Source organism: Pseudomonas sp. D4002 (genome assembly GCF_013385665.1).
Lineage (GTDB): Bacteria > Pseudomonadota > Gammaproteobacteria > Pseudomonadales > Pseudomonadaceae > Aquipseudomonas.
This window is the reverse complement of sequence record NZ_JACAPN010000012.1, coordinates 136,543-244,107: the sequence shown is the minus strand read 5'-3', so window position 1 is coordinate 244,107 and position 107,565 is coordinate 136,543. Positions and strand designations below refer to the sequence as shown.

The following is a 107,565-nucleotide window of genomic DNA, read 5'->3' as shown; positions in this document are numbered from 1 at the left end:
GCCTGGATGGTTTCCGCAGCGTAGTAGTTGAACTCCTTGAGCCGCTTTTCAGAGTTGACGCCAGTGCGGGTGCGATCACGGGATTTGTCGTGTCTATGTCGCGTCAGATAATAGTGATCGAGGGGTAAAAGCTCTATTCCATTGTCTTCAAATTTTTTCTTGAGTTGCTCCAGTGTTGGATTCGTGCGGCGAGTGTTGCTGTTTCCGAGCATTCCGATTCCATCATCAACGGGGCCACCGATGTAGTCGATATACCCTTCGAAGTAGACTTTTTTTACACCCTGGTTTTTTAGCGTATCGACGTTGTCGAACAGCATTTTAAAGCTGGCCATCTGCGAGTGAGACTCTCCAAACACCACGCCGTTTGATGCTTTCAATGCCTTTGTGATCAGATCGGCTGCGGGGATCGGTACGGGAACATCGGGGATTGTAGGGCGCGGCGGAAGGCCTCCGTCTTTTATCGCATCGTAATAATCCTCCATTTCCACCCGAAACTTATCCAGCGTTGCCTGGCGTGTGTCGGATTTGAAATGGGATGATTCGAGCCTGCCTTTCAAACTTTCCACGTATTGGCCCTCGGGTAACGGCTTCCTGATTGGAGGTGGGCGGTTGACGGTGTTTATCGGGTTAAACCGGTGAGTGCTCTTGCTCGAAGAGGCATAGGCGTTGGGGGAGGGCTCCAGCGTATCAGCGCTACTGAGCGCTTGCAGGGGGCTGCCGTATGGCTGGTGCTTTTGTGCGTCGAAAGCGTACCACTTGCCCTTGATCTGCACCGCGCTGCCCTCGACCGTCTGCTCGCCCATCTGGAATGAGCCGGTAGCGGCTGCGTCATATCGAGTGCCGGCGGCGGCAAGCTCCCTGTTGCTCGCTGTACCCTTGAGCGTTTTCAAGCCCTGGGTGGCTGCGCTTGCGCCGTCGATGGCGAGTTTTCCCGCGCCGACTACCAGGTCGCCAAGTCCGCTCAGCGGATTGAGTTCCGAGAGTGCGGTAACCCCGAAAATCTTGCTCAGCTTGAGGGCTTTGCTGGCCGCGCTGCTGGCAGTGCTCAGGGTTTTTCCGACCTTCGCGGCGACGCCTGCACCTGCCGTGAGAAAGCCGAACACATCAAATGCCAGGTCAGAGAACCCATCTTTATAGTTGCCATTACTGAAGTTGACGATGGCCGACCTGAGCGGAACAAGGTCGAGAAAAAAGTTGCCGATGGTGCTGGCGACCGTCCTTCTATGCTCATCCGGCGTACTTCCGGCCGCTTGTTGCCTGACGGTTTCCAGATCGAGCCCCTCGACGATTGAATCCGCAAGGTACTCCGCCCGGAAATTCCTGAACAGGTTGGGATTGGATCCCTCGAGCGGGTTCTCTTGCTTTATATAGTCGCGCTTGGCATCGAAGGTGGAGAACTCTTCTATTCGGGTTACTTCGTTGGCGATCTTCTGGTCCTGGCGAGTGATAATTGCGTTGCTGACTTTCCTGATGCTGCCTTTTTCGGTATCGAACTCATAGGTGGACGGCTTGTTCTGGTGTTTTGTGGTGACCAGTATTTTTTTGCTTGTATGGAAGAGGGTTTCTCCCGCGAATGGTGTCCAGCTGACTCTGTAGGATTTTTCTTTGTAGAAGTTCAGCTTTCCTAACCGCAAGTTTTCTTTGTCCTCCGGTGGAAGGTTGGCGAGGGCATTCAAGATGGAATATTTCTTGACGGTTTTATAGTCGCTTATGGTCTGGCTAATGGCTTTGTCAAAGGTGTCGGGGACTTTAAAGCCGGGGCCATGGGTAAAGGCGGCGAAGGCATCAAGATCGACGCCATGCGTTCCAGGTTTGAGCTCCCAGTCTGATGCCGTTATTTTCTCGCCTTGCATGGTCAGGTCCAGCATGGAATAAGGGCCGCGAGTGGGGATCGTCTTGTTGGCGGTTTTGTTGGGCTTGAGCAACACCTTCTCTTCAAAGGGGACGCCTTCGCCAAATTTTTCCTTGAGCAGGTCCAGCGCCATCTGCTTGCGGCTGGGCATCGGGGTGTCAAGCAAGCCGGAGGCGTGTTTCAGCTTGCCCAATTGATAGTTGAACGCGTCCATGGCGGTATCAATGTCTGGTTTTTCGTAAAGCGTGTCGTCTTTCGCCTCAAGCACCCCATTGACCACGGCCCAGTCCAACAATGCCGCAGTTTGGGCAGCTTCGGGCGCGGGCCCACTTGAGTCGGCGGCGATCATCACTTCGGCAAAACTCATGTTCGCTACGCTGCCAGGGGACCTGGCTTCGATGGCGGCCGCCGCGATGCACAGGTTGGCCCAGGCCAGGCTGCCGTAGACCACGCTGTCGGGAATATCCTTGATCAGCAACTGCGGTGCCGCCCGCATCAACAGCAGATGCGTACCCAGCGAGGCGTTGGCAGGTGAGGTTTTGCCGGTATCACTCAAGTGCTCGCGCAGGCCGGCGACGATCGCCGAGGTGGGTTTGCCCCAATATTGTTTATGTGACAGGTCGAATCCGGCCACTTTGTTGCGATGCGGTTGGGTGATGGATTCCTGATCCAGATCGAGGTTGATGGCCGCCAGTACGTGATCATTCACGCTGCTATCAGTCGGAATGCTCTCCAGTTTGGTCTGCAAGGCCTCTCCCAGCGCCTGGCCTCGGGGGGAACGGATGAGGGCTTCCAGCGTTTTGGCCGGATCGCTCGAGGCGTCGCTGGAGAGCGGCAGGTTACCGTTCAGAAACTCCAGGAGCCCCCGCTGCTGGCTTGCTTGCTGAACATCCGGAGGACCAGCGGCATGTTCTCTGGCGGCGGTGAGCAGTTCGTTCTGCTGAGGTGTGCTCAAGGGCAGGGGCCAGGACAAGGCGCCGCCCAGATTTCCCCATGGATGGGGGTGGGAACGTGTCAGCGATGTGCGCGCCAGGATCAGCAGCTCATCATGGGTGGTTGGCTCGGGCAGGCCCATAGCCTTGAGAAAGTTTGCAAGACTCACGGCGTTAGCACTATTTGGGGGGTAAGAAGAGTTGGGCGCGAGGTCCATCAGCGTGCTTCCCAGCGCAGATCGCACCACCAGAAACGGCGCGTTCGGTCCTGCCAACGTGGCGACATGAGTGAGCTGCTGCGCCAGTGCCTGCCAGTTTTTTCGGTCAGCCAGCGCGGTCTCCAAGGCTTTCGGGCCATTGGGGGGCGGTGTGTCAGCCGCGGGGTCCGGAATGTCCGTTGCGCTTTGCAATATTTCATCGGGGTATGACGGTATATCGGGGAGTGGTATCGGAGGAGGGGGCGGTGGTGGGTATGCAGTGGAGGAAGGAACCGAGTTGCTGACTATCATCGTGAACACCTTTAGGCACGCTCATTCAGGAATGCGCCTTTCAGGAAAACCTCCCTGCTTCCTGGACGCTCTTGCTGAGTGTCGGAAGCAGGGGGAATGGCTCCGCCTGTAAAGTGTTCAAGATGTCAGAAAATGTACGGATGACCGATCAGCGATGGTAATACCCCGGTCCGCCTTCGCTGTAGCGATGGTCATGCCAACCGCCGCCTCCGTGGGGGAAAATAATGCAGCCGCTCATGCTCAACATGATCAGCAAGGGAATCAGCAGTGTGATTCGACGAAGCATTTCAAAATCCTCTAGGGTGCTCTCAGGTTCAATCAGGCGTTGGGCAAGCCAAAGTTTTTCATCGCCTGTAACATGAGACCCCGCCGACCCCAATCCATCCCCGCTAACAGGTATGTGCTTGGTGTGGTAGTCGATACAAAGTGGACACAATTTTTTAGCTTCAGGAACCCGTCATGACCCAAAAGCAACGTTTGAAATACTCGATTCTGATCTCCCTGCTGGTGCTGGGGACGATGTTTGGCCTGTCCTACTTGCAGAACAACGGGGTCATCAGCGAAAAGACGTTCCAGTACATCGCGATTGCGGTAGCGGTAACCGTGGTGGTGATCAACGGTGTGATGCGTCGCAAGGTCAAGCCCAACCTTTGAGTCAGGCCCGGCCTTCCAGGACTTTGGCAGCCTGCTCGTGCAGGCTGTAGCTCTTGTCGGCGTTCAGGGTGATCACGCCTTCGGTGCACAGGCGCTTGAGCACCTCGCGCACGCTGAGAAACGACAACGGGATGCCCAGCTCCAGCAAATGGCTGTGCACGCCGCGCACGCCGAGGGTGCGCTGGTTGTCGGCGGCGGTCAGCAGGGCGTCGATGACCTTCAGCCGGATCAGGCTGGTGCGCAGGCCAAAGCATTTGAGCAAATGACGAATACGCTGGTTGCCATGTTCCGGCGCCTTGCCGAACGCCTGGTTGCCGGTGGCAAAACCTCCGTCATGCATGGGTGAGTGTCCTTCCGTGGGCAGTTGCGAGTTGTACATGCAGAAACTCCTTATCAGAGCCTGATCAGGAAAATGATGGCGCTCTTAGTTAATAAGACGTACGAGCTGCACAAATCATGAAGCGGGGGATGTAGAAATTTTGTCGGTAACATCCTGGAGACATACCGACCTGTCCGAATAAACGCCTGCGGCTGCTAAAATTATTCCCGGTATTTACGTCTTAACTGAGGTGTTGGCGAAGCTGTCCCTCGTCGCGGTGTTTAATTTGGCTGTGGAGTCTGCGTGATTATTTCCAACGGGTTGTTCAGGATGTGTGTGGCAGGGGCGTTGCTGGGGCTGAGTCTTTCGGCCACGGCGCGGGTGCAGGAGCAACAGGCCACCGCCGAGATCCGTCGCACCAGCTTTGGTGTCCCGCATATCCGGGCCAACGATGAGCGTGGGCTGGGGTTCGGCATCGGTTATGCCTATGCCCAGGACAACCTGTGCCTGCTGGCCAATGAGGTGGTAACGGTCAATGGCGAGCGTGCCAGGTACTTTGGTCCCGAGCAGGCGACCCTGGAAGGGCGTAACAACCTTGCCAACGACGTGTTCTTCACCTGGCTGAACACCCCCCAGGCCGTTGCGGCATTCTGGAAGGCCCAGCCCCCGGCGATGCAGCAGCGCATTGAAGGGTATGTTGCCGGTTACAACCACTACCTCAAGGAGCGCACTGCCCAGGGGTTGCCGGCGCAGTGCCAGGCGGCCTGGGTACGGCCGATCACGGCCGAAGACCTGGTCAAGCTGACCCGCCGGCTGCTGGTGGAAGGTGGCGTCGGGCAATTTGCCGAGGCCCTGGTGGGGGCCACGCCGCCCAACACCGTCGCCCAGGTGGACAGCAAGGCGTTTGAGGTCGCGGCGGCCAACCAGCAACGTTTCGCCCTGGACCGTGGCAGCAACGCGGTGGCGGTGGGGCGTGACCGTTCGTTCAACGGCCGCGGCATGCTGCTGGCCAACCCGCATTTTCCGTGGGTGGGCGGCATGCGTTTCTACGAGATGCACCTGACCATCCCCGGCCAGCTGGATGTGATGGGCGCTGCGTTGCCGGGCCTGCCGGTGATCAATATCGGCTTCAACCAGCACGTTGCGTGGACGCACACCGTTGATACGTCCAAGCACTTCACCCTGTATCGCCTGACTCTGGACCCCAAGGACCCGACTCGCTATTTGCTGGACGGCAAGTCCGTGCCCATGGATAAAACCACGATCAAGGTAGCGGTAAAAACTGCCGACGGCGGTACCCGGGAACAGTCCCGCACGGTCTACAGCTCGCAGTTCGGCCCCATCGTGCAATGGCCGGGCAAACTCGACTGGGACGCCAAATATGCCTTCAGCCTGCGGGATGCCAACCTGGGCAACGACCGTGTTCTGCAACAGTGGTACGCGATGAACCGTGCGGCGAACCTCAAGGAACTGCAAACCTCGGTACACACCCTGCAAGGTATCCCGTGGGTCAACACGGTGGCAGCGGATGACCAGGGTCAAAGCCTGTACATGAACCTGTCGGTGGTGCCGAACGTCAGCGCGAAAAAACTCGCACAGTGCAGTGACCCACGGGTCGGGCTGCATTTCATCATGCTCGACGGCTCTCGCAGCGCCTGCGCCTGGGACGTGGACCCGCGTGCTGCCCAGGCCGGGATCTTCCCCGCCGAGCAACTGCCGCAACTGGAGCGCACCGACTACGTGCAGCACTCCAACGACTCGGCCTGGCTGGTCAACCCCAAGGCACCCTTGACCGGGTTCTCGCCTGTTATCAGCCAGGACAAGATCGGCTTGGGCCCGCGTGCGCGCTTTGCCTTGCAACGCTTGCAGGAGCTCGACAAGCAACCGATCAAGGTCGCCGACCTGCAGGACATGGTCATGGCCAACCAGGTGTATCTTGCCAGCCAGGTGATGCCGGACTTGCTGAAGTTCTGCGCGGGTGCCGATGCCAGCGTGAAATCGGTGTGCGACAGCCTGAAAAACTGGGACCAGCGCGCCAACCTCGACAGCGGCCTGGGCCTGGTGCACTTCATCAACCTGGCGGAGCAACTGGCGCAAGCGCCGGACGCGTGGAAGGTGGGTTTCGATCCGGCACAACCCCTGACCACACCACGTGGGCTGGCGGTCGATCGGGCAAACGTGGCCAAGGCACTGCATGAAGCGATGCTCGCGTCAGCCGCCGACGTGGCCAAGCGCGGGCTGACGGCGGACAGCCGCTGGGGTGATATTCAGGTCTCGGGCCAGACACCGATCCACGGCGGCCCGCAAGAGCTGGGCGTTTATAACGCCATGCAAAGCGTGCCTCGGGCCGATGGCAAGCGTGAGGTAGTCAGCGGCAGCAGCTACTTGCAGATCGTGACGTTCGACGAGAAGGGGCCCAATGCCGAAGGTGTGCTGGCATTCTCCTTGTCCAGCGACCCCGCGTCGAAATACTTCAAGGACCAGACCCAGGCGTTTTCCGAGAAAAAACTCAGCCCGCTGCCGTTTACCGAACAGCAGATCAAGGCGGACCCGCAGTATCAATTGCAGGTTATCCGTGACAAGGAAGAAGCCGGGCGGTAGGGTAGCCCACCAGGAATGCCTGCCCCTTGAGAGAATATTTTTTGAAATCAAGGGGTTGCAAGCCCTGGCAAATGAGTACATAATTGCGCCCATCGAACGCACTGAAGCATTAAAAACTTCAATGTTTTCAATGAGATAGAGTAGAGGCAAGCTTCACATAGCCCACTCAAGTTTGTATGCGGTGAATGTCGTTTGTAAGGCATTGATCGTTTGAGGCCGAGTAGCAAAATGGTTATGCAGCGGATTGCAAATCCGCCTACGCCGGTTCGATTCCGACCTCGGCCTCCACTCTTAGAAACCCCGTAGATTAACGTCTACGGGGTTTTTTATTGAGCTCGAAAAAAAGAGCCGCCCCCCCCAGATCTTTTCCATTTTGCCGTTTAGCGATAGCTCCAACGCAGGCATCAATCTTCTTTGCGGTCTTCGGCCGGAGTTCATGAATTGACCCCGGTGATTCCTTCCACGACTACGGTACTAGCACCCTGGCTCCCCAGCCAATCTCGGTCAGACGCTGTTCCTGAACCTTCTTTCTGAGGCATGTGAATACCCTTGTGCCCATAAGAAAGGAGTGTGCGGATGGGTTCTTACTGGAGTGAGGTTGCTGACAGGCCTTCGCGCTTCATCAGCTTCAGCTCCCGACGAATCTACTGGATAGTACATGGCTCGATTTGGAGTCGGAGCCACTCGGTGCAGAATCAGTCGCCCTCATTCAATCTCGCGGCCTGAGCCGCGGCCGAAACCTCCTCAAGGGCGAATCTTCAGTGTTCCGCACCTCCTCATTTTGAAACGCCAAAATGTAGCCAAATGTACCCGACGGTAAATGTTTCGAAATGTGAAAAAAATGTCCGACATAACTTGGTAATTGAGTTAGATTCCTATTAGCATTCTCGAAATGTTAACGCGCTTGACCCACTCGTCGTAGGAATCCTCGTTTTGAAACATCACTTTTCTGCCAGTCTGTTGCTTGCTGGCGCTTGCAGCGCTGCGTCCCTCGTTCACGCCACCGAAGACTTGACGTTGCCGACTACCCAGATCGAAGCGAGTAGTGAACCTATTGACGGTCCAACCGTGGGCTACAAAAGCAACCCGTCGTCCAGCACTACCCGTCTGAGCTTGACGGACAAGGAAACCCCGCAGGCCGTGACCACCATCACTCGGCAAGCCCTGGATGACTTCAAGATCACGGGCATCAAGGATGCGCTGCGTGCTGCGCCCTCGGTGACCGTGGAGCAAACCGAAACCGATCGTACGGAATTCACCTCGCGCGGCTTCGATATCAACAACTTTGAATACGATGGCGTGGGCATGCCCTTCGTGGGAACCGTATTGGTCGGTGATCAGGACTTGGCCGAGTTCGAGCAGATCGACATCCTGCATGGCGCCAATGGTTTGATGAGCGGGGCTGGCAACCCGTCGGCCACGGTCAATTTCGTACGCAAACGTCCGACCGAGACCTTCCAGGCGCAAATCGATACCAGCGTCAGCTCATGGGATGGCCGTCGTGTGGACGTGGACGTTTCCGGGCCGTTGACGGATACCGGCAACGTACGCGGCCGCTTCATTTACTCCCACGACAAGGGCAACTCGTGGATGGATCGATACAGCCATGAGCGCAACGTCGCTGCCGGGCTGTTGGCTTTCGATGTGTCCGATGCCGACACCGTGACCGTGGGTTTCTCCCAGCACGACAGCAATTCAAACGGCAGCACCTGGGGTAACTTGCCGTTGGTGGATAACGATGGCAACGCCATTCACTATGGCAGCCGCAGCTCCAGCATCGGCCAGCCGTGGACCTATTGGAACCTGCGTACCCAGCGCACATTCGCTGAGCTCAAGCATGATTTTGGCAATGGCTGGAACGCTACGGTCACCGCCACGGGCATCACCGAAAAGCAAGACACCAACATGATGTATGTCGCCGGGGTCAGCGGTGATGACGCCTCAGTGTTTGCCGCCAATACCACCAGCGAGGCTCATCAGTTGCTGGGCGAGGCCAAGGTCTCTGGCCCGTTCAGCCTGTTTGGCCGAGAGCATGAGTTGACCCTCGGTGCCGCCTATGGTCGCACCCATCAGAAGGCCCGGGAATACGATGCGGCTGCAGATGGCTACTACGACGTTTCATTCTCGGATGTGCTGGCGGGCAATCTGGCGCATCCGTCGTTCCTGTTTACCAGCGACGCCAATACGCAGAATTTCACGGACACTCAGAAAAGCGTGTACGCCGGTGCCCGATTCAGTCTGGCCGATGATCTTCACTGGATCGCCGGCGCGCGGATGATCAGCCTGGACGCTTCCGGCGACAGCTATGGTTCCGACTACTACACCCGCGCACATGGCAAGGTGACGCCTTACACCGGCCTGGTCTACGACCTGGACAAGCAGTGGAGCGTGTATGGCAGCTGGACGAAAATCTACAGCGCTCAGTACAACCTGGGCAGGGACGGCAAACTGCTTGCTCCGCTTGAAGGCAAAAGCATGGAAGCCGGTGTGAAGGGCAGCTTGCTGGATGACCGCCTCAACGTCACCGCCGCGGCGTTCAAGACCGAACAGCAGAATGTCGCGGAGTATGTCGGCCTGGTGGGTGGCCGGTCCGTTTACGACCCCATGGATTACAAGAGTCACGGAGTAGAGCTGCAAGCCTCTGGCGAAGCGCTACCCGGCCTGGACGTGCTCGCCGGGTATACCTACGTGCGCATCGACAACGACGATGGCGACAAGGCCCGTAAGTATGTGCCAACTCATAGCGTGCGGGGCATGCTCACCTATCGCTTGCCAAGTTTGCCCCAAGCCAAGATCGGTACACGGGTAAGCTGGCAGAGTGCAGTGGAAAACGACACGAACAGTGCCATCCACCAGAACGCCTACGCGTTGCTCGATTTCATGGCCAGCTATGACATCGACAGCAACTGGAGCACGTCGCTGAACCTGAACAACGTCACCGATCGCAAATACCTGCTATCGCTGTACAACAGTGCCACGACCGCCAGCTACGGCGCCCCGCGTAACCTGGTAGCGTCTGTTACCTGGAAATACTGATACCGCCTGGGGGCTCGCTGTGCCTCGTGACGCGCGGCGAGCCTGGCGCTTTAAGGAAAACCACCGAGCATGACTGCACGCACCTTGCGTATCTGGTTTCTGGTCCACAAATGGACCAGCCTGATCGCTACCGTTTTCCTGTTGTTGCTGTGTCTGACGGGGCTGCCACTGATCTTTCATGAAGAGATTGAGCACTACTTCGAGCCGCCGCCGCCCCTGCGCCCGCTGACCGCCGATACACCACCAATCGACTACGACACCGTCATTGCCAGTGCATTGGTGGCGCAGCCGGGGGAGGTCGTGCGTTTTGTCGGTTTCGATCCGGAAAGTCCGCTCGGTACGGTGTACACGGCAACGAGCATTATGCCGCCACCGATCGAGGGGCATTCGCAGTCGTTCGATACACGCACTGGCGAGTTATTTCCCGCGGTGCCGCCAGACGAAGGGTTCATGAACCTGATGTTGCGCCTGCATACCGATTTATTCATGGGGTTGCCCGGTTATCTGTTCCTCGGTTTCATGGGGCTGCTGTTGGTCGCGGCGCTGGTGTCCGGCGTGGTGGTGTACACACCGTTCATGCGCAAGCTGGACTTCGCCACCGTGCGCAACGGGCGCAGTTCACGCCTGAAGTGGCTGGACCTGCATAACGTGCTCGGCATCGTCACCCTTGCCTGGGTGTTGGTGGTGGGGCTGACAGGCGTGATCAATACGCTGGCATTGCCCATTTTCGACTTTTGGCAGAGTGACCAGTTGGCGCAGATGACCGCGCCCTACAAGGATGCGCCGCCGCTGGAGCGCCTCGGGTCGTTGCAAAAAGCGCTGGATACCGCACGTAAGGCGGCGCCAGACATGGAGCCCAGCTTCATCGCCTTTCCCGGTACTCAGTTCAGCAGCCAGCACCATTACGCAGTGTTCATGCGCGGCACCACGCCGCTCACTGCGCGATTGCTCAAGCCGGCCCTGGTGGATGCGAGTACCGGCGAGCTGACCGACATGCGTGAGATGCCGTTGTACGTGAAAACCTTGCTGGTTTCGCAGCCGCTGCATTTTGGTGATTACGGTGGTGTGCCGCTGAAGATCATCTGGACGCTGCTCGATCTCATCAGCATCGTCATCCTCGGCAGTGGGCTCTACCTGTGGCTGAGCCGTCGCAAGGTACCGTTGCAAAAACGCTTGGATGAATTGCATGCCAGCGGGCCGGAAATGGGGGGCCGATCATGAGGCGCGGACTGTGGATGATCTTTCGCTGGCCGCTGTTGCTCTTTGTTCTAAGCCTGTTCGGATTGCTCTCGGCGCTGATCGGTGACGGCGTCTATGACCTGCTTTCATGGCTCAGCCTGGGGGTGCCGTTGGGGCTGGTCGGGGTGGTTTGGCTGCGTTTGCGTTCAGCCAAACGATGATTGGCGCGATCCTCCGCGCCGTCATCAACAGCGTCAGCTTCCACTCGGTTGCAGGTCGATTTTCTCCCAGCGGCAACTCACCCACGGAGTTCGCCAGGGCATTGGGCATGCTCAGCGCCGCGACGAAGTCGTGAATGCCGCTGTACTGGGAAAGTCTTCCGCACATGGCCAAGCCCTCAACCTGAAACCTGAGCTTAGACAATGGTTTTCGGGTGAGACATCAGTTCGTTCAGCACACTGCGCAGCCTCTCGGCCTCGCGCGTGCTGAGTCGATCTGAAGTGGTGAGGTTGGCGATCTGCTTCCTCATCGCTGCAGCTTCGGCACCGCGCAGCCTCAGGTATCCGGCAAACTCTTCGTTCTTTGCCTGTGCTTCTGTCAGCATCGCGACCAGGCCGAAGATATCCGCCCGGGCCTTGCGCAGTTGCAGGTTCAGTTCCTGGATCTCGTTCTCGAGCAGCCGGGCATGTTGTTTGTGCATTTCGAGAGGCGTGGGGATGCCAAGCCACCCGCAGGTGTCTTCGTCGATATTCATAGGAGGTATTTCGAGTGCTGTATGTGTATACAGTATTCGAGATTGAGTGAAGTGGAATGCTTGAGGCGACGAACTGCAGGGTTACCCGACGATCAGTCGGGCGCGGGCCTCCCACTCTTTACTATTTACCGGCGGTGATATGCGCAAACCGTGAATATTTACGGTAAATCCCCAGGCAAGGTGGGTTTGCCGGCCGGCACTTATACCGACACGATTGCGGTCACGCTGACGTTTTGAATATGAGGTATATCGCTTGCGGCAATCTTCGGATGCCAAGGGAAATAATTTATTTGCTGTTCCATTTTGAACTCCGTCTTCCATTTTTGAGCGGGAGACGGCATAGATTTATTGATTTTTAAATTGATCTCTACCTGTATCGCATTCACACCCCTAAAGCCATCTACGGGATGACAGGAGTTGGATGATCAGGTGCATGCATCATGTTAATATCGCCACCCCTCGTGACCGAGGGGCCTCTGGCGGGCAGGCTGGTCGAGAGAAAATCCACTTGTTTCCTGAGATTTATAGCTTGATGTGCCATTTTTAACGTCCATGGCATGATTTCATGGGCGTTAATCAGCCGATATTCATTTTTCCATTTAAAGCTGCGCTTGCTATGGCAGCAGTTCAGAAACTATACGCCTCAAAAGGAAGAGTCATGGCCGTACCACGCATTATTTTCCCAATAGCCATTGCTGTTGTCGTGCTCGGAGCCGGCACGCTGATCTATCAGGGCCTCAACGGCACAAGCAGCTCGCTGAGCTGCGCAGATGATTTCTCGCAAGCCACGGTTATCGAGGGTGTTAAAGGTACAGTTGCCGGCGACACCACACTAGCCACCAGCCAGGCTGGTGAGTCTGGACATATTCCTTTTGCCAAGCCTTACCATTCGGTCTGGTGCAAATGGACTTCGCCAGAAGATGCAAGCTTCACATTTGATACCACAGGCTCAAAATTCGACACCGTGCTTGCCGTTTATAAAAGCACGAGCCTGAATTCGATGCCGGTGGCCGGCACGAACAATAACCAGTCGGAAAATGATGTAACCAGTGCTGTGACTTTTTCAGCCAAGAAGGGTGAAACCTATTCGATTGCCGTCGATGGGTTTGAAGGTGCTTACGGTAAGTACATCCTCAACTGGGCCAAGAAATAAGCGAACATGGCAGCTGTCGGCGGCCATTGGCTAAGGTGAAGGGGGACGACAATCCTCCACACCAGAAAACCCCGTAGATTAACGTCTACGGGGTTTTTTATTGTCTGCCGGTAAGTACGATGGGCGAAAAAACCGCAATCGCGGGCCTTCTCGCAGGGCAGCCCGACTTACTTGAACAAGCCGCCAATTGCGTTGATCGCATCCGCAGCCTTGTTCACGTTTTGCTGGCGCTGAGGGTTAGTGTCCACTTGTGCCTGGGTGTTGTAGGTGCTGTTGCTGCAGCTCTTGTTGGTTTGTGTCAGTGCTGCCTGGAACGCGGTCGCGCGCAACGTATCGCCCTTGGCATTGGCCGCATTGATATTGGTCTGCAGGTCGCGGATCTGTTGCTGGCAGGAGGCACTGTTGGCGTTGACGGTGTTGTTGCTGTTGCCGGCACCCCCCAAGGCAGATGACAGGGCACCGGTGAGGGCAGACAGGTCGGCGGCGTGGGCGGGCAAAGTGAACAGGCTGAACAGGGCGGCGGCTGGGGCGAGTTTGGAAAGACGCATGGCAAACCTCAATGTTTTATTGCCTGCGCATCTCCGGGGGCCCGAGCAGGCGCAGAACAATATCCGTATAGAGGTGAGCGCTCGGGTGGGGCGAAATATATTTGGTCAAATTTTGACCTTCAACCGTGAAACTCCATAAATGTGAGTTGTTTCACGTTGTTTGTCTGGCATTGACGACGTATCAAGGTGAGGGCACGAGCCCGAGTGATGCGCGATGCAAGCTGAAACGCCTGGGTGCTTCACTTGGCGCAACAAACACCCGATAGCTTCACCAGCAGTGTCAGCGCGACGATTGCCCAGCCAAAGTTGAGTGCGACAAACATCCATTCCGGCGGATTTGTACCCAGGAAAATCGTCGAGGTAACCGTCAAGAAAACCATCAAAAAACCAACCGGCACCCAGAACCAGAGGTGTTTCTGGCGCTGGCACACCTCTATGTGCAGCGGGCTATCTTCATGGAGCGTCATGTGTTGTCGGCCTCGGTAACCTGCTGCTTCCCTGCCGATGTTCAGCTCAAGAGCGCTATCCTGAGCAATGAGTCCGGGTGATGCAAGGCTCATTCGCCGTTAGTGTCCATCAATCAGGCGAAGTGCCAGTTCGGCACTGAAGGTGCCTGCCGCCGGGCCTTCATGACAATCGGTTTTCGTCGAAGACGCACCGTCCGAATTGCCCGGGAGTTTGATCCATAGGGCAACCAAACGTGGCGAAAGCACTTGCGGTGGCATGCCCAGTCTGCGCCCCACCGGGTTGCACCAGTCTCCAGGATTCGCACCATTGCCGTTGCGGCTGGTATCCACCGCCACGGCTTTTGTATAGGCGTATTCGCTTAACAACCTGGCATTGATGGCATCACCATAACTGCGCACCTGGGCGAGGGTGTAGAAGTTGGCGATATTCAGGGCAAACCCCCGGATCTGTTTCACCCCAGCTGCATTCAACGCATCGGCCATGGCGCCTGGGGATTTCCAGCCTGGATTGCCAGCGTCCAGATAAACATCGGCATGGCGTGCGCGCTGGTTGAACCCCGATACGGCGTAATTGATTAGCCCCAGCCGCTCGGCGCGCTTGTTCTTGTCCAGGCACTGCAGGTCTGCCAGTGCGTCCGGCTCCAAGATAACCAGCGCCGGCTGGTCTCCAATGCCTTTGATCAGTTGGTCTATCCAGCCCCGGTACTCCGCCGCTGCCGGTGCGCCACCCTTCGAGGCGCCACCGCTGCAGTCGCGGTGGGGCAGGTTATAGGCCACCAAAATCGGTGTTTTATCAGCGCTGGCGGCAGCGGTTACATAGCGATTGACGCGCTCGGCCAGCGTTCCTATGGCCTGGCTGGTGCCGGTCAGCCACAGGGCACTGGGCACCTCGGCAATGGTTGAGCGGATGCTTGCAGTGGCAGGCGTATCGGGGTGCTGCTGGACCCACTGTGCGGCGGTGGACTGCGGGTTGACGTAGAACCCATCACTCGCCTGGGCAGCAGGCAGCATCGACAGGCAGATAAAGCCGGCGGCAAGGGTGGCGATCTTTAGCACGCTCTACACCAGTAAGAGGGGCGGGCGGCCAAGGTAAGTCGGCTCGCCGCTGACGTCACGTGAAGCTGCATGAAGCTTGCCGGCTAGCCGCGCAGACCGTGCCCATGGCATGCTCCCACGCTCAGCATCCAGTCAAGGAAGAACGATGTCGACCTATGTAATCACCGTCCCTTGCTTTGCGCAGATGTTGCGCTCGCTCAAGGGGCTTTTGTCCAAAGGCGAGGCGCATGCCGGCGAGTTGGGCTATGACCCGCGAAACCTGCTGAGCGCGCGGCTGGCGCCCGACATGCACACCCTCGCAACGCAAATCCGGTTTGTGTGCACCCAGGCCCAGGAATCGGTCCAGCGTCTCACCCATCAACCGCTGCCGGTTCTGAGCACACCCGCAACCCTGAGCGAGGCGCGTGGGTTGATCGAGCAAACCCTGCAAGCCCTCGCCTCGGCAGATCGCGAACTCATCGACAGCAGCGAGCGCGCTATCTCGATAGAACTTCCCGACGGTACTATTTTCGACATGACTGCCTACGAATACGCGGTCAATTGGGCCATTCCACAGTTCTATTTTCACCTGATGACCGCCTATAACATCCTTCGCCATAACGGTGTGCCGCTCGGCAAGGCCGATTACGTGCCGCATATGTTCGCCTTCGTGCGCACGCAATAGGTAGCCACCCGAATGAATGGACCCCGCTCCTGCGCATAAGCGTATGGTGGGTGTTAAACACGTTTATTGAGGTACCCGCCATGGACGATAAACTCGGCATCCGCCTGAAAGAGGAACGCAAGATCCTGGGGCTCTCCCAACAGGAGTTTGGTGCGATTGGCGGTGTGGGTGCGAATGCTCAGGTGCACTACGAAAGTGGCGCGCGGGCGCCCAAGTCCGATTACCTGATTGCCATCCGGCATAAAGGCGTGGACGTGCTTTACGTGTTGACGGGGGAAAGGGCGGTTATCAACCAGGCCACCCTGAGTGACAAGGAGACGTTGATCATCAACCACTACCGCACGCTGGACGGGCTGGATCAGGATGCGATTGCGCAGATCACTTCCTCGTTGTCTGACAGCTAGCAACGAGGAAGTCCCGGATTTGCTTCGCGCCAGGCTAGAAGCTGTCGGTCGTCCTGAAGCTGCCGCCGCCTGTAATGCCTGACGTCGAAAAGCTGGCCGTGTTGTTATTGCTGCTTTCGACGGTGGCGACGCCAAGGACGACAGGGCTGATCGATGCGCTGACATAGCCTCGCGTCGCCCCTGCCGCTACCTGACTGCGGCGCACGATTTTAAGGCCCCGGCCAAGCACATCCACAACCTGGCCAAGGGTTGCACCCTGGGTCATGTAGCTCTCTACCAGACGCTCGAAGTCAGTCGACAGGTCAAAATAAACATCGCGGCCGGTAAACGCATCGTTGCGAACTTTGCGCTCCAGGTCTTTGGCACGCTGGTAGCTGTTCTGGTGTACCACGGCCTCTTCCTGGGTATCCGCCAGTTGCTGTACCACCGCTTTCAAGCGCAGGTTCAGGGTTTGCAGTTGCTCGACGATCAGGTCGTCGGCGTCGTCCGGGGTGTGGCTGGCCAGGTCGATCAATTCGCCGATGCTGCGGGTTTTCAACTGGTCAGTGAGCAACTGGCGTGCGCGCTGGTACTGCGGGTCTTCGTTGCGTGAGTAGCTGCCGAGTTTTTCCTGGATGGCATTGGCCTGGCGCTTGGCGTTGTCGACTACGCGTTGCAGGGTGTCGAGCTCGGGTTGAATTGCGGCCTGTCCCAACTGGTCACGTGCCTGAGCCAGTTGCGCATCGACGCTGGCACTCAAGGTGCTGATCAGGGCGATGCGCTCGGCCTGCAAGGCCTCGTTTCGCTCACCAAGGGCGATCAGGCTCAGCTCGTTCTTGCGGTTGGCGAGGTAGTTCACCTTGGTCGCCAGCCAGTTGTCCATCCAGCGGTTCAGGCGGTTGCGCCGGTATTGGTCGGTGCCGAAGGCGTGTCCGCGCAGGTAGACGTAGACCAGGTTGGTATCAAAGGTCGGACGCTTCAGTGCGCACTCCTGGCGCAAGTCTTCATAACCGCTGACGTGTTCTCGGTGGGCGGCCTGGGCCAGGTCCAGTTGCTCGACCTGGCGGGCGTAGTCGGGGTTTTGTTCCAGGGATTGCCGGGCTTGCTGGTCGAGGGTGTCGGCTCGCGCTTGCAGTTTTTCCTTGCCCGCCAGCGCCTGGGCCACGGTCTGCTCAGCGTCGCGCAGTTGCTGGTGGAGCAGGTCCTGGGACTGTTGGCGCAGGTTCAGGGCGGCGGCGACTTGCTCGTTCTGCGTGTTGCCCTGGTCCAGGTGCAGGGCCGCGATTTTACCCAGGCGCTGGGTAATGTCCTGCTCCAGCGCCAGTTGCTCGCCGAGCAGTTCAGACAGGTGTTGCTCGGCCGTGCGAATCCTCAGCTCGGCGTTGCGGGAGTTACGTTCGGTGATGCCGATCAGGGTGTCAGGCGTCATGTCTTCACCACTCCAATATCGTTTCGAGCGGGTCGGTGGTCCGTTGGCTCAAGTAGGTGACTTCCATCCTGCCGGCTGGCTTGCGGCCGACTACACGGTTGGTCAGGTGGCCGTCGTCGAGTTTGTCGGCCTTGACCTTCAGGTATTCGGCCTGCGGTACCCGCACAGCGAACTGGCTGGCCCACGCGCCGGTGCCGGTCTCACTGCTGACGGTGGGCAGTAGAACCGGTCTGTCCGACAGGTCGACGGCTTCGACAACCAAATACCAGCTCTTGCCCTGGGTCGAACCAGGATTGGAATTACACAGCGCCTTGTCGTAGCAGCGCTCGACACCGGACGGCGTGCCGGGCCGGTCGACAACCCGAATGGTCACCTCCTTGGGGATCAGTTCGGTGTTGGCACGCAGGGCCCTGAGTTGGCCGCCGGCTTTTTCGATCTCGAATTTCCCGATGAGGTCTTTGATCATGACCAGTTCGGCCTGCATGCCCCGCGTCGCTTTACTGTCGGCGGCGGGCAGGTGAATGTCGGCGACTTTGCGGGTCAACTCGTTGAGCTGGTCGGTCATCGGCTGGACTGCCTTGACCTTGGCTAAAAACGCCTCCAGCACGCCGATCTGCTCACTGGCGTAATCGACCCCGGAGGTATCGACCATGGCCAGGGCATGTTCGGCCTTGGTATTCAGGCGGGGCAGGGCACTGAACAGGTCGCCGCCCTCAATATAGGCCGGGTCCTGCTGCACGGCGCTCAGGCGAGCCTTCAGGTGGGCGATGTCTGATTGTTTTTGTGCCGCGTTCGTCTCGACGGCGATGGCCGCTCTTTGAGCCTCTTGGATCTCATGTCTGGCGACCATCACCCGGCTGCATTGCACCACCAGCAAGGTGACCGCAATGAGCTGGATGACGAGTATGCCGCGATGCCGCCTGAGCAATACTTTGCTCCAGAAGCGGTCAAGCGCACTCAGTTCCGGGGCCTCGAACACCAGGCGTTTGGAAAAGAATTCGCGCACGCCCTGATCGATCTGCGCTTCGGTAAATTGAATGCCGTTGTTCTGGTAATACTCGCGGATGCGCGCCGCCACTTCTGCGCGGCGTTGGGGCAGGCTCAAGTCCTTTTCCACCGCCATCTGCTGGTGGCGCAGTTGATCCACCAGCGCCATCGCGCCGAGTTGTTCGGAGAGAAGAATGTCGCTCATCAAGCGGCCTTGGTCAGCAATGCGGCGAACTTGCGTTTGGCCTCTTCGACGGCTTCGGCGATGTCACGTGACGCGTTGCTGGATTCAGCGCGGTAGGTTTCCGTCAGGCCGTGCATGTCAGTCTGGAAGCTCAGGGTGGCGTCGGCCAAGGCGCGCACCGAGTCGACCTTGATGGTGGAACCATAGCTGGCCTTGACCGCTGCTTCCAATTGGGTGTTCCCGGTGCTGCCCAGGGCTTCAAGGCCCTTGCTGATGCCGTCGGTGGTGGCATTCAGCGTGTTGGTGGCTTCGGCCAGTCCACTGTTGCTGGTGAACGACACCGCGAGGCCGGTCAACACCACTTCGTTGGTAGAGAAGAACGAGACCATGCGCTGGTACTGGCGCTCCTTGATCACATGCACCTGGTTGATCCGGGCGAAGACCATTTCGGCCGTGTTGTAGCCGACCTTCAGGTCATCGGCGATGTCCTTGACGATCTGGTAGCGCTTGTCTTCGTCCTGCAGCGCGCGTACGGCTTCGTCACGGCGCAATTCCAAGGCCGCGCGTTCGGCCGGCGCCAGGGTTTCGGCAGCCGTGACTTGGGCGTTGGCCTCGTTCAAGGCCTGGGTACGCTGCTCCAGGACCTGGCCGGCCAGGGCGAGCACTTGTTGGGCATCGACCTCGGCCGCTTTCATGGCCATGCGAAAATCCAGGTAGGCTTCCAGAATCACCGTTTCCCGGGAGATCTGGTCATTGGCCGACTTGCACACCTGCAGGTAGTTTTCACGGATCTCGCTGAAGCGGCTGGGGATCGAGCCACGACGCAGGTTCATCCAGCTCAGCTTGAGCTTCTCCAGCGTATCCAGGCGCCCATCATCCATCCAGCCCGCCATGGCCGCAGCGTCTTCGCGAATCGAGGTGAAGCTCTGGGTGATGTCCATGAAGCGCGTGGAGATATCCATGCCGGCGATCTGCTCGCGAACCACGCTGTTAAAGGTGGTCGACTGTTGCAGCACGGCAGCGATAGCGGTGACTTTGGCGGTGTCGTACTGGGCCACGCGGTCCAGCAATACCAGTACCGGTGCATCTGGAATCGGCTGCAGAAGATTGATGCCCAGGGTCCGCAGGCCCGTCAGCGCGCGGTCGAGGTAGTTGCTCATCGAGTGTCCTTTCAGGATGTGTTCAGCACAGTGTGCAGAGAAGGGCGCAAGTATACCGATCAATGAAGGCAAACCAATGGCAGTTTGGTTGGAGGGCGCTTGTTGGCAGGCCTGGCGAAGTGTATGACCGTATCTACCCGTAGCTGTACGGGGCGCAGGCTGGCGCAACGTTCTACTGTCACGGCCACAGTACTCGTTCGGATGTCGCGCCATGCTCATGTCTTCAAGCCTGCTTTCAGCCTTCGCGCTGTTCGCCTTTGTGTCCTCAATCACCCCTGGTCCCAATAACACCATGTTGCTGGCGTCCGGGGTGAACTTCGGTTTTATTCGCTCGATCCCCCATGCACTGGGGATCAGCATTGGCTTCATGTTGTTGGTGATCGCCGTGGGCTTGGGTTTGGGCGAAGTGTTCAAGGCATTGCCGTGGGCCTACATCGTATTGCGCTATGTGGGGGCGGCGTATTTGCTGTACCTGGCGTGGAAGATTGCAACCTCCAGCGCGATGTCCGATGACGCCGATGACAAGCGCAAACCCATGACGTTTCTTGGCGCGGCGGCCTTCCAGTGGGTCAACCCCAAGGCCTGGGTCATGGCGCTGGGCGCGATCACCACCTACACGCCTGCCGAGGGTTATGTCACCAACGTGCTGTTGATTGCCGCCGTGTTTGCCCTGGTGAACTTGCCCAGTGTTTGCGTATGGGCCGGCTGTGGCAGCGGCTTGCGCAATGTACTGCGCGAGCCACGCTGGTTGCGGGTGTTCAACTGGTCGATGGCTGGGCTGTTGGTGCTGTCGTTGTATCCGATGTTTTTTGCCGGCTGACACGCCCTCTGACCTCCAGCGGCTTGCGTCAGCAGGCCATGGATCCTAGACCGGTGAGATGGTGGCCAGCAGACCAATTGCGATGGTCAGCGCAAGAAAACCGAACAGGAAAAATGCCATCTTAGCCATAAGGCCTCCGAAATGAACGGGCCGGCAGGACGGTTCCTGCCGGGCTCCACGGGCGTGTCGGGAGTGGGAGTATTGTCAGGGCAGGGCGGTTTTCGATACAGGGGCAGATGCAGAAGAAAAAAGCGTATCAGATGGGCCGGGGCGCCGCAGGAGCAGGAAAGCCGGGGATGATCATTTTGGGGTATCAGGGAATAAACCGCGGCTCAGTAACTTGTGGGCGGGACTGCTGAAGGAACTAACCTTTTGCGGGGAGTATCGTATCCACGATTTTCGTGGGAGGTTGAAGGCGAACTGCGTCGTGCGTGGCTATTCTCAAGCGGCGCTGGGAGGGTTCCTTGAAGTGATTTCATCGGGGCGAGTAGGCAAATGGGCAAGACATTGGCTGCGCTGTCGTTTTTGATGACCCTGGTTTGGGTTTCAGTGGTTATTGCGGTAATGACTTATTTTTCCTGATGCACGTGGGGCACGGGTGCGGTACCTGGTGAAGCGGTCGGTATCGCCATTGCCCACTCCCGCCTGCAAAATCTGTAGATGACTGATCTGGCGAGCTTTTTTGTTTGCCAGGGCGCCGCTTGATTGTTTGAAAAAGCCCGCACCCGACCTTGCATCGAGGGGGCTGGATCTATATATTCCCTAGCCTGCTGCAACGCTCAAGGGCTTTTAACGCTGCTTGGCCTGCTGCATAGCGCTACCGCCCGAATGGCGAAACTGGTAGACGCATGGGACTTAAAATCCCCCGCTCGTAAGGGCGTGCCGGTTCGATTCCGGCTTCGGGCACCATCATATTCAAGGGTTTGCGGGGTTTTAGGACTTGGCTGGCTCTTTGTTTTTTTCCGCAATATTCTTCTCCTTTCCGCAATTCACTTCGTCGGCGTAACTTTTTTGCCGATGCGTTTGCGGATGTAGTTCTCTGTCATCACCACGGTTGTGTGCCCAAGCTGATCTCTGGCTTGCAGAATATCTCCGCTTGATTCCGCCTTATCGGTACCAGCCTTTGCGCGCAGGTCCCGCATCTGAAAGTCTGCCTTTTTTACGCCGGCAGCTTCTCTCGCAGCATCAAATCTCCCCCGTAACATACTGCTGGTCATGGGCTGCCCGTTGTCCATAACGATTAGTTTGCTGGACCGGATTTTATGACTGTCTTTCCTGGCCAGTATTCGGTCGATCACAGCCTTCAACTCCCCAACGATCTCAATTCGTCGCTTGGCTTTGGTTTTTCCTTGCTGCACGGCCAGGCGATCTTCCCTGATATCGCGCTCATCCATTTTGAGGGTGTCAGCGATACGCTGACCTGTCAGGTAGAACAGATCGAGCGCGTCTTTTAGCGGCTGGTCTGCGTGCAAATACACCATCGCAAGCATTTCATCTTCGACGTAGATGTCACGTCCACTTTCCTTATTGCCTTTAACACCGGCGCAGGGATTGGCCAAGGACGTGTAGCCGCTGGTCCTGGCGAAGTTCCAGATCGAGCTGAGCAACGCTTTCTCGCGATTTGCACGAACAGGTGCGGTCTTTCCTCGATGTCTCAAGTACTGAGCAACGTGCTGGGGCTCAATAGCTTCCAACGGGGCCGGTGGGTCATTGAAAAAGGCAAGTAGCTGCTTCAGCTCTCTGGCGTTGTCTTTCTGCGTCGCCGGCGCTTTAGTTGGAACAACTTCCAGCATGTATTTTTCAGCTACATAGGCGAAAGTCAGTACATCCTGCGCCATGGCCTGGGATACACGGCTTTTTTCGAGCTTTGCATATTCCAAAATTGCCAGCCCGTAGTCCTTGCCCAATGGTATTTCTTTGCGTGGCGTCCCGCCTGTGTCGTAAAGGTAATACGTCGTGTCGCCACGCTTCCTTTCGCGTAGCCGGGGAATGCTCCCAGGCCGGGTTGGTTTTCGTCCCATCTACCCCACCAGCCGCGGTTGCCATTTCGGTTTTTCCATCACGCCGGCAACCTCGCCAGTGAGTGCCGATGCGATGACGCAAGGCCACCCGCTACGTTTGATGGTGTGGCGAATGCCGTTTCTTTTGAGAACTTGCACCTGGCCGGCTTTCGTTTTCGCGCCGGTAAGCGTGCAAACCTCTTCATGCGACAGGAAGTGAATACCGTCCATAACTACCTCCCACCGGCCGCCGTGGGCCGGGCTGTCTTGATGATGTGAATGACCAGGCTGAAGGTGATCAGCATCCAGCCGCAGGTGCCGGCGAAGGCGTAGAGGATGTCGGCAGTTTCGCCGTCGTCCAGAAGGCGTGGGCCGAGCCAAAAGAACCAGCAGCCGCTGCCGACCAGGTACAGCAAAGCGCCCAGCAGGATCAGGGTGAGTTTGAATGCGAACATGTGGTGTCCTTGCCGCGCTGGGCGGCAGAAGGTGGTTAAAGGTTTCGAAGTTCTTTTCGCTGCTCGGGGGATTGAGCGGGGTAGCCGAAGTGAAAGCGTCGTTTGCCCGTGTAGCCGCACTCGCTGCATCCGGACGACGGGCCGCATCCGCAGCCACCCTCGCATCCGCAGCTGCACCCACTGCACGCCAGCGTTACGACGCCTTCTTCTTCAACTTCACCGTCGTTGGTGATCCAGTATTTCCGCCGGCGATCAAGCCTGAACCCTGCCGTCTCTTCGGCCTGCTCATATGTCGCAGGCTCAATTCGAAAGCCGTGCTCAGCGCTTGGATCTGCCACCGATCGCATTACTTTTGGCATGCGGATTCCTCGCCCGCCGCTCACCGGCAGGCATGTAGGGGGATTGGGGTTAGGCTGCTGGGTGTTGCGCTGTGTCGTGGAAGACATCCATCTGCGCCGCGCCGTCGAGCCAGGCTGCCGCGATCCGGCGTTCAGCCATTGCGGCATATTCCGGGTTCAGTTCGCACAGGATCGATTTGCGACCCTCCTGCATGGCGACCACCGCCGTAGTGCCGGCACCGCCGAAAGGGTCAAGCACGACGCCACCGCGTGGCGCGCCGGCCAGGATGCATGGGCGAATCAGGTCAGGCGGGAAGGTGGCAAAGTGGGCGCCCTTGAAACTATGGGTTGGCACTGTCCAAACGGTCCGCTTGTTTCGCTCGCTGGGCATTTCCGCCAGGGCTGAGTCCATCGACTCGTTGTCCTTGATCCTGCCACGGCATCGCTCCTTGTTATCAGTGCCATGCCCCCAGCCAACGCCGTTCGGCTTCCTGGCGACCGCCTTCATGTTGCCGTTGGTCTTTGCTCCGCCGTTGGCTCGGTCGCTCCCGATCTGCGCGAGTACATCTTGAGACAGCCGGTTATGGGTGTTCGGAGAGCATGGCTCGAGGATCGCCGATTGGTCGTAGAAGTACTTCGGTGACTTGCTCAGCAGGAAAATGTATTCGTGGGCCTTGGTGCATCGGTCGCGGACGCTCTCGGGCATGGGGTTCGGCTTGTGCCAGATAATGTCCTGGCGCAGATACCAGCCGTCGTCCTGCAGGGCAAAGGCCAAGCGCCATGGCATTCCCATCAGGTCTTTGTGCTTAAAACCTGCAGGAGCTGATCGCCAGCCCGTCGCCTGGCCCTTGCCCTGCCATGCGCCGTCCGCGCGCTCAGCCATGAACGAGCCGCCACCACCGCGACCACCAGATGCGTAGCTGTCACCCATGTTCACCCAGGCTGTGCCGTCGTCGCGGAGTACTCGACGCACTTCGCGGAAAACCTCAACCAGCCGAGCGATGAATTCAGCTGGCGTTTCCTCCAGGCCGATCTGGCCGTCGACCCCGTAATCCCGCAACCCGTAATAGGGCGGGCTGGTGACGCACATCTGAACTGATTTACCTGGCAGCGTCCGCATCGACTCAATGCAGTCGCCGATCAAAACGCGATGCTGTTTCATGGCCTCGGCCCCTTGTAGATGAAGACGTAGGCGAACCAGAGGGTGGCTGGCACCGTGAGCAAGATCATGGTGTCACCCGATCCGCCAAATCCTCTGTGGTGATCTGGTACTCGACGACGTTGCGAACGCGGTAGAACGTCGCGGTGCAATGCTTGCTTATCCATGCGGACAGAAGTTCGTCGAGTTCCTGGCGGGCCTCATCAGGAACATCCGGCCAGTCCTCCGCGAATTCGCCCACATCGTCATAGGCGCGCTCGCCCAGCATTTCAATGACGTCGCCCGCATCGACATAGCCGGCGGTGTTTATCGGGAATTTCTCTCCCTTCCAAACGGTTGCTCCGACTTCAAGGTCGTCGTTCTCGTCAAGCAGCTCACCCAGACTGTCGCAATTGAACAACTCTTCATTGGCTGACCAGGTTTCGTCGGGGGTTCTCTTTTCTTCAGACATGACTTCGTCCTTGCCGCATTCGCGGCACATGCGAATATTAGAAAGGGGCTACGCTTGTATTGCTTGTATAATGACTCGAGGACTGTTACTGAACAGTCAAACCAAGCATGGAGGGCGTATGGTCGAAAAAATATCTACAGGTCATCAAACGGATGGTGCACCAGAGCCGGAGGCAAAACACAAAACATCAGGCTCCAATTCCGACATTACCAAGATAGCTACCACTCTTGGTGGGGCCGCGGTAGGTAACATGATTTTTCCTGGAATTGGTGGGGCGATAGTTGGCGGTTTAGTTGGAGCATTGATTGGCAGGAAAGCCGCCAAGGATGAGGCCAATGGAGATTGAGCTTGATGATGCAACTTTGGTCTTTGTCGTCGGCGCCATAGTTTTGATGCTGATTTACTTTTGCGTTTCGTGGCGTGTCCGCTTCAAGCCTGATCTTCAGCATGCCGTGATCATTTGCACCGCTTGGGCTGGTTTTGCTCCTGCGTTGTATTTGGGGTTTCAAACTTGCGTTGCAAAGGCGGCGGACTTGGGTGTTCTCTCAAACCAGAGGGTTACAATTTTAATTGGTGTTGCCGTGGTTATGTGGGTTTCGGTTTCGACGGTTTACGGAGTCTTTGCGAAGCTACGAGAGTCGGCCCCAGTCACGGGGGGATTGACAGCATCCAGACTGCCTTAAGGGAAATGATTGAGCCGGTGATAGTTTTGGCGATATGCCTTGCCTCGCAGTAAGGCGCGCTGCGCTATTCCGATAATGGATTCGAACAAGGCCGCTTCCCTTATCTGATTTCAAGCTGCTTCAGCTTGGCGCTCGGCAGTACGCCACGGGTCATTGGCGCGAGCAAGCGCAGCCATCGGCGGCGGGCTGACGCTGTTACCGCACATGTGCACCTGTTGTGTCTTGGTGAACGGCTTGCCGTCGGCGCCGTGGCTGATGATGTAATCAGCGGGGAAGCCCTGAGCCTTGTACAGCTCGGACGGCTTCAGCATCCGCAGGCAGATGTCGACGATCACGTAGGGCGTGCCCTTGACCATCACGGTGACCATCGCCAGGCGGTCCTTGGTGGTGATCGTCGGCGCCGGCGAGTCGCAAGCGTTGATGTTCTCCGTGCCGTAGTAGCTGATCAGGAAGGCGGCGACACGCAGGGCGCCGGCTTTATGCTCTGGCGAGAGGGTGAGCGACACCAGTGAGCTCTTGCCGCCACCACCGGCAGTGATAGTCGGCGCTGGTTCTTCCAGGCCCTGACCAATGCTGCCACCGAATGCCCGCTCCATGAATGCGCTGACCAACCCGTGGTGCTGGCCGCTGGCGCTGACAGTGTGCAGCGGGTCGTTTACGTCCCGTGCATCGCAGTTTCCGTGAAAGTGCACTAAGTTCGCTACCGCGAGCTGTTGCTGGCTGCCGGTGTTGGTCACCGTGGTCATGGGTTCGTGCATGCCCTTGGCGTGCGTGGTGTTGAATCCTCCGTTTGCCTGGATCATCACCGCGGCGCTGACGGACTGGCCGCCGCCGCTGGCAGTGACGGTGCCCACCGGGCCACAGATGTCATTGATCCCGTGGGAGCGGCGCTTGTTTGCGCCAGAACCTTCGCCGTGCCCGGCCTGGACGATGCAAGCCGAAGCCAGCGCTCGATGGTTCTGGGTCATTAACGTTCCGGTGGGCTGATCCACGCTCACCGGTTTGCCGGAGTACTCGGGGCCACCGGCCCCAACCATCAGCGGGCTGATCAGCGTCAGCTCGCCGCGATTTGCGCAGGTCACCGTCGGCAGCGGGTCGAGCGGGTTATTGATTCGGTCACTACCCTGGTGCGTTGCCGGTGCAATGATCGGGCTGACCACCGAGAAGGCGCCGCCCTTTGGGTAGGAGGTGATGGTGCGCAGCGGCTCGTCGGCCGACTGCACTGCCTCGCCGGACCAATTGGCAATCGGCACAATGAACGGCGCCGCGCTGTCGATGACGAATTTCTTCATGCCCTTGGCGACGCGGCGCAGAGTGGCCGGTGCTAGGTCTTTCTTGCGGCCAAAGATGCTTTTTCCCAGGTCGGTGAAGTCGATGCAGTCAGCGGCAGTTTTCCACTTTTGCTGACCCTTGACCGGGTTCTTAGCGTGGGTTGGCTCCGGCCACACAATCGGCTGGCCATCGCACCGCGCAATCATGAACAGGCGTTCCCGGCTGGTCGGCGCGCCGAAGTCGCAAGCCTTGATGACTTTCCACTCAACCACGTAGCCCATGCCCTCCAGCAGGGCCACGAATCGGCGCCAGGTCCGGCCGCGCTGCTTCGGGTCAGGGATCAGGAACTGCTGGCCAACCGGCACAACCTCACCAGGTGCGGCAACGTCGCCGCCGAGTTTCACTACCCGGCCGGTGGCCTTGTCGCGCTTGGCGATCAAGCGGCCCCACTGAAGAATCTGCTTCACGTTCTCCAGGCTGATCACCCGGGGCCGCTTCATACCTGCCCACTTGAGCCCGATCCATGAAAGGTTCCGGATCTCGCGCTTGCGCGGTTGACCGCCGGCGGCCTGGCTGTGGTGGGTGCAGTCCGGCGACATGTGGAACCAGCCGACGGCCTTGCCGCCGCATTCGGTATCCGGGTCACCCTCGAACACGTCGGTGGTGAAGTGCCTGGCACCCGGGTGATTTACGGTGTGCATACTGATCGCTTGTGGGCTGTGGTTCTTCGCCACGTTCACCGTGCGGCCCAGGCCAATCTCCAGGCCGGTACCGGCACCACCACCACCGCAGAAGAAGTCGACAACGATCTCATCGTCCTGAGGGTTGAAGCCGAGTCCGTATTGGGTTTTGAAATCGAAGGGGTGTTTCTTCTGTTGTGCGGACATAGGGGATCCTCGCCGGTATAGTTCCGGGATCTACAGGGGAGTGGGTTATGGGGTTGATTACTGTGTGGGAAGGATTTCTATGTTGGGTAGAACTTCACCCGGGTTTGGCATCATGGATTCAGGCGATTTTTTCCGTAATTGCTATAGCTGCGGCAGGATACTTTCCTGTTGCGCACGAACGAAAAAGAGAAAATCGTGGGCGTATAAACATGCTTAGAACGCTTGGGTATGTGGCCCACACGCTGGAGGTACTCATCTCTGGACTTGCAGACGCTCTCGCGGAGAAGGATTTACAACAAAGGTGGCGTGTCAGCGCCAACGACAGAAAAATTCGTATCATCGGACAGGCACTTAATGAAATTCCGGTGAGCTTGCTGGTGGGCGTTGAGCTGCATTTGCTTGCAGACCTGAGATTTGCCCAAGAGTGCGCACTTCAAATTGATGGTTTTATTAGAACGGTTTCCCCGGAGGACACCAGCAACTTGTTTGAAAACGTGGAGTACATTCATATTTGTGCGAGCTGCCTTATTGACGTTCAAATTGCTCAGGAGGCTGTGGAGGGGTTGACTAAAAGCTACGTGTGATTTGGTAGGCAGCGATCCTCGCCTTCTGGCGTGATTCGTTGATATGGGGTATTACGGGTGACCGACATGGAGCCGGATCAAGCAGCTTGAGAAATCGGCACGGCCTTCAGGTCATCTTTTTCGTCAGCGTCACCCAGATAAGGCTTCAGCTCCGCACGGGTGTACTTGCCAGCCCTGATCGTGTCACTGGTGTATCCGCTGTAGTTGGGCCGGAAATACACCCCGTCTTTCACGTTAAGAATCATGAACAGCGGCTCAGGCTCAGGAAAAAGAACCTTGCGCAAAACCTCGGCTCGCTGATAGTTCATCCCGGCCACTGCTCTGGCTATCATGTCTTCCAAGCGCTGGCGGCGGGCCCGCTCGTTTTTCTTGGTCCTGATGTCCGCAGGACGGTCAACAAAAAGCTCAAAGCACGCCCTGTTGGTGTATCCGTATTTGCCGTAAGCCACCCACCACATGTTGTTGATGTTCACGAACGCGGTGCCCTGGTGCCAGCGGCCTTTGCGGTCAGTCGTCCAAACCTTCGAGCCATGCTGAATGGTTTTCTTGTCGCCCGATACCGAGTTGTAATCGGCAGCGGGAATGTCTGGCGGACCGAAGCGGCGCTTGCTTACATAGTCGGCATTGATCCACTCGATGTTGGTCATGCCGCCTAAACCGCACTTCCGATCTGACGCCTTGAACGTGTAGCCGGTGAAGACGTTGCAAAGATAGTCACGAATGCGCGTGCGGGTACGCTGCATTTCCAGGCGAGCCAGGTACGGCATGTGCTTTTCTTTGTCGCTTTGGTACCGCCCGCTATGATCAGCGCGATCCGGGGTGTTCACGGCCTGGAAGAACTCCAGTTCAATGCTGCGCCCGCGGATCTTGAGGTCGGCTTGCAGATCGCCTTTCACGCAATGGCGTGAATTGTTGCCAGTGAATATGTGGGTCTGCTCGCCGACGGTCCATCCGATACGATTGAGTGTTTGAATGATCCGCTTGAACACTTCGCGCTTGAACTTGCGCTCCCAGATCACCTTGGCGTCCCACTCGCGAGGAATACCTTCCTCCCACACAGCCAGGCGCGCCTCGCCGAACGACACGCGACCTTCGCGTTGAATTTGCATTGGATTATCTCCAGTCAGGCGCCGCCCTCCGTGACCGGTGGTGGCAATTTGGTTTGGGTTGGGATAGTTTTCTGAAAAATTTAAATTCGAAGAGATCTAGTCCATGGACGAGAAGACGTTGGATAGCGGCGCACAGGTTCTGGCCCAATTCCGGGATTTCATCGATGGGTGCTCGGGTAGAACCAAATGGGCATCTGTAAATGCGGTTTCTCATATTGAGAAAGCGATTGAGATATCTTCGATCGATCCAATGATGGCTGCTTTTCGGGCAATCTGTGCGGAGGAGGAAGCGGCTACAGCTCTAATATCGTCCCTAAAAGAGCAGAATTATCCAGGTTCTTCAAAGTTGTACTTTAGGCATCATGCGCACAAGCACGCGGTAATATTATTTGTCGGTACAGTTATTCAATGGTTTGGTAATCGAAAAGCACAAGCAGGTGATAATTTCGGCCAGCACCGCATATTCTTCGGTCAAGTGGACGGTCGTGTCGGGCTGCACTTGGGGTTGCAGCTCGGAAATTCGGATATGCAGGTTCAGCCGACGCCACCACTGCACATAATCATGCAGGGAGAAAGGACGCTCGCTGAAGAGTTTCAAGATGAGATGAAGCTTCTCCTAGGATTTGAAAAAATATCTGAAATTCGCACCCTCATTGAGCAACGTGCGAACTTCAGGAATACCATTCTGTACGCGACACCTGAGGGCGTTCCCAAACCGGCGGGGAACGTAAACACCTTCATTCAAAACCAGATCGGCATCGTCAACTCTTTGTTTACTGCGCTGGCCCTCATTGATCCATGGAGGGCTCCTAAGTATCCGAACTCTGGAATCGTCACCGTATCCATTGAGGTCTTTTCAGCGCTAATGGAAAGGGTCACGAAAGATTAATCACATGTATGGCTGGCTCGATGATCTCGTCGCCAGGGTCTTTCTGGATGGCGAGCAAGCTTTTATTGCGGAATTCGCGCGCCACGTTCTGCGATATCTCAATTTCGTGGCGCGGCGGATTCAGTAGAGGTTGGCACTTCGCAGCGCCCAGCGCGTGCAGGTGGTGGATCATCAGTGTCATCGCCTCGCCCTGCTCAGTAATGCCTGACCACTCCATCAGGTCGGCCAGCGCCTTGCGGGTGCCGGGGCGAACCCTGAGCCTCAATTCCTCTTCGGCATTCGCCACGCGCTTCCTGGCAGTTTTCTCCGAGCGTTTTTTCTGCGGCACTGCTGCCATGGCCTACCTCTTTTATTCCGCTGGCCGGCAGTGCGAGCCAGGTTTGTCGTTTGCGTTGCTGGGTGCGTGCTATGCGGCGCATGAAGTGCTGCCGCGTTGCGCTTTGGGGTAGTCGATGCCGTGAGCAGTGATGATCCGCTCGAAGGCCTTGTTGCCGATCGCCAGCTTCCCGCAGCACTGGCGCCGGGTGATGCCCAGTTCCAGGAAGGCGCGAATCCGCTCGGCGTACTTCGCGTCGCGGGCCTGAACCTGTTCGCTTCGAACTGCGCCGTTGGCGCCGCCCCGGGTTGGCTTCTTGAAGGTGATGCCGTACTCCTTTGCGAAGCTGTAGAGGGTGCGCCGGCTCAGGCCCAAGGCAACCGATGCTTCCGTTTGCGTGTGCGTGGCTCCCAGTTCCCGAATACGCTCGGCAAGCTCGTCGCGTTCCTGCTGGCGTATATCTTTTGAGTGCAGGGGCAGGGGGGCCGCTTCAACCCGCCGCCGAACAAATGGCTTCGGCGCCGGCGGCATCTGGTTGCTGTAGGTGATTGGTTTGGGCTTGTAGCCGATGGGCGCCGCTTCTTCGATCTGGCCGCCGCTGGCCAGGAACTGGGCGACCTGGGCCGCCAGTTCATCCGAGGCCGGGCGTAGTGCCTCGACCAGGCTGAGGTTGTTGCTGATCATGATGGCCTCACTTGATCCGTATCGAACTGTCGCCGCGCTCCAGATGAGCCCAGGTTGGTTCGGGTAGAAGTTCGTGTTCGGCGTCTTCACCGGCGGCCATCCGCTTGCGCACAGCCTCGTTGTGATCGCGGATTTCCTTGAGCTTGGAGGCGATGGCTTTTTTGTCTGGGGTGATGCTTGATTTCACAGAGGTCAACTCATCCGGCACCGCATCCTCGTTGTCAACGATCACCCGTTCGCTGCCCATGGCCAGGGTGATGGTGAACAGCGGCCGCTTGATCGACTTGATGTTGGCGGCTTCCATGTTGCGGCGCAGGTAGTCGCTGATCTGCGAGACGCTGTTGGACTTGATCCGTTTGAGTTCGGCCAGGCGTTCGATCTCGTTGTCGATCGCTGTCACGTCGCTTTCGATGTTCCGGCGCAACATGACGATGTTGTCGGCCTTGTCGTTGAAGTCGCCTTGAACCTCGTCCATGGCGTACTGCAGGGCCTCTTTCAAGCCCTCGTCGTCGGTATCGGCCATCGCCTGGAGTTCGGCGAGTTTGCCGGTGAGTGCGTAGAGTTGGGTCATGCTGCGGCCTCCGTGCCTTTTTCAAGCACAGCTTTGCGCTCCTCGAATGCTCGAGTGATTCGCGCGATGAAGGTGGGTTCGTTGCGACGAGTTGCCTCGCGGATGTATTTCACGTTCAGAAGCTTGAGTTCGTGAGTCGTGACGGCCTTACCGATGGTTTCGACCGCTGAGGCAAGCCAGTCGACACGCTCTTGTTTTTGGCGAAGTATCTCGGCGTCCTTGTCCTCGGCTTTTTCAAGCTTGAACTCTTCGGTGATGGTGTCGACGTAGGTCGGATCGTCGAACATGCCCATGTAGATGTCGGCGGCGAACCCCAGGGGCTGCAGGCATTTACCGATGGCGTCCGTCAGCGATTTTTTTGCCGCGTCCCAGTCAGTAAGAATTTTTCCCTGCTGCAGGTAGATAAATGGCGTATGGCCGTAGTGCTGCACCGTGCATTTTTGCCCGGCGTTGCCCAGGTACCAAAGTTCGATTTTTACGGTGTGCAGCTTCGCGCAGATCGTTGGTGCCTCCGGCCACTCTTTTGTGGGTGCCTGGAGCGGTGCACCCTCGTCGAATCGATCCTCCAGGACGCTCCAGCCCCAGCCCTCACCGCATGGTCCGAAAATTTCTGTTGCCTTGCGCATGAGGTAGGTTGGTCTGATCGCTGTGCCCTTAAAGCCACCTGCGCCAGTGTATTTTTTTGTAGCGTCAGGGTCGGTTGTGTTGACCTGATCCCAAATTCTCGTGTTCTCGGACATTACTTATTCCTCCAGCCGTCAGCACGCTTGACCAGTTCCTTGAAGGAAGCCGCGGGCAGCCTGCTCAGGTATTTTTTGTTGTCGCGGTACCATTCTTCCAGGGCAGCTTTGGGTGTCTGGATGGCCACGACGTGGGCGACCTGCTGTTTGTATGAGGTCGAGTTGGCGACTTGCGAGTGGAATGTCCGGCTCACCACTACGGTGTTGGTCATTCCCTGCTTGACCAGGGTGTTCAGCTCTTCCTGGGATTGAACGGCAATGGCGCCCGGGTGCTTCTGCTGGAACAACCTGTAGCAGGCCTCTCTCACAAGCTCGGTGCTGCCGTACTCGACGTATTCAACGTCGAGAATTCCTGCCTCGATCTTCTCCGCCACTTCATCCAGGCGCCCGGTGTCGATCCAGGCGTTTTTGGATACCTGTTTCAAGTCCCAACCGCTGACCGTCTGGCGGTCACGCTCAAGCTGCAGGTATTCGGGGAGGATGTCGTAGCCGTAGGTCAGGTCGGTGTCGCAAACAAACAGCGTGCCGACGTAAAGCTTTCCGGGCCGGGAGGGCAGGATGTGGCCGTACTTGGTGCCGATCACGTCGCTCATTGGTGGCTGCATGCGCAGGCACATGCTGCGGATTTCCGCTTCGTCATGATCGGTGAGGCCGGAGACGACGAATTCAACACCCTGGTTCTGCCGGTGCGCAGGGGTCTCGTTGATGCATAACACTTCGGCGTCAAACTGGTCGCTGTGCCGGAACTCTGGTACCCATTGTTTGTTGCCGTTCAGCACCTTCACGTCGTAGCCATTCCGGGTCAGCACCAGCAGGGCGATTTTGTAGCCCTCGCCGAAGCTGCCGATGGCATCTGTGCGGTCAGACTTGGACGTGCTGCCCAGCACCAGCGTGCTGGCCTCCAGCCTTGCAAAGCGGCTGGTGATGAACAGCTGGCCGCCAGCGAAGGCGTATTCGAAAGGTGACTCACTATCCAGGGCGTTCTGCACCAGCTCCCGGATGGCCTCTTTCAGGCCCCAGTGGCGGACGTAATCGCGGGACAGGGGAAGTTCGTAGGATTTGGAACGGATGCGATCTGCAATTGCTGCGAGCATGACTATCTCCCGCGCCATCCTTGCGGTGGGCGCTGTGCGGAATGATTTATTGGGTGATCAGGCCGCCGATGGCGGGGCCCAGGAAAACGATGGTGAGGAAGGTCAGGCCAACGATGGCCGACAGAGCGCGAATGGCGCGCCGCCGGTTCCGCTGGGTGGTCACGGCCGAATCCTCACCGCGATCCGGCCGCCCTTGATAGCCGCTGCAAGCTTCGGAGGTAGCGCCGATACCGGCAGGTCACGCGGCAATCCAGCGCCGAGGATGGTCAGACTGCGCTCGATCTCGGCAATTTGCTCGTCGATCAATGATTTAACCGGTGCGGTGGTCATGCAGCCTCCTTGCGCGCGACCTTGTTGAGGCGTGCGCAGTAGTGGTCGAATTCCTTGAGGGTGATGGTTTGGTCGATCAGGAACTGGGTGATCAGCCCCTGAACGATCAATGCCTCTTCCTGGGTGCTGGAGGCATGCGCCAAGCTTTCGAGCGCTTCGTCGATCAGGATGTGGGCGCTCATAAATAGGCATCCACGTCGTCTTCTGCCTCTTCCCGCTCCGCTGCTACAGCATCAGCGGCGTAGGGCCTGAGCAGATCCATGGCGATCTTCTCGGCGGCTTCGATGGGGCGGGGCTGCCCGATCAAGTCGGCAGCGTGTCCGCGTGAATCCGCCTGACTGCCAAGGATCGAAGACAGGAACAGTCGGGCGAACGAATCACGCTCGTCCATGCCGTCGATTTGGCGTTGGTTCAGGTGGCCTTGCAGAACAGTGCAGAACCGGTCGAACGTCACAACCTGCGGCTGGCCGTAGCGGCGCTTCCACTTGATGTCGACGCCGCACACCAGGCGCTCCGCCGAATGCTCAAGCCAGTCAGTCACCTCGTCGCTCTCGCTGACCTCTGGAGTCAACTGAGCGTCGTAACGCTCCTGGCATATCTTCAATGCTGCGTTCATGGTCGCCTCCAGGCTCACCTGATTGATTCGTAACCGCCGCCATCGCTGGCCCCGTAGTCCATATCGGAAAGGCCATCCATGGCGTCTTCATATTGATCGCGGTTGTTTTTCTGGAACATGGCTCCAGCCAGCACGCCACGAATCCACTTAGGCGGCTTCTTTTTCTTTTTGCCGGACGGGTTTATCAGGGGCATTGATGGGAGAGCCCCAAGCCGCTGTGAATACCGGACGATGTTCGGTATGCGCCTCGGTGCCGGTGCGTCGCTGCGGGCAACGCCGAACTCTCTGAACTTGGCAGCGCACGACTTGTTGCAGCACTTCGCCCAGCCGCGCGCACGGTCTGCCGTGCGCGCGGTAAACGTCTCAGCGCACCATGCGCAACTCACTTCAACTGTTGCGCTCATGGCGACCTCCAGTGTTTGGGGTTAGGCGGAACGGGCGGCGAGCATTGCGTCGGCAAGTCTGTAGGCCTCTTGAGCCATCAGCATGCGTTCGCTTGCCTGCCAGCCATCAGTTGCCATTCCAGCCAGTGCTTTCGCTGCGAAGTAGTCACGAAGGGTCATTCCCGGCGAGCTAATTTCCGGGCCAAAAAGGGCGCCGCGCTCATCCATTTCTACAAGCTGATCGACCGGGAAAGCCGGTCCTCCATTTGCTTTACTCATGACTCTCTCCATTTGTTGGTTCACCTGTATTCGTCAACACTCATGCCTCCCGCTGGTTGCCGATGGGCGCGGGGGAGGAGTGCTGACGGGTAGAGGTGGGGAAGGGGGCCGGTTACTTGTCCGGCGCTGATGTCACCAGCAGATCCTGTGGGCTATACCCGCTGCGGGGCGCTGACAAGGCGCGCTCTCCGGAACCGATATTCTCTCGTCGGTCCAAGCGCCCGACGCTGTAGCGGCCAGGTAGGCTGTTGCTCGGCAACGTCTGGTTAGCACTTCATGGCAGTAGCTCCCTTCGTTCGCTCACTGGGAAGGCAGTGGCCACCTACTGAGTTTGCATCGGAGATCGCTCGATTCTGGCTGGCGAGTAAACCGTCTTCGCCGCGTTGTTCGTCGCTCTGGCTCGGGTAAAGGTGGCCACCCTGCTATCTCGGGGCAGTCAGCCGAGCGATCTCCGATGCAGCCTGGTGCTGGGGAGTACCAGGGCCTCGGGCAGTTAACGACAGGCTGTCGTGGCGCTGGTTGTTCAGTCGTACAGGCCATAACTGAAATCGTGCTCGTCGCAATCGATCACCAGCTTGGCACCACCGAAGTAGAGGGCCGCAGTGAGCTTTTCCCACTTCTTGTAAATCATGAAGTTGCGGCCAATGGGTGCGCCGTCCAGCTTCGCGCTGTAGACCTCACCGAAGTCGTAGCCCCGCTCGTTCTGGCCCTTGACGCTGATGCTGATCCGATTGGCCAGCTCCCATTCGGTGCGCTTGGTACCAGAGGAGTATCGAGATGACGAACTGCGCTCTTCCGGCTGTGGGTCAAAGCAGATGTGCATGTGCTTGCTGCTGCCGATGTAGTCGTTTTCAGCCTCGCGAATGGTGATGTGCGGGCTTTCCCATTGCTCGTCTGTTGCGCGCTCTTTGTTTTCTTCGATGAAGGCATTCAGCAAATCGCTCAGGTTTACGAATTCCGGCACGATGTCGTCTTTCAGCGCATCGTCGATCGCTGCTTGCGAACGACGAAGCATTTCGCCAGTAACGCCAGAAGACTCCCACTGTGTTTTCAATGCGGTGGCGATCAGGTCGTTGTAGCGAGTCAGCTCAAACAGATCGCTCACGTTGGATGGCAGCGCGTCTTTAATGGCCTGGCTGACCAGCTTGCCCATGTCGCTGTAGCTGCGGAAGTTGTCTTTGATGATGTCGGTGAACATGCTTTCCACATGCTTATCGATGATTTCTGCTGGCTTGGCGCCGTCTGTGAATCGGGTTACGCCATCCATCAGCATGGATTGAAGTGTTTGCTCGCTCATTTGGTGCTCCGTGCTTGATCGGTTGTTTTCCCAATGCACCCGTCACCAGATGCATCAGTGAAAATCCCCGTCATGCTTGCAGCGCACTCAGTTTCTGGCGGCAGTCCCGAACCTCTACCATGCAGCGAGCGGCTTCCGCCTTATCCCCGCCGCGCAGCGCTTGCTTGGCCCAGTGCGTCCAGTCATCAATGAAGCTGTGAAGATCCGCGGCGAGCGCTTGCTGGGTGCTGACGAACTGACCTTTGTCGTTACGAATAGCCATGGTGAATTCCTCTTGGTTGCCATCCCAAGCAGCCCTCGCAAGAAGGCTGCTCAGTGATGCTTTCCGCCGTGACCCGCTTCTGGCTGATCACAGGTAAACCCATTCGTTGGTGCGCATCCGATACAACCTGGCCCTTGTCCAGTTCGCACTCCGTTGTTTCTCCGACCGCGACCCTGTCCGCCGGAAAACTAGATTTGGCGCTTTACGCTGCACGCCCGGGTCAGTTGCCAACCCTCTGAACCGTTGAGGCCGGTTCATCGCTGCCTTTGAATCTGGGCCGGTGGTGATCCGGCAAGGGGTGTCGCTAAAGAGCGGGGCAGCTTTCGCTGCTGGCCGGCGGTGTTCGTTGCTGGCTTGAGGTAAATTTACCATTTGGAAATTACCTGTCAATGCATATTGGTAAATAAATTGGTAAACAATTTCAGGGTTCAAGGTAAATCGATGATGTGTATTAGTTTTCTAGGGGCGTAAAAAAGCCCGCTTAAGAGCGGGCTCATTTACATGTCGCTGTATTTTCGCCACTCGATTCTGACGGCGCCGGAATCCAAATGGTCGATGCGGATACCTGCGGTGTCGCCGATGTCTTGGATCACCTGTCGCCACGCCTCTGGGCTTTCGTCGTCCAATCTGAACACTTCAACTGCTTGGATCTCCTGCACATTCGGTGAGGCGATGATCCGCTGGAGTCGGTGACCGACAAGTTCATATGAGTTTCTCGGCTTGCCAGTGGAGTAGGGGGATTGGTTCATGCTTCGCTCCTTGCGAGTACTGTATGAATAAACAGTATTTCGGTCGTCGCACATTGGCAAGTGAAAGTTCTTCCATTGGCTCAGAACCCGGCTGCGAGTCAGCGCCGGGATCCTGAATGACAGTAGGGCAACTGGTACACTGGGTCGATTGGACCAAGGAGATGGGAATGCGCGGATTAGCAATTACGGCCCTAGCGCTAGCGGTAACTGGATGCGGCGGAGATATAGACCGAGCTCGAACGTCAGTCGCTAGCCACCTAAAAGATCCTGACTCTGCAAAATTTAGAAATGAGCGGCAAGTTTCAGACATGGCCGTTTGTGGCGAGGTGAATGGGAAGAATATGTTCGGCGCCTATTCGGGATTCGCCCAATTTCTTGCCATGAAAAGACCTGGCGGATTTGACGTGATAATCGATCCAGATATGACGGACCGGTTTGCAGGGAGTGTTTGCGGCTATGCAAAGGCCGAGACGGAAGCAAAAACTAAAATCAAGGCCCCGCAGCCGGCGGTGGAAATTCCAGGGGTCAGGTGGTCCGTTCAATTAGCGTCCGTCAGTAGTGAGGAAACGGCGGAGGCGATTAGTAGAGATCTTGCGAGTTCTGGCTGGACGCCATACACAACACGCCGCGATGGAAAAAGTCGTGTGTTTGTAGGGCCATTCTCCACAAGGGCAGAAGCCAATTCTAAGATGGATGAACTTGCGCGTAAGAGGGCTCTCAACGGGTTCGTGTTGCGCTACCAAGAGCCTGAGGTTTTGAGCAAGTAGTCGAGACGGGTGCAAATAGATAGCAGAAACAACAAGCCCGGCGCTTGGCCGGGCTCAGCGTTCAGATTTGAGAATGGAAATCGAGCTGCTTGGGTTTTGGATCTATTCCACCAAGGGACATTGCTGTGAGCCCCATAGCCTTTGAGCGTTTGAAGAGCTGCTTGTCATGAGTCCATATCTCCTTGGCGCCGCTCGATATTGCGATCGCCAATATTTGGCGATCGTACTTTAGCTTTGCCATTTTCGAGTCGGGATCGAGCTGCTTCATTTCTTGATTGGATACGAGCATTGCGCACTCTATAGCCGCGAGCTGGTCGAATGAAGAAACCTCTATACACTTGACGCCATTCATCACGTCCAGGTGAAGTTGGTAGCTCTTCCTGTCGATACCCAGCAGGTACTCCGCAATGACGGGTGCTGGCAGAACCACTACGCCTTTGAGCGAATCAATTCGCTCAACCAAGGCTTGCGCTCGCTCGAATGCGTTGACCACCACTTTGTCCGTTTCAGGATCAATGAGGTCTTTCGCTCCTTCGTTTTGCATTATTTGCACAAGCACATTGGTGTCTATGACGATCTTCAATCCTAGCCCCTAGTATCGAGTATCTCAGAATGAGCGCTGGAATTTTCGTTCCAATCTACCCCTCCTGCGGCTTTCAGCCTGGCTATAGCTTCCTTGAAGCCAATGTCTTCCAGTTTTGTGAAAGACGTTATTTTTAGTTTTATGAGCTTCCAGCTTCCATCCGGCTTGCGCTCCCACTCGCCATCGCCGCTTACCCTGACAGGCTTGAAAAGCAGTTGAGCAAGCCTCTCAGCAACATCGATTCCGGTCTCGCAATGGAGGGTTTCATTGTCGGCGCCCTCGATGCGAACGGGGATAGTGTCGTCCTTCCCCCCGACGCTATAGAGCTTTCCTTGGATGCTGGATGGCTTGATCACGCGCATAGGAGGCTCATCGGTCTTAACGACCGGGAACTGGAAGATTTGAGCGCCGCCAGATCGGAGCGATGCCCCTGTCTTATCCTCAGCCATAAGCGTCGAAAGGCGATCAAAAGCGCTGACGGCGCGCTTAGATCCAAGGCCGCCCGAGACCTCTCTGACTTGGTTAATTACGCCGGGGTAAGCGCGCTCCTCAATCTGAGATTGAAGCTGCGCAGATCCAGGTTTTACCGAGTCAAAGTGGACTGATTCCTCATGCCCATACAGCGTGGCAAGCGCCCGCAGGTACTCCGCAAGCCGCTTCATCGAAAGCTGGCCCGGGGTTAGGTCGTTGAGGTAAAGCGTTAACTCTTTCATAAGTCGATTATAGACAGCCGTCCTTGCTGCTTGATATGGGGGTTCATCGGAACGCCCGGCGTTATCCATAGATGGTTTCTACACCATTCCACAACGTCAGGCTACCGATGACTTGTCTCAATCCTATCTTGCGTACATACCCCACCAGAAAACGTGTCCCAGGATAGCTATCTGCTCATCCTGCATCTGCTGAAAGGTGTAATCCTCATCTGGGTGCTCATCACGATTGAAGCTGCGCAAACGGATCCCCGACGGCAAACGGTAGAGCTGCTTAACTCGCAGCTGGCCGTTGTGGTTGATAGCGTAAAGATCGCCATCAGCAATATCACCCAGCCCTGTTTTGCCGGTATTTACCCCCACAGTCGCGCCGTCCCGGAGAACTGGGATCATGCTGTTGCCGCGAACGGTCACGCACTTAGCGTTGCTGAACTGGACCCCGTTTTCGCGCAGGCTTTTTTTGCCGAATCGCAAAAACTCTGCGTCGTGCTCTTCGATGGAGAATCGCCCGGAGCCGGCAGCCAGTTCTACCTCTCTCAGAAATGGAACGCAGACTTCGTCATCGTTAACTGGTGTCTGATCGTCCCAGACGCTGATCTGCTTCAGGGGTACATCTACTTGGATCCGCGGCTGCGCTGCATCTGAAACGGTGCCTGAAGATAATTCAGCTTCGCTCAAAGGCCGATCCAGAGATCCGAGCTCAAGCCCGCACTTCTGCTCGAAGTCGCGCGCCATCTTCTCCCCGATATTTCTCAGGTGTTCGGCCTTGTCCGTAAACAGGCGTGAAATGTAAGACGGCTGCTTGTCGACCTTGGCGGCGAAGTCAGCGTCTTTACCCCCGAAATCGCGATCAATGACCTGGCGTACTCGGGCTCTGCGTATGTCTTTGATTTCCATCCCTCAATTAAAACCTTTATTTCCCTTTAGGGAAATTACCTTTACTTGGTAAACATTTATGGTAAATTCGTGCATAAATGAACCAGAAGGTAAATCCATATGGACTTCCCCACGTACGCAAAGCAGCTTCCGCGCGGCGGAAGAAAACGCCTCGCTTTGAGCCTTGGCATCCCAGCGAGCTACCTGTCTCGACTCATCTCTGGTGACCGGTCGATTACTGCCGAGCGCGCCATTGATATTGAACACGCCACGGGCGGGAAGGTGACGCGCCAGGAATGCTTACCAGAAATCCAGTGGAAGCACGCCAGCTAAGCGACATCCCTGTCCGCCGATCCATTGAAGCCAGATTAGAAGAGAGCAGGCCCCATGCAAACGTCCAGTTCCAGACACACCGTACAAACCCGTGATCAGGTGCTGGTCGCCCACGCTGCAAATCAGATCGCGCGCACCAGCCTGAGCCAGGACGACTTCGCCCAGGCGCTGAGCCGCGAGCTGCATCTGTCCTGCCCAGAGAAGGCCGTCGCCAAAGAGGTGCCGGACTTCGCCGCACTGACCTTGCAGAACGACGTGTCCGACTTTGTGAAGGCGACCGGCCGCTGGCTCAAGCGTGTTCAGCGCTGGCTGTCCGGCGATCAGGAAATGCCGTCCTGGCTGGAAGAGTCGTGGGTCAACGCCCTTGAGCCTGAATTCCGCGACCACTGCGTAAACGAGCTGGCGAGCCGTCACGGCCTGACCGGCGCCCGCCAGATGACCAGTGACCAATGCGCGAACAAAAGCTTCGGCGCGCTGATCCGCGCCCTGGGCGATGTGATCGACACCGGCAGCGAAGTCTTCGACGACCAGGTGATGTGCGAACTGGATCTGCCGCACCTACCGGCGTTCGCCAAGCAGTGCCGCCAGGTTGAAGCGAAGGCGGGGGAGTTGGGGCGTCGCGCGGAGCAGTTGCTCGCGGTGGCCCGGCCACTGAAATCCATAGCCTGAATCACAGGCACAAAAAAGCCGACGTACGAGGTCGGCTTCTTCTACAGCTGTAAGCGAGAGAAATCATGCCAAACATTGTTCCGATACACAACCCTCGGGGGTTCACCCGAATGGACAACCAGATGATGGATGGCTTGATGGCCATCGATTTGTCGGCGCGTGAAATGAAGATTGTTCTGTACGTGGCAAAGGCCACCTTGAACTTCAGCACGGGCGCTCATCGAATCCCAGCGGTCGATATCGCCAAAGCAACCCACATCCACCCTGACACGGTATCGAAGGCTATCTCCGGCCTGCTGCGCCGTCGCGTGCTGTACCGTGAAGGCGGTGCGCGCGGCGACATTGGCGTTTGCGACCCAAAAGAGTGGATCTTCGTAGTAGAGCCGAAACAGACCATATCGTCTGATTCGGCTCAAGTGGTCCGAATCGGCTCTGCCGCGAAACAGACCAAAACCGACGACTCCCTTCTTTATACAAAGAAAGAACCCCTATTAACTCTTTCTGCGAAAGAGATTAATCCGCCCCAAGTGCCAGTCGAACCCCCGAAGCCTGATCGCAAGACTCCGTTCGGCATGGCGCAGTTGCTGGCCGACAACCCGCACAACGTTCCTGAGCAGTTGCTGGCTGACTGGCTGACCCAGCGCAAGGCCAAACGCGCTGCCGTGACCGCAACCGTCTGGTCGACCGTGAACGCCGAGCTGGCCAAGTGCGTCGAGGCTGGGATCACCGCAGACGACGCAATCACCGAGGCGCTGAATTCCGGCTGGCAGGGTTTCAAGGCTTCCTGGGTGATCAAGCGCTTGGCTGAGTCCGCACCGGCACCAGCCCCTCAGTCACGCCACACCGGGTTTGCCGAGCGCAACTACACCGATGGCCTGATTCAGCGTGAGGACGGTTCCTATGCGATCTGAGCCCGTCCAGCAAAGCCCAGAACTCCCGCCGGGCACCCGCATCCAGCCCGCCGAATGCGAGACCCACGGCCACTACGACCAGAAGATTTTCCCGGTGCTGGGCAAGGAATTGAAAAGCGGTTGCCCTGAGTGCGGCCGGATCATTCGCGAGAAGGCTGAAGCTGCCGAGCTGGCCAACAAGGCGATGGAACTCCGCATGGCCATGGAGCGCAAGCTCGGCGCCGCGCTGATCCCCAAGCGCTTCGCCAGCAAGACCCTGGACGGCTACGTCGCTACCACCACTGAACAGCGAAAGGCGCTGAACACCTGCCGCCGTTATGCCGCTGAGTTCGCGCAAATAGCGGAGACAGGCCGCTGCCTATTGCTGCTGGGCAAGCCCGGTACCGGCAAGACGCACCTGTCCGTGGCGATCGCCAACGAGATCATGGCCAAGTCATCCGCAACCGCCGTTTACCGCACCATCGGCGCCGTGCTGCAGGCCATCCGCGCGACCTACGACCATTCCAGCGACCAAAGCGAAAGCCAGATCCTGTCGAGCCTGATCAGCCCCTCGTTGCTCATCCTGGACGAGATCGGCGTCAGCAAGGAGAAGCCGAGCGACTTCGAGCTGACCACGCTGTTCGCAATCATCAATGGCCGCTACGAAGAGCTGCGTCCGACGGTGATCGTTTCCAACCTGGATGGGCAGGCGCTGCCAGGGGCCATCGGCGAGCGCTGCATTGATCGGTTGCGGGAGGGCGGGGTGATCGTCATTCCGTTTGACTGGGAATCGCAGCGCGGCAAGGAGGGATTTTGAAATGACTGACTACACCGAACTGAAGCGGCTGGCCGAGGCCTGCATCGCTGCCGGCGAATACCTGCCGGGTGAAGCATGGGAAGAGGACCGTAGCTATTGCCAAGCAGAAGTGGCGTTTCTTGAGTTCGTGCCCGTGGCAACACCTGCCGCAGTCCAGGCGCTGATCGCCGAGAACGAGCGCCTGAACACATTGCGGAGCGCAACCGAACGTGATCTTGCGCAAGAGCTTGAGGTTTGGCGGAGCGGCCCGTCCTGCTGGAGTTGCGGCGATACCGGTGACGTGCATGACATGGTCGGCGAATGGCGCGGCCAATGCGATTGCAATGCAGCCAAGTTGATTGATGTTTCCAGCGAGCGCAAGCAGCTCAAGGCCGAGAACGAGGCGCTGAATACGGCCATTGAAGACCTTGAAAGGGGGCGCGTTGCGGGCTTCGAGGAATACGATTTCACCCGCCTCAAGGATCGCCGTGGAGACCAGAAGGTTTTCGAAATCACCATTGAAACCGAGTGCGGTTGTGACGTCGAAGAGGGCGAATACACCGTCCGAATTACGCATCTGCTGGGCAATTGGCTGGGCTCTGACGACTTTGGGTTAATCGCAGACGCTGTGGCCGAAGTAGTTGCGGATCTTGGCTTGCCGGAAGAGGGCTATACCACCTTCATCGCTTATGAGTCGGGCGAACGGCAGGACGTGTACTGGACCAAGTGGTTTGAGATTGCGACTGTCGCCTCGGTACTGGCCGAACCGGGCGCCGCCATGGGCAAGGGAGAGCAGTCATGAACCCGATCATTACTCACCAAATGCAACCATGCCCTTACAGCTGCGTGTCGACCTGCATGGCAATGATTGTTGGTCGGCCGGCACAGGAAGTCATCGAAGAGATGCACAAGCCCTATCGCGACGGCGACCTGACCATGCGGCAGATGCTAGAGCGCCTCGGCGTTGAATACACGGCTTTCTTCAGCCTGGACTGCCCACCCCTGGCCGATGAGGGGGCTTATCTGTGCACGTCACCTTCGCTCAACATCGAAGGCGGCAACCACCAGATCCTGATCGAGGTCACCGACGAGGGCTACTTCGTGCTCGACCCGGTTCAGGGGCGCGAGGACCGCAAGTATTACGTGGCGCGCGGGAAGGGTGAGGGCAACCCGCTGGCGATCGACCTTGGCGGCTTCGTCGTCGATGCCTTTATCTCGCGCGACCATCTTTTGGCCCAGCGCACCGGCGAGACTTTGACGGAGGCTGCAGCATGACTAAGCCCGCCAAGCCCCGTCCAATGCCTGTGTACCTGGTGCTGCGCCGCTTGGTCGATCCTGCTACGGGCAAGGAGGTTGCAGCGTTCGTGCCGTCCTCCGACGCCGACCGGTCAATCCTTCGTGAGCGGGATTTCCGGATCAACACGAAGATCCGCGCCGACCTCAAGCAGCCGCGCAATCCACGGTTTAACGGATTGGTCCACGGCCTGGGCCGGGTGCTGAGCCAGAACATCGACCGGTTCTCCGGCAAGCAGTCCCACGACGCGATCAAGGCACTGCAGTTGGAGTCGGGCGTGTACTGCGACGAGGAAGCGTTCGACATTCCGGGCCTGGGCCAGCTTACCCGCAAGACGCCCCGCAGCCTTTCCTACGACTCGATGGGGGAGGAGACATTCCAAGACTTTTGGCGCCAGTGCTGCGCGTACCTGGTGCTGCACGACTGGCCGACGCTCACGGAAGAGCGGCTGACCGAAATGGCCGAGTTCGAAGCATTCAAGGAGGCCGCATGAGCCATAATTTTAAGCCGTGTGATCCAGCTCTGACGCTGGTAGCGCGTTACGGAATTCCCTCTATGTCGCAAGTGACCCTCGTCATTTTTCGGCACCAGGGGCAGAAAGCTGAAGAGCCAGGCGGCCGGCTGTGGGTCGCTCCACATGACGGTTGGATCGTTGGACGAGATGGCGAAGACGGCTACGGTTTTTTCAAGCCTGAGCAACTGATGCCCTTGCGCGGCGACTTCACCACAGAGCAGCAGAAAGCCAAGGAGGCTGAGCCATGCTTGTAGCAACCAAGGAACGGAAGAAGAAAACCTGCGACAACCCCGCTTGCGGGGCCTCATTCGTCCCACAGCGCCTCGGGCAGGCGGTGTGCAACTACACCTGCGGCCTGGCCATCAAGGATGTGAACCAGGCGAAGGCTCGCAAGTCTCTGGCCCAGGTTGAGCGCCGCGAGATCAAGATCCGCAAGGAGAAACTGAAGAGTCGCGGCGAGCACATGCGCGAGGCTCAGCAGGCGTTCAACGAATACATTCGCGCCCGGGACCAGGCCGCCGGCCACCCTTGTATCTCCAGCGGCAAGCCGTTGGACTGGAGCGGCAACGCAGTCGATGCCGGCCACTACCGCAGCGTTGGCTCCGCGCCTCACCTGCGCTTCGATGAGCGCAACTGTCACGCACAGAGCAAGCAGGACAACCGCTTCCTTTCGGGCAATGCCGTGGATTACCGGATCGGCCTGATTGCGCGAATCGGCCAGGAGGCCGTCGACGCCTTGGAAGCTGACCAGAGCGTGCGCAAGTACACCGTCGAGCAGATCAAGGGCATCAAGGCCTACTACCGGGCGAAGACAAGAGAGCTGAAGAGGGCTGCAGCATGACCTATCGCAACGTTGTTTCAGCAGTAGTTCGAGCCCTTGCGGCCAAGACCATCAGTTCCGCCGGCGGCTGCGACTTTGAGCCGAAGGTGCAGTGCGCCAAGCAGAAGGGGGAGATCGTCGGCAAGGAGGCCGCGTTTCTCCAGGACTGCTGGGTGTTCGGCCGACTGCACAAGACGCTGACCCCGGCGCACTGGCGGGCACTGGTGGCGAAGTACTCGACGCATGAGGAACGAAAACACGGTGCGATACTGGAGTTGCTGAACTCTGTGAAAACGCCGGCGCCGAAGCGCTTCCGGGAATGCGCGGTGCTGACCTGGGCCATCCCGCAAGTTGCCGGTGCCGAGGGCAAGCGTTCCGCCGCTGTGCTGCCGGCCGCCTGGTACGACATCACAAATTGGGATAACGACGGCAAGCCTGAATCTACTCGGTACCGGTGGCGCTCAGGGATCCGCAAGACTCTGGATGACCAGGTGAACGAAGCTCTCACTGCCGCTCAGGAACTGCTTGATGCGGAAGGGTTAATCGAAAGTTGTGTGGCGTAGCAAAAAGCCGTTGCAATGAGTGAGAAAGTGAGAGAGTATTTACCCATCCTATCGATCTTGCGCGTTAGGGGTTCACACTGAAAAGCCCGGCTTATATGTCGGGCTTTTTATTGCGCTCAGTTTGTGCAAGGTCGAAAATAGAGCTTCCGACTATAAACTGGGAGAGCGTCATGGTTTTGCGTGGCATGGCACAGATGCATGTCGACGACTTGGCGGAACGGTTCAAGAAGTTGGTTGTAGGGCAGGCTGGCAACGCGGATATTCAGTTAGCGTGGGTTGTTTTTTATCAGGGCAGAATGTTCGGAGCTTATTCAACGGCCGAGCTTGCACTGAAGAAAATAACGGACATTGAGCACTGCATCAGCATCGACGAGGCCCCAGTCCCTCAACTTCAAGCGACTAAAATTTTTATGAAGCCCCGCCTAGAGCGGGGTTTTTTATTGCCCAAGGAAAGGGCGATTCAGCAAAAGGAATTTGCAGATGTTGAAAGAAATCAGATGCGGTAGCTGCAACCGACTTCTCGCCCGTACGGGTGGGTTTACAGAGCTCCAGATCAAGTGTTCCCGATGCGGGACGTTGAATCATGTGAAGGCCACGAGCCTCGAGCAATCGCCCATGAGCGCCATACGCCCAATTCAGAGGCCTGAACTTAAATCAGCTCAGTAATGGAGTTTAAAATGGAAAACGCAAACTCGGCGTCTCAAACCTTGCAAGATCTTTGGACTCAAGTAGAACCGGTGGATAACACCGGCATGCTTAGGCGCGTGGTTTTTGCGCAAGGCAAGTTTTATGCGGTTGGTGGCAATGGTCTTCCCACAACCACTCAGGTTGTCATCGGAGGCGCAACTGGTACAGCGTGGACCAAGCTGAAGGGCGCCCTCACCTCTGATAGCGGAAAGGTCCTCAACGAGCTGTACTGGAACGGTATTGGGTCATCGCTTCAAGCCCTTTCTCAATCCGGCAATCTGTTCTTCGGCAACGCAGACCACCCTGAAAGGGTTTGGACAGACCTTACGGCAACTGTTCGCGCGTCCGGAGACTTGCAAGGCATTGTGTTTTATCAGCCAATTTCCGGCAATGACTACACCTGGATACTGGTTGGGTCTAACGGTAAAGTCTTTTCCCGTTATAGCGATTGGTCAGGCCAAGTGGAGCGCACTACGACCTTCACTTCTAGCGAGACTGTGTACTGCGTCAACGTCATTGGCAGTTTTGTGTTGGTTGCGGGATCGAATGGGAAGCTGCTTAGCGCTGTGAAGATGGCGACGGAAAATCCGCAAACATTCAACACCAGAACCAGCACCTTCGGCACTAGCACTATCCTTTCCATGAAGCTTTGCAACGGGAAAATGTTTATCGTTGGTGCGGATGGCAAGATGGCATATTCATCCGATGGGCTTAGCTGGACTGCTGTTGAAGATACCAGTTTCGGTGGAACCATCATCCGCGACATTGCTTACGGTAATGGCAAGTATGTGGCTGTCGGCGACGGCGGCAAGACGGCCGTTTCCGAAGATGGGCTCGGCTGGATTCAGCAAGCCAACACTTTCGCAGGAACCGATATCCGGAGCGTCGCCTACGGCAATGGCAAATTTGTAGCTGTTGGTGCAGACGGCAAGATTGCTTACTGGACTCCATGATCTTCTATCTCCTTGCGTAATAGAGCCCAGCCGTCGCGCTGGGCTTTTTCATTTTCGGCCCCGCCACACCCTTCGCTCTAAGCAGGGAGTGCCGTCGGGGCTGACCTATTTCAAACATGCCCCACGGAGTCGAGCGCATGGAGTATCTACAGCGCCTGCTCGACAAGATCGACAGGTTCGAATTACTGATTGCGGGCCTGGTTGGGGCTGTGATCGCCAGCTGGTGGCACAAGGACGACCTGAACGACTGGCGCGCCTGGATGATCTTCCTCATCACCGGTATGGCCTGTTCGATCTACCTCACCAGCATGGTCAGCACTTACCTCGGCGTCACCGAGCCGAAGATCGTCGCCGGTATCGGCTTCCTGCTGGGGGCATTCGGCGGCTCGCTCCTGGCGGCCATCAATCGAGCCATTAAATCCGCTGACCTCTGGGCGCTCATTCGCCAGCGGTTCGGGGGAGGCAACCCACCATGAATCTTGAACTGATCAACTCCATAGCCTGCGGCCTTATCGCGCTGTGGGCAGCGTGGTGCGTACTGAGCGGGAAGGTAAGGGACGGCATTCTCGGGAAGCTGATCTACACCACGATCGCCATTACTGGTTTCGTCGTGTCGGTGCGCAGCCAGAACATCTTCTTCGGCCCGACCACTGCTGGCCTGACGCTGCACGTCGCCCTGGCTCTGGCCGGTGCCCGCCACATCTTCATGGTCACGTACTGGCAACGGGTGAAGGTGTGGCTCTGCCGGATGCTGAACTGCGAGCACTGCCTGCACTGTGACAAGGCACCTGGTGGTGTCGAGCGCCGGGGCAAGTAATCCGCGCCACGTTTTCGAATGCGCCAAATCGTGGCGCGGCATTGGAGCGACAGATGAAGCTGATACTCAAACGGATCGAGAAGACCGTGCCTATCCAGGCCCTTTGCGATGCCGAGCCAAAGCACGTCGGTATCGGTGAGCTCGGACCATTTGCTCTCCACACTGAGGACGGCCAGATTCTCCCGTGCCAGGTATCCACCAGCATGGCCAGCGAGCGCTCCACGTGTGAACTCACCGTTGTTTTCAAGCTGGATGGCGACAAGATAAAGGTAGAGGGCGACGAATGAACAAAGTCACCCGCCTGCGCCACGCGCTGCCGATGAGCCCTGACATCAACACGGCAGTGAGCGCTCTCGACAAGGCCATTGCTAACGCTGTGGACGCCGCAAAGGCCGCCGGTCTTCCTCAAGGCCTGATCGTTGGGCTGCTCCACGGCCACGCCCATGCACAGACACACCAGATGGTGACCTAATGACCGCCACCATCCACGACATCGCCGACCAGCGCCCGCACCTAATGGTGGTAGCCAGTGATGCCGTCCACGTAGTCCCGCACGCCCTGGTTCAATCGGTGATCGCTGGCGACAAGCCTTCTTCGACCCTGACTGAGCCAGTGCTACAGCGGATCATTGAAGAGTGGCTGCAGCAGGTGACGGCATGAGCGTGAAGATCGTTGAGCTCAAACGCGAGGGCTGGCGAGATGCTGCAAAGACCCTTCGCAAGATCGCCGACGACCTCGACGCGGGAGAGCATCCTGAGTGCGCTGTAGGCGCGCTGACGCTGATCGGTGCTAAGGGAGAGGTAACCGTGTTCGGCCTCGGTCCCAAGTGCGATGACCTGCAATGCCTCGGTGCGATGCGCTTGGGTGAGCAGAAGCTGATTGATGTGTTGCTGGGGCAGGCTGACTGAGCGTTTAGGGGGAGGATAATTTCAACTAGGTGTTGTTTTGATGTTGAAATGACATCCGGCGACCTCATCTTGTTTGATACACCCCCTACGTTTTAAGGAGCAACAAGATGTCTGATTTTAAGAAAGGCGATGTGGTCCAGCTCAAAAGTGGCGGACCAAAAATGACAATTCAGGATTTGGGCGACTACAGCTTTGGCGGCAACCCAGAGAACGGTGCGCTTTGCGTGTGGTTCGATAAGACAAAAAGTGAAGAGAAGGTGTTCGATTTAGCGGTGCTGGAGAAAGTATCTGCTGGTGAGTTTTCAGTAACATCGATCTGATTTTCAGCTTTTATAGAGCCCTGCCAAGTGCAGGGTTTCTTGTTTTTGGAGGATGCATGGACAGGCCATACCCTCCATCGTCACTGCTTGAACTGTCGGACCTTTCCAATCTCGGTATCCGACTGACCCCGGCTCCCGAGGTATGGGAATGGCTCCAAGCCGAGATCCTTGCTGACACCGGCACCATTCACAACGAAGACCATGCTCACCTGCTGGATGCAGACATCCGGGTCATGTGGGCGTCGTCGAGCTTCGAGAAGCAGGGCAGGACAGTGCTTGGCCAGGCCGAACAAGTAGCGTTCCGCGCAGGTGGTTGGCAGAAAGCCCGGATGGAGCAGCAGATGCGTGATTGGTTCGGCGATGTGCCGGCCTTCATCATCACGTTGGCTGCTGACTACTGCGCCCAGTGCAGCGACCTTGAGTTCTGCGCGCTGATCGAGCACGAGCTGTATCACCTGGCTCACGCGACCGACAAGTACGGTCAACCAGCATTCACCCAAGACGGCGCACCGAAGATCAAGCTGCAGGGCCACGACGTTGAAGAATTCGTCGGTGTCGTCCGCCGCTACGGTGCAAGCCCGGACGTTCAAGCGTTGGTGGATGCTGCAAACAGTCCTGCTGAGGTGGGGAAATTGAACATTGCGAGGGCCTGCGGAACCTGTCTGCTCAAGTCGGCCTGATTCCATGACAGGTATTGACGGATGACAACCATATGGCAGTACTACGAAGCGAGGTCAAAGCCTTCATCGTTCAGGCTCTGGCCTGCTTCGATACGCCATCCCAGGTGGTAGCAGCGGTCAAGACAGAATTCGGGATTGAGATCACCCGCCAGCAATGCGAAACGCACGACCCGACAAAGTTTGCCGGGCAGAAGCTCGGCAAGACCTGGGTGGACCTGTTCCACGCTGCTCGCAAGCGATTCCGCGAAGAGACAACCGATATCCCTATTGCCAATCGCGCGTACCGACTTCGCGGCCTTGGGCGGCTGGCCGAGAAGGCCGAGAACATGCGCAACCTGGCGCTGACTGCCCAGCTTTACGAGCAAGCAGCCAAAGAGACGGGTGACGTCTATGTCAATCGCCGCGTTGAGCCTGACAAGTCGCTGGATGAAGAAATCAAACTGCTTGAGATCGAGAAGCGTAAAGCCGAGCTCAAGCTGATAGAGAAGGGCGGTGGCAACTCCAATGCCCAGCTGCTGGCCGATTTGATCGCGAGGCTGCCGTCATGATCGCGAACACTGGCAACCTGATGCTTGATCGCCAACTGTCCCGCTGGTACCCACTGAAAGATCACCCGGTGCAACTCGCCCTGGTGGCAGCGGTGTCGGAAGGAATTCGCTTTCCACTGGTGCCCGCAGGCCGTCGCAGCGGAAAGACTGAGCGGTTCAAGCGCTTCGTGGTGAAGCAGGCATCGGCGTACAGCGGCATGTACTTCGCCGCGGCACCAACGCACGCCCAGGCGAAGAAAATCTTCTGGGATGACCTCAAGGCTTTCACGCTCTGCTGCATGCACAGTCGCAGGCCGTCCGAGTCCGACCTGATCATCTACCTGGACAACGGCAGCGAGATTCACGTCATCGGCCTGGACAAGCCGCAGCGAATTGAGGGTATCCCCTGGACCGGCGGCGGCATCGACGAATTCGCGGACATCAAGCCGGATGCCTGGGAGGCAAACATTCTCCCTGCGCTGAACACCGTCAACCCAACCATGCCGGATTATCGGGCCTGGTGCTGGTTGCTCGGCGTACCTGACGGCCTGAACCACTACTACGATCTGTGCATGCAGGCGGAGTCGGGCAATGACCCGAACTTCCGGGTGTTCCATTGGAAATCGGCCGAGATTCTTCCGGCTGACGTCATGGACGCAATGAAGCGGGCTATGTCGGCCAAGCAGTTCAAGCAGGAATTTGAAGCCTCATTCGAAACGGCGTCTGGCCGGATCTACGAGGACTACAGCAAAGCGAACACCACCGATGCAGCCATTGAGCCGCATGAGCAGCTGATGTGGATGCACGACCAGAACTTTACGCCTCTGTCATCTGCGATCGGTGTCCGGCGCAACGATGGCAAAGACCTTTATCTGTTGGATGAGATCGTGCTGATTAGCGCCGTTTCGAAGCAGTCGGCTGCGGAGTTCGTGGACAAGTTCAAGGATCACAAAAACAAGCACGTCCTGATCTACGGCGACCCCGCGGGCAAGGCAGGCGAGAAGCACGGACACGCATCCGACTACACCGACATCGAGGGCGTGCTGAAGGCCAATGGCTGGACGTACACGCGCAAGGTCAAGCCGGCGCACCCGTCCATCAAGGACCGGCAGAACGCTGTCCGGGCGAAGATTCTGACCGCCTCAGGCGAAACCAGCCTATTCATTAACCCGGTCACCGCTCCCTGGTGCCACAAGGGGTTGAGTACGGTCCAGCTTCAGATGGGGTCGACCTTCCAGGAAGACCAGAAAAACGACTACCAGCACATCACCACGGCGATCGGCTATTGCATCGACGTTGAGTGGCCGTGCATCAAACGCACAGGCGGAACACGCCGAATTGGAGGCTTGGCCTGATGCCAGTGCAATCGACAAACCCCGACTACGACGCGCACATCGCGGAGTGGGAGATGATGGACGACGCGCTCGAGGGTGAGTGCGCCGTAAAGCGCAACGAGCGCAACTTGCCAAAGCCAAGCGGCATGGTCGAAGCCGAAAAGATCGACGGCGCCGGCAACAAGTACCTTTACGAGAACTACACGAACCGGGCTCAGTACGAGCACTGGGTGCGCGACTCGCTGCGTTCGATGATGGGCCTGGTCTCGCGGCTTATCCCGGAGATTGAGCTACCCGCCGGGCTGAAGGGGCTGGAGGACAACGCCACAGCCGACGGCTTCGGCCTGAAGCAGTTGTTCTTCCGCCTAGTACGCCAGGCTATTTCCCATGGCCGGGTGCCGCTGGTGGTGAACATCGACGATAGCGGCGAACCATACTTCTCGACGTACGCCACGCGCAACGCGATCAACTGGGACACGGCTGATCAAGGCGGCCGGCAGGACCTGGTGCTTTCTGTGTTCCGCGAGTTCCGCAAGAAGGGCGGCGATCGCTACAGCCATGACTGCATCACGGTTTTCCGTGAGTTCTTCATGCTCAACGAGGTCTGCTACACCGCCGTGCGGAATGAAGGCGGTGAGCTGATCGAGGACGAAAAGCCGCTGGGCACAACAGGAACTGACAACCGCCTGGTTAAAGGCCTGTCGTACTTGCCGGTGATCTACTGCGGCTCGACCGACAACTCGCCAGATGTCGACGAGGTGCCGCTGCTCACCATGGCGCGGGCCGCGTTGAAGTCCTATCAGATCAGCGCTGACTATTTCAGCTCTCTGCATCAGACCAGTCATCCGCAGCCGTGGGTGTCGGGTTTGGATGAGGCGGTGGAGTTGAGCGTAACCGGTCCATCCGCTGCCTGGGATCTTGGGCCGAACGGAAAGGCTGAATACCTTGAATTCAAGGGCACCGGCATTGAAGCCAACCGCAAAGCCATGGATGACCAGAAGAACGCGGCGCTTGAGGCCGGTGCCAAGGTCATGGATGTAGCCGGCACAGAGTCGGGAGAGGCGCGCAAGACGCGTCAGAACGACCAGCACGCCACACTGCACAGCATCGTCATCACGGTGGCCGAGGCGGTGGAGCAGGGCCTGCGATACGCCGCCGAGTGGAGGGGCTACGACCCGAAGCAGGTCAAGTTCAAGGTGAACCCTGAGTTCGTGACCCCGGTGGTCGACGCCCAGGTGCTCGCCGAACTGCTCAAGGGTGTGATGGCCGGCACAATCAGCGCCGACACCTACTGGCAGTACCTCACCACCGGCAAGCTGCCGGACCGCCCATATGACGAAGAGGCCGACCTGATCAGCGATGAGCGCGAGTCGGCCGGCATCAACCTGGACAACGACGATGCCAACGACAAGCCTGGCGCAGGCGGACAGCCAACTGCTGGAGCAGACGACCCGCCACTCGGTAATGCTGGAGCGACTTAAGGCCGGTGAGGTCAAGAAATTCGAGAAGTACCTGCGCCAGATCGACAAGCTGGTGCGGGAGCAACTCACCCGCAAGGAGCTGACCACCTACAGCCGGGACCGCCTTGAGCAGTTCCTGGCCCGGGTGGACGGCAAGCTGCTGGAGATCTACAAGGCCTACGGCGACCTGGTGCAGGCCGATCTGGTCGATATCGCGTTGTACGAGTCAACCTTCGAGGCTAAAAGCCTGAGCAATGCACTCTCCATCGATGCGGTGGTGCCGACCAGCACGGTGATACGTGCGGCGGTGTTCTCCTATCCGCTTCAGGTCAAGGGCATAGACGGCGGCAAGCTGCTGAAGAGCTTTGTCAGTGGGTGGACTCGGACCGAGACGATGCGCGTCACGAACACCATCCGGCTCGGCTTCGGCCAGGGCCAGACCAACGCCCAGATCATTCAGGCGATTCGCGGAACTGCGGCGCAGAACTTCACGGATGGCGTCTTGGCGGTGAGCAACCGCAATGCTGCCGCCGTGGTGCAGACGGCAATCCAGCACGTAGCCACCACGGCACGAATGGAGACGTTGAAGGCCAACAGTGACGTGGTGCTGGGCTATCGCTGGGTGTCGACGCTTGACCGCAAGACCTCGCAGCAATGCAAGGGCCTGGATGGGATGCGTTTCGACCTGGGCAAAGGTCCGCTGCCACCGGCGCACATCAACTGCCGGTCAACTACGGTGCCGACCACCAGGCTTTCGGATATGTTCGCGAAGGACGCCACTCGCGCCTCGGTGGGCGATAACGGTGGGGCCCAGGTCGACGCAGGCCTGAATTATTACGAGTGGCTGGCAACGCAACCGGCTAGCTTCCAGGATCATGCTCTCGGGCCGGTCCGGGGCAAGTTGTTCCGCGATGGAGGGCTGACGCCGGAGAAGTTCGCCAAGCTGCAGCTCGACAAGTCATTCAAACCGCTGACGCTGGCGCAGCTGAAGGAAGCAGAGCCTGACATGTTCATCCGAGCAGGCGTTACACTCGGCGCTCAACCAGGTTGAGATAGCACATGCAGATCATCGTTGAGGACGGGAAGGGCAGACCAGACGCGAATAGCTTCGTGCCGCTGGAGAAGCTGACCTTCTACCGCGACTACTACGGGTTCCGGATACCTGAAGCAGAGGCTGACCAGGTCGAACTGCTACTGCGCGCTGCTGCTGACATCAACGGTCGCCAATGGAAAGGGCGCAAGGCCAAGCCTGAGCAGGCAATGGCCTGGCCCCGGCGTGAATGCAAGATCGAATACCAAACGCTGTCTGAGACATTCGTGCCTTTTGAGCTTGAATGGGGCCAGGTACGGCTGGCGGTCGAGCTATATGCTGTCGAACAGGGGTTCCAGATTGAGGAACCAACGCATTGCACTGAGCCCAATGGCCGGCGCACGCGGCTCAACCGAGATACGCCAGGCTTTCGCATGCGGCCGCCGCCATACGCACCGAGCAGGACGCAATTCGCTGATTACCTGGTCATGCGCGGGCTCTCGATAGTCCGATAAAACACAGAATTCAAACCAAACCGCCCAATGGGCGGTTTTTTATTGCCTGCAAAGCGGGCCGACCAAACCCAAGGGGTGCACCAAGTGGCAGACGAAAACCAGATTGATCTTGAAGACCCGGCAGTTCAGACCGCCATTGCTGCAGCTGTCGAGGCTGCGACCCTGGGCCTCAAGAACAAAAACACCGAGCTGCTTGGCTCGCTCCGGACCACCAAAACTGAACTGGATGGCTTCAAAACCCAGTTCGAGGGCCTGGACATCAATGCGGTGAAGGCCCTGCTCACCAAGGTCGGCCAGGACGAAGAAACCCGCCTGCTGGCTGAGGGCAAGCTCGACGAGGTCATCACCAAACGCACCGAGCGCCTGCGCACCGACTACGACGCCAAACTGGCTGCTGAGAAGGGCCGCGCCGACAAGGCCGAAGCCTTCGCTGCGAAGTACAGCGACAAGGTGCTGGCCGATTCCATCCGCGCTGCTGCCATCAAGGCCGGCGCGCTCCCTGAGGCTGCCGAGGACATCATCCTGCGCGCTCGGGGCACTTTCAAACTCAGTGAAGACGGCGAGGCGATTGCCACCGATCGTGACGGCGAGGTCGTTTACGGGAAGGACGGGAAAACCCCGCTGTCGCCGCTCGAATGGGCGGAATCTCTGCGTGAAACAGCAACACACCTGTGGCCAAGGGCTCAGGGTGCCGGGCAGACCGGCGACAACGGTGGCAAGGCCACGAAAAAGTGGGGTGATTACACGGAAACCGAGCGCGCTGCGATCGCCCGTGACAACCCTGAGCTCTTCAAGAAAATCCAGGCCACCAAAGGAACCTAATCCATGGCAACTACCCAACTGACCGACATCTTCGTCGGCGACTACTACGCCTCTCTGGCACCGGTTAACAGCCCGGAAAAGACCGCTGTGTACGAGTCGGGCATTGTGACCCGATCGCCTGTACTGGATGCGATCGCCTCCGGCAGCCAGGGCACCGCCGAAATTAGCTACTGGCAGGATCTCAACGCTGATGAGGCTCCGAACATCAGCAACGACGACCCGAACGACCAGGGCGAAGTCGGCAAAGTCACCCAGGACAGCATGCGTGCACGCGTCCTGTACCTCAACAAAGGTTACGGCGTGACCGACCTGACTGCCGAGCTGGCCAACACTGAACCTCAGCAGCAGATTCGCAACCGCTTCGGCACCTACTGGACCCGCCAGTGGCAGCGTTACACCCTGGGGGCGGCTCGCGGCATCATCGCCTCGAACATCGCGAACAACGGCGGTGACATGGTCATCGACGCGGGCGCGACCATCAGTGCGAATGCCTTCCAGGATGCTGCGTTCACCGCCGGCGATGCCGCTGACCAGTTCGGCGCGATCGGCGTGCACTCGGTGGTGATGAACCAGATGGTCAAACAGGACCTCATCGAATACCTGCGTGACTCCGACGGCAAGATCATCCTGGCCACCTACCTCGGCAAGCCAGTGTTCATGGACGATGCCCTGGTATATGGCGCGGGTAAGTACCTGTCTGTGTTCTTCGGCCAGGGCGCTTTCGGTTACGGCGAAGGCACGCCGAAGGTGCCGGTAGAGCTGGAGCGTAAGCCAGGCGGTGGTAACGGTGGTGGTGCCGAAGTGCTGTGGGAGCGGAAGACCTACATCCTCCAGCCTGCCGGCTTCAGCTGGAAGGGTTCAGAGGCTCAGAACCTCAGCCCGACCGCCACTCAATACGCCGCTGCTGCGAACTGGCAGCGCGTGTTCAGCCGCAAGCAGGTTCCGTTCGCCGCTGTGATCAGCGGTACCACCACGCCGTAATTCGGCCCACACAGCCTGGCGCCCGTATGGCGCCGGGATGCTTTTGAGGTGACTCATGAAAGTGATCTACACGGACAAGCCGGGCAAGGAGCGTGGCGTGTGCTACCGCCTGCTGAGCGAATTCTTCGGTGTCATCGGCTCCGCTACCGAGGTGGTGGTCGATGGCGATGCCCCGGACATCTTCGACGCCTACCAGGCGGCCGGCATCAAGGTGTCCGACGGCAAGGAGCCAGAGAGCAAAGAAACCGACCCTCTGAAAATGAAGGTCCCCGAGCTGAAAGAATGGCTGACCGAGAAGGGCATTGCCTTCGACCCGTCCGCCAAGAAAGAAGACCTGCAGGGCCTGGTGCCAGCGGAATAAGGACAAGCACATGACCGATTTCATCACCGTCGCCGATGTTGACGCTCAGCTCGGTCCTGACTGGGCCGGCACCGGTGATCCGGTCCTTGCTGTGACCATGGCCAACGCTTGGCTCACAGCCAAGATTAAGCGGGTTGTTCCCGATCCGGTCCCGACCGAGATCAAAACAGCCGGCGCCCAGGTCGCCAAAGAGGCGGCGGCGGGCAAGCTGTACACAGCAACGCAGAAGGAAGTGCAGAGCAAGACGGTCTCGGCTCAGTCCGGGACATCGGTGAGCAAAACCTACGTGGCGGGCTCTACCGATCAGTCGGCGGGAGTCAACTTCGCTCTAGCCCTGCTGGAGCCGTGGATCAGGCGCTCCGGCGTGATGATGCTGAAAAGGATTTGATCATGGGTATGCGCGAAGAGATCCAGGCTGAATTGGCCGAGTCGTTCGACGATCCTGATGGCCTGGCCGATGCGGTCAAGCCGGTGACGGGCGTGCGCAAGGTTGCGGGCGAGTATGACCCCGACTTGGGTGGCGAAACACCGGAGACCACCGTGACGTACTCGGGGCGCGGAGTTCTGGGCAGCTACCTGTCCAAGGAAATCGACGGCTCTCTCATCCAGACCACCGACAAGAAGCTGCTGGTGCTGCAAAACGAGCTGTTCGTGTCGGAGGCCGGCGTGCCGACGGCGGTACCGGCTACCCCGGCCATTGGCGATATCGTCAACGGGCTGCGGGTGGTGAACCTGTCCGCCGACCCGGCTGATGCGACGTGGACGGCGCAACTGAGGAAATGATATGGCGACCCAATCCGGCAGCTTCGCCCTGAGCCTGGCCGAGTTCGCCGCTCAGACGGGTGAAGCCATCGACGCCAGTGTGCGCGAGATCATTATCGAGGTCGGGAGCAGCCTGATCCGGATGTCCCCCGTGGGTAACCCGGAGATCTGGGCACAGAACGCTGTGGCGACCCAGTACAACAAGGCCGTCGACGATCACAACAGCGCACTGCGCAGTGATCCGGCCAACCTCACGAAGGGCGGGCGGCTGAAGAAGGGCCGCAAGCTCAACGACGGCATGGACATCAAGGCGCCTGAAGGCTACGTCGGCGGCCGGTTCCGTGCGAACTGGCACATATCGCTCGGCGTGGTCGAGAACGTCACCTTTGACGAGGTAGACCCGAGCGGCGCCGAAACCACTGCGGCGCTGGTTGCTGCGATGAGCGACTTCACCGCCGGCCAGATCGCTTACATCATTAACAACTTGCCCTACGCGATACCGCTGGAGTTCGGCCATTCCACCCAGGCCCCCGGCGGCATGGTCCGGGTAACCGTGGCTCGCTTTCAGCAGATAGTGCTGGAGGCCATCAGGAACAACCAGGTATGAGTCACGCAATCATCGCTTCGATCTACGAGGCCAAGCTCATCGCCTGGAACGCTGCCAGGTCGGAGAAGCTTAAGATCGTCTTCGAAAACACGGCCTATACGCCGGCGGCAGGCGAGACCTACCTGCGGGCCTTCACTATCCCGGGCGACACCGCGAGCAACACTCTCGGCGGTGACCACCGACTGTTCACCGGTGTGTTCCAAGTGAGCATCATCGCGCCGGCTGGCACGGGCAAGACCAAGACGAACCCGATAGCAGCCGAACTGACCGACCTCTTCCCGCTGTATGTGCGCGACACGAAGAACGGCTTCGTCGTCACGCCCATGACGCCGGTAGATCAGGGGCCAGGTATCACCGGCGACTCCACCTACACCATACCGCTGTCGTTCTCGTACCGGTCCGACACCACACCATAACCTGCCCGTTGGGCAAATCCTGAACCCGCCAAGTGCGGGTTTTGTCATTTCTGCAAAGAGGAAATACCCATGGGCTACAAAATTCCAGACGGCGGCACCTTCCAGCACGGTGCCACTTATGGCCCGGACATCCCGTTTTCGGCACTGAGCAACGCGGCTGAGGCTGTGGCCACTGTAACTGGCGGTACGCTCGCTGCTGGCGACATCGTGATTGTCACCTCTGGCTGGACTCGCTTGGGTAACCGCGTTGTGCGTGTAAAGGCGGCTACTGCCACTGCCATCACCCTCGAAGGCATCGATACCACCGACGTGCAGGTCTACCCGGCCGGCTCCGGTATCGGCTCGCTGAAGAAAGTGCTGACCTGGGTACAGATTCCGCAAATCACTGACGTGGCTTTTGCCGGCGGCACCCAGAACTATCTGGACGTGGTGTTCCTGGAAGACAAACAGGGCCGCCAGATGCCAACCGACAAAGCGGCGGCCAGCTTGGCGCTGACCATTGCGGATGACCCGGGCCAGGCGTTCAACGCCATCCTGCGTGCAGCGGATGCCAGCCAGACCATTCAGGCTGCGCGCCTGAACCTGCCGGGGAACGACACGCTGTTCTACGGCGCCTTCACCTCCTTCTCCAACCAGCCGACTGTGTCCCGCAGCAACTTGCTGACCCGCACCGTCAACCTGGCGCTGCAGGGCGAACCGACCCGTTACCTAACTGCGGTGGCGTAACCCATGGCAAAGATCAGAATTGCCCAAAACCCGACGTTCAAGGCCTTAGTGTCGATCCCTATCGTTGGTGGTGAGCCCGAGAAAATCGAGTTCACCTTTAAGTATCGGGATCGCCCGGGGCTTGCCGCTCTGTTTGATGAATGGAACCTGAAGCGCGATGAAGCTCGGGCCGCCCTGGGCGAAAGCCCAACGCTTTCCGAAATCGTTGCTGCTGACACTGAGCAGCAGTCGCAGCAGATCAAGGACCTGGTAGTCGGTTGGGGCTTCGACGACAAGTTCGAAGACAAGAGCATTCGGGCGCTGGTGACCTCCTGCCAGGGCGCCGCTGAGGCGGTCGTGAATGCCTACCAGAGCGCATTCAATCAGGCCCGCTTGGGAAACTGACGGACGCCGCCCGCGCACTCTACGCGCCGGCGGTACCTGCTGAGTTGATGGGCCTGTTCGGGCTCACCCCGAGTGACCTTGAAGAGGTGACCGAGGTCTGGCCCTGCAACTGGCCGGCGTTCTTCCTGTTCAACCGGATGTCGACTCAGTGGCGGGCGGGCGCCGGTGGCGCGATCGGTCTCGACTACACCTGCATCCGCGACGTGGCCGGGTTCCTCGGCATCAAGAAAAAGAAACTCGCTGAAATCTTCCCTGACCTTCAGGTGCTGGAAGGCGAAGCCCTGCGCGTCATGGCGGAGGAAAGGGAAAACAGCCCGTAAACACGGGCACTTATTCAAGGTGAGTCGATGAACATTGCAGAACTCGGCGTCAAGATCGACTCGGCCGATGCAATCCAGGCAAAAACGAGCCTGGATGAGATGGCGAAGGCCGGTGGCCGGGCCGAGCAATCCGCTGCCAGCCTGATGAACGAAATGCAGGCCCTGGAAAAGTCGCTGTCTACCAGCGCCAAAACCACGCAGGATCTAGCGAAGCAGCGTGACGCACTCACCAAGCTGACCAAGACCGGCGCCTATGGCGAGGCCGAGGCCGCGAATATCTCGGCGCAGCTCGATAAGCAGCAGATCGCGCTGGCCAAGTCCGCGATGGATGAGCAGAAGGCTCTCAACAGCCTGTTGGGAGCGATTGACCCGGCCCGTGGCGCGCTGGCCAAGCTGGACACGCAGGTCGAGCAACTGGGCAAACACCTGGACGCCGGCCGCATCAGCCAGGATGAGTACAACACTGCCCTGAGCAAGATCGACAAGGACTATGCCAAGCTCGAAAAGACCACCACCGGCTTCGACAAGCTGCGCCTAGGCACCCGCCAGGCGCAGGAAAACGTCGTGCAGTTGGGCAATGCGCTTTCCTCGGGCGACTGGGGGAGTGGTGTGCGTGCGGTTGCGCAACTGGGCGCCGGGGCTGGGGCAGGCGCTGCTGGGCTGCTTGCCATTCTGGGGCCGCTGGCCCTGGCCACCGCAGCCGTGGGCGGCCTGGCAGTTGCCTACTACAAGGGCAGCGAAGAGCAGGACAAATACAACAAGTCGCTGATCCTCACCGGCAACTACGCGGGAGTGAGCGCTGGCCAACTGGGGGATATGGCGCGCCAGGTGAGCGCAACGGTCGGTACCACCGGTCAAGCCGCCGCCGTGCTGGCGCTGCTGGCTGACAACGGCAAGATCGCCGGGGACAGCTTCACCGGCATCACCCAGGCTGCTGTGTCGATGCAGGAAGCCACCGGCAAGGCCGTGAGCGAGACGGTCGCCGAATTCTCCAAGCTTGCAGACGACCCGTTAAAGGCCTCTGCTGCGCTGAACGAGCAGTACCACTATCTGACTGCCTCGGTTTACTCGCAGATTGCCGCACTGGAGCAGCAGGGCGATCACGCCGGCGCTGTGAAGCTGGCTACCGATTCGTACGCCGATGCAATCAACGAGCGCACCCCCAAGATTCTGGAAAACCTGAGCTTCTGGGAGCGGGCGTATAACGCAGTTGCCAAGGCGGCAGATGGACTGAAAAACGCCGGACGTCGGGACATTAATTCGGACATTGAGGACGCGAAGGCCGGATTGCTCGAAGCCCAGAATATGGATGGGTTGTTTCAAAATCAAAAGTCAAAGGATGCCCTGATCGAGTTCCGGCAGAACCGCCTGAACATGCTTGAGGACGAAAAGGCGGCCCAGGCCGATATCGCTAAGTGGGAAGGCGAGCAGGCGAAGGCGCAGGGCGATGCTGTTTCGTCGATGGCCAAGATCGATGCCCTGACCAAGTCGTCGTGGACGAACGAGCAAAAGCGCACTGAGGCGATCAAGGAATATAGGCGGCAACTCGACGATATCCGCAAGGTTGACCCGAAGGACTCGCGGCTCGATCAGTCGGCGATCGACAAGAATATTTCCAATATCAACGATAAGTTCAAGGACCCGAAAACAGCCGGCACTCAGGTTGACCTGACGGGCTTCAATGATGCCAAGAACAACCTGGCAGCGATCGTTGATGAGTACAAAAACACCCAGAAGCGACTGGACGCCGCGGAGAAGGCCGGGCTCATTTCTCAGGCCGATTACGCGCTGAAGCGTGAAGCCCTGATCGGCAACCAGCGCGACGAGGTGACCGCAGCCTATGAGGCCGAGATTGCCGCGCTGGAGGCCGTCAAAGGTAAGAAAGCGACAACGGCCGCGCAAAGCATCCAGCTGGACCAGAAGATCGCTGACGCGCGCTCAGGGATGGTCAAGGCGCAGAAGGAGGCCGACAGCCAACTTGAGGTGTTGGCCACCAACGAGACCGGACGCCTAGCCAAGCAGGAACGGTCAATCACCACCTACGTGCAGGCCCTGGCTCAGCAACAGCGAGCCCTGGAACTTGCCGGCCAACGCGCAGTACTCGGCGTTGGCCAGGGGGACCGCCAGAACGCACTCAACGGCGAACTGAACAGCCAGCAAGACCGGTTTGCTCAGCAGTCGCTGGAGTTGGCCAACCAGAAATCCGACCCGTCGCGCAACATGTCGGAGGAGGAGTTCAAGCGAAAATCCCAGGCGCTCGCAGATGCGAACAAAGCCGCCACTGACCAGATCCGGCAGAACTACGCGGATGTGGAGAGCGCCCAGGGCGACTGGACGAAGGGCGCGACGTCGGCCTGGGCCAACTACCTGGATTCGGCGAAGAACATTGCCGGGCAGACCAAAACCCTGTTCGGCAATGCCTTCAGTTCCATGGAAGATGCGGTGGTTAATTTCGCGCTGACTGGGAAGCTGTCGTTTGCTGACTTTGCCAAATCGATCCTTGCGGACATGGCGCGGATTGCCACTCGACAAGCGAGCTCACAGTTACTCAGCAGCTTGTTTGGCGCAGGTCTGAGCTATTTTGGCGGCAGTGGCTCTGGCGGGGCAAGTCAGGCCGGGTACACCGGTACCGACCTTTCAAACTTCACCCCCGGCAGCATTCAGGCCAAGGGTGGCGCCTGGTCGGGCGGTGTGCAGATGTTCGCCGACGGCGGCGCCTTCACCAACTCAATCGTCAGCAAGCCCACGGCGTTCGGCATGGCCAACGGCAAAACCGGGGTCATGGGCGAGGCGGGCGACGAGGCAATCATGCCGCTCACCCGCACAGCCAACGGCAAGCTGGGTGTTTCTGCGGTCGGAGGCGGCGGTGGCGGGGTAAACCTCAGCCTCAGCATGCCGATCATCCTGACGGACCAAGAGGCCGGCCGCCCAGACGGGGCCGAGTTCGACGCAGAACTGTTCCAGCGCAACATGGAGACGCGCACCCGGCAAATTGCAACAGAAGAGATCGCCAAGTCTTGGCGCCAAGGCGGCCAGAGTTTCCGCCAAGTGAAAGGATGATTTATGGCAATCGATCGATTTACCTGGGCCACTGAAAAGGGCGTCGAGGGTGATATCAAGCAGCGCGTGCGCACGAAGCAGTTTGCCGACGGCTACGCGCAGTCCACCGAGGACGGGATCAACAACAAATCCCAGTCCTGGCCAGTCACCTTCACCGGCATGAAGGGCCGGATCAAGGACATCATGGACTTCATCGACCGGCACAAGGGTGCAAAGGGCTTCCTCTGGCAGCCGCCCCTGGGAGACCTGGGCCTCTACAAGTGCAACGGCTACAAGCCAGTGCACCGCGGCGGCCAGGTTTACGCGATCACCGCGACCTTTGAACAAACCTTTCACCCCTGAGATAACCACCCATGGCACTGATCACGGACATCCAGAAACTGGAGCCCGGCGCCGAAATTCGCCTGTTCGAAATTGACGGGACTGAATACGGCGCGGATTACCTGCGCTTCCACGGTCACGCGATCCCGCACACGCCCGAGGAACTGCTGGCCTACGAGCACTCGGAGGAGGACCTGCCGGCCAAGTCAATTTGGTGGCAGGGCGCTGAGTACGCGGCATGGCCAGTGCAGATTGAGGGTATCGGGTCCAATAGCGACGGCACGGCCACCAGGCCGACGTTCGCCGCCGGCAACATCAATGGGCGCGTCACTGCGTTGTGCCTGGCCTTCGAGGACATGCTGAAGTTCAAGCTGACTGTTCGCGAAACCCTGGCCCAGTACCTGGACGCGTCCAACTTTCCCGAAGGCAACCCAACGGCCGATCCGACACAGGAAGGGCTAGAGATCTGGTACATCGACCAGAAAACCAGCGAGGACGGCGAGGCGGTGGCCTGGGAGCTGTCGTCCCCGGGCGAGATCGATAACCACGGCCTGCCCGGGCGCCAGATGACCACGTTCTGCCACTGGGCCATGACCAATGGTTACCGAGGGCCGGACTGCGGATACACCGGCGCGTCCATGTTTGACGATGAGGACAACCCCACGGATGACCCGGCCAAGGATCAGTGCAAGGGTTGCCTGTCGTCCTGCAAGTTGCGCTTCGGCGAAAACAACGAACTTTCCTTCGGCGGATTCCCTGCCGTGTCCCTGATAGCCAGGAGCTGACCATGCGCAAGCACATCATTGCGGTGATCCAGGCGCATGCGGCAGAGGAGTATCCGCGCGAGTGCTGCGGCCTGCTGCTGGCCGTAGGGCGGGCGCAGAAGTACTTCCCGTGCCGGAACATCGCCACTGAGCCGAACGAAGAGTTCCGACTTGATCCTGAGGACTACGCTGCGGCGGAAGACCTGGGGGAAGTGATTGGCATTGTCCACTCCCATCCGGATGCCACTAGTCGGCCGTCAGCGCACGACCTGGCCATGTGCGAGGCCACCGCCTTGCCCTGGCACATTCTGTCGTGGCCCGAGGGGGATTTGCGCACGATCACGCCGACGGGCAGCACACCGCTACTCAAGCGTCCGTTTGTTCACGGCGCCTGGGACTGCTGGCAGGTCTGTGCTGATTGGTATCAGCGGGAATGGGGTCTTGAATTCGAAGCCTTCCAGCGCACTGATGGCTGGTGGGAGAGTGCGGAGAACGCGAGCCTGTACGAGCAGCACTACGAGGCTGCCGGCTTTGTGCGCGTGGACCGGCCAGAACGGGGCGACCTGATCGTCATGCACGTCGGGCGGACGGTTCACCCGAACCATGCCGGGATTTACCTGGGCACCGATCCGTCGTTACCAGGCGAAGAGTCGGGGACATTCGGCCCCGGACCGTTCTTGCTGCACCACCTGTACAGCAGGCCGTCCGAGATCATCGTCTACGGCGGGCCTTGGCATGATCGAACACGCCTGATCCTCAGGCACAGAGATGCAAAACACCCAAAGTGACGCGGCATGGCCGCAGGAGCAGGATATGACTCAGCCTTTTGAAGTAACTGAAGATGGGAAAGTGCGCATTGCCGGCGCAGTAATCCGTGACAATGCGCTGGCGGATCAAAGGGGTTTGGACCCTACGCCTTTTTTAATGGCCTCCTGAACATTGCTCAGGTCGCCACCGACAGCGTCGAGAGCAAGGTTGAACGCACCCGAATCAGCCGTTGGCTGCCGCGTATTTTTGAAAAAATTGACGTACTTCTGCAGTTCGGCTGCGTCGTAGTCGGGTCGCGAGCGCAAATAAAGCGATATTGCACCGAATGCGGCGATTATCCCTGCCTCGGTGGAGCTTACTGGTGTTGCCATACTGACCTCCAGGTCATAAACGCGCCGATATTGGCGCAACCCCAGTCCTTGGGCTTGCACGCGAAGGACCGGGAAATCCTTCTAAATCAACACCATCCTGCAAACATCGCCTATATCTTTCAAATCAGGATCCCGGCTCTTACTAACCTGATCAGCTATATCGTCGATGCTGTCGATGTTTGCTTTCGTTATTTTTCTTTCTCTGTTTAGCGGGGCATATGCGCGGCATACCGCAGATACCGGAATGTTTGTATCTTTGAAAGCGTCTATAAGTGCTGATCTCAGTACACATATTGAGTAGTCATCGGCGTCTGGCTTGCACAGCGCCCCCTCACGACTGCAGCACGCTCTTGGTTATTAGGCATGAACAAATCCTTGTTAGTGAAGGCATAAAGCTACTATTTTGCTATCTGATGGCGCCACTGGCATTCCATCCACGCTGGATGCCTGGACAGGTCAACGGAGTGGTCGGCTTTTGATCGGTGATGGCCACTTGCCTTTCTTAACAATTCAAGTCATTTTTGGCTGCCGGCCGCTCAGTAGCCGTTTGGTTTCTAAAAATAGTGATTGCGACGTTCAGGAGAAGGACGCCTTGATGAGCAAAAAAGGATTTTCACTGCTATCGCTTTTGGTATTGTTTTTGAGTCTGACGGCCTGTCAGTCGAACACACGTATCGCCGGGAATACCATAAATCAGGTCTATAACGACGCTAAAGTCACGGCAATGATTAATGCGGCGATGGAGGGGCGTACTCAAGACGTCGCTAAATTGGCCTCCCAAGGGGCTGATGTAAATAGCGTAGGTAGTGATGGGACTACGCCGCTCATGTGGGCGATAAAAGCAAGAAATTGGCAGGGTACAGAGGCGTTACTTCAAGCAGGAGCCGACCCCAATTTTGCGACCGAGAAATTCAAAGGAATTTCCCCAATGGTGCTTATGTCGGGTGGGAATAGTCTAGAGGGTTTGGCTCTGATGCTTCGCTATGGGGGAGACGCAAAAGGAGATTCTCGGCCATACATGAGAGATCGACCCTTGTACCTCGCTGCCAGCCAAGGTCGTCTAGAAAATCTAAAGTTACTTGTCGCTGCCGGCGCAGATATTAACGATCACGACTCTTCTGGAGGATCGGCAGCTAGGATAGCTGTGGTAACTTCGCACTTTGAAGTCGTAGCCTGGCTGCTTGAACATGGTTACAACTACGATCTAAATGGCCTAGCCAAGGGCGTTCAAATCAGAATAGTGCCACCGGACTCCGAAGCTCAGCGATGGAAGGATAGGGTGATTTCTATGCTGGAAAAGCGCGGCGTGACTTTTCCCACTCCAGTCAAGCGTGATCCTCGTCCTTAGTTCCTGGGGCGGTCTTTGCGCTGGGCTTTTTGCATCCTCCCCTCAGTGCTACAGTCCCGCCAAACCAAAGAGGGAACGAAATGCGGATTTTGATAGCGGCGGTAGCGGTGGCGGTGCTGGCGGGGTGTGGGACTACCCCCATTCCATCGAGCCAGGCTGATCGAGTTCCAGCAGCGAGACTTAAAGCCTTTCAGGACCCGAAGGCTGGATCTGCCGTCATGGTAGTAACCCGTGATAAGGGTGTGTTTGCAGGCGGCGGATGCTACACGGCAATTTTGATCGATGGGAAGGTTGCCGCGAGGCTTGGTACGGGAGAGACAGCAACTTTCTACCTGACCGAGGGACGCCATATCTACGGTCTGTCTGGTGACGCCGAGGGTGGTGGGTTGTGCGCTGCTCAAATTGGCCAAGCGGTTAGAGAATCAGCCGGAGAGTTTAAGGGCGGTGAGACGCAGAAGTTCAGGGTGTCGGGAGATAGCAGCGCTTGGTTGGAGTTACGCCCCACATCGTTATAAATATTGAAAATTTGACCGCCTATGGGCGGTTTTTTTTCGTCTGGAGATTTTGATGACTTCATTGACAACAATTCGGCTTGGCGGACCTCTTCGCCAGTTTGGAAAGGAATACAGACTTTCGGTTCGCACTCCGGCGGAGGCGGTAAAAGCATTGTGTGTGCAAATCCCAGGCCTTGAACGATTCATCAGTTCGGCCAGCCAGCGAGGCTTGGAGTTTGCGGTATTTCGAGGATCAAAAAATATTCAGGAGGATGAGCTTGGGTTTGGTGGTAACGGGGATATTCGAATTGTTCCAGTAATCACTGGGAGCAAGCGGGCTGGCTTACTGCAAACAATCGTAGGTGCAGTGCTCATTGCAGCAGGCTATCTGCTTTCGCCATTTACTGGTGGTGCAAGCATGGCAGTCGTCCCAGCGGGTATCGCCCTTGTCGCTGGCGGCGTCATCCAGATGCTCAGCCCACAGGCTGGGGGGCTCAAGACCAGCGCTGCGCCCGAGAACACACCCGGCTACGCCTTCGGTAGCGCCAAGAACACCACCGCATCAGGCAACCCTGTTCCGCTTTGCTACGGCAAGCGACGGGTAGGAGGCGCGATCATCAGCGCCGCTATCTACGCCGAAGACCAGATGTAGCCAACACCTGAAGCACCACCGCCGCCCATGAGGCGGTTTTTTATTGCCTGGAGAAAAGCATGGGCGCAGCACGCAAGATTGATATCCACGGCGCCAAGGGCGGCGAAGAGAAACCAAAAACGCCAACTGAAGCCCCGGACAGTCTCCGTTCCGTCGCCATCGCCAAGATGCTGATCGCCATCGGGGAGGGTGAGTTCGAAGGCACGCCAACCGCCAAGGACATCTATCTCGACAACACCCCTCTGCAAGACCCTCAGGGCAACATGAACTTCCCGAACGTTAAGTGGGAATGGCGCACCGGTGCGGTGGACCAGACCTATATCCAGGGCATCCCGTCGATCGAGAACGAGACCACCATCAGCACCGAACTGCGTAGTGGTACTCCTTGGGTTCGTGCAATCAACAACGTCCAGCTTTCGGCAGTGAGGGTTCGCTTCGCCTGGCCAGCGCTCCAGTCTGTGGACGCCGGCGGCAACATCAACGGGTACCGGATTGAGTACAAGGTTGAACTGGCAACCGACGGCGGCGCTTACCAGCAGGTGCTGAGCGAGGCTGTCGACGGTAAGACCACCAGCGTGTACGAGCGAACCCGCCGAATCGATTTGCCAAAGGCTACTTCTGGCTGGCTGATGCGTATCACGCGACTGACGATCAACCAGAACAACAACAAAATCTCCGACACGATGCAGATCGCCGGCTTCACTGAGGTGATCGACGCCAAGTTGCGGTACCCGAACACCGCGCTGCTCTACATTGAATTTTCCGCCGAGCAGTTCCGGAGCATTCCGGCGGTGACCGTCGAGACCAAGCTCAAGAAAATGCAGGTACCGAGCAATTACGACCCGGTGTCGCGTTCATACACCGGGATTTGGGACGGCACCTTCAAGCAGGCTTGGACCGATAACGCGGTTTGGATGACCTACGACATCACCACGGCCGATCGCTTCGGCCTGGGCCGCCGCATCAAACCGTGGATGGTCGATAAGTGGGAGCTCTACCGAATTTCCCAGTACGCGGATCAACTCGTGCCAGACGGTAAGGGCGGCATGGAGCCCCGCTTCGTCTGCAACCTGAACCTGCAGAGCAAGGCCGACGCCTGGTCCCTGCTGCGTGACATCTCGGCGATATACAGGGGCATGACCTACTGGGCACAGGGCCAGGTCTTCACCTTGGCCGATATGCCGCGCGCCACTGACTTCGACTTCGCCTACACCCGGGCGAACGTCATCGATGGCAAGTTCACCTATTCCAGCGCGTCGGAGCGCACCCGCTACAGTCGGGCCCTGATCAGCTACGACAACCCGCTGAACAACTACGACACCGATGTCACGGCGGTTACCGATCAGAAGCTGCAGCGCCGCTACGGCGATAACCCGCTGGAGATCAGCGCGATCGGCTGCACGCGTGAGTCGGAGGCCCAGCGCCGTGGCAAGTGGGCCTTGCTCACCAACTCCAAGGACCGGGCGGTAACGTTTCGTGTCGGCCTGGACGGGCGTTTGCCTCTGCCTGGCTACGTAATCCCGGTCGCTGACGAACTGCTGGCCGGTCGGCCCGTGGGCGGGCGCATCTCAGCCGTAAATGGCAAAGTCATCACCCTGGACCGCGACACCCAGGCCAAGCCCGGTGACCGGCTGATCCTCAACCTGCCCGACGGCAAGTGCGAGGGGCGCACCGTGCAACTGGTCAGCGGCCGCCAGGTCACGGTCACCACGGCGTACTCCGTGCCGCCTGAGCGCGAACTGGTGTGGGCGCTCGACGCTGACGACCTGGCCATCCCGCTGTACCGGGTGACCAGCGTTTCCCGGCCAGAGCCTGGCGTGTTCGAAATCTCGGCTGTGCAGTACGACCCGAGCAAGTTCGCGCACATCGACACCGGCGCTCGGCTGGAAGAGCGGCCGATCAGCGTTATCCCGATCACCGTAGTTCCAGCACCGGCCAGCGTTACGCTGACGTCGAGCTACGCCGTGAATCAGGGCATTGCCATCAGCACCATGAACATCTCGTGGCCCGCGGTGAACGGTGCGGTCGCCTATGACGTGGAGTGGCGCAAGGACAGCGGCAACTGGATCAAGGTGCAACGCACCGGCTCTACCAGCGTGGACGTCACTGGCATCTACTCGGGCGCCTACTTGGCCCGGGTCCGCTCGGTGAGCGCCTTTGAGATCTCGTCGATCTGGAAAAGCTCCAACCTGACCAACCTGAAAGGTAAGGTCGGCCTGCCACCGGCGGTGGCGCTCCTGACAACCACCAGCGAGCTGTTCGGCATCGGCATCAAGTGGGGTTTCCCACCAGGCGCCGAGGATACCCAGCGCACCGAACTGTGGTATGGCCCAGCAAACAATCTTGGAGCCGCTACCAAGCTGGCCGACCTGGCGTATCCGCAGGCCGACTACCGCATGCAATCGCTGTTGGCGGGCGCTCGGTTCTTCTTCTGGGCGCGCCTGGTGGACCGTACCGGAAACATCGGGCCGTTCTATCCGGTGGTGAACGGTGTGATTGGGCAGGCCAGTTCGCAGGCCGGCCCCATCCTGGACTTGATTGCCGGCCAGATTGGTAAAACCGAACTGGCTCAGGAGTTGGTCAAGGAGATCGAGTTGATCTCCGGCGACGGTCCGGGGTCTGTGAACGATCGCTTGGAGCAGGCCAAGCAGGAACTGGAAGACCTGATCGATCAGATCACGGACGCCCTGGTCTACGATCCGACCAAAACCTATGCCGCCGGCGACGTAGTGCGGCAGGGCCAGCATCTGTACCAAGCCATCGCGTCGGTACCGAAAAACACTACGCCTCCCAATGCCCAGTACTGGTTCGATATCGGCACCATTGCCGAGACAACCCAGGCCATGGCGTTGCAGATCCAGCAGAACAAGGCGTCCATCGACACCGTGGGCGGCGAGGTCACGGCACAGGCATCGGCACTGCAATCGCTCCAGGCGAGTTGGAGGGAGGACAGCGGGGAGGGCGACCTGGCGGACGCCCTGAAAGGTTGGGATGCCACCGCCAAGTTCGCTGAGCAGGTCAAGGTTCAGGCCTCGGACAACCGAGCGCTGGTTGAGCGCACCACGTCGCTGGATGCGGCGGTAGGGCAGAGCAGGGCCGGGCTTACCTCGCTTGAGCAGGTGGTGGCCACTGAAACCATTGCCTCGGCGACACGACTGGCTCAGTTGAAAAGCAGTGTCGATGGCAACACTGCTGCGATTGGCAGTGAAGCGTCGACTCGGGCTGATGCCGATAGTGCTCTTGGGACTCGCATCGAACAGATGGGGGTCACCGTCGGCAATAACGGCGCGGCGATCAACCAGGAGGCAATCACCCGGGCGAATGCGGACACCGCGCTCGGCCAAAAAATCGACACGACACAGGCGAAGGTTGATGAAAACTCGGCCGCTGTTCAGACGGTCACCGATTCCCTGGCCGACACCAGCAAGGCCGTCGCCTCACAGTCCACCACGCTTCAAGCTGTTGTTGGCGGCGGGCGGGACGGTACCGACGAGGGAGACCTGGCCAGCGCAATCAGCGAGGTGAAGAACAAGGCTGCGATCCAGGTCACGGCCAGGGCCCAGGCTGACACCGCCGGCAAGCTGTCTACGATGTGGGCAGTCAAAATGCAGATCAATGCCAACGGTCAGTATGTTGCCGCTGGGATTGGACTGGGTATCGAGCAGGGCGCTGATGGTTTGCTGCAAAGCCAGTTCCTGGTGAGTGCTGATCGATTTGCCGTAGTGAACACAATCGATGGTGGTGCTTTCACCACGCCGTTTGTAGTTCAGGGCGGTCAGGTGTTCATGAGCTCCGCCATGATTCAGGACGGGACGATCACCAACGCCAAGATCGGCAACTACATCCAGTCGAACAATTACCAGGCAGGTATTACCGGCTGGAAGTTGTTCTTCGACGGGACATTTGAAATCAACAGCCCGCTCGGCGGCCAGGCACGCCAGGTAATCAACAACGCCGGTGGCAAGGTGTTCGATGAGAACGGTGTGAAGCGATACCAGTGGGGGGATCTTTCAGCATGAGCCATGGGGCGAGAGTTTGGGGGCCTACGGGCCTCCTTGAATTGGATGAAACCTCTTTCACCGTGCGCGTTATCTATTCAGCCCTAGTAACCCGGCCTGCCGGCACGCTGTATAGCGACATAGCGGTGCCTGGTTGTGATCCAGCCACCTGCAGCGCGGTGTGCGTTCCAACCGCGCCATACCCTGAAGACCCCAGCGCACAGAACCTGAACGCAATCCAATACGAGCCTCAAGTCATGTCCGGGGTAGTTAGGGTTTGGTACGTTAACCGAAGCATAAATCCGTCGTCACCGCCGGCCCCAGGGTTGGCCACACAAAGGCTTTTAGTGATGAAGTACCGATAATGCCGTCTTATGGAATGTCCTTTACCAACGACTCAGGTGTCGTGGTCATCGATTCGGAGTTTGCCAGGTTGGTCGTCCTGTACAAAGGTGACTACAGCGGACCTATCGTCTTCCCGGCGCCGATAACTACCCAGGAACCGCCCTTGGTGTTTGTTCGCCCCAGTGCCTCGGTAACCATAAGTTACGCCAAGATAACCGGTACCGCAGGCAACTGGACGGGCTTCTCATTCTTGGGAATGGGCTCTGGAAAGTTCTTCGTGGCCTCGTTCGGCGGGGCAACTCCCACTGCAAAGTACGGGTTTAGATTATGGGATGGGCAAGGAAAGTTGTTGTTTGATAGCGGGACACCGTGTGCGCAGTTCACCCGCACGATATCGGCATGGACCTACATTGGATCCAGCACAACACCGCAGGGTCAGACCCAGGTCAACTTTACAGCGCCATCCCCACTGGACTCCGGCGATTACATCATGATCAACAACATAGGGATGGACGTCAGTGCCGGCTCTAGCAAGGGCGCTAAGTTGTACTGCGTGTGGGACTACGCAAACAACCGGATTGTGATGTTTACGATTGGAGTCTCTAACGCTGCGACATTTTATGTGCCCGTGGTGTTCGCTAAGCCAGTGATTTAGCCGTTAACCAGACAATTCAATATCCAATAGCCGCCCTGAGCGGTTTTTTATTTCCTGGAGAAAAATATGCCTTGGTACAGAGCCGGCACCGTTGCAGTTGCATTGAATTCGAACACCGTCACCGGCACCGGCACGTCGTTCAGTGCCAACGGTCGCGTGGGTGACGCATGGACTGGGCCCGATGGGCGCTGGTATGAGGTGACCAACATCGCCAGCAACACTGTGCTGACCATCTCGCCGAACTACCTGGGGGCAACAGTCTCCGCGGGTACGTACGCCCTGGCTCCGATGCAGGGTTACGTGAAGGACTCAGCCGATCAGCTCCGGCAGATCGTCAACCAATGGGGCGCGACCCTGGCGGGCCTCGGTACGGTCTCTACGCAAAACGTGGTTCCTGTGACCATGGGCGGTACTGGAGGCACCAGCCAGGCCACAGCCCGCGCTGGCTTGGGGCTTGGTAGCGCGGCGGTGGCCGCCATTGGCTACGAGAACGGAAACGTCGCAGACGCTTACGCAACTGGCAGAACACGCACAAGCGTGGTTCAAAGCTGGTTGACGAACGCTGTACATGGGCTCGATCCAAACCTCTACCCGCCAGGCTCTCCGGGCATGCCGTCCGGCGGTACGGGCTACTTTTACAAGCAGATTTTTCGGCACTCTGATGGCTCTAACAGGCTGACGGTTGCCTGGCCTTATGGGCTTGCTGGCAATTCGGGCACCATCAAGTTTCAGTCGATTTACGACGGTGCCGTAACACCTTGGATTGAGATCTACCACACCGGGAACACCACTCGCGCCGCTGACGGCACACTCAAGGCTATCTAAATGACCACTCGCGCAGCAGTAAACATTCTCGGTGCCGACGGCGCCGTCATCAATGTCACGTCTTTGGGCGTTAACACCATCACCACCGAGCACCCGGGCCCTGGCCAGTATCTGGTGCACGGAACGCTTGGGATGGTTCCACCACCAGAGGGCTGGGGTTTTGTTCTGAACCAGGTCGACGCGGCTTGCTCGGTAGACATCGGTTACAACGAGGGCGTGCTGGCTGTCAGCGTGGCCAAGGATGGTGAGCCCGCCGACTTGGTGCACAGCATCACTTTGCATGTGGCCGTGGACTCCTTGCCCGTCCAGTTGGTGCCGGAGCTGACAGCACCTGCAGCTGACCCGCTGGAATTGGCTCAGGCCGAGATCACCCGGCTGCGGGCCGTCGCTGACTATGCGATCGCGCCACTTCAGGACGCCGTGGATGTCGACGAAGCCACTGACGTGGACCTCGCGGCGCTCAAGTCCTGGAAGAAATACCGAGTAGCGCTGAGCCGGGTTATTGAGCAACCGAATTATCCGGGTGCCATTGAGTGGCCCGTGGTGCCCGCGTAACTGCCCATGGTTAACGCCGCCCGCCCTGAGCGGGTTTTTTATTGCCTGGAGAAAAGCATGCCGATCACCGAGCAGCAATTGCTGCAGATCCTCCCCAACGCCGGCCGCCAAGCCGGCGTTTTTGTTCCCGTACTGAATACAGCCATGGCCAAGTACGGAATCGTCACTCGACTGCGCATCGCCGCCTTCATCGCCCAGGTCGGGCATGAGTCGGGGCAGTTCCGCTGGCTGAAAGAGTTGTGGGGCCCCACGCCGCAGCAGGCTGGCTACGAGGGTCGCACCGATCTGGGTAATACGGTGAATGGTGATGGCTTTAAGTATCGTGGCCGCGGCCTGATCCAGATCACCGGTCGGGCGAACTATGCGGCGTGCGGCGATGCGTTGAGCCTGGACCTGATCAATAAGCCGGAACTGCTCGAGCAGCCGCAGTACGCGGCATTGTCGGCAGCCTGGTTCTGGTCCTCCCGCGGGCTGAACACTCTGGCGGATCAGAGCGATTTCCTGAAGATCACCCGTCGTATCAATGGCGGCATCACCGGCCTGGAGGATCGCCAGGCTTTGTACAAAGTGGCGCTGAAGGTGCTGGCATGACGCCGGTGCAGAAGTTGGCCAGCCTGGCGGCGCTGGTCCTGCTGGCTATGGCCGTGAGCTTCGGCGCCGCCTGGCAGGTGCAGGACTGGCGGTATGACGGGAAGCTGGCAAAGCAGGCGGGACAGTTCCAGACGGACCTTGACTCGATCGGCAGTGCCGCTACCGCCCAGGCCCGCGCCGAGCAGGACAAGCGCCTGGCCACCGAGCAGCAACTGGCCGCTGCCGATCAAAAACACACCAAGGAATTATCCGATGCCCAGCGCAACCAGGCTCTGCTGCGTGACCGTCTTGCTACTGCTGATGTGCGGTTGTCAGTCCTTCTCGACGCCACGGATTCAGCCGGTGGCTGCGACGTGCCTGCCGCCCCCGGCGCCGTCGGCGTGGTTCATGCAGCCCGTCGAGCCCAACTTGACCCAGCGCATGCTCAAAGAATTATCGCCATCACCGATGCCGGAGACCAAGGATTGATCGCCCTGCGAGCCTGTCAGGCCTACCTAAAAGAGGTTTCTACACCGAAGTAAAAGGAGCGGCCGGGCAGGATGCGTCAACATCCACCCGGCCACCTTCCCCGCAGAACGTCCCTGCAAGTCCAGCCAAGACTCCTGTTTCGTGCACAAAGCGGAGCGAGCCTTGCACTGTTTATCCATTCAGTTTTATTGAGGTAAGTGTTTTTTTACCAAGAGACTGATATTCGTTGACATTGCTCTCAGTCATATTAAATGTTGCAATTATCAAATTATTATCTGATAGCATATATAGCTGCATATTCAATATGTCAGCATCGAGCCCCTTCGATGTAAATGTTATAAGCCATGCCTTATTGCCCCCAGCCTCGATCTGTGAAGCTTGAGGTGCTAAGTTTTTCATGGCGATTAAAATATTATCTTTGATTTCATCAATTCCAACTAGTTCCGGTTTTTTTAACTTTGATATGCCAAAAGATACAGAGCCGCTTTCATTGCTGTAAATAACCTGAGGTCTTCTTTTTGATGGATATTTAATTTCAGCTAGCTTTTCAGATAATGGTGTGAATTGCGTTGGTATTTCAACACTTAAGCCTAAAGATTTGATGTTCTCTAATCTCATGTTTGCGTCTAGCGCTGAAGCACTTGCCGAAAACATTAATAATAAGATAAATGCGGCTATATTTTTCCGTAGTTCAATCACGTAGTTAATCCTCAATCTTACCATTACATCTCTGCTTCGGTTTCAATCGTGACTGCTACCGGGGTGGAGGAGTCGCGAGTGCTTTTCCTACGGTATTCGGTAATGAATTTTACTCGGTCGTCCTGGAAAAAGAGCAGGATTGAACCAGAGCGTGGATGGGGAACGTGGTGCTAGAAACTGCTTAACCAGTAGCTCTTTTAAGCCCCGTTGAAACGTTTTTTCGCTCATATCCATGGATATCCCAGACAGTCCGTCGTTAAACCAAGCTAGCTCGATGCTTTCTGCAAAAACCTGACGCATATACGCTACCTATAGCAAGTCCTATTGACTGAGCGGTTGTCGTTGGTGTGTTAAATCCGGCAACCGCTCCTGTCATTATTGCGGATGCAGCACCTCTAAGGGTCGCCGGCTGTCCTGCGCCAGCGTAGGCTCCTACGCAAGCTAACCCAGCTTAACCCAACGCATGTTCAAAGAGTTATCGGCATCACCGACGCCGGGGATAATGCCGTGATCGCGCTGCGGGCGTGCCAGGCGTACGTCAGGGCGATTGCGCACTGAGGATGATGAGCTACGCTTTTGGCTTGAATGCTCAGGACGGCAATTCTCCATTAAAACTGACAGGCACTTATGGACAAGCAGCTGGCAGGGCTCTCTTTTCTTTTGACGCTGGGGTGGGTCGTTGCTGTGGTGGGCGTCATGTGGTTTTTCGGTAGATGAAGAAAACTGTAGGCGGGAACTTGCTCTGTATTCAATGGCTCCCATGAGTACACCCATTTGGATATACAGGCATGAGCATCGGTGCAAGATTGAAATCTGAACGCCTTAGACTTGGATTGTCCCAATCTGCCATCGGTGCGATTGGTGGCGTGGAAGTGAATGCTCAGGGAAGGTATGAGAACGGTATTCGTCTTCCGCGGGCGGATTACCTGGCATCGGTCGCGGAATCCGGCGTCGATATTCTGTACGTGATCACTGAAAAGCGCACCGAAAACGGTAACGCGGATTCGGCCAAAGCTGCTGAGGCACTGGACAGCGCCACGGAATGTCTTGAAAAGGCGAAAGAACTCATTCACTGAATTTTCTGTATCAGCTCCGGTCCTTTGTTCCGTACATTACCTACGGCCGTGTCGACCTTGAACCACTCGAAGGCCTCGGCCGGCTCGCCCTGGTGCAGAACCATCTGCTCGGCGCGCTCCTTGGGCGTGGCCGGGTCTAGCCATTCCCTGGCCAGGTCCGGCGTCAGCACCACCGGGCGCCGGTCGTGGATGTCCACCATTCCGCCGGCGCTGTCGGCGGTGATGATCACGAAGCCGTCATGCTCGCCCGTGCCTTCATCGCTGTCGGGCAGTTGGCCGATGGCGGCGCACAGCACGGGTGCACCGTCCCGCCGGCGGATCAGGTAGGGCTGCTTCTTCGGTCCGCCTTCGTCCACCCACTCAAACCAGTTGTCTATGGGCGTGATTGCCCGGTGCGGCCAGATTGCGCGGAAGAACGGGCCGTGGGCCACCTTCTCGACGCGGGCATTGATCGGTGCGGCGCGGTCCTTGGCCCAGTGCGGCCGCCATCCCCATGGCACCAGGTCGGCATGCAGCAGATCGCCCTGCAGGTGGAGTAGGGCGACTTGGGTTGTCGGGGCGACGTTGTAGCGCTCGAGCGGCAATTCACCGACGGTGTTCGCCAAGGCATTGGGCATGCTCAGCGCTGCAACGAAGTCGTGAATGCCGCTGTACTGGGAAAGTCTTCCGCACATGGCCAAGCCCTCAATCTGAAACCTGAGCTTAGACGATGGTTTTCGAGCGAGACATCAGGTCGTTCAGCATCCCGCGCAGTGTTTCGGCTTCGCGCTTGCTGGATCCTGCCGATGTCCTGAGGACGTCGATCTGTTTGCGCATGACGGCGGCTTCAGCGCCTCTCTCAGCGAGGTATCCACGGAACTGTGTTTTGACGGCCTCCGCCTCGGCCAGCATCTGCACCAGGCCGTGAATATCCTCCCTCGCTTTACGCAGCTGCAGGTTAAGTTCCTGGATCTCATTCTCCAGTAAGCGGGCGTGCTGTTTGTGCATTTCGAGAGGCGTGGGTATCCCAAGCCACCCGCAGGTGTCTTCGTCGATGTTCATGGGGTGTGATTCCGAATGCTGTATGTGCATACAGTAATCGAGGCGCGGTAATGCGCTAGTCGTTCGCCGACGAACTGCACATTTACCCGACGATCAGTCAGGCGCCATGAGGACGGCCAGGGTCAGCTTAATGAACTCTTCATTCTCGTCGATGGTGTGCAGAGCGCCACGTATGTTCTCAGCCACATCGGCAGAGCCGCGCTGCTCGACCCAGTTCGATAGCTCCATGATCGAGGCCTCAAGGGCAAGTTGGTTTTCGTAGAGCTTGGAGAGCAGGGAAGGGAGCAGGTCTGAGTTGGGCATCGGCGTTCCTCTGGTGAAGTGAACAGCTTAGCAGTCGGCGTTCTTTGGGTGGTTTGTGTTCGGTCGGCAGGACGCCGGGGGGGGGGGTAATTCCTTTCCGCAAAAAAATGCCGGCCCTTGAATTTGCTGGGCTGTAGAGGGTCATTTTTATCTCTGATGCGGAAAGGAATTGCTTCTATGTCTATGTATTTAAAGGATTAGTTTCCGGACTTAAAATCCCCCGCTCGTAAGGGCGTGCCGGTTCGATTCCGGCTTCGGGCACCATCTAAAACCAAGGGTTTGCGGGCGAAAGCTGATGCAAGCCCTTGTTTGTTTCCGGTCGGCAATTTTTCAACAGGTCCGCAATCCACTTCGTTTGCGAGGCTTCCTTGCCTTCTGCGTTGCAGATGCACCGCCCGGTCATCGCAACAGTACTGCGCTACCTCGACCTCAGTTCTTCGCCCGGCTCAATGGAAATTCGTACCGGCGCTTCTCGATAAAGATCGAATAACGTAATCCTCCATCGCCGCTCGGCTGAAGAATGCTGTGGGTCTTGGATTTATGGAAAGGGTGGCTGTAAAGAGAGGGAAGGTCTGAATAGGCATAACTTTCAAAATGCAGTTCGTCGCCTACCCAATGCACCTCGTTGTACAGGAAGTGCCAGTTTTTGCTGGAAGCCATGTAGAGGTAGGCACTGCCGTTGGGACCCATGATGACTTCTACCTCCAGCTCACCTTTGTCATTTGCCCACTTGCCAATATATCGCTCCATACCGGAGTGGGCAGGTATCCCGGGATCCGCTACAAAATCACTGGCCTTGAAAGGGGTTTTGCGCGCAGCTTCAGCGGCGGCGTTTGGATAAAGGGCACACAGCGGTGCGACGTTACTGACTTTTACGTAGTTGAAGGTCAGGCTCGTATCCGAAACATCCATGCTCAGCGTCATGGTCTGCGGGTCGAATGCCAGGACCTTCAGGTCGAAGTTGTCTGAAGGTGATTTGAGATGGATGACCTTTCCATCGTCGGACACCTTGAAGTCGCTCACTTCCTTTTCCTGGTGCTTCCCGGGTTCAGCGCAGTTGAATGGATGCAATGTGGCTTTGGCATCAGCGCTGTATTCGACCACGTTGGCAATTCCGTTGCGCAGAGGAACCATGGCCCAGATGCCAACTACGTTATCTTGAGTCGCCAGCGCGTGCGTCGAAGGCTTGGCGCCATGGTTGGCACACCCGGTCATCATCAAGGTGGCCAGGGAAATTGTCAGAACGTTGATCCGCATCGGGCTTATCCATAAGAGTGTTCGCATTGATCCATCTGTCGCGGTTGGCGACCTTCTGGCAGGCAAGCATCATAAGGGATCGTTACGCTACGGTGCAGACCCAGAGGTGATTCTGCCGATAGGGCGCGCGGGTGAAGTGAACATCTGAAACCAGATGCATGCCTCGCTCTTGCAGGGCTTCGGTCAGTTGTACGAGTGTCTCTGCCTGGATAGTCATTGCTGTTACCTCGTCAGATTTACTGCGTTCATAATTCTTGACCGGCCGGGCAACTGGCTAATTCAAATTTTCTACAACGTTGATTGACGTGTGGTTGCTTCAGTTCTTTTGGTCCCGATCCCAGGATAAGCGCGACCTGAAAATACGCGGGCAGTGGTGCTCACGCACTCGAGGTGACCTACAGTGAAACATCGCGCCGGTATGACATGAGGAGATCCTATGTCCACTTTCAAGCTGACTTCGCGCGTCTTCAGTACGCCCCGTCACACAACGCATTATCTGGAGTCGGGACCTGCCGATGGGGCATTGATGATGTTCCTGCATGGTTGGCCCGAACTCGGTTTGATCTGGCGTGCACAGATGGAAGCGTTCGCTGCCCAAGGCTGGCACTGTGTCGCACCCGATATGCGCGGCTATGGCGGCTCTTCGGCGCCGGCCGCGATCAATGCGTACACGATTGAAAACATCGTGGCAGACATGACAGAGCTGCATGACCATCTCGGTGGAACGCCCGCCATCTGGGTGGGCCACGATTGGGGCAGCGTCGTGGCCGGTGAACTGGTCGCCCATGAACCTTGGCGCAGCCGCGGCGTTGTGCTGGTTTCGGTTCCGTACTTTCCTTCCACGAACGCGCTGGCGACGCTCATACCGCTGGTTGACCGAGGGATTTACCCGGTCGACCAGTATCCAGACGGCCAATGGGACTATTACCGCTACTACAACACGCATTTTGCGTCCGCCGTGGCTGATCTTGACGCGGACAAAGCAGCATCGCTGGCGTCGATTTATCGAAGAGGCGACCCTGCAAGCATCGTCAGGGTCGCCTCCAATGCCGAAGTGACCCGCAAAGGCGGGCGGTTTGGCGAAGCGCACCGGGCTCCCCCGACCCCACCAGACCCGGCGCTCTGGCCCGAGACGGACTTCGCGGCACTGGTGCGCACGTTCGAGGAGCGTGGTTTCCGCACGCCCTGCGCGTGGTATCTGAACGACGATGCCAACATCGAATACGCCCATCGCGCACCCGATGGCGGCCGCCTGTCCATGCCCGTCCTGTTTGTGAACGGTGATTACGACCCGATGAATACCATCAACGGCAATCAGTTGGGCGATCCAATGCGCGCGGCCTGCGCAGACCTCACAGTGACGAGCCTGCCTGGCGGGCATTGGCTGCCGGTGGAGTGCAAGGCCGAACTCGTTGAGGCCATAAGTCGCTGGCTGAAGCTCGCGAAATTTGCGCCCAATCAGTAAGCCCGGATCACACCTTGGGATGGGTGAGTCGGGGATCGGCACGTGTGCCGGTAGTCAGCGTCGTGGCTTGTGATCAACTGCGTTTTGGCTTCTTTCTTGACCGGGTTTGCCGTGATGAGATCTCGATCCACGTCGGCGCATGATCACTGGCATGCTCTTCACCCCGTACCCATGCATCTACGCCGACGTTTTTCAGGTACGGGGCGAGTACCGGGTTGAGCAGCAGATGGTCGATGCGCAGCCCGGAATTCTTCTGCCAATGCTGACGGAAATAATCCCAAAACGTGTACACCCGCTCTTCCGGGTACAGCTGCCTCAGCGAGTCGATCCAGCCCTGGGAAAGCAACCTTTGAAAGCACTCACGGCTTTCTGGCTGGAGGAGGGCATCCTTGAGCCATGAGCGGGTGTTGTAGATGTCCAGGTCGGTGGGCACCACGTTGTAGTCACCCGCGAGGACCACCGGATGTTCGCTGGCCTGCAGTGTTGCGGCGTGGGAGATCAGGTGTTCGAACCACGCGAGCTTGTAATCAAATTTTGGCCCGGGTTGCGGGTTTCCGTTGGGCAGGTACAGGCATCCGACAATCACGCCATGGACAGCCGCTTCCAGGTATCGAGACTGCGAGTCGTCCTTGGCTCCCGGCAAGCCCTTATGGATCAAAAGGGGTTCGGAATCCCGCGCGAGAATTGCCACTCCGTTCCAGGAAGCCTGGCCATGGTGCAATGAGCCATAGCCCGCCGCCTCAAGTTCTCCAGCGGGGAACGCGTTGTCTTGCGCCTTCAGTTCCTGCAGGCAGACGATGTCCGGGCGCTCCTTTTCCAGCCACTGCAGAAGGTTGGGCAGTCGCGTCTTTATGCCGTTAACATTGAATGTCGCGATCTTGAGGTTCTGCATGGCGTCGGTCCTTCAATGTGCCGGGTGCGCCGGGTGTTCGGCCACCGTGGGGGTAGGGGGACTACCCTTGCTCATTTGGCGATGTCCCCTATACCGGTTTAGTCGCAAAGCCTCTTTTCGACTACAGCAAGCCTGCTTTTGCTCACTGACATTACGACCGGAACCTGTTTTTGAAACGACCATTGGTGTCATTTTCCGGTTGTGCCCCCGACTGGTTCAACGCTCACTGATCCAGCACAAGCACTTCGCGGCAGACCGAGAGGGGGCAGGTTGTTCAGGCGGACTGTCGGAACGTATGATCGCAGCGAGCGCCCTTTTCCGGGCGCTGAGACTCACCCTTTGAAGGACATGAGCATGGAAAAGCACTTCGGTAATTCAGGCCTGTTCAAGGCTGCTTCGTATCACTGCAACACGCTCCTGGGCAGCGGCATTGCTCGCTGGGAGCTGAAAAATATTGCGTTGAATACGAAGGAGTTTTTGATATGTCCAAAGAACTACTCGGAGTTTCTGCTTTAGGGTTGATGGTGGTGGGGGAGTTTTGTGCAATCTACAGCGAGGTGGTAACCGCCAGGCTTGCCCAGACAGGGCATGGTTCATGGGAGGCGTTCGTCCTTCCCGTTGTGCTGATGTGTTTTGCCGGGCTTTGCCTGTTGGGTGCGTATTGGCTGGGGTACGTGGCGGTCGGTGATATCTGGGTCGTCACCGTGGTCTCAGTCACCTCCCTGTTGCTGCTTGAGCCCGTGGTGGTCTGGGCGCTGTTCCATGAAGCACCAGGGCGTGGCGCACTCATCGGGTTTGTCCTCGGCGCCTTGGGCATGCTTGCTACTGTATTGCTTTGACTCCGCCCTCTGGCCCGGCAATCAAACGCCGGGCCAGCTCGCCTCAAATGGTCACAGCTTCATCTTGAAGCCTGTGTGGGTTGGCAAGAACCCCAGGGACTCATAAAACCTATGAGCATCTGGCCGCGTACGATCACAGGTAAGCTGGATCAGTTGGCAGTGGCGCTGACGTGCTTGCTCAAACGACCATTCGAAGAATTGCCGGCCCAATCCGCTCCCACGCATTCGCTCGTGCACGCGGACGGCTTCGATTTGAGCTCGCCATGCGCCCCGATGAGAAATATTCGGAATGAAAGAAAGTTGGAGAGTACCGACCACCTCTTCATCAGCCACAGCGACGGCAAGAAACTGGTTCGGGTCTGCGTCGATGGCCTCAAACGCTCGTATGTAGGAACTCTGAAGCGGAAGACTGCTATCTTCTCGAACAGCCCCCAGGGAGTCATTTGCCAGCAGCAAAACAATGAAAGGCAAGTCGTCGATACTGGCGCGTCGTATGGTCAGATTCGTCACAACGGTTTCCTGAGGTGCGGTGGTATAGAGGAACCCAGCCGATGGGGGCATTCGCATCCAAACATAACATTCATCCACGGAGCAACGAGCCCATGTCAAATACCGCTGGCATGTTCATCCGTCAGTTCTTTCACGGTACCCGGGCCGACCTGGAGCCCGGCGATCTGATCCGCGTCGGCTACCCGTCCAACTTTACAGAAGGTAAAGCACTGTCCTGGGTTTACTTTGCGGGCACGCTGGATGCCGCCATCTGGGGGGCTGAGCTGGCGCTCGGCAGTGGGCGGGAACGGATTTATGTTGTGGAGCCAACGGGGGCAATCATGGATGACCCCAACGTGACGGATAAGAAGTTTCCCGGCAATCCCACGCTTTCCTATCGCTCCACTGACCCTTTGCGCGTCGTGGCGGAGGTCACGAAATGGCACGGGCATCCGCCTGAACGGTTGCAGCAGATGAAGGACAATCTCGCGCGCTTGAAGGCCGAGGGTCGCGACGTGATCATTGACTGATATCATCGGGCACAAGCCGGCGTCACCCGATCGCCAAGTGGCTTTCCTTAACTGTTCCAGCAGGTGCTCCCATGCAGAATTCCCCTCCTGAAGGCCTACCTACCTATCGGATCCTGACAGGCAAGGACGATGCCTCCTTCTGTCACCGGGTCTCTGAAGCGCTTGCGCTGGGTTACCAGCTTTACGGCTCGCCAGCGGCAACCTTCAATGGCGAGTACGTGGTGGTGGCACAGGCTGTCGTTTGGAGCGCCGATAACAACGCTACTGTCAGGAACTGACGCGGGCTTGAATTAAGGTGAGTTCTCTCACTCCTGTCAGGTCAAATGATGAAATTCTCGTCTGTTCGTCTCGTTACCAACCACTTTGAACGGCTCGTTCAGTTCTATCACAACCTCTCGACTGTCGAGCCAAGGCACCTGGCTGACGGGTTCGCTGAAATTCACCTCGACGGCGTCGTCCTGGCCATAGCCGATGAGCGCCTGGTCCGCCTTCACAACGATGGACTGGCAGTCGCCGCCAGCAACCGTCCGGCGATCCTGGAGTTTCAAGTGGACGATGTGGAGGCCGTCCTGCTGCGTATCGGTCGGGCTGACGTGGTGATGCCGGTGACGGTCATGCCATGGGGCAACACTTCGGTATTGCTGCGTGATCCGGATGGAAGCCTGGTCAACGTCTTTTCGAGACCTTGCCGCTGAATCGGTCCGCTGTTGTCGCCAGGTTCGGTAGGGTCGATAACGGGTTAAAGTAATCGGCTAAAACGCCGATCAATTAACATCGATACCGGAATTGGATATTTGACATGATCACGAACGTCAGCAGTCTCGCTTCAGTACCCGCCAACCCAAGTCCGGCCAGCGTCAGCGATAGCTCCAAGACCGAAGACTCTGGAACCCTGAGTCTCAACCCGGACACGGGTGCCAAAAGTGCGCCCGCTGCAGGTGGCGGCCAGGCGGCATCCACGTCGCAGGAGTCCGACACCGTCAAGGCGCTGAAAAAGCAGATTGCGGAGTTGCAAAAGCAGCTTCAAGAGCAGCAGCAAAACATGCAAAAGGCCCAGGCCAGCAATCAAAGCGCAGACGCCAAAGCGGCCGCCGTGGCTGCCGCCCAGGCGCAGATTGCCGCAACGGCAGCTGCATTGCAGTCTGCGTCTTCGGCGTTGTTGCAGGCACTGACTTCCGACGGTGGAAGCGGTACCGGTTCCATCATCAGTACCACCGCCTGAGAGGCAGATTTGGTTTTCCACAAGAAGCATTCGTGTACCCACGGGCCATTCTGTTCGACCTGGATAACACGCTGACGCACCGAGCCTTGATTAGCCTCACCTTGCACACCAAACGTCAACGGAACTGCGTTTATGAAATACAGCTGGATCGCACTTGTCTTACTGCTTTGTGCCTGCACGAGCGGCCCCACCCGGGAACAACTGGCAGAACAACGCTTATGGGAATACCAGTTGCTCACTCACCTCAATCACTTCAAGTCGTACCCCGAAGAAGCTCGCCTGCAAGGATTGACCGGCCTGGTCAGGGTTGAATTCGTGGTCGACGCCAAAGGCAACCTGATACGCCACAAAGTCATCAGCCATACAGGTTCGGATCTGTTCGTCAGCGCCGTGGAGCGATTCGTTCCGGCGGCGTCGCCAGTGCCTGCGCCTCCACCCTCAATGCTGCTCAAAGGCGAAATTCAAGTGGTAGCCCCGTTTGTATTCTGCCTGGAGGGCGTGGCCTGCGCCGGCTCACCGCCACGCCGGCTGTAGCTGACCTGCGGATAAATTCCGGGCAAAGAAAAGCCCGCGATGGGGAGCGCGGGCTTAAAGGTTTTCACCAGGAGCTGAGGTGACCATAGGCGCCCGACTGTGAAAGGGTTGTGAAAGGGCGCCAACGCTGCACTCAACTCAGTAGGCGCCCGCGGCCGCCTTTGCGCCGCTGGCGATGGCGATCCCGGAGCTGCTACCCAGGCGCGTAGCACCGGCTTCGATCATCGCCTGGGCCGTCGCCAGGTCGCGCACGCCGCCCGACGCCTTCACGCCTATCTGCGCCCCCACTACGCCGCGCATCAGGCGCACATCCGCCAATGTCGCGCCGCCATGGCCGAAACCGGTGGAGGTCTTGACGAACGCCACGTTCAGCTCGCGGCACAGGCTGCAGGCATGGGTTTTCTGCTGGTCATCCAGCAGGCCGGTCTCGAGGATGACTTTCAGCGGTACCGCGCCGCAGGCCGCCAGCACCTGGGCAATATCGTCGCGTACCTGGTCCAGCAGGCCATCCTTCAGCCAGCCGATGTTCAGCACCATGTCGATCTCGCCTGCACCGGCCTCGATCGCAAGCTTTGCCTCATAAGCCTTGGCCGCACTCAAGCCCGCACCCAGGGGGAAGCCGACGACGGCACAGACCAATGGCGCGGCGTCGCGCAGGCAGTCGGCGGCCAGCGGCACGTTGGCGCTGTTGACGCACACGGACTTGAAGCCATGCTCGCGGGCCTCGGCGCACAGTTGGCGAATGCTCGCCTGGGAAGCATCGGCGGCCAGCAGGGTGTGGTCGATATAGGCCGCGAGCGGCAACGGATCAGTCGGCATGGCAAGTGTCCTGTAAGGATGAGGTGCTGGGAAAAGGCGGTTTGTGTTAAGTTGGATGCATTAAATGTTAAAAAAATAACATTGTAAATGGAATTTGTGACTGCCCTGATCAAGGGCACGCATTCAACGAGGGTTGGAACGCAGTGGATTCAAAGAAAAGCGAAAGATTTCGGGCCATGCACAAGGCCTTGCAGGGCGAGTCGGCGATTCACTTGCGTGACATGGCCGCATTGCTGGGCGTATCGGAAATGACCCTGCGCCGCGACCTGGCAGACAGCCCCCAGGGCCTGCGCCTGTTGGGCGGGCACGTAACCCGCAGCGGGCCGCCGGAGCCCGATTACCAGGTCGCCGAACAGGACCAGCGCCACGTCGCCGAGAAGCGTCAGATCGGCGTGCTGGCCGCCAGCCTGGTGCGCCCCGGCGACACGGTGTTTATCGATTGCGGCACCACCACGCCGTTCATAATCGAGGCGTTGCCGGATGACCTGGAGTTCACCGCGCTGTGCAATTCCCTCAACGTATTGCTCAAGCTCCAGCAAAAGCCCCACTGCACCATCATCCTCTGCGGTGGCACCTTTCATCGGCGCAACATGGTCTTCGAGAGCCATGCCGAGGCGGGCATCCTGGATGGCATCCGTGTGGCGTGGGCGTTCATTTCCGCGGCCGGCGTCAGCGCCGCCCACGGTGTGACCTGCTACAACCTCAACGAAGTGGAGGTCAAGCGCCGGGTCATGGCGCGGGCGCAGACCTGCGTGCTGGTGGCCGACCACAGCAAGTTCGACGAAGTACGTGCGGCACACTTTGCCGAGCTGTCGGACTTCCAGCGGGTGATCAGCGACCCCGGGCTCGAGGCGGCACAGCAGCAGGTGATCAGGGACAGCGGGGCGATCCTGCTGATCTGACTCAAACAGCATTGTGATTTTTATTTCATTTGTTCGGAATTTAACAAATTGGCCTTGACACTCTCGGGAGCAAGGCATAGTTTTTCAAATGTGATCGCGGTTCACATTTGTGAGCACGGCCTCCCCGAAGGCCGTGCCCGAATCCTGACAACAATAAAAATAGGAATCACCATGCTCCAGATAGCCCGTAAACCTGTTCATGTGCTGGCCCTTGCACTGGCTGTCGGGGCCTCGGCGCTGGCGCTGAACGCCCAGGCCAAGGATCTGAAGATCGGTTTCAGCCAGGTCACCCTGCAATCTCCCTTCTACGTACAACTGCGCGACGGCGCCAAGGCTGCAGCGGCCAAGGGCGGCGACGAGCTGATCTTCCTCGACGCCAACGGCGATATCAGCAAGCAGAACAACGATATCCAGGACCTGCTGACCCGCAAGGTCGACATCCTCATCATCAATGCCGTGAACCCCGACGCCGTGGGCGCGGCCCTCGACGCCGCCAAACGCGCCAAGGTGCCGGTGATTGCCGTCGACCGCGCAATCAATGCCCCGGTCGCCACCACCATTGGCCGTAACAATGCCGAGATGGGCGAGCTGTCCGGCAAGGCGCTGCTCGCCGCGCTCAAGCAGCGCGGTGTGACCAAGGGCAAGATCATCGAGATTCAGGGCGACGCCGGCGGTACGGTGATGAAAGAACGCCGCAAGGGCTTCCACACCGCTTTGGCCGGCACCGACTTCAAGATCATCGACGGCCCCTACAGCGAGTACATGCGCGCCAACGCAGTCACGGCAATGCAGGATTTGCTGCAAGCGCACCCGGACCTCAAGGCGGTGATCGCGCATAACGACGACATGGCCATGGGCGCGCTGCAAGTGCTCACCGAAAGCGGCAAGAAAGACGTCCTCGTGGCCGGGATCGACGGCTTGTCCGAGGCCTTGAATGCCATCCAGAGCGGCGATCAATACGTGGCCACCGCCCTCAACGACCCACGCTACCTGGGCGAGGTCGCCATCGAGGCGGCGCGGGCCCTGGCGGCCGGCAAGTCGGTGCCGAACTTTGTCGACGCCGGCACCCAGGTGGTGACCAAGGCCAACGTGGCCGAGGTCAAGCATGACTCTACCTTCGGCGAATACCGCCCCGGCGCGCTCTGACGGATCTGCGCCGCCACGCTATGGATTTTTGCGGGCACCTCTTGCGGGAGGTGCCTGGTCGAACGCACTCGTCACTCAACAGAGGAATTCACTGTGAAAGCTGCCGTCATGTACCAACCGGGCGATATCCGGGTCGAAGATGTTCCAAAACCTGCGGTCAAGGCCGGCCACGCGCTGGTTCGGGTCGCCGCCTGCGGCGTGTGCGGCTCGGATATCCCGCGCATGCTGAGCAAGGGCGCCCATGTGATGCCGCTGATTTGCGGCCATGAATTCGCAGGCTTTATCGAAGAGATCGGCAGCGGTGTCGACGGCTATGCCATCGGCGAATTGGTGACTGTGCCGCCGATGATCCCGGACGTCAGCAGCGACCAATATGCCCGTGGCTTTCCGTCCCGCTCGGAGCGCTACGATTACTTCGGCAGCCGCCGCGACGGCGCGTATGCCGAGTACGTCAATGTGCCCCTGAGCAACCTGATCAAGGTGCCCCAAGGCATGGACCCGATTGCCGCGTCCCTGGTGGACCCGGCGGCGATTGCCCTGCATGCGATCTGGAAAGCCGACTTCAAGGCCGGGCAGAGCGGGGCAGTGGTAGGTTGCGGGCCGATCGGCCTGTTTGCGATCCAGTGGCTGCGGATCATGGGGGCCAAGGATATCGTCGCCATCGACATCGCCGAAGAGAAACTCGCCATGGCCCGCGAAGCCGGCGCCACCCACACCCTGCTCAGCGGCGCGGCGGATGCCGAGTTGCCCCGTTGCCAACTGGTGATTGAAGCGGCAGGCCATCCCAGCTCGATCAACCAGGCCGTGCAACTGACCAAGGCTGGCGGGCATGTGGTGTTTATCGGCATTCCCACCAGTGACGTGGCCCTCAGCACTGCGACGTTCTCGCACTTCCTGCGCCAGGAAATCTCCCTGCACGGCGCCTGGAACTCGTTCTCGGCACCGTTCCCGGGCGATGAGTGGACGGCCTCCATCGACAAGCTGGCTTCCGGTGAATTGCAGTGGCAGTTCATGATTACCCACGACTTGCCGCTGGATCAATTGCCGGCGATGTTCAAGCGCTATGCCGATCGCAGCGAAGTCGCGGCCAAGGTAATTTTCCGTCCCTGAGCCGCGTCAGCTGTGTGTCGCCAAGCCCGACGACGCTGTGCGTTGCCGGGCTTAAAACAAAAAGCGTTGTTACAAGACGCAGGAGAACTACCGATGACCTTGTTGTTGGGACTGGATTTCGGAACAGGTGGGGTGCGGGCTGGTTTGTATGACCTGCACAGCCACAAACTGGTACACGTCGCCGAGGCGCCGTATGCCACGCAATACCCGCAGTTGGGTTGGGCCGAGCAGGCGCCGGCGGACTGGTGGTCGGCGCTGGGCAAGGCCTGCCGGCAGTTGATGGCCCAGGCCGGGCACCCGCAGGTGGCGGCGGTGTGCGTCGCCACCACAGCCTCCACCGTGGTGGTTGCCCAGGCGGACGGCCAACCCCTGGCCCCGGCGTTGTTATGGATGGATTGCCGCGCCGCTGCCGAGTCGGCTCGCACGGCCCACGTCAGCCACCCGATGATGAACCAGGGCGGTGACGCGGTGGAATGGCTGGTGCCCAAGGCCATGTGGCTGGCCGAGCACGAGCCTCAGGTTTACCAGCGCGCCGAGCGTATTTGCGAGGCCGTGGACTGGATCAACTTTCAATTGACCGGGCGCTGGGTCGCCTCCCAATTGAATGCCAGTTGCAAGTGGAATTACGACACCCTGCAGCAGCGTTTTCCGGTGGAATTGTACGCCGAACTGGGCGTGCCTGAACTGGCGCAAAAACTCCCTCAGGAAGTGATCAAGGTCGGCGGGCGGATCGGCCCTTTGAGCGCCGATGCCGCCAATCATCTGGGCCTGAGCCGCGACACGCTGGTGGCCCAGGGCGGAATCGACGCCCACATGGCAATGCTCAGTGCCGGCACCACTGGCGCCGGCGAGCTGTTGTTTATCGGCGGTACCTCGGTGGTGCAACTGATGCACACCCCGCAACGCATCGACGTACCGGGCATCTGGGGCCCGTACCCCGGCGCCTTGCTCGACGGCCAATGGTTGATGGAAGGCGGGCAAGTCTCCGCCGGTTCGATCCTCAACTGGCTGGCGCAAAAGATGTTCGGCCTCGACGATGCCGGGCACCAGCGCCTGATCCGCCAGGCCGCAGAACTGCAGCCCGGCTCCACCGGCTTGCTGGTGCTCGATTACTGGATGGGCAACCGCACACCGTACCGCTCACCGGACATGCGCGGCGCGATCATGGGCCTGTCGCTGAACCATGACCGGCATGACCTGTACCGCGCCTCGGTGGAAGCGATTGCCCTGGGCTCGGCGAACATCTTTCACACCTGGCGCTCCGAGGGCATCGAGATCACCCGTGTGGTCGCCGCCGGTGGTTTCCAGAAGAACCCGTTGTGGTTGCAGGCCACGGTGGATGCCACCGGTGTGCCGTTCGAAATGGTGCCCCACGATAACCTCACCCTGATCGGCACCGCCGCCGCTGCCGCCTGCGCCCTCGGCGAGTTCGGCACCTTGCAGGAAGCGGCCACCGACTTCACCACCATCGGCCGGCTGATCGAGCCCGACCCTTACGCCCACGAGCAATACATCGAGCTGTTGGGCCGCTACCGCGCCGCCACCGACAGCGTCGCGCCCATCAGTTGCAAGCCACCGGCGAACCGCACGCTCGGCGTAAGGCCGGCAGCATGAGCGCCCATCCTGAAGAAACGTTTGCCACGCGGTTGTCGGCCGATTCCCAGCGCGATGACTTAATGGTCCAGGTGGCCAAGCTGTATTACGACCTGGAAAAGACCCAAAGCGATATCTCCCGAGAGACCGGCCTGACCCGCTGGCAAGTCAGCCGCTTGCTGCGCGAGGCGCGGGATTGCGGGGTGGTGCGCATCGATATCGTCGCTCGCTCGGCGCGCTTGCCGCAGCTGGAAGTGGCCTTGCAACGGCGTTTCGGCCTGCGTGAAGCATTGGTGCTGGATGTGGAAGATGCCGACACCGCGCTGAACGTGGTGACCCAGGCCGCCGCCCGTTACCTGTGCAACTTGCAGCCGATGCCGGCGCTGATCGGCGTGTCGTGGGGCCGCACCCTGACCAAAATGGCCCAGTGGCTGGTGCCGCGCTGGAACGAGGGGGTCAACGTGGTGCTGCTGAACGGCGCGATCAATACCCGTTCGATGGGCGAGTCCAGCCATAACGTCGCCGAGCGCTTCGCCCAGGCTGCCCGTGGCCAGGCCACGTTGCTGCCGGTGCCGGCGATTCTCGGGCATGCGCATACCCGCGAGGCGCTGGAGCAGGACCCGGTGATCGCCCAGGTATTGCGCCTCGGGCAACAGGCGCCGGTGGCGTGTTTCAGCCTGGGGGAGTTGTCTGATCATTCGGTGTTGATGGAGTCGGGTTACATCGACCGGCCATTGCTCGAAGAGCTGGAACGCCTGGGCGCCGTCGGCGACATCATGGGCCGCTTTATCGGCATGGACGGTGAACCGGTGATGCCCGAACTCGACGCCCGCACCCTGGGCCTGCCGTTGGCCGCCTTGCGCGACAAGGCCTGGTCCATTGCCGTGTGCGTTGGCGCGCAAAAGCACCGCATCGTCCACGCCAGCGTCAAGGCCGGCTATGTCAATGTGCTGGCCACCGACGCGGCCACCGCCCGCTATTTGCTGGAGCAGGATCATGAGTGAGTTGGCCCTGGATATCCGTCATGTCAGCAAGCGTTTTCCGCCCAATGTGGTGGCGCTGACCGATGCCTCCCTCGACGTTCGGCCCGGTGAGGTGCATTGCCTGCTGGGCGCTAATGGCGCGGGCAAAAGTACCCTGTTGAAAATCGTCGCCGGCGCCCATCGCCCGGATGGCGGCGAGATGTCGGTGGCGGGCCGGCGGGTGGAACTGAAGAATCCGCAACAGGCGCGCCAGGCCGGGATCGCGATGATCTATCAGGAGCTCGACCTGATCCCGCAGATGACCGTCGAAGAGAACCTGATGCTCGGCTATGCGCCCCAGCGCTTCGGGATTATTTCCCGGGGCAAGCGCAGTGCGTTGGCCAAAGCCGCACTGTTGCGGGTCGGGGCCAACTTCTCGAGTTCCGACCGGGTGGGCAGCCTGTCGATTGCCAACCAGCAATTGGCGGCCATCGCCCGGGCACTGACCTGTGAGGCCCGGCTGGTGGTGATGGATGAGCCTTCGGCGGCGCTGAACGAGACCGAACTCAAGCGGGTGTTCCAGGTGATTCGCGAGATCACTGCGGCGGGTGTGGCGGTGCTGTATGTCAGCCACCGCTTGAATGAAATTCGCGAGATCGGCGACCGGGTCACGGTGCTGCGTGCCGGGCGAACCCTGCAAACCCACGAGCTGGCGCAGATCGACGACCAGGCGCTGATCGCCGCCGTGGTCGGCGAGCACCGCGACCTGCTGGAACGCAGCCCGCGTCAGGCGCCGCGGGACAACCTGGCGCTGAATATTCGCCGGCTGCAAGGCGAGCAGGGCCTGGACGTGCAGGGGCTGGAAGTGCGTCAGGGCGAAATTGTCGGGCTTGCCGGGCTTAACGGGGCAGGGCGCAGCACGTTGCTCAAAGCCTTGTTTGGCGTGGGGCGCAACGACAGCGATGTTGAACTGTTTGGCCAGCCTTATCAGCCGCAAACTTCGCGCCAGGCGATCCGCCAGGGCGTCGGGTTGGTGCCGGAAAACCGCAAGACCGAAGGCCTGCTGCTGGATGCGCCGATCTACCGCAACGCCTGCCTGGTGCATACCCGGCACTTGAACTGGTTCTCCCATCGCCAGGCCAAGGACCGCGCCGGCCCGGTGCTGCAGCGCTTGCAGACCAAGCTCGACAACCTTGAGCAACCGGTACGCCAGCTCTCCGGCGGCAATCAACAGAAGGTGGTCATGGCCAAGTGGGTGATCGACGGCGCGCGCCTGTTGCTGCTGGACGAGCCCAGTCGTGGCCTGGATGTCGGCGCCAAGGCCGACCTGTATGCCCTGGCCCGCAGCCTGGCGCAGGAAGGGGCGGCGGTGCTGGTCGCCAGCAGCGAGCTGGACGAGTTGTACGTCAATTGCGACCGCATCTGGGTGATGCATGAGGGGCGCAACGCGCTGTGTTTCGACCCCTTGACTGCCAGTCGCGACCAGATCGACCAGGCCATCCTTATCGGTAGAACGAGTGTAGAACCATGACTATTGCAAGCAACCCAAGCCCGGTTTTCGATAAGCCCGTCACCCTTACCAGCCGCCGTCGCAGTGCGGTGCTGGAGTGGGTGATGCGCTACAACTTTGTGTTCATTTTCCTGTTTGCGGTGGTGGTGGCGACGTTCCTGTCGGACGACTTCCTGACCTTCGGCAACATCGCCAACCTGTTCCAGCAGGGGGCGATTGTCGGGATCATCGCCATCGGCATGACCTTCGTTATCCTTACGGCCAATATCGACCTGTCGGTGGGCAGCCTGTGTGCCTTCGGCGGGATCCTGGTGGCGGTGCTCCTGCAGCAGCAGGTCAGCGGCTGGCTGGCGGTGCCGGCCACGTTGCTGGTGGGACTGGCCATCGGCACCTTGATGGGCAGCCTCACGGTCTTTGGCAAGGTGCCGAGTTTTATCATCACCCTGGCCGGGCTGGTGTCGCTGCGCGGGGCCACCTTCCTGGCATCCGACGGTGCGCCGATTGGCGGATTGCCGGCCAGCTTCACCTCGTTCGGCTCGGCCATGATCGACATCTGGCCCAGCGCTGGCATTGCGTTTCCGGTACTGGGGCTGATCTTTATCCTGATCACCGTCATCGCCTGGCTGGTGCTGCGCTACACGGTGTTTGGCGAATACGTGCTGGCCACCGGCGGCAACCTGGAGGCTGCGCGGCTGTCCGGCGTGCCGGTGCGGGCGGTGACGATTGCGGTGTTCGCCATCTGCGGCGGCCTGGCAGCATTCGCCGGCTTGTTGATGACCTCACGCCTGCACGTCGGCCAACCGACCGCTGCCCAGGGCCTGGAACTGGATGCAATTGCCGCCGTGGTGCTGGGTGGCACCAGCCTGTTTGGCGGGCGCGGCAGCGTGGTAGGCACGGCGGTGGCGGTGATGCTGCTGCAGGTGTTGCGCAATATCTTCAACCTGCTGGGGCTGGGCTCGTTCTACCAGATGGCGATCACCGGGGTGATCATCGTGCTGGCGATTTTGCTCAACCGCTTGATCGACCATTACGCCGGGCGCACCTGAGGACACCGTGATGAATGCACCGCTACCCGCGCCGATCAAGGCCGTGATCTTCGACATGGACGGCCTGCTGCTTGACACCGAAGGCATCTACACCGAAGTCACCCAGCTGATTGCCGACCGCTACGGCCGCACGTTTGACTGGAGCATGAAGCAGAACACCATCGGCCTGGGGGCTTATGAACTGGCCAGCTATATCGTGCAGGCCGTGGGCTTGCCGATGAGCCCCGAGGCGTTCTTGCAGGAACGCACACCATTGATGAATGCGCGGTTCCCCCAGGCGGCGGCCATGGCCGGGGCCCAGGCGCTGGTGCGGCATTTGTCGGCCCACGGTGTGCCGATTGCGGTGGGTACCAGTTCGTCGCGGCACTATTTCGAACTGAAAACCACCTTGCACCGCGACTGGTTCTGCTTGTTCGATGCCATCGTCACCGCCGATGACCCTCAGGTAGGCGCTGCCAAGCCGGCGCCGGATATCTTCCTGGTGGCCGCCCAGCGACTGGGAGTGACGCCCGCTGAATGCCTGGTGTTCGAGGATTCCCCATTCGGTATCACTGCGGCCAAGGCGGCCGGCATGTACGCCGTGGCCATCCCGGACCCGGCGATGCCGCAGGAGAAGTTCCTGCATGCGGATGGAAGACTGCTGAGCCTGGAGGCGTTTGACCTCGCGCGATGGGGGTTGCCAGCCTACCGCTGACTCGACGTTCGGTAGGCTGCCTCGTCGTCAGCGGGTGTATGGTAGACCGGGCAAACACCTGGATTATCTCTGGAGAGAGAGGTGACTATGAGCACTCCCATGCTGAACAAGCTGCATCTCAACGGTTATGACATCGTGCAGGTCAACAGCGGCCCGTGGCGCGTCTGTACCAAGGCTGATCGCCTGGCATCCTTCGGTTCCCGTGAGCAGGCGCTGGCGTATGCCGCGGCGCTACCGGGTTACAAGGCAGGGTCTAGGCCGGTCGCCAATGATGCATGAGCCCTCAACAGCCTCGGTCAATCCGGGGCTTTTTATTGGCACCCAATTGAGCAATACATGACCGGTGGCGAGGGAGCTTGCTCCCGCTGGAGTGCGAAGCGCTCCCAGGATTTTGGAGCCGCTACGCAGCCCAACGGGAACAAGCTCCCTCGCCACACAGAGGATATTTTGGGATGATTCGCAGCTGATCAGCCCGTAGGAACCTGTCATGTCCCTGGCAACCTTATTTCTGTTCGTCATGATGAGCGCCGCGATTATCGCGATACCTGGCCCGACGGTTCTGTTGGCCCTGCAAAATGGTTCGCGCCATGGTTTGCAGGCGGCGCTCTGGGGCATGGCCGGGGCGGTGTTGGCCGACGCGTTGCTGGTGACGGCGGTGGCGTGTGGCCTGGGATTGCTGCTCGCGGCCAGCGAAGGGCTGTTTCAGGCGCTGAAATGGATCGGTTCGGCGTACCTCATCTGGATCGGCTGGCAGATGTTGCGATCACCCCAGGCGGCGTTGCCATCGGTGGGCGAAGGTGAGGACGGCGGCACCCGCTCGGCGAGTATTTTCAACCGCAGTTTCCTGGTGGCGATTTCCAATCCCAAGGCGTTGTTGTTCATGTCGGCATTCCTGCCGCAATTCGTCGACAGCACCCAGGCACAACTGCCGCAGTACGCGTGCCTGTTGCTGGCGCTGTGCGTGCTCAATGTCAGCATCATGATGTTCTACGCGGTATGCGGGGCACGCTTGCTCAGTCGCCTGCGGCCCGCACATTTGCAGCATTTCAATCGCGGGGCGGGTGGGTTGTTGATGACGATGGGCGTGCTGTTGGCCGCTTACCGTCGTGCCCCGGCTGCGTAACTTAAACGAATGGCTGGCCGTGGAACCCGCGTGGCAGGCGCTGACGGCCTGGCAGGTCGGTCAGGCGCTGGGTCCAGGCACTGCGCCAGTCACCGGCGGCATGGGCGGTTTTGGACTTGCGCGCGGCACGCCGAGCGGCGTTGCGTTGGGTGCGGCGGGCTTCCTTGAAGACTTCGGTGTTACGGCAGGTACGGCACTTGACCCGATTCAGCTCGGTGCTGGAAGGGAGGTTGTTGCCGTGATGACCGCAGGCAAGATGCCCGGCGACCTTGAAGTGAATGACCATGTAAGCGTCTCCTTCTTGGGGGATGCGTCGCATCGGTAATCTGCTGATGCGCGCGGGCAGGGCGGGGCAGCCATTGGCTGATGTTCACCGCTCTGTCTTTTATGACAGTTCGCTGCTCCATGCGTTCGTTTGAGGGTATTGCGCCTCCGTCGACACCCGTAGCGCCTGCTGGTAATGCAACGGCGAGCGGCCGATCTCACGTTTGAAGGCATGGCTGAATGCGCTCTGGGAGTTGTAGCCCAGCGAGAGCGCGAGCTCGATCAACGAGCGTTTGCCCTCAGCCAGCGCCCGCGCTGCCAGACGCATGCGCCACTGGGTGAGGTAGGCCATCGGCGAGACCCCGGCGACGTCCTTGAAGTAGGCCGCAAAGCTGGCTCGCGACATTGCACACGCCTTGGCCAGTACCTCCAACGGCCTGGTTTCGCCCGGCTCGCCATGGATAAGGCGCAGCGCCGGCGCCAGGCGTTTGTCGGTCATGGCGCGCAGCCAACTGCCGGACAGCGGCGGTGCGGTTTCGAAATGCAAACGCAGAATTTCGATGAACATCAGGTGCGCCAGTTGCGATGAGGCCACTGCTGCACCCGGACGATCATGCTCCCGTTCACGCACCAGTTGATTGAGCAACCAATGCAGTGTTTCGAGCGCATGGGTCCTGGCATTCAAATGGATGAAGGGCGCCAGTGCTGCACGTAGCAGGTGTTCGGAGTCAGGGCTGAGTTCCACCTTGCCGCCAATCATGAAGAACTCATCCCCATCGCCGTGATACGCCAGGGCACCCACTCGCTTGTCGAGGATCTGTTGCAAATCCACCGGTGTTGCACTCAGGTCACTGGCCATGACATGGGGCCTTTCGGCCGACAGTAGAAACACATCGCCTTCGTTTACCGCAATGGGCGTGCTTTCGCCTTTGATCTTCAGCCAGCACGTCCCTCGCAACACGCCCCAGAACTTCAATTGGGTAGCCGGTGGAAAGGCGATCGCCCAGCGTCCGCCCGCCACCAGGCCGCCGGACATCACGGAGCGGGCTTGCATGAAGGTGAGCAACTCGGAAAATGGATCAGTCATGATTTAGACGATTGCTTATAAAAATTGGAGTCTAGCGCATTCATCGTCTAGGTCGGATGGATATGCTGGGGTCTCCAACGTCACTACAGAGGGTTTGATCATGACATCACGCACTTGGTTGATCACCGGAGCCAACAGTGGCTTTGGACGCGAGATGACCGAGCAATTATTGGCACGGGGGGAGCGCGTTGCGGGCACGGTCCGGGATTTGGCGAGCATGGCGGACCTGCGAGCGCTTCATGGCGAAAGGCTGTGGCTGGCCGAGTTGGATCTGACTGATACCCCGGCGATTCGCCGGGTGGTCGATCAGGCATTCAAGGCGCTGGGGTCCATTGAGGTGGTGGTCAGTAACGCAGGCTACGGCCTTTTCGGCGCCGCAGAAGAGATGACCGATCAGCAGATCGAGCATCAATTGGGTACCAACCTGCTGGGTTCCATTCAATTGTTGCGCGCCGCGCTGCCCCACCTCAGGGCCCAGGGTGGCGGGCGGATCCTGCAACTGTCCACCATGGGCGGGCAGGCCGTTTTCCCGGGTGGTTCGCTGTACCATGCGAGCAAGTGGGGAATTGAAGGCTTTGTCGACGCCTTGGGCGAGGAAGTGGCTTGTTTCAACATCGGCTGCACCCTCATCGAACCCGGTAGCGCCCGCACCGGTTTTCGCTACCGCAGCGCGCAACTGGCGCCACGCCTGGAAGACTACGACCGTTCTCCTTCCAGCCACGCACGGCGGATGATCGAAGGCGGCACGACGGTGTCGTCGGGTGACCCGGCCAAGATGGTTGCGATCATGCTTGCCAGCGTCGACCAGCACCCTGCGCCCAAGCGCATTGCCTTGGGGCCAGACGCCTACACCGTGATGCACAAGCAGCTCAGCGACCGTCTGGCAGCACTGGAAGCGCAAAAGGACCTGGCATTTTCGACGGACTTCTTTGTGCCGTAACGAAACCGGCATTGCTGTTCGCGACGCACCCGCTCGTTTATCCTCCGGTCACACACACAATGTGACTGGAGTGGAAGATGAGCAATCAAGAGTCCCAGGAAGGCGGCTGCCGTTGTGACCGGGTGCGTTTTACCGTGACCGAAAAACCATTGATCACCATGGCGTGCCACTGCACCGGGTGCCAGAAGATGTCATCCAGCGCGTTCTCGCTGAGCGCGCTGATCCCCAGCCACGGATTCACCATCACCCAGGGCAACCCGGTGATCGGCGGGTTGCATGGCGTAGACCGCCACTACTGCTGCCCCCACTGCATGAGTTGGATGTTTTCCCGCCCCAATGGCGTGGAAGATCTGATCAACCTGCGCCCCACCATGCTGGATGACGCCAGCGGTTATGTGCCATTCATAGAAACCTGGACCAGTGAAAAGCTGCCGTGGGCGACTACCCCGGCGCAGCACAGCTTTGCGCAGCTCCCGGAGAGGGAGAATTTCCCCGCGCTGATACAGGCGTACGCCGAGTACAGCGGCGGTTGAACTAGTCCATCAGTGCCAGCAGGTCGGTGTCGCCCACGTCGCGCCCGGCCTGGGTCAACAGCGTTGTCACCTGGCCCCGGTGGTGGGTCTGGTGATTGAAGAAGTGCACGAGCAGTGCATGAAAATTCTTGTTCATGGGCGTGCCCGCCATGTTGTGGTACTGCAGGGGCTGATCCAGGTCCGGCTCACTGATCGACTGCACCCAGTCGATGATGAGCTGGTCGAGCCAGGCGCGGTGGGCCGACAGTTCACGGATATCGGCGAAGGCCAGTTTATTCAGGCGTGGCGGCAACGCCAACGCGTCTAACGGTACCAGCGCGGCAAAGCCTGCTGGATGCTCGGCGAAACGCTTGAGCCAGACGCGATCACCCAGGGCGAGGTGGTTCAGCGTGCCAAGGATCGACCCGAAGAACGCGCCACGGTCGGCAATCAAGTCTTCGTCGCTCAGGCCGTGGGCCGCTTCATACACCTTGCGGTTCATCCACTGGTTATAGGTCGCCATCAAGGCAATCTGCTCGGTACGGGTCACGTGAGGTTCCTCGATGGGGGGCGCGTCGCCATGATAATGCGAGCCTGCCGGGCGGTCATGGTGTTCTCGCGCAGCGCAGCTATTGTTGTTGATCTGGAACTCTGCGCCCTGGGAGGGTGACACCATGAATACCGGCGATCTACTGGAACAATTGCTGCGGGCGGGCCAGGCCTCGTCCAGCCAGCAGGGCGGCGCTGCACCCGGGTCTCAGGGCGGGCTCGGTGGTTTGGGCGGCTTGCTTGGCGGTTTGCTGGGCGGCAGCGGTGCTTCGGCTTCCGGCGGTGGCGGCCTTGGTGGCTTGCTCGGTGGCCTGGGCGGCATGCTCGGCGGAACCCGTGCGGCGCCTCAGGGGCGCACCGGCGGCACTAACTACGCGGCGCTGGCGTCGTTGGGGATGATGGCGTTCCAGGCGTATCAGGCCTGGCAGCGGCAACAGGCGTCGGCGCCGCAGCAGGCGTTGCAGACGGTTGACCAGTTGTCTGGCGCGCAGGTCGAAGAACACAGCCACGCCGTGCTGCGTGCATTGATCGCGGCAGCCAAGGCGGATGGCGAGATTGATGAGCGGGAGCAACAGATGATCTCGGCCGAGATCGGCAAGCACACCGATGATCCGCAATTGCAGGCGTGGCTGGATGCCGAGGTGGCCAAGCCGCTGAATGCGGCGGATTTTGCCGAGTTTGCCGGCGATCCGGCGGTGGCGTCGGAGGTGTACCTGGTCAGTGTGCTGCTGGTGGATGACCAGCGGGACGCGGAGCGCAATTATCTGGATGAGCTGGCGGCGCAGTTGAAGATTGATCCTGCGTTGCAGGTGCATCTGGAGCAGCAGGCCAAGGGGCAGGTTTAAATCGCTATTTACGGTCATACCAAGCCTGTGGCGAGGGAGCTTGCTGTGGCGAGGGAGCTTGCTCCCGCTGGGCTGCGTAGCGGCCCCGGAATCTTTGGGAGCGCTTCGCACTCCAGCGGGAGCAAGCTCCCTCGCCACAGCAAGCTCCCTCGCCACTGGGATCATCGTCTGCGGGTTAGAACCGCAGTGTGGCCCCCGTCGTGAGCCATTGATGCTGATCCCCGATCAAACTGCGTCCTACCACCAGGTCCACGTCCACATTCTTGCCGATATGCATCCTCGGCCCGGCTTGCCACGCCTGGTCGCCGCCTTGCTGGCCGTAGCGTTCGGCGATCAGTGTCAGTGAGTCCATCAGGCTGTATTCAAACCCGGTGCCCCAGGTCGGCCGATGGGTCTGGTCGCCGTCGTTATAAGCGTGGCTCCAGCCGGCGTTGAAGTTAAGCCGCAGGGCCTCCATGGGCTGCCAAGTAAACGGCACATTCAAGTCCGCGCCATCAAACGAGTGCCGGCGGTTCAGCGCGTAATGCACGCCGGCAGACGCGGCCAGTTCCAGGCCCAGGTCTTCCCGGGCCCACAACTGCGCCTTGAGCTGCGGATTCACTTGGGTTTCGCCGTCGCCATCATGGTTGGCCCGGGACACGGCGGCAGTCCACTGCAACCAAGGAATGGCAGCGGAGGTGCAGGCCGGCGCCAGGGTTTCACTGTGGGTTGAGCCAGCGTGCCGGTTGGCGGTGAACCAGGCGTCGACATTGCATTCGCCCGGGGCGTTGATTGCGCCGTCGTCGACCACGTAGGAGCCGCCGGCCGCATGGGCATTCGACATCAGGCTGAGCACCAGCACGATGCCCGCGGTCACGCCGACGAAAATCAGGTTGCGCCGCACTGCCCGAAGCTTGGAGGCGGGCAGGGGATGGAAGGTAACGTGGGTGGTGCGGTTGCGGTATTTGGCGAAACCGTCAGGTGTGTGTTTCTTGTACATGGTGAACCTCGATCAACAGCCGGTGGCGCGCCCCGACCGGACTTGGCAGGGACGCGCCGTGTTTCAAATAGAAAAAAGTGTGCAACGGGGTACCGCTACAACGGGGTTCTTCGTTCATGCCTGGATACTCCAATAAGGGTTGATTCAGCTGTCTACAGTCAGCACATGGATGCCACTGGCCCTGGCCTGGCTCACCAGTTCCGAGGTGTCGTCGCCACCGGGCAGCGCGATGATCACGTCGGGCCGGCTGTCGGTGAGCATGAACTGGTTGCGATGGCGTTCGGCCTGCTTGCCATGGCGTTGCCAGTTGGGTGGGTAACGCACCACATCCACTCCGGTTTCCCGGGCCCAGTCTTCCACGTCGCTGCCCAGGAACTGGCTGCCACCGTGGATCAATACCTGCACCGGGCGCAGGCGGTGGTAGGCGTCCAGCACCTGGCGAGACATTTTTGTATCGGCGTAATGACGACCTGCACAGATCAAGATGCGCATGGTGATCTTTCCTTGTAGTGCGTATTGCCATTTATCGACGCGGGCGCAGCAAGCGGATGCACGTACTGTTCAAGGTGCTGGAAAAACCCAGCATGAAGCGCATTTCCACGGCGCTGAGCACGTTGCGCACGTACAGCCGTACGCCCAGCACCATCACCGCCTTGGCCGCCTGGGCGAGGCCGTACACCAGCAGCGCGCGAGCAGCGTTGTCGAGGTAGCTCATAAGTGTGTTCATTGTCTGTCTCCGCGTGCACTGGCTATCTACCGATAGCCAGCGCTTTCAGGGGCGGTTGATCAGTACCACTGCTTGAAGCGGCGGATGTAGAGGGTTTTCATCAGTTGTGCCACGCAGCAGTAGGCGACCAGGGTGCCCACCAGCCATGGGAAGTACGCCAGTGGCAGCGGCTCCAGGCCAACCATCGCGCCCAGCGGCGAGAACGGTACGTAGATGCCCAGCCCGATCACGATGCAGGTCATCATCATCACCGGCCATGCGGCGTTGCTCTGGAAGAACGGGATCTTGCGGGTGCGCAGCATGTGCACCACCAGGGTTTGCGAGAGCAGCCCCTCGATGAACCAGCCGGACTGGAACAGGGTCTGCATTTCCACGCTGTTGGCCGAGAACACGTACCACATCAGGGCAAAGGTGGTCATGTCGAAGATCGACGAGGTCGGCCCGATCCAGATCATGAAGCGGCCAATGTTTTTCGCGTCCCACTTGCGTGGCTTGGCCAGGTATTCCTTGTCCATCTTGTCCCACGGCAAGGCCAGCTGGGAGATGTCGTACATCAGGTTTTGCAGCAGCAGGTGGATCGACAGCATTGGCAGGAACGGGATGAACGCACTGGCCACCAGCACCGAGAACACGTTGCCGAAGTTGGAACTGGCGGTCATGTTCAGGTACTTCATGATATTGCCGAAGGTCTCGCGGCCTTTCAGCACGCCTTCTTCCAGCACCATCAGGCTCTTTTCCAGCAGGATAATGTCGGCGGATTCCTTGGCAATGTCCGTCGCGCTGTCCACCGAGATGCCCACGTCGGCATCCCGCAAGGCCGGAGCGTCGTTGATGCCGTCGCCGAGGAAGCCCACGGTATGACCGTTGGACTGCAAGGTCTTGAGCACCCGCGACTTCTGCAGCGGCGTCAGCTTGGCGAACACCGTGCGCTCCTCGACCCGCAGCTTGAGGGTGGCGTCGTCCATCGCTTCGATTTCCGTCCCCAGCAACGGTACGCCTGGCTCCAGGCCGACCTGGCGGCAGATCTTGCTGGTGACGATGGCGTTGTCGCCGGTGAGCACTTTGACCGCCACGCCAATTTCGCGCAGGGCAGCGATCGCCGGGCCAGCGGTTTCCTTTGGTGGATCAAGGAAGGTCAGGAAACCACGGATCACCAGGTTGCGCTCATCGGCCGTGGTGTACTGCTTGCGGGCGAGTGCCTGGGGAATGTTGCGGGTGGCCAGCACCAGCACCCGGAAGCCGTCTTCGTTGTAGTCCTGGGCAATCGCCAGCAACTCGTTGCGACGCCGATCATCCAGCTCGACGGCCACGTCGCCTTCCATCACGTGGGTGGAAATGCTCAGCATCTCCTCGACCGCACCCTTGCACACCAGCAGGTGATCGTTTTGCGCGTCCTTGACCACGATCGACAGGCGACGGCGAATAAAGTCGAACGGCAACTCATCCACCTTGCTATAGGCAAACGGCACCTGGAACTTCGGATTCTGCTCGGAGAACTGTACGACCGCCTGGTCCATCAGGTTCTTCATGCCGCTCTGGTGATGGCTGTTGAGCCAGGCGAGGGTCAGCACCGAATCATCACGGTTGCCAAAGGCGTTGACGTGGTGTTCGAGGATGATCTTGTCCTGGGTCAGGGTGCCGGTCTTGTCGGTGCACAGCACGTCCATCGAACCGAAGTTCTGGATCGCGTTGAGGCGCTTGACCACCACCTTGCGCTTGGCCATGGCGGTTGCACCCTTGGCCAGGTTGGCGCTGACGATCATCGGCAGCATTTCCGGGGTGAGGCCTACCGCCACTGCCAGGGCGAACAGCAACGCGTCGCTCCAGTCACCCTTGGAGAAGCCGTTGAGGAAGAACACGATCGGCGTCATTACCAGCATGAAGCGGATCAACAGCCAGCTGACGCTGTTCACCCCGCGGTCAAATGCGGTTTGCACCCGGGAGCCGACAATCGCCTTGGCCAACGAGCCAAAGTAGGTGCGCGGGCCGGTGGCAACCACCACGGCTTTCGCCCGGCCGCTGACCACGTTGGTGCCCATGAAACAGATGTTCGGCAGGTCCAGCAGGTTGCCCTGGTCGGCCGCCGTGGACGTGGCGGATTTTTGCGTCACATCCCCGAGGGTGTCGTACTTCTCTACCGGCAAGGCTTCGCCGGTCAGCACGGCCTGGCTGATGAACAGGTCACGGGACTCGATCAGGCGGATGTCGGCCGGGATCATGTCGCCGGCAGACAGTTGCACGATATCGCCGGCCACCAGGTCGCGCATCGGCACTTCCCGCAGGGTCGGCTTGGAGCCCACTTGCTCGCGACGCAACACCGTGGCGGTGGTGCGCACCATGGCCTTCAAGGCCTCGGCGGACTTGGCCGAACGATGCTCCTGCCAGAAGCGCAGCAGGCTGCTGAGCATGACCATGGTCATGATAATGATGACCTTGGTCAGGTCGGCTTCTTCACCGGCCTGCAGTGGCAGCCAGTAGTCAGTGAAGAAACTGATGGCGCCGAGGGTCAGCAGCACGTAGATGAACGGGTTGTTCAGGGCCTGGAGGAATTGCACGATGGCGTGAGGCGGCTTGTCGTGGGCCACCTCGTTGTAGCCTTCACGTTGCAGGCGAGCAGAGGCATCCAGTTCGGTCAGGCCATCCTTGGTTGCCCGGACATTGGCGAGGGTTGCCGAGAGGCCGTTCTGGGCTTCGCGGGCGGCACGCATCGACAGCTTGGTGTCGGTATCCGTGCCGTTTTTCTTGTGCAGTTTCGGGTTTTTTACTGCGCTCATTGTGTGTACTCCTGTCGCCAATTTTTCGACAAAACATACCCGGTACTTACCTGATGACAGGCGAGCGAAAGCATGCCGAGTCGCTGACTTCGCGATCGGTTTAAATAAAGTGTTGGGTAACTTTCTACAGGCCCGCTAACAGCGCGTTAGTTAACTAACGCGCAGCGGGCTACTACTGGCTTCGTCCATAGAGAACTCCAGCTAATCAAGTAACGGATAATCAGGAAGTTGCTGTTTCCAGCTGGCTTATGCCGCGCGAGCGTCCACGTAGAGGCTCAGCATCAGGCTCGCTTGCGCGACCAGGCTGGGAACGTCCCGTCTCTGTGGGTCTTGAGGGTCGGCGTGATCCCATTGCTGGACCAGGTGGCCGGTGGTGGGGCAGATACGCCAGTGTGCCCGGGGAGTCGGGCACACGCGGGGGGATGAGGTCACAAAGGTGCTGCGGGTAGGGGAGAAGCCTACGGGCTCGCGGCACAATTTGGCACGCAGGGCGTTAGCCAGCGTACGCAGATCAGGTAAAACAATCAGTTGAAAGGTCATAACACACCTCGGGACCGGACTGGCATCCGGTGAGGCAGTTACGTTGGAGCGTCAGGCTCTAGCGCAGCTTACTCGGCCGGAAAGGCGAGTCCCGTCATTTTTTCTGGGTTTGGCGCCCGATTCGCCGCATTCACGGTGATCGGACAACGACTAGATACTGTGTCCATTGGCTTCTTTTGTGAGGTTGAAAAATGGCCCTGAGTTGCAGGCACGGGGAATTTACTCAGGCAGTTGCCGGATGTCAACGTTTAATGACTTAAATTGTTACTGGTTCAGAGTTTGTTCAGATAGAAGGTTGGGGGAAGTTGCAATATCAAGTGTGCTTATTGATAAGTGGCCGGTGTGTGGCGGGCAGGTGAAGTAACAATAGCCGGATAACTTATTGCGGGGTTCCGAAGCCTGCGTTCGGCCAGCGTGGTTTAACGGGGCGCCCAAGATCAACAGCAAGAGCACAGCGGCCTACCGGCCGGCTTGAGTGTTGTAGAGCAAAAGCCAAATCAAAAGCTAAAGCGGGCACGGTCCAAATGTGGGAGCGGGCTTGCTCGCGAAGGTCGTTAACGATGACGTGGGCATTCTGAATGAACGCGGCGCTCTCAGGTTTTTCGCGAGCAAGCCCGCTCC

The 107,565-nt window shown here is 58.8% G+C and carries 136 protein-coding genes, 2 tRNA genes and 3 pseudogenes (1 of these 141 only partly in view); 88 read left to right on the top strand and 53 right to left on the bottom strand.

Annotation, left to right across the window (positions count from 1 at the left end):
• A protein-coding gene (locus HX824_RS06085) for a membrane-targeted effector domain-containing toxin (protein WP_256346932.1) crosses the window boundary here: on the bottom strand, positions 1-3,128 show its 5' portion. The gene continues 235 nt to the left of window position 1, outside the view; only the first 3,128 of its 3,363 coding nucleotides appear in the window; it begins with the start codon at positions 3,126-3,128; its stop codon lies beyond the left edge, outside the window.
• A gap of 313 nt (positions 3,129-3,441) precedes the next feature.
• Complete coding sequence (locus HX824_RS06080; protein ID WP_003207572.1) at positions 3,442-3,579, bottom strand: hypothetical protein; 138 nt, start codon at positions 3,577-3,579, stop codon at positions 3,442-3,444.
• Between the two features lie 173 nt (positions 3,580-3,752).
• Here HX824_RS06080 and HX824_RS06075 point away from each other — a divergent pair, with 173 nt between their 5' ends.
• Positions 3,753-3,947 carry a hypothetical protein gene (locus HX824_RS06075; protein ID WP_003207574.1) on the top strand — a complete coding sequence of 65 codons (195 nt, stop codon included), beginning with the start codon at positions 3,753-3,755 and terminating at the stop codon, positions 3,945-3,947.
• 1 nt (position 3,948) lies between these two features.
• Here the strand turns inward: HX824_RS06075 and HX824_RS06070 are convergent, their stop codons facing one another.
• Positions 3,949-4,326: a hypothetical protein gene (locus tag HX824_RS06070; RefSeq protein ID WP_032899365.1), complete on the bottom strand. Its 378-nt coding sequence runs from the start codon at positions 4,324-4,326 to the stop codon at positions 3,949-3,951.
• Positions 4,327-4,569: 243 nt separating this feature from the next.
• On the opposite strand from HX824_RS06070, the gene HX824_RS06065 reads away from it, so the two are divergent.
• From HX824_RS06065 to HX824_RS06045, 5 genes are all read left to right on the top strand, one after another.
• Entirely contained in the window at positions 4,570-6,867 is a 2,298-nt protein-coding gene (locus HX824_RS06065; RefSeq protein ID WP_177054307.1) for an acylase, read from the top strand.
• Between the two features lie 214 nt (positions 6,868-7,081).
• Positions 7,082-7,155, top strand: a tRNA-Cys gene (locus tag HX824_RS06060).
• 645 nt (positions 7,156-7,800) lie between these two features.
• Entirely contained in the window at positions 7,801-9,903 is a 2,103-nt protein-coding gene (locus HX824_RS06055) for a TonB-dependent siderophore receptor (protein WP_256346931.1), read from the top strand.
• A gap of 69 nt (positions 9,904-9,972) precedes the next feature.
• Positions 9,973-11,124, top strand: a complete 1,152-nt coding sequence (locus HX824_RS06050; RefSeq protein WP_177054306.1) for a PepSY domain-containing protein — start codon at positions 9,973-9,975, stop codon at positions 11,122-11,124.
• Entirely contained in the window at positions 11,121-11,303 is a 183-nt protein-coding gene (locus tag HX824_RS06045; protein WP_023658797.1) for a hypothetical protein, read from the top strand. Before HX824_RS06050 ends, HX824_RS06045 begins: the two co-directional genes overlap by 4 nt.
• Positions 11,304-11,328: 25 nt before the next feature.
• On the opposite strand, the pseudogene HX824_RS32500 reads toward HX824_RS06045, so the two are convergent.
• Both HX824_RS32500 and HX824_RS06040 read right to left on the bottom strand, forming a co-directional pair.
• Positions 11,329-11,469: pseudogene (locus HX824_RS32500) on the bottom strand (DUF159 family protein); the annotation flags it as partial.
• Positions 11,470-11,497: 28 nt separating this feature from the next.
• A complete protein-coding gene (locus HX824_RS06040) occupies positions 11,498-11,836 on the bottom strand; it encodes a hypothetical protein (RefSeq protein ID WP_008435088.1) in 339 nt (112 codons plus the stop codon).
• Between the two features lie 141 nt (positions 11,837-11,977).
• Here HX824_RS06040 and HX824_RS06035 point away from each other — a divergent pair.
• Positions 11,978-12,073: pseudogene (locus HX824_RS06035) on the top strand (spore coat protein U domain-containing protein); the annotation flags it as partial.
• A 328-nt stretch (positions 12,074-12,401) separates the two neighbouring features.
• Positions 12,402-12,989: a hypothetical protein gene (locus HX824_RS06030; RefSeq protein WP_177020016.1), complete on the top strand. Its 588-nt coding sequence runs from the start codon at positions 12,402-12,404 to the stop codon at positions 12,987-12,989.
• A 167-nt stretch (positions 12,990-13,156) separates the two neighbouring features.
• On the opposite strand, the gene HX824_RS06025 is transcribed toward HX824_RS06030, so the two are convergent.
• The 3 genes from HX824_RS06025 to HX824_RS06015 all read right to left on the bottom strand — a co-directional run bounded on the left by HX824_RS06025 (position 13,157) and on the right by HX824_RS06015 (position 15,060).
• Positions 13,157-13,537 carry a DUF1090 family protein gene (locus tag HX824_RS06025; protein ID WP_003207691.1) on the bottom strand — a complete coding sequence of 127 codons (381 nt, stop codon included), beginning with the start codon at positions 13,535-13,537 and terminating at the stop codon, positions 13,157-13,159.
• 239 nt (positions 13,538-13,776) lie between these two features.
• Positions 13,777-14,097: a hypothetical protein gene (locus HX824_RS06020; protein ID WP_177054305.1), complete on the bottom strand. Its 321-nt coding sequence runs from the start codon at positions 14,095-14,097 to the stop codon at positions 13,777-13,779.
• A 6-nt stretch (positions 14,098-14,103) separates the two neighbouring features.
• Complete coding sequence (locus tag HX824_RS06015; protein WP_003207696.1) at positions 14,104-15,060, bottom strand: glycoside hydrolase family 6 protein; 957 nt, start codon at positions 15,058-15,060, stop codon at positions 14,104-14,106.
• 145 nt (positions 15,061-15,205) lie between these two features.
• On the opposite strand from HX824_RS06015, the gene HX824_RS06010 reads away from it, so the two are divergent.
• On the top strand, positions 15,206-15,724 hold the full coding sequence (locus tag HX824_RS06010; RefSeq protein WP_177044629.1) for a DUF1993 family protein: 519 nt from the start codon (positions 15,206-15,208) through the stop codon (positions 15,722-15,724).
• 80 nt (positions 15,725-15,804) lie between these two features.
• On the top strand, positions 15,805-16,128 hold the full coding sequence (locus HX824_RS06005; protein WP_003207700.1) for a helix-turn-helix domain-containing protein: 324 nt from the start codon (positions 15,805-15,807) through the stop codon (positions 16,126-16,128).
• A 34-nt stretch (positions 16,129-16,162) separates the two neighbouring features.
• Here HX824_RS06005 and HX824_RS06000 read toward each other — a convergent pair whose 3' ends face one another.
• From HX824_RS06000 to HX824_RS05990, 3 genes are read right to left on the bottom strand one after another with little or no spacing between them, the layout of a single operon-like run.
• Complete coding sequence (locus tag HX824_RS06000) at positions 16,163-17,536, bottom strand: hypothetical protein (RefSeq protein WP_177054304.1); 1,374 nt, start codon at positions 17,534-17,536, stop codon at positions 16,163-16,165.
• Positions 17,537-17,540: 4 nt separating this feature from the next.
• Positions 17,541-18,728, bottom strand: a complete 1,188-nt coding sequence (locus HX824_RS05995; RefSeq protein ID WP_008435073.1) for a DUF6384 family protein — start codon at positions 18,726-18,728, stop codon at positions 17,541-17,543.
• Entirely contained in the window at positions 18,728-19,867 is a 1,140-nt protein-coding gene (locus HX824_RS05990; RefSeq protein WP_177054303.1) for a merozoite surface protein 3b, read from the bottom strand. The genes HX824_RS05995 and HX824_RS05990 overlap by 1 nt, the downstream gene beginning before the upstream one ends.
• A 211-nt stretch (positions 19,868-20,078) precedes the next feature.
• Here HX824_RS05990 and HX824_RS05985 point away from each other — a divergent pair, with 211 nt between their 5' ends.
• Both HX824_RS05985 and HX824_RS05980 read left to right on the top strand, forming a co-directional pair.
• A complete protein-coding gene (locus tag HX824_RS05985; RefSeq protein ID WP_177054302.1) occupies positions 20,079-20,687 on the top strand; it encodes a LysE family translocator in 609 nt (202 codons plus the stop codon).
• 822 nt (positions 20,688-21,509) lie between these two features.
• Positions 21,510-21,596: transfer RNA gene (locus tag HX824_RS05980), tRNA-Leu, on the top strand.
• Positions 21,597-21,676: 80 nt separating this feature from the next.
• On the opposite strand, the gene xerC is transcribed toward HX824_RS05980, so the two are convergent.
• The 5 genes from xerC to HX824_RS05955 all read right to left on the bottom strand — a co-directional run bounded on the left by xerC (position 21,677) and on the right by HX824_RS05955 (position 25,090).
• Complete coding sequence (gene xerC / locus HX824_RS05975) at positions 21,677-22,708, bottom strand: tyrosine recombinase XerC (RefSeq protein WP_177054301.1); 1,032 nt, start codon at positions 22,706-22,708, stop codon at positions 21,677-21,679.
• Positions 22,709-22,918, bottom strand: a complete 210-nt coding sequence (locus HX824_RS05970) for a DUF4224 domain-containing protein (protein ID WP_177054300.1) — start codon at positions 22,916-22,918, stop codon at positions 22,709-22,711.
• A gap of 2 nt (positions 22,919-22,920) precedes the next feature.
• Positions 22,921-23,142 carry a hypothetical protein gene (locus HX824_RS05965; RefSeq protein ID WP_177054299.1) on the bottom strand — a complete coding sequence of 74 codons (222 nt, stop codon included), beginning with the start codon at positions 23,140-23,142 and terminating at the stop codon, positions 22,921-22,923.
• Positions 23,143-23,550: 408 nt separating this feature from the next.
• Complete coding sequence (locus tag HX824_RS05960; protein WP_177021784.1) at positions 23,551-24,642, bottom strand: site-specific DNA-methyltransferase; 1,092 nt, start codon at positions 24,640-24,642, stop codon at positions 23,551-23,553.
• Positions 24,643-24,706: 64 nt separating this feature from the next.
• Positions 24,707-25,090, bottom strand: coding sequence for a hypothetical protein (locus tag HX824_RS05955; protein WP_177021785.1), 384 nt, complete (start codon positions 25,088-25,090; stop codon positions 24,707-24,709).
• A gap of 118 nt (positions 25,091-25,208) precedes the next feature.
• Here HX824_RS05955 and HX824_RS05950 point away from each other — a divergent pair, with 118 nt between their 5' ends.
• Both HX824_RS05950 and HX824_RS05945 read left to right on the top strand, forming a co-directional pair.
• Entirely contained in the window at positions 25,209-25,436 is a 228-nt protein-coding gene (locus HX824_RS05950; RefSeq protein WP_177021786.1) for a hypothetical protein, read from the top strand.
• Positions 25,426-25,773 (top strand): hypothetical protein, encoded by a 348-nt coding sequence (locus HX824_RS05945; protein WP_177021787.1) that lies wholly within the window; start codon positions 25,426-25,428, stop codon positions 25,771-25,773. The genes HX824_RS05950 and HX824_RS05945 overlap by 11 nt, the downstream gene beginning before the upstream one ends.
• A gap of 110 nt (positions 25,774-25,883) precedes the next feature.
• Here the strand turns inward: HX824_RS05945 and HX824_RS05940 are convergent, their stop codons facing one another.
• Positions 25,884-27,932, bottom strand: a complete 2,049-nt coding sequence (locus tag HX824_RS05940; protein ID WP_177021788.1) for a DNA cytosine methyltransferase — start codon at positions 27,930-27,932, stop codon at positions 25,884-25,886.
• Positions 27,933-27,979: 47 nt separating this feature from the next.
• Here HX824_RS05940 and HX824_RS05935 point away from each other — a divergent pair, with 47 nt between their 5' ends.
• Entirely contained in the window at positions 27,980-28,516 is a 537-nt protein-coding gene (locus HX824_RS05935) for a hypothetical protein (RefSeq protein WP_177021789.1), read from the top strand.
• 77 nt (positions 28,517-28,593) lie between these two features.
• Here the strand turns inward: HX824_RS05935 and HX824_RS05930 are convergent, their stop codons facing one another.
• Positions 28,594-29,625, bottom strand: a complete 1,032-nt coding sequence (locus HX824_RS05930; protein WP_177021790.1) for a hypothetical protein — start codon at positions 29,623-29,625, stop codon at positions 28,594-28,596.
• 103 nt (positions 29,626-29,728) lie between these two features.
• Here HX824_RS05930 and HX824_RS05925 point away from each other — a divergent pair, with 103 nt between their 5' ends.
• Positions 29,729-30,514 carry a hypothetical protein gene (locus tag HX824_RS05925; protein ID WP_177021791.1) on the top strand — a complete coding sequence of 262 codons (786 nt, stop codon included), beginning with the start codon at positions 29,729-29,731 and terminating at the stop codon, positions 30,512-30,514.
• On the opposite strand, the gene HX824_RS05920 is transcribed toward HX824_RS05925, so the two are convergent.
• The 13 genes from HX824_RS05920 to HX824_RS05860 form a co-directional block, all read right to left on the bottom strand.
• Entirely contained in the window at positions 30,501-30,851 is a 351-nt protein-coding gene (locus HX824_RS05920) for a hypothetical protein (protein ID WP_177021792.1), read from the bottom strand. The two genes, HX824_RS05925 and HX824_RS05920, sit on opposite strands and share 14 nt — an antisense overlap.
• A gap of 69 nt (positions 30,852-30,920) precedes the next feature.
• A complete protein-coding gene (locus HX824_RS05915) occupies positions 30,921-31,514 on the bottom strand; it encodes a hypothetical protein (protein ID WP_177054298.1) in 594 nt (197 codons plus the stop codon).
• Positions 31,515-31,521: 7 nt separating this feature from the next.
• Positions 31,522-32,085 (bottom strand): siphovirus Gp157 family protein, encoded by a 564-nt coding sequence (locus tag HX824_RS05910; protein WP_177054297.1) that lies wholly within the window; start codon positions 32,083-32,085, stop codon positions 31,522-31,524.
• Positions 32,082-32,825, bottom strand: coding sequence for a hypothetical protein (locus HX824_RS05905; protein WP_177054296.1), 744 nt, complete (start codon positions 32,823-32,825; stop codon positions 32,082-32,084). Before HX824_RS05905 ends, HX824_RS05910 begins: the two co-directional genes overlap by 4 nt.
• Positions 32,825-33,919: a hypothetical protein gene (locus HX824_RS05900; protein ID WP_177054295.1), complete on the bottom strand. Its 1,095-nt coding sequence runs from the start codon at positions 33,917-33,919 to the stop codon at positions 32,825-32,827. Before HX824_RS05900 ends, HX824_RS05905 begins: the two co-directional genes overlap by 1 nt.
• A 159-nt stretch (positions 33,920-34,078) precedes the next feature.
• Complete coding sequence (locus HX824_RS05895) at positions 34,079-34,249, bottom strand: hypothetical protein (RefSeq protein ID WP_177054294.1); 171 nt, start codon at positions 34,247-34,249, stop codon at positions 34,079-34,081.
• Positions 34,246-34,431, bottom strand: a complete 186-nt coding sequence (locus HX824_RS05890; protein ID WP_177026702.1) for a hypothetical protein — start codon at positions 34,429-34,431, stop codon at positions 34,246-34,248. Before HX824_RS05890 ends, HX824_RS05895 begins: the two co-directional genes overlap by 4 nt.
• A complete protein-coding gene (locus tag HX824_RS05885; RefSeq protein WP_177054293.1) occupies positions 34,428-34,865 on the bottom strand; it encodes a hypothetical protein in 438 nt (145 codons plus the stop codon). The genes HX824_RS05890 and HX824_RS05885 overlap by 4 nt, the downstream gene beginning before the upstream one ends.
• A 14-nt stretch (positions 34,866-34,879) precedes the next feature.
• Positions 34,880-35,269 (bottom strand): hypothetical protein, encoded by a 390-nt coding sequence (locus tag HX824_RS05880; protein ID WP_177054292.1) that lies wholly within the window; start codon positions 35,267-35,269, stop codon positions 34,880-34,882.
• A gap of 21 nt (positions 35,270-35,290) precedes the next feature.
• Positions 35,291-35,527 (bottom strand): hypothetical protein, encoded by a 237-nt coding sequence (locus HX824_RS05875; protein ID WP_256346930.1) that lies wholly within the window; start codon positions 35,525-35,527, stop codon positions 35,291-35,293.
• Between the two features lie 523 nt (positions 35,528-36,050).
• Positions 36,051-36,824: a hypothetical protein gene (locus HX824_RS05870; RefSeq protein WP_058419779.1), complete on the bottom strand. Its 774-nt coding sequence runs from the start codon at positions 36,822-36,824 to the stop codon at positions 36,051-36,053.
• A 70-nt stretch (positions 36,825-36,894) separates the two neighbouring features.
• A complete protein-coding gene (locus HX824_RS05865; protein ID WP_177054291.1) occupies positions 36,895-37,086 on the bottom strand; it encodes a hypothetical protein in 192 nt (63 codons plus the stop codon).
• 497 nt (positions 37,087-37,583) lie between these two features.
• Positions 37,584-37,835, bottom strand: coding sequence for a DUF1654 domain-containing protein (locus HX824_RS05860; protein ID WP_014717884.1), 252 nt, complete (start codon positions 37,833-37,835; stop codon positions 37,584-37,586).
• A 167-nt stretch (positions 37,836-38,002) separates the two neighbouring features.
• Here HX824_RS05860 and HX824_RS05855 point away from each other — a divergent pair, with 167 nt between their 5' ends.
• Positions 38,003-38,602 carry an SPOR domain-containing protein gene (locus HX824_RS05855; protein WP_177054290.1) on the top strand — a complete coding sequence of 200 codons (600 nt, stop codon included), beginning with the start codon at positions 38,003-38,005 and terminating at the stop codon, positions 38,600-38,602.
• A 61-nt stretch (positions 38,603-38,663) separates the two neighbouring features.
• On the opposite strand, the gene HX824_RS05850 is transcribed toward HX824_RS05855, so the two are convergent.
• The 3 genes from HX824_RS05850 to HX824_RS05840 form a co-directional block, all read right to left on the bottom strand.
• Positions 38,664-39,185, bottom strand: coding sequence for a PIN domain-containing protein (locus tag HX824_RS05850; RefSeq protein WP_177054289.1), 522 nt, complete (start codon positions 39,183-39,185; stop codon positions 38,664-38,666).
• A gap of 2 nt (positions 39,186-39,187) precedes the next feature.
• Positions 39,188-39,898, bottom strand: coding sequence for a hypothetical protein (locus HX824_RS05845; RefSeq protein WP_177054376.1), 711 nt, complete (start codon positions 39,896-39,898; stop codon positions 39,188-39,190).
• A 123-nt stretch (positions 39,899-40,021) separates the two neighbouring features.
• Entirely contained in the window at positions 40,022-40,630 is a 609-nt protein-coding gene (locus HX824_RS05840; protein ID WP_177054375.1) for a helix-turn-helix transcriptional regulator, read from the bottom strand.
• 261 nt (positions 40,631-40,891) lie between these two features.
• Between HX824_RS05840 and HX824_RS05835 the strand changes: the two genes are divergently transcribed.
• The 40 genes from HX824_RS05835 (at position 40,892) to HX824_RS05640 (ending at position 66,193) form a co-directional block, all read left to right on the top strand.
• The gene (locus HX824_RS05835; protein WP_104503091.1) at positions 40,892-41,104 is read left to right on the top strand and encodes a YdaS family helix-turn-helix protein; all 213 of its coding nucleotides are present in this window, start codon (positions 40,892-40,894) and stop codon (positions 41,102-41,104) included.
• 54 nt (positions 41,105-41,158) lie between these two features.
• Entirely contained in the window at positions 41,159-41,773 is a 615-nt protein-coding gene (locus tag HX824_RS05830; protein WP_177054288.1) for a hypothetical protein, read from the top strand.
• Positions 41,774-41,838: 65 nt separating this feature from the next.
• Complete coding sequence (locus HX824_RS05825; RefSeq protein ID WP_177054287.1) at positions 41,839-42,684, top strand: replication protein; 846 nt, start codon at positions 41,839-41,841, stop codon at positions 42,682-42,684.
• Entirely contained in the window at positions 42,674-43,480 is an 807-nt protein-coding gene (locus HX824_RS05820; RefSeq protein WP_177054286.1) for an ATP-binding protein, read from the top strand. Before HX824_RS05825 ends, HX824_RS05820 begins: the two co-directional genes overlap by 11 nt.
• Position 43,481: 1 nt before the next feature.
• Entirely contained in the window at positions 43,482-44,261 is a 780-nt protein-coding gene (locus HX824_RS05815; RefSeq protein ID WP_177054285.1) for a hypothetical protein, read from the top strand.
• Positions 44,258-44,734 carry a hypothetical protein gene (locus tag HX824_RS05810; RefSeq protein ID WP_177054284.1) on the top strand — a complete coding sequence of 159 codons (477 nt, stop codon included), beginning with the start codon at positions 44,258-44,260 and terminating at the stop codon, positions 44,732-44,734. The genes HX824_RS05815 and HX824_RS05810 overlap by 4 nt, the downstream gene beginning before the upstream one ends.
• Positions 44,731-45,246 carry a hypothetical protein gene (locus HX824_RS05805; protein WP_021491154.1) on the top strand — a complete coding sequence of 172 codons (516 nt, stop codon included), beginning with the start codon at positions 44,731-44,733 and terminating at the stop codon, positions 45,244-45,246. Before HX824_RS05810 ends, HX824_RS05805 begins: the two co-directional genes overlap by 4 nt.
• Entirely contained in the window at positions 45,243-45,521 is a 279-nt protein-coding gene (locus HX824_RS05800) for a hypothetical protein (protein ID WP_177054283.1), read from the top strand. Before HX824_RS05805 ends, HX824_RS05800 begins: the two co-directional genes overlap by 4 nt.
• The gene (locus tag HX824_RS05795; RefSeq protein WP_177054282.1) at positions 45,512-46,108 is read left to right on the top strand and encodes a recombination protein NinG; all 597 of its coding nucleotides are present in this window, start codon (positions 45,512-45,514) and stop codon (positions 46,106-46,108) included. Before HX824_RS05800 ends, HX824_RS05795 begins: the two co-directional genes overlap by 10 nt.
• Positions 46,105-46,650 carry a hypothetical protein gene (locus HX824_RS05790; protein ID WP_177054281.1) on the top strand — a complete coding sequence of 182 codons (546 nt, stop codon included), beginning with the start codon at positions 46,105-46,107 and terminating at the stop codon, positions 46,648-46,650. Before HX824_RS05795 ends, HX824_RS05790 begins: the two co-directional genes overlap by 4 nt.
• Positions 46,651-46,820: 170 nt before the next feature.
• On the top strand, positions 46,821-47,156 hold the full coding sequence (locus HX824_RS05785; RefSeq protein WP_256346929.1) for a hypothetical protein: 336 nt from the start codon (positions 46,821-46,823) through the stop codon (positions 47,154-47,156).
• Positions 47,131-47,316, top strand: a complete 186-nt coding sequence (locus tag HX824_RS05780) for a Com family DNA-binding transcriptional regulator (protein WP_177054280.1) — start codon at positions 47,131-47,133, stop codon at positions 47,314-47,316. Before HX824_RS05785 ends, HX824_RS05780 begins: the two co-directional genes overlap by 26 nt.
• Positions 47,317-47,327: 11 nt before the next feature.
• Positions 47,328-48,290 carry a hypothetical protein gene (locus HX824_RS05775; RefSeq protein WP_177054279.1) on the top strand — a complete coding sequence of 321 codons (963 nt, stop codon included), beginning with the start codon at positions 47,328-47,330 and terminating at the stop codon, positions 48,288-48,290.
• A 137-nt stretch (positions 48,291-48,427) separates the two neighbouring features.
• Positions 48,428-48,766 carry a hypothetical protein gene (locus tag HX824_RS05770; RefSeq protein ID WP_003218335.1) on the top strand — a complete coding sequence of 113 codons (339 nt, stop codon included), beginning with the start codon at positions 48,428-48,430 and terminating at the stop codon, positions 48,764-48,766.
• Complete coding sequence (locus HX824_RS05765) at positions 48,763-49,107, top strand: hypothetical protein (protein ID WP_177054278.1); 345 nt, start codon at positions 48,763-48,765, stop codon at positions 49,105-49,107. Before HX824_RS05770 ends, HX824_RS05765 begins: the two co-directional genes overlap by 4 nt.
• 53 nt (positions 49,108-49,160) lie before the next feature.
• Positions 49,161-49,394, top strand: a complete 234-nt coding sequence (locus tag HX824_RS05760) for a hypothetical protein (RefSeq protein ID WP_177054277.1) — start codon at positions 49,161-49,163, stop codon at positions 49,392-49,394.
• Complete coding sequence (locus tag HX824_RS05755; RefSeq protein ID WP_177054276.1) at positions 49,391-49,579, top strand: hypothetical protein; 189 nt, start codon at positions 49,391-49,393, stop codon at positions 49,577-49,579. Before HX824_RS05760 ends, HX824_RS05755 begins: the two co-directional genes overlap by 4 nt.
• Entirely contained in the window at positions 49,579-49,767 is a 189-nt protein-coding gene (locus HX824_RS05750; protein WP_177054275.1) for a hypothetical protein, read from the top strand. The genes HX824_RS05755 and HX824_RS05750 overlap by 1 nt, the downstream gene beginning before the upstream one ends.
• Positions 49,764-50,015, top strand: coding sequence for a hypothetical protein (locus HX824_RS05745; RefSeq protein ID WP_177054274.1), 252 nt, complete (start codon positions 49,764-49,766; stop codon positions 50,013-50,015). The genes HX824_RS05750 and HX824_RS05745 overlap by 4 nt, the downstream gene beginning before the upstream one ends.
• 107 nt (positions 50,016-50,122) lie before the next feature.
• On the top strand, positions 50,123-50,335 hold the full coding sequence (locus HX824_RS05740) for a YodC family protein (RefSeq protein ID WP_177054273.1): 213 nt from the start codon (positions 50,123-50,125) through the stop codon (positions 50,333-50,335).
• Positions 50,336-50,391: 56 nt separating this feature from the next.
• Complete coding sequence (locus HX824_RS05735; protein ID WP_177054272.1) at positions 50,392-51,015, top strand: putative metallopeptidase; 624 nt, start codon at positions 50,392-50,394, stop codon at positions 51,013-51,015.
• A 32-nt stretch (positions 51,016-51,047) separates the two neighbouring features.
• Positions 51,048-51,563: a DUF2280 domain-containing protein gene (locus HX824_RS05730; RefSeq protein ID WP_256346308.1), complete on the top strand. Its 516-nt coding sequence runs from the start codon at positions 51,048-51,050 to the stop codon at positions 51,561-51,563.
• The gene (locus tag HX824_RS05725) at positions 51,560-52,897 is read left to right on the top strand and encodes a hypothetical protein (protein WP_177054271.1); all 1,338 of its coding nucleotides are present in this window, start codon (positions 51,560-51,562) and stop codon (positions 52,895-52,897) included. The genes HX824_RS05730 and HX824_RS05725 overlap by 4 nt, the downstream gene beginning before the upstream one ends.
• Positions 52,897-54,357 (top strand): DUF4055 domain-containing protein, encoded by a 1,461-nt coding sequence (locus tag HX824_RS05720; RefSeq protein ID WP_177054270.1) that lies wholly within the window; start codon positions 52,897-52,899, stop codon positions 54,355-54,357. Before HX824_RS05725 ends, HX824_RS05720 begins: the two co-directional genes overlap by 1 nt.
• Positions 54,275-55,387: a minor capsid protein gene (locus HX824_RS05715; protein ID WP_177054269.1), complete on the top strand. Its 1,113-nt coding sequence runs from the start codon at positions 54,275-54,277 to the stop codon at positions 55,385-55,387. Before HX824_RS05720 ends, HX824_RS05715 begins: the two co-directional genes overlap by 83 nt.
• Before the next feature lie 8 nt (positions 55,388-55,395).
• Positions 55,396-55,881: a DnaT-like ssDNA-binding protein gene (locus HX824_RS05710; RefSeq protein ID WP_177054268.1), complete on the top strand. Its 486-nt coding sequence runs from the start codon at positions 55,396-55,398 to the stop codon at positions 55,879-55,881.
• A gap of 84 nt (positions 55,882-55,965) precedes the next feature.
• Positions 55,966-56,703: a hypothetical protein gene (locus HX824_RS05705; protein ID WP_177054267.1), complete on the top strand. Its 738-nt coding sequence runs from the start codon at positions 55,966-55,968 to the stop codon at positions 56,701-56,703.
• Between the two features lie 3 nt (positions 56,704-56,706).
• Positions 56,707-57,684, top strand: a complete 978-nt coding sequence (locus tag HX824_RS05700; protein ID WP_003218352.1) for a major capsid protein — start codon at positions 56,707-56,709, stop codon at positions 57,682-57,684.
• 55 nt (positions 57,685-57,739) lie between these two features.
• A complete protein-coding gene (locus HX824_RS05695; RefSeq protein WP_177054266.1) occupies positions 57,740-58,045 on the top strand; it encodes a HeH/LEM domain-containing protein in 306 nt (101 codons plus the stop codon).
• A 10-nt stretch (positions 58,046-58,055) separates the two neighbouring features.
• Entirely contained in the window at positions 58,056-58,433 is a 378-nt protein-coding gene (locus HX824_RS05690; protein WP_177054265.1) for a hypothetical protein, read from the top strand.
• Between the two features lie 2 nt (positions 58,434-58,435).
• Positions 58,436-58,828 carry a hypothetical protein gene (locus tag HX824_RS05685; RefSeq protein ID WP_177054264.1) on the top strand — a complete coding sequence of 131 codons (393 nt, stop codon included), beginning with the start codon at positions 58,436-58,438 and terminating at the stop codon, positions 58,826-58,828.
• A 1-nt stretch (position 58,829) separates the two neighbouring features.
• Positions 58,830-59,414: a hypothetical protein gene (locus HX824_RS05680; RefSeq protein ID WP_177054263.1), complete on the top strand. Its 585-nt coding sequence runs from the start codon at positions 58,830-58,832 to the stop codon at positions 59,412-59,414.
• Complete coding sequence (locus HX824_RS05675) at positions 59,411-59,830, top strand: phage tail terminator-like protein (RefSeq protein WP_177054262.1); 420 nt, start codon at positions 59,411-59,413, stop codon at positions 59,828-59,830. The genes HX824_RS05680 and HX824_RS05675 overlap by 4 nt, the downstream gene beginning before the upstream one ends.
• A gap of 69 nt (positions 59,831-59,899) precedes the next feature.
• Positions 59,900-60,556: a phage tail protein gene (locus HX824_RS05670; protein WP_003218364.1), complete on the top strand. Its 657-nt coding sequence runs from the start codon at positions 59,900-59,902 to the stop codon at positions 60,554-60,556.
• Positions 60,557-60,559: 3 nt separating this feature from the next.
• Positions 60,560-60,940: a phage tail assembly chaperone gene (locus HX824_RS05665; protein WP_177054261.1), complete on the top strand. Its 381-nt coding sequence runs from the start codon at positions 60,560-60,562 to the stop codon at positions 60,938-60,940.
• A gap of 47 nt (positions 60,941-60,987) precedes the next feature.
• On the top strand, positions 60,988-61,260 hold the full coding sequence (locus HX824_RS05660; RefSeq protein ID WP_177054260.1) for a DUF1799 domain-containing protein: 273 nt from the start codon (positions 60,988-60,990) through the stop codon (positions 61,258-61,260).
• 27 nt (positions 61,261-61,287) lie between these two features.
• Positions 61,288-64,320, top strand: coding sequence for a phage tail tape measure protein (locus HX824_RS05655; protein WP_177054259.1), 3,033 nt, complete (start codon positions 61,288-61,290; stop codon positions 64,318-64,320).
• A gap of 3 nt (positions 64,321-64,323) precedes the next feature.
• Positions 64,324-64,662, top strand: coding sequence for a phage tail protein (locus HX824_RS05650; protein WP_177054258.1), 339 nt, complete (start codon positions 64,324-64,326; stop codon positions 64,660-64,662).
• 11 nt (positions 64,663-64,673) lie between these two features.
• Positions 64,674-65,426 carry a phage minor tail protein L gene (locus tag HX824_RS05645; protein WP_177054257.1) on the top strand — a complete coding sequence of 251 codons (753 nt, stop codon included), beginning with the start codon at positions 64,674-64,676 and terminating at the stop codon, positions 65,424-65,426.
• Positions 65,427-65,428: 2 nt separating this feature from the next.
• Complete coding sequence (locus HX824_RS05640) at positions 65,429-66,193, top strand: C40 family peptidase (protein WP_177054256.1); 765 nt, start codon at positions 65,429-65,431, stop codon at positions 66,191-66,193.
• 105 nt (positions 66,194-66,298) lie between these two features.
• Here the strand turns inward: HX824_RS05640 and HX824_RS05635 are convergent, their stop codons facing one another.
• Complete coding sequence (locus HX824_RS05635) at positions 66,299-66,544, bottom strand: hypothetical protein (RefSeq protein ID WP_177054255.1); 246 nt, start codon at positions 66,542-66,544, stop codon at positions 66,299-66,301.
• Positions 66,545-67,139: 595 nt separating this feature from the next.
• Here HX824_RS05635 and HX824_RS05630 point away from each other — a divergent pair.
• From HX824_RS05630 to HX824_RS05595, 8 genes are all read left to right on the top strand, one after another.
• Positions 67,140-67,892, top strand: a complete 753-nt coding sequence (locus HX824_RS05630) for an ankyrin repeat domain-containing protein (protein WP_177054254.1) — start codon at positions 67,140-67,142, stop codon at positions 67,890-67,892.
• A gap of 567 nt (positions 67,893-68,459) precedes the next feature.
• Positions 68,460-69,038 (top strand): tail assembly protein, encoded by a 579-nt coding sequence (locus tag HX824_RS05625; RefSeq protein WP_087694023.1) that lies wholly within the window; start codon positions 68,460-68,462, stop codon positions 69,036-69,038.
• Between the two features lie 59 nt (positions 69,039-69,097).
• Entirely contained in the window at positions 69,098-73,057 is a 3,960-nt protein-coding gene (locus HX824_RS05620; protein ID WP_177054253.1) for a phage tail protein, read from the top strand.
• A 358-nt stretch (positions 73,058-73,415) separates the two neighbouring features.
• Positions 73,416-74,036, top strand: coding sequence for a hypothetical protein (locus HX824_RS05615; RefSeq protein WP_250884703.1), 621 nt, complete (start codon positions 73,416-73,418; stop codon positions 74,034-74,036).
• Between the two features lie 66 nt (positions 74,037-74,102).
• Complete coding sequence (locus tag HX824_RS32860) at positions 74,103-74,861, top strand: hypothetical protein (RefSeq protein ID WP_371316597.1); 759 nt, start codon at positions 74,103-74,105, stop codon at positions 74,859-74,861.
• Positions 74,862-75,416 carry a tail fiber assembly protein gene (locus tag HX824_RS05605; protein ID WP_177054252.1) on the top strand — a complete coding sequence of 185 codons (555 nt, stop codon included), beginning with the start codon at positions 74,862-74,864 and terminating at the stop codon, positions 75,414-75,416. It abuts the gene before it with no gap.
• A gap of 57 nt (positions 75,417-75,473) precedes the next feature.
• Complete coding sequence (locus tag HX824_RS05600; protein WP_177054251.1) at positions 75,474-76,007, top strand: glycoside hydrolase family 19 protein; 534 nt, start codon at positions 75,474-75,476, stop codon at positions 76,005-76,007.
• Complete coding sequence (locus tag HX824_RS05595) at positions 76,004-76,528, top strand: lysis system i-spanin subunit Rz (RefSeq protein WP_177054250.1); 525 nt, start codon at positions 76,004-76,006, stop codon at positions 76,526-76,528. Before HX824_RS05600 ends, HX824_RS05595 begins: the two co-directional genes overlap by 4 nt.
• 118 nt (positions 76,529-76,646) lie before the next feature.
• Here the strand turns inward: HX824_RS05595 and HX824_RS05590 are convergent, their stop codons facing one another.
• Positions 76,647-77,174 (bottom strand): hypothetical protein, encoded by a 528-nt coding sequence (locus HX824_RS05590; RefSeq protein ID WP_177023111.1) that lies wholly within the window; start codon positions 77,172-77,174, stop codon positions 76,647-76,649.
• A gap of 447 nt (positions 77,175-77,621) precedes the next feature.
• Here HX824_RS05590 and HX824_RS32495 point away from each other — a divergent pair.
• Both HX824_RS32495 and HX824_RS05585 read left to right on the top strand, forming a co-directional pair.
• Positions 77,622-77,732, top strand: a pseudogene (locus HX824_RS32495) (lysis protein); the annotation flags it as partial.
• 230 nt (positions 77,733-77,962) lie between these two features.
• A complete protein-coding gene (locus tag HX824_RS05585; RefSeq protein WP_177054249.1) occupies positions 77,963-78,250 on the top strand; it encodes a helix-turn-helix domain-containing protein in 288 nt (95 codons plus the stop codon).
• On the opposite strand, the gene HX824_RS05580 is transcribed toward HX824_RS05585, so the two are convergent.
• The 5 genes from HX824_RS05580 to HX824_RS32490 form a co-directional block, all read right to left on the bottom strand.
• Entirely contained in the window at positions 78,244-78,924 is a 681-nt protein-coding gene (locus HX824_RS05580; protein WP_177054248.1) for an SOS response-associated peptidase, read from the bottom strand. The genes HX824_RS05585 and HX824_RS05580 overlap by 7 nt on opposite strands.
• 28 nt (positions 78,925-78,952) lie before the next feature.
• The gene (locus tag HX824_RS05575) at positions 78,953-79,291 is read right to left on the bottom strand and encodes a hypothetical protein (RefSeq protein ID WP_177054247.1); all 339 of its coding nucleotides are present in this window, start codon (positions 79,289-79,291) and stop codon (positions 78,953-78,955) included.
• Between the two features lie 93 nt (positions 79,292-79,384).
• Positions 79,385-79,594 (bottom strand): hypothetical protein, encoded by a 210-nt coding sequence (locus HX824_RS05570; RefSeq protein WP_134326553.1) that lies wholly within the window; start codon positions 79,592-79,594, stop codon positions 79,385-79,387.
• A 429-nt stretch (positions 79,595-80,023) separates the two neighbouring features.
• Entirely contained in the window at positions 80,024-80,851 is an 828-nt protein-coding gene (locus HX824_RS05565) for a hypothetical protein (protein WP_177054246.1), read from the bottom strand.
• Between the two features lie 82 nt (positions 80,852-80,933).
• Positions 80,934-81,068 (bottom strand): hypothetical protein, encoded by a 135-nt coding sequence (locus HX824_RS32490; RefSeq protein WP_023658805.1) that lies wholly within the window; start codon positions 81,066-81,068, stop codon positions 80,934-80,936.
• Between the two features lie 219 nt (positions 81,069-81,287).
• On the opposite strand from HX824_RS32490, the gene HX824_RS05560 reads away from it, so the two are divergent.
• Positions 81,288-82,316 carry an alpha/beta fold hydrolase gene (locus HX824_RS05560; RefSeq protein WP_177054245.1) on the top strand — a complete coding sequence of 343 codons (1,029 nt, stop codon included), beginning with the start codon at positions 81,288-81,290 and terminating at the stop codon, positions 82,314-82,316.
• Positions 82,317-82,389: 73 nt separating this feature from the next.
• On the opposite strand, the gene xth is transcribed toward HX824_RS05560, so the two are convergent.
• Complete coding sequence (gene xth, locus HX824_RS05555; RefSeq protein WP_003207724.1) at positions 82,390-83,208, bottom strand: exodeoxyribonuclease III; 819 nt, start codon at positions 83,206-83,208, stop codon at positions 82,390-82,392.
• 354 nt (positions 83,209-83,562) lie between these two features.
• Here xth and HX824_RS05550 point away from each other — a divergent pair, with 354 nt between their 5' ends.
• Positions 83,563-83,724 carry a hypothetical protein gene (locus tag HX824_RS05550; RefSeq protein ID WP_166742167.1) on the top strand — a complete coding sequence of 54 codons (162 nt, stop codon included), beginning with the start codon at positions 83,563-83,565 and terminating at the stop codon, positions 83,722-83,724.
• Positions 83,725-83,729: 5 nt separating this feature from the next.
• Positions 83,730-84,047, top strand: coding sequence for a hypothetical protein (locus HX824_RS05545; RefSeq protein WP_032899360.1), 318 nt, complete (start codon positions 83,730-83,732; stop codon positions 84,045-84,047).
• 51 nt (positions 84,048-84,098) lie between these two features.
• Here the strand turns inward: HX824_RS05545 and HX824_RS05540 are convergent, their stop codons facing one another.
• Positions 84,099-84,557, bottom strand: a complete 459-nt coding sequence (locus HX824_RS05540; protein ID WP_177054244.1) for a GNAT family N-acetyltransferase — start codon at positions 84,555-84,557, stop codon at positions 84,099-84,101.
• Positions 84,558-84,649: 92 nt separating this feature from the next.
• Between HX824_RS05540 and arr the strand changes: the two genes are divergently transcribed.
• The 5 genes from arr to HX824_RS05515 all read left to right on the top strand — a co-directional run bounded on the left by arr (position 84,650) and on the right by HX824_RS05515 (position 86,822).
• A complete protein-coding gene (arr, locus tag HX824_RS05535; protein WP_023658807.1) occupies positions 84,650-85,066 on the top strand; it encodes an NAD(+)--rifampin ADP-ribosyltransferase in 417 nt (138 codons plus the stop codon).
• 71 nt (positions 85,067-85,137) lie between these two features.
• Positions 85,138-85,344 (top strand): DUF1737 domain-containing protein, encoded by a 207-nt coding sequence (locus tag HX824_RS05530; RefSeq protein WP_177054243.1) that lies wholly within the window; start codon positions 85,138-85,140, stop codon positions 85,342-85,344.
• Positions 85,345-85,392: 48 nt separating this feature from the next.
• Positions 85,393-85,761 (top strand): VOC family protein, encoded by a 369-nt coding sequence (locus HX824_RS05525; protein ID WP_177054242.1) that lies wholly within the window; start codon positions 85,393-85,395, stop codon positions 85,759-85,761.
• Between the two features lie 104 nt (positions 85,762-85,865).
• A complete protein-coding gene (locus tag HX824_RS05520) occupies positions 85,866-86,288 on the top strand; it encodes a hypothetical protein (protein WP_177054241.1) in 423 nt (140 codons plus the stop codon).
• A gap of 132 nt (positions 86,289-86,420) precedes the next feature.
• A complete protein-coding gene (locus tag HX824_RS05515; protein WP_003207740.1) occupies positions 86,421-86,822 on the top strand; it encodes a TonB family protein in 402 nt (133 codons plus the stop codon).
• A gap of 138 nt (positions 86,823-86,960) precedes the next feature.
• Here the strand turns inward: HX824_RS05515 and deoC are convergent, their stop codons facing one another.
• Entirely contained in the window at positions 86,961-87,641 is a 681-nt protein-coding gene (gene deoC, locus HX824_RS05510; protein WP_177054240.1) for a deoxyribose-phosphate aldolase, read from the bottom strand.
• Positions 87,642-87,784: 143 nt separating this feature from the next.
• On the opposite strand from deoC, the gene deoR reads away from it, so the two are divergent.
• The 10 genes from deoR to HX824_RS05460 all read left to right on the top strand — a co-directional run bounded on the left by deoR (position 87,785) and on the right by HX824_RS05460 (position 97,727).
• Positions 87,785-88,543: a DNA-binding transcriptional repressor DeoR gene (gene deoR, locus HX824_RS05505; protein ID WP_008435058.1), complete on the top strand. Its 759-nt coding sequence runs from the start codon at positions 87,785-87,787 to the stop codon at positions 88,541-88,543.
• A gap of 171 nt (positions 88,544-88,714) precedes the next feature.
• Positions 88,715-89,689: a substrate-binding domain-containing protein gene (locus tag HX824_RS05500; protein ID WP_177054239.1), complete on the top strand. Its 975-nt coding sequence runs from the start codon at positions 88,715-88,717 to the stop codon at positions 89,687-89,689.
• 93 nt (positions 89,690-89,782) lie between these two features.
• A complete protein-coding gene (locus HX824_RS05495; protein ID WP_371319407.1) occupies positions 89,783-90,799 on the top strand; it encodes a galactitol-1-phosphate 5-dehydrogenase in 1,017 nt (338 codons plus the stop codon).
• Between the two features lie 93 nt (positions 90,800-90,892).
• The gene (locus HX824_RS05490; protein ID WP_087693921.1) at positions 90,893-92,413 is read left to right on the top strand and encodes a ribulokinase; all 1,521 of its coding nucleotides are present in this window, start codon (positions 90,893-90,895) and stop codon (positions 92,411-92,413) included.
• A complete protein-coding gene (locus tag HX824_RS05485; protein WP_003207750.1) occupies positions 92,410-93,396 on the top strand; it encodes a sugar-binding transcriptional regulator in 987 nt (328 codons plus the stop codon). The genes HX824_RS05490 and HX824_RS05485 overlap by 4 nt, the downstream gene beginning before the upstream one ends.
• Complete coding sequence (locus HX824_RS05480) at positions 93,389-94,885, top strand: sugar ABC transporter ATP-binding protein (protein WP_003207752.1); 1,497 nt, start codon at positions 93,389-93,391, stop codon at positions 94,883-94,885. Before HX824_RS05485 ends, HX824_RS05480 begins: the two co-directional genes overlap by 8 nt.
• Positions 94,882-95,910: an ABC transporter permease gene (locus HX824_RS05475; RefSeq protein WP_003207754.1), complete on the top strand. Its 1,029-nt coding sequence runs from the start codon at positions 94,882-94,884 to the stop codon at positions 95,908-95,910. The genes HX824_RS05480 and HX824_RS05475 overlap by 4 nt, the downstream gene beginning before the upstream one ends.
• Before the next feature lie 10 nt (positions 95,911-95,920).
• Positions 95,921-96,604, top strand: coding sequence for an HAD-IA family hydrolase (locus tag HX824_RS05470; RefSeq protein WP_177054238.1), 684 nt, complete (start codon positions 95,921-95,923; stop codon positions 96,602-96,604).
• An 87-nt stretch (positions 96,605-96,691) separates the two neighbouring features.
• A complete protein-coding gene (locus HX824_RS05465) occupies positions 96,692-96,883 on the top strand; it encodes a DUF2188 domain-containing protein (protein ID WP_168197509.1) in 192 nt (63 codons plus the stop codon).
• 208 nt (positions 96,884-97,091) lie between these two features.
• Positions 97,092-97,727 carry a LysE family translocator gene (locus tag HX824_RS05460; RefSeq protein ID WP_177054237.1) on the top strand — a complete coding sequence of 212 codons (636 nt, stop codon included), beginning with the start codon at positions 97,092-97,094 and terminating at the stop codon, positions 97,725-97,727.
• A gap of 1 nt (position 97,728) precedes the next feature.
• Here HX824_RS05460 and HX824_RS05455 read toward each other — a convergent pair whose 3' ends face one another.
• Positions 97,729-98,013, bottom strand: coding sequence for a hypothetical protein (locus tag HX824_RS05455; RefSeq protein WP_003207761.1), 285 nt, complete (start codon positions 98,011-98,013; stop codon positions 97,729-97,731).
• A 99-nt stretch (positions 98,014-98,112) separates the two neighbouring features.
• Positions 98,113-99,078, bottom strand: coding sequence for an AraC family transcriptional regulator (locus HX824_RS05450; protein WP_102368998.1), 966 nt, complete (start codon positions 99,076-99,078; stop codon positions 98,113-98,115).
• 100 nt (positions 99,079-99,178) lie between these two features.
• Here HX824_RS05450 and HX824_RS05445 point away from each other — a divergent pair, with 100 nt between their 5' ends.
• Positions 99,179-100,018 (top strand): SDR family oxidoreductase, encoded by an 840-nt coding sequence (locus HX824_RS05445; RefSeq protein ID WP_032899357.1) that lies wholly within the window; start codon positions 99,179-99,181, stop codon positions 100,016-100,018.
• Positions 100,019-100,095: 77 nt separating this feature from the next.
• Positions 100,096-100,551, top strand: a complete 456-nt coding sequence (locus HX824_RS05440; protein ID WP_003207766.1) for a GFA family protein — start codon at positions 100,096-100,098, stop codon at positions 100,549-100,551.
• Position 100,552: 1 nt separating this feature from the next.
• On the opposite strand, the gene HX824_RS05435 is transcribed toward HX824_RS05440, so the two are convergent.
• Positions 100,553-101,080: a DinB family protein gene (locus tag HX824_RS05435; protein WP_177028282.1), complete on the bottom strand. Its 528-nt coding sequence runs from the start codon at positions 101,078-101,080 to the stop codon at positions 100,553-100,555.
• Positions 101,081-101,204: 124 nt separating this feature from the next.
• On the opposite strand from HX824_RS05435, the gene HX824_RS05430 reads away from it, so the two are divergent.
• The gene (locus tag HX824_RS05430; RefSeq protein ID WP_008435042.1) at positions 101,205-101,924 is read left to right on the top strand and encodes a tellurite resistance TerB family protein; all 720 of its coding nucleotides are present in this window, start codon (positions 101,205-101,207) and stop codon (positions 101,922-101,924) included.
• 175 nt (positions 101,925-102,099) lie between these two features.
• Here HX824_RS05430 and HX824_RS05425 read toward each other — a convergent pair whose 3' ends face one another.
• The 6 genes from HX824_RS05425 to HX824_RS32415 all read right to left on the bottom strand — a co-directional run.
• A complete protein-coding gene (locus tag HX824_RS05425) occupies positions 102,100-102,903 on the bottom strand; it encodes a hypothetical protein (protein ID WP_134326563.1) in 804 nt (267 codons plus the stop codon).
• Between the two features lie 144 nt (positions 102,904-103,047).
• Entirely contained in the window at positions 103,048-103,395 is a 348-nt protein-coding gene (locus HX824_RS05420; protein ID WP_102606046.1) for a DUF2493 domain-containing protein, read from the bottom strand.
• Between the two features lie 31 nt (positions 103,396-103,426).
• Positions 103,427-103,630, bottom strand: a complete 204-nt coding sequence (locus HX824_RS05415) for a hypothetical protein (protein WP_256346922.1) — start codon at positions 103,628-103,630, stop codon at positions 103,427-103,429.
• 59 nt (positions 103,631-103,689) lie between these two features.
• A complete protein-coding gene (gene mgtA, locus HX824_RS05410) occupies positions 103,690-106,404 on the bottom strand; it encodes a magnesium-translocating P-type ATPase (RefSeq protein WP_023658814.1) in 2,715 nt (904 codons plus the stop codon).
• Positions 106,405-106,650: 246 nt separating this feature from the next.
• Positions 106,651-106,944 (bottom strand): hypothetical protein, encoded by a 294-nt coding sequence (locus HX824_RS32485; RefSeq protein WP_256346921.1) that lies wholly within the window; start codon positions 106,942-106,944, stop codon positions 106,651-106,653.
• Between the two features lie 379 nt (positions 106,945-107,323).
• On the bottom strand, positions 107,324-107,565 hold a 242-nt coding region (locus HX824_RS32415; protein WP_218180441.1), incomplete at its 5' end, for a hypothetical protein.

Coding starts and splice junctions, on each gene's coding strand:
- HX824_RS06080 (WP_003207572.1), bottom strand. CDS start 3,579: ATGCTTCGTCGAATCACACTGCTGATTCCCTTGCTGATCATGTTGAGC.
- HX824_RS06075 (WP_003207574.1), top strand. CDS start 3,753: ATGACCCAAAAGCAACGTTTGAAATACTCGATTCTGATCTCCCTGCTG.
- HX824_RS06070 (WP_032899365.1), bottom strand. CDS start 4,326: ATGTACAACTCGCAACTGCCCACGGAAGGACACTCACCCATGCATGAC.
- HX824_RS06050 (WP_177054306.1), top strand. CDS start 9,973: ATGACTGCACGCACCTTGCGTATCTGGTTTCTGGTCCACAAATGGACC.
- HX824_RS06045 (WP_023658797.1), top strand. CDS start 11,121: ATGAGGCGCGGACTGTGGATGATCTTTCGCTGGCCGCTGTTGCTCTTT.
- HX824_RS06040 (WP_008435088.1), bottom strand. CDS start 11,836: ATGAATATCGACGAAGACACCTGCGGGTGGCTTGGCATCCCCACGCCT.
- HX824_RS06030 (WP_177020016.1), top strand. CDS start 12,402: ATGGGCGTTAATCAGCCGATATTCATTTTTCCATTTAAAGCTGCGCTT.
- HX824_RS06025 (WP_003207691.1), bottom strand. CDS start 13,537: ATGCGTCTTTCCAAACTCGCCCCAGCCGCCGCCCTGTTCAGCCTGTTC.
- HX824_RS06020 (WP_177054305.1), bottom strand. CDS start 14,097: ATGAGCCTTGCATCACCCGGACTCATTGCTCAGGATAGCGCTCTTGAG.
- HX824_RS06010 (WP_177044629.1), top strand. CDS start 15,206: ATGTCGACCTATGTAATCACCGTCCCTTGCTTTGCGCAGATGTTGCGC.
- HX824_RS06005 (WP_003207700.1), top strand. CDS start 15,805: ATGGACGATAAACTCGGCATCCGCCTGAAAGAGGAACGCAAGATCCTG.
- HX824_RS06000 (WP_177054304.1), bottom strand. CDS start 17,536: ATGACGCCTGACACCCTGATCGGCATCACCGAACGTAACTCCCGCAAC.
- HX824_RS05995 (WP_008435073.1), bottom strand. CDS start 18,728: ATGAGCGACATTCTTCTCTCCGAACAACTCGGCGCGATGGCGCTGGTG.
- HX824_RS05990 (WP_177054303.1), bottom strand. CDS start 19,867: ATGAGCAACTACCTCGACCGCGCGCTGACGGGCCTGCGGACCCTGGGC.
- HX824_RS05985 (WP_177054302.1), top strand. CDS start 20,079: ATGCTCATGTCTTCAAGCCTGCTTTCAGCCTTCGCGCTGTTCGCCTTT.
- xerC (WP_177054301.1), bottom strand. CDS start 22,708: ATGGGACGAAAACCAACCCGGCCTGGGAGCATTCCCCGGCTACGCGAA.
- HX824_RS05970 (WP_177054300.1), bottom strand. CDS start 22,918: ATGGACGGTATTCACTTCCTGTCGCATGAAGAGGTTTGCACGCTTACC.
- HX824_RS05965 (WP_177054299.1), bottom strand. CDS start 23,142: ATGTTCGCATTCAAACTCACCCTGATCCTGCTGGGCGCTTTGCTGTAC.
- HX824_RS05960 (WP_177021784.1), bottom strand. CDS start 24,642: ATGAAACAGCATCGCGTTTTGATCGGCGACTGCATTGAGTCGATGCGG.
- HX824_RS05955 (WP_177021785.1), bottom strand. CDS start 25,090: ATGTCTGAAGAAAAGAGAACCCCCGACGAAACCTGGTCAGCCAATGAA.
- HX824_RS05950 (WP_177021786.1), top strand. CDS start 25,209: ATGGTCGAAAAAATATCTACAGGTCATCAAACGGATGGTGCACCAGAG.
- HX824_RS05945 (WP_177021787.1), top strand. CDS start 25,426: ATGGAGATTGAGCTTGATGATGCAACTTTGGTCTTTGTCGTCGGCGCC.
- HX824_RS05940 (WP_177021788.1), bottom strand. CDS start 27,932: ATGTCCGCACAACAGAAGAAACACCCCTTCGATTTCAAAACCCAATAC.
- HX824_RS05935 (WP_177021789.1), top strand. CDS start 27,980: ATGGGGTTGATTACTGTGTGGGAAGGATTTCTATGTTGGGTAGAACTT.
- HX824_RS05930 (WP_177021790.1), bottom strand. CDS start 29,625: ATGCAAATTCAACGCGAAGGTCGCGTGTCGTTCGGCGAGGCGCGCCTG.
- HX824_RS05925 (WP_177021791.1), top strand. CDS start 29,729: ATGGACGAGAAGACGTTGGATAGCGGCGCACAGGTTCTGGCCCAATTC.
- HX824_RS05920 (WP_177021792.1), bottom strand. CDS start 30,851: ATGGCAGCAGTGCCGCAGAAAAAACGCTCGGAGAAAACTGCCAGGAAG.
- HX824_RS05915 (WP_177054298.1), bottom strand. CDS start 31,514: ATGATCAGCAACAACCTCAGCCTGGTCGAGGCACTACGCCCGGCCTCG.
- HX824_RS05910 (WP_177054297.1), bottom strand. CDS start 32,085: ATGACCCAACTCTACGCACTCACCGGCAAACTCGCCGAACTCCAGGCG.
- HX824_RS05905 (WP_177054296.1), bottom strand. CDS start 32,825: ATGTCCGAGAACACGAGAATTTGGGATCAGGTCAACACAACCGACCCT.
- HX824_RS05900 (WP_177054295.1), bottom strand. CDS start 33,919: ATGCTCGCAGCAATTGCAGATCGCATCCGTTCCAAATCCTACGAACTT.
- HX824_RS05895 (WP_177054294.1), bottom strand. CDS start 34,249: ATGACCACCGCACCGGTTAAATCATTGATCGACGAGCAAATTGCCGAG.
- HX824_RS05890 (WP_177026702.1), bottom strand. CDS start 34,431: ATGAGCGCCCACATCCTGATCGACGAAGCGCTCGAAAGCTTGGCGCAT.
- HX824_RS05885 (WP_177054293.1), bottom strand. CDS start 34,865: ATGAACGCAGCATTGAAGATATGCCAGGAGCGTTACGACGCTCAGTTG.
- HX824_RS05880 (WP_177054292.1), bottom strand. CDS start 35,269: ATGAGCGCAACAGTTGAAGTGAGTTGCGCATGGTGCGCTGAGACGTTT.
- HX824_RS05875 (WP_256346930.1), bottom strand. CDS start 35,527: ATGAGTAAAGCAAATGGAGGACCGGCTTTCCCGGTCGATCAGCTTGTA.
- HX824_RS05870 (WP_058419779.1), bottom strand. CDS start 36,824: ATGAGCGAGCAAACACTTCAATCCATGCTGATGGATGGCGTAACCCGA.
- HX824_RS05865 (WP_177054291.1), bottom strand. CDS start 37,086: ATGGCTATTCGTAACGACAAAGGTCAGTTCGTCAGCACCCAGCAAGCG.
- HX824_RS05860 (WP_014717884.1), bottom strand. CDS start 37,835: ATGAACCAATCCCCCTACTCCACTGGCAAGCCGAGAAACTCATATGAA.
- HX824_RS05855 (WP_177054290.1), top strand. CDS start 38,003: ATGCGCGGATTAGCAATTACGGCCCTAGCGCTAGCGGTAACTGGATGC.
- HX824_RS05845 (WP_177054376.1), bottom strand. CDS start 39,898: ATGAAAGAGTTAACGCTTTACCTCAACGACCTAACCCCGGGCCAGCTT.
- HX824_RS05840 (WP_177054375.1), bottom strand. CDS start 40,630: ATGGCGCGCGACTTCGAGCAGAAGTGCGGGCTTGAGCTCGGATCTCTG.
- HX824_RS05835 (WP_104503091.1), top strand. CDS start 40,892: ATGGACTTCCCCACGTACGCAAAGCAGCTTCCGCGCGGCGGAAGAAAA.
- HX824_RS05830 (WP_177054288.1), top strand. CDS start 41,159: ATGCAAACGTCCAGTTCCAGACACACCGTACAAACCCGTGATCAGGTG.
- HX824_RS05825 (WP_177054287.1), top strand. CDS start 41,839: ATGCCAAACATTGTTCCGATACACAACCCTCGGGGGTTCACCCGAATG.
- HX824_RS05820 (WP_177054286.1), top strand. CDS start 42,674: ATGCGATCTGAGCCCGTCCAGCAAAGCCCAGAACTCCCGCCGGGCACC.
- HX824_RS05815 (WP_177054285.1), top strand. CDS start 43,482: ATGACTGACTACACCGAACTGAAGCGGCTGGCCGAGGCCTGCATCGCT.
- HX824_RS05810 (WP_177054284.1), top strand. CDS start 44,258: ATGAACCCGATCATTACTCACCAAATGCAACCATGCCCTTACAGCTGC.
- HX824_RS05805 (WP_021491154.1), top strand. CDS start 44,731: ATGACTAAGCCCGCCAAGCCCCGTCCAATGCCTGTGTACCTGGTGCTG.
- HX824_RS05800 (WP_177054283.1), top strand. CDS start 45,243: ATGAGCCATAATTTTAAGCCGTGTGATCCAGCTCTGACGCTGGTAGCG.
- HX824_RS05795 (WP_177054282.1), top strand. CDS start 45,512: ATGCTTGTAGCAACCAAGGAACGGAAGAAGAAAACCTGCGACAACCCC.
- HX824_RS05790 (WP_177054281.1), top strand. CDS start 46,105: ATGACCTATCGCAACGTTGTTTCAGCAGTAGTTCGAGCCCTTGCGGCC.
- HX824_RS05785 (WP_256346929.1), top strand. CDS start 46,821: ATGGTTTTGCGTGGCATGGCACAGATGCATGTCGACGACTTGGCGGAA.
- HX824_RS05780 (WP_177054280.1), top strand. CDS start 47,131: ATGTTGAAAGAAATCAGATGCGGTAGCTGCAACCGACTTCTCGCCCGT.
- HX824_RS05775 (WP_177054279.1), top strand. CDS start 47,328: ATGGAAAACGCAAACTCGGCGTCTCAAACCTTGCAAGATCTTTGGACT.
- HX824_RS05770 (WP_003218335.1), top strand. CDS start 48,428: ATGGAGTATCTACAGCGCCTGCTCGACAAGATCGACAGGTTCGAATTA.
- HX824_RS05765 (WP_177054278.1), top strand. CDS start 48,763: ATGAATCTTGAACTGATCAACTCCATAGCCTGCGGCCTTATCGCGCTG.
- HX824_RS05760 (WP_177054277.1), top strand. CDS start 49,161: ATGAAGCTGATACTCAAACGGATCGAGAAGACCGTGCCTATCCAGGCC.
- HX824_RS05755 (WP_177054276.1), top strand. CDS start 49,391: ATGAACAAAGTCACCCGCCTGCGCCACGCGCTGCCGATGAGCCCTGAC.
- HX824_RS05750 (WP_177054275.1), top strand. CDS start 49,579: ATGACCGCCACCATCCACGACATCGCCGACCAGCGCCCGCACCTAATG.
- HX824_RS05745 (WP_177054274.1), top strand. CDS start 49,764: ATGAGCGTGAAGATCGTTGAGCTCAAACGCGAGGGCTGGCGAGATGCT.
- HX824_RS05740 (WP_177054273.1), top strand. CDS start 50,123: ATGTCTGATTTTAAGAAAGGCGATGTGGTCCAGCTCAAAAGTGGCGGA.
- HX824_RS05735 (WP_177054272.1), top strand. CDS start 50,392: ATGGACAGGCCATACCCTCCATCGTCACTGCTTGAACTGTCGGACCTT.
- HX824_RS05730 (WP_256346308.1), top strand. CDS start 51,048: ATGGCAGTACTACGAAGCGAGGTCAAAGCCTTCATCGTTCAGGCTCTG.
- HX824_RS05725 (WP_177054271.1), top strand. CDS start 51,560: ATGATCGCGAACACTGGCAACCTGATGCTTGATCGCCAACTGTCCCGC.
- HX824_RS05720 (WP_177054270.1), top strand. CDS start 52,897: ATGCCAGTGCAATCGACAAACCCCGACTACGACGCGCACATCGCGGAG.
- HX824_RS05715 (WP_177054269.1), top strand. CDS start 54,275: ATGCCAACGACAAGCCTGGCGCAGGCGGACAGCCAACTGCTGGAGCAG.
- HX824_RS05710 (WP_177054268.1), top strand. CDS start 55,396: ATGCAGATCATCGTTGAGGACGGGAAGGGCAGACCAGACGCGAATAGC.
- HX824_RS05700 (WP_003218352.1), top strand. CDS start 56,707: ATGGCAACTACCCAACTGACCGACATCTTCGTCGGCGACTACTACGCC.
- HX824_RS05695 (WP_177054266.1), top strand. CDS start 57,740: ATGAAAGTGATCTACACGGACAAGCCGGGCAAGGAGCGTGGCGTGTGC.
- HX824_RS05690 (WP_177054265.1), top strand. CDS start 58,056: ATGACCGATTTCATCACCGTCGCCGATGTTGACGCTCAGCTCGGTCCT.
- HX824_RS05685 (WP_177054264.1), top strand. CDS start 58,436: ATGGGTATGCGCGAAGAGATCCAGGCTGAATTGGCCGAGTCGTTCGAC.
- HX824_RS05680 (WP_177054263.1), top strand. CDS start 58,830: ATGGCGACCCAATCCGGCAGCTTCGCCCTGAGCCTGGCCGAGTTCGCC.
- HX824_RS05675 (WP_177054262.1), top strand. CDS start 59,411: ATGAGTCACGCAATCATCGCTTCGATCTACGAGGCCAAGCTCATCGCC.
- HX824_RS05670 (WP_003218364.1), top strand. CDS start 59,900: ATGGGCTACAAAATTCCAGACGGCGGCACCTTCCAGCACGGTGCCACT.
- HX824_RS05665 (WP_177054261.1), top strand. CDS start 60,560: ATGGCAAAGATCAGAATTGCCCAAAACCCGACGTTCAAGGCCTTAGTG.
- HX824_RS05660 (WP_177054260.1), top strand. CDS start 60,988: ATGGGCCTGTTCGGGCTCACCCCGAGTGACCTTGAAGAGGTGACCGAG.
- HX824_RS05655 (WP_177054259.1), top strand. CDS start 61,288: ATGAACATTGCAGAACTCGGCGTCAAGATCGACTCGGCCGATGCAATC.
- HX824_RS05650 (WP_177054258.1), top strand. CDS start 64,324: ATGGCAATCGATCGATTTACCTGGGCCACTGAAAAGGGCGTCGAGGGT.
- HX824_RS05645 (WP_177054257.1), top strand. CDS start 64,674: ATGGCACTGATCACGGACATCCAGAAACTGGAGCCCGGCGCCGAAATT.
- HX824_RS05640 (WP_177054256.1), top strand. CDS start 65,429: ATGCGCAAGCACATCATTGCGGTGATCCAGGCGCATGCGGCAGAGGAG.
- HX824_RS05635 (WP_177054255.1), bottom strand. CDS start 66,544: ATGGCAACACCAGTAAGCTCCACCGAGGCAGGGATAATCGCCGCATTC.
- HX824_RS05630 (WP_177054254.1), top strand. CDS start 67,140: ATGAGCAAAAAAGGATTTTCACTGCTATCGCTTTTGGTATTGTTTTTG.
- HX824_RS05625 (WP_087694023.1), top strand. CDS start 68,460: ATGACTTCATTGACAACAATTCGGCTTGGCGGACCTCTTCGCCAGTTT.
- HX824_RS05620 (WP_177054253.1), top strand. CDS start 69,098: ATGGGCGCAGCACGCAAGATTGATATCCACGGCGCCAAGGGCGGCGAA.
- HX824_RS05615 (WP_250884703.1), top strand. CDS start 73,416: ATGTCCTTTACCAACGACTCAGGTGTCGTGGTCATCGATTCGGAGTTT.
- HX824_RS32860 (WP_371316597.1), top strand. CDS start 74,103: ATGCCTTGGTACAGAGCCGGCACCGTTGCAGTTGCATTGAATTCGAAC.
- HX824_RS05605 (WP_177054252.1), top strand. CDS start 74,862: ATGACCACTCGCGCAGCAGTAAACATTCTCGGTGCCGACGGCGCCGTC.
- HX824_RS05600 (WP_177054251.1), top strand. CDS start 75,474: ATGCCGATCACCGAGCAGCAATTGCTGCAGATCCTCCCCAACGCCGGC.
- HX824_RS05595 (WP_177054250.1), top strand. CDS start 76,004: ATGACGCCGGTGCAGAAGTTGGCCAGCCTGGCGGCGCTGGTCCTGCTG.
- HX824_RS05585 (WP_177054249.1), top strand. CDS start 77,963: ATGAGCATCGGTGCAAGATTGAAATCTGAACGCCTTAGACTTGGATTG.
- HX824_RS05580 (WP_177054248.1), bottom strand. CDS start 78,924: ATGTGCGGAAGACTTTCCCAGTACAGCGGCATTCACGACTTCGTTGCA.
- HX824_RS05575 (WP_177054247.1), bottom strand. CDS start 79,291: ATGAACATCGACGAAGACACCTGCGGGTGGCTTGGGATACCCACGCCT.
- HX824_RS05570 (WP_134326553.1), bottom strand. CDS start 79,594: ATGCCCAACTCAGACCTGCTCCCTTCCCTGCTCTCCAAGCTCTACGAA.
- HX824_RS05565 (WP_177054246.1), bottom strand. CDS start 80,851: ATGCGGATCAACGTTCTGACAATTTCCCTGGCCACCTTGATGATGACC.
- HX824_RS32490 (WP_023658805.1), bottom strand. CDS start 81,068: ATGACTATCCAGGCAGAGACACTCGTACAACTGACCGAAGCCCTGCAA.
- HX824_RS05560 (WP_177054245.1), top strand. CDS start 81,288: ATGTCCACTTTCAAGCTGACTTCGCGCGTCTTCAGTACGCCCCGTCAC.
- xth (WP_003207724.1), bottom strand. CDS start 83,208: ATGCAGAACCTCAAGATCGCGACATTCAATGTTAACGGCATAAAGACG.
- HX824_RS05550 (WP_166742167.1), top strand. CDS start 83,563: ATGGAAAAGCACTTCGGTAATTCAGGCCTGTTCAAGGCTGCTTCGTAT.
- HX824_RS05545 (WP_032899360.1), top strand. CDS start 83,730: ATGGTGGTGGGGGAGTTTTGTGCAATCTACAGCGAGGTGGTAACCGCC.
- arr (WP_023658807.1), top strand. CDS start 84,650: ATGTCAAATACCGCTGGCATGTTCATCCGTCAGTTCTTTCACGGTACC.
- HX824_RS05530 (WP_177054243.1), top strand. CDS start 85,138: ATGCAGAATTCCCCTCCTGAAGGCCTACCTACCTATCGGATCCTGACA.
- HX824_RS05525 (WP_177054242.1), top strand. CDS start 85,393: ATGAAATTCTCGTCTGTTCGTCTCGTTACCAACCACTTTGAACGGCTC.
- HX824_RS05520 (WP_177054241.1), top strand. CDS start 85,866: ATGATCACGAACGTCAGCAGTCTCGCTTCAGTACCCGCCAACCCAAGT.
- HX824_RS05515 (WP_003207740.1), top strand. CDS start 86,421: ATGAAATACAGCTGGATCGCACTTGTCTTACTGCTTTGTGCCTGCACG.
- deoC (WP_177054240.1), bottom strand. CDS start 87,641: ATGCCGACTGATCCGTTGCCGCTCGCGGCCTATATCGACCACACCCTG.
- HX824_RS05500 (WP_177054239.1), top strand. CDS start 88,715: ATGCTCCAGATAGCCCGTAAACCTGTTCATGTGCTGGCCCTTGCACTG.
- HX824_RS05490 (WP_087693921.1), top strand. CDS start 90,893: ATGACCTTGTTGTTGGGACTGGATTTCGGAACAGGTGGGGTGCGGGCT.
- HX824_RS05485 (WP_003207750.1), top strand. CDS start 92,410: ATGAGCGCCCATCCTGAAGAAACGTTTGCCACGCGGTTGTCGGCCGAT.
- HX824_RS05480 (WP_003207752.1), top strand. CDS start 93,389: ATGAGTGAGTTGGCCCTGGATATCCGTCATGTCAGCAAGCGTTTTCCG.
- HX824_RS05475 (WP_003207754.1), top strand. CDS start 94,882: ATGACTATTGCAAGCAACCCAAGCCCGGTTTTCGATAAGCCCGTCACC.
- HX824_RS05470 (WP_177054238.1), top strand. CDS start 95,921: ATGAATGCACCGCTACCCGCGCCGATCAAGGCCGTGATCTTCGACATG.
- HX824_RS05465 (WP_168197509.1), top strand. CDS start 96,692: ATGAGCACTCCCATGCTGAACAAGCTGCATCTCAACGGTTATGACATC.
- HX824_RS05460 (WP_177054237.1), top strand. CDS start 97,092: ATGTCCCTGGCAACCTTATTTCTGTTCGTCATGATGAGCGCCGCGATT.
- HX824_RS05455 (WP_003207761.1), bottom strand. CDS start 98,013: ATGGTCATTCACTTCAAGGTCGCCGGGCATCTTGCCTGCGGTCATCAC.
- HX824_RS05450 (WP_102368998.1), bottom strand. CDS start 99,078: ATGACTGATCCATTTTCCGAGTTGCTCACCTTCATGCAAGCCCGCTCC.
- HX824_RS05445 (WP_032899357.1), top strand. CDS start 99,179: ATGACATCACGCACTTGGTTGATCACCGGAGCCAACAGTGGCTTTGGA.
- HX824_RS05440 (WP_003207766.1), top strand. CDS start 100,096: ATGAGCAATCAAGAGTCCCAGGAAGGCGGCTGCCGTTGTGACCGGGTG.
- HX824_RS05430 (WP_008435042.1), top strand. CDS start 101,205: ATGAATACCGGCGATCTACTGGAACAATTGCTGCGGGCGGGCCAGGCC.
- HX824_RS05425 (WP_134326563.1), bottom strand. CDS start 102,903: ATGTACAAGAAACACACACCTGACGGTTTCGCCAAATACCGCAACCGC.
- HX824_RS05420 (WP_102606046.1), bottom strand. CDS start 103,395: ATGCGCATCTTGATCTGTGCAGGTCGTCATTACGCCGATACAAAAATG.
- HX824_RS05415 (WP_256346922.1), bottom strand. CDS start 103,630: ATGAACACACTTATGAGCTACCTCGACAACGCTGCTCGCGCGCTGCTG.
- mgtA (WP_023658814.1), bottom strand. CDS start 106,404: ATGAGCGCAGTAAAAAACCCGAAACTGCACAAGAAAAACGGCACGGAT.
- HX824_RS32485 (WP_256346921.1), bottom strand. CDS start 106,944: ATGACCTTTCAACTGATTGTTTTACCTGATCTGCGTACGCTGGCTAAC.